The organism is Pseudomonas sp. OV546 (assembly GCF_900116845.1).
GTDB classification, from domain to species: domain Bacteria; phylum Pseudomonadota; class Gammaproteobacteria; order Pseudomonadales; family Pseudomonadaceae; genus Aquipseudomonas; species Aquipseudomonas petroselini.
The window spans coordinates 1-111,673 of the sequence record NZ_FPCE01000008.1 but is presented as its reverse complement, the minus strand read 5'-3'; the positions used below and the strand labels follow the sequence as shown (position 1 = coordinate 111,673).

General features: G+C 59.5%; 118 protein-coding genes, 4 tRNA genes, 1 rRNA gene and 4 pseudogenes (1 of these 127 cut by a window edge). 39 read left to right on the top strand and 88 right to left on the bottom strand.

From position 1 onward, the window contains the following. From rodA to BM403_RS19205, 6 genes are all read right to left on the bottom strand, one after another. A protein-coding gene (rodA, locus tag BM403_RS19230) for a rod shape-determining protein RodA (RefSeq protein ID WP_015886065.1) crosses the window boundary here: on the bottom strand, positions 1-225 show its start. Its footprint begins 879 nt before the window's first position; 225 of the gene's 1,104 nt are visible here — the first part of the coding sequence; the start codon lies at positions 223-225; the stop codon falls past the left edge of the window. Positions 226-256: 31 nt separating this feature from the next. Next, a complete protein-coding gene (gene mrdA / locus BM403_RS19225) occupies positions 257-2,155 on the bottom strand; it encodes a penicillin-binding protein 2 (RefSeq protein ID WP_093544218.1) in 1,899 nt (632 codons plus the stop codon). 15 nt (positions 2,156-2,170) lie between these two features. Next, a complete protein-coding gene (rlmH, locus tag BM403_RS19220) occupies positions 2,171-2,638 on the bottom strand; it encodes a 23S rRNA (pseudouridine(1915)-N(3))-methyltransferase RlmH (protein ID WP_003176297.1) in 468 nt (155 codons plus the stop codon). Positions 2,639-2,647: 9 nt separating this feature from the next. Then, positions 2,648-3,142 (bottom strand): ribosome silencing factor, encoded by a 495-nt coding sequence (gene rsfS / locus BM403_RS19215; RefSeq protein WP_003237041.1) that lies wholly within the window; start codon positions 3,140-3,142, stop codon positions 2,648-2,650. Between the two features lie 69 nt (positions 3,143-3,211). After that, entirely contained in the window at positions 3,212-3,856 is a 645-nt protein-coding gene (nadD, locus tag BM403_RS19210) for a nicotinate-nucleotide adenylyltransferase (RefSeq protein WP_043205958.1), read from the bottom strand. After that, on the bottom strand, positions 3,856-5,121 hold the full coding sequence (locus tag BM403_RS19205) for a glutamate-5-semialdehyde dehydrogenase (protein WP_015886068.1): 1,266 nt from the start codon (positions 5,119-5,121) through the stop codon (positions 3,856-3,858). The genes nadD and BM403_RS19205 overlap by 1 nt, the downstream gene beginning before the upstream one ends. Positions 5,122-5,296: 175 nt before the next feature. Between BM403_RS19205 and BM403_RS19200 the strand changes: the two genes are divergently transcribed. Together BM403_RS19200 and BM403_RS19195 are read left to right on the top strand one after the other, a co-directional pair. Beyond that, positions 5,297-5,980 (top strand): DNA-3-methyladenine glycosylase, encoded by a 684-nt coding sequence (locus tag BM403_RS19200; RefSeq protein WP_093544216.1) that lies wholly within the window; start codon positions 5,297-5,299, stop codon positions 5,978-5,980. Between the two features lie 57 nt (positions 5,981-6,037). After that, positions 6,038-7,354, top strand: a complete 1,317-nt coding sequence (locus BM403_RS19195; RefSeq protein WP_015886070.1) for a bifunctional DedA family/phosphatase PAP2 family protein — start codon at positions 6,038-6,040, stop codon at positions 7,352-7,354. Here the strand turns inward: BM403_RS19195 and BM403_RS19190 are convergent. From BM403_RS19190 to BM403_RS19175, 4 genes are all read right to left on the bottom strand, one after another. Continuing rightward, complete coding sequence (locus BM403_RS19190; protein WP_093544366.1) at positions 7,348-7,563, bottom strand: hypothetical protein; 216 nt, start codon at positions 7,561-7,563, stop codon at positions 7,348-7,350. The two genes, BM403_RS19195 and BM403_RS19190, sit on opposite strands and share 7 nt — an antisense overlap. A gap of 100 nt (positions 7,564-7,663) precedes the next feature. After that, positions 7,664-8,254: an LON peptidase substrate-binding domain-containing protein gene (locus BM403_RS19185; RefSeq protein WP_015886072.1), complete on the bottom strand. Its 591-nt coding sequence runs from the start codon at positions 8,252-8,254 to the stop codon at positions 7,664-7,666. Positions 8,255-8,275: 21 nt separating this feature from the next. Continuing rightward, positions 8,276-8,992, bottom strand: coding sequence for an LrgB family protein (locus tag BM403_RS19180; RefSeq protein WP_046035712.1), 717 nt, complete (start codon positions 8,990-8,992; stop codon positions 8,276-8,278). Then, positions 8,989-9,342: a CidA/LrgA family protein gene (locus BM403_RS19175; RefSeq protein ID WP_015886074.1), complete on the bottom strand. Its 354-nt coding sequence runs from the start codon at positions 9,340-9,342 to the stop codon at positions 8,989-8,991. The genes BM403_RS19180 and BM403_RS19175 overlap by 4 nt, the downstream gene beginning before the upstream one ends. A 176-nt stretch (positions 9,343-9,518) precedes the next feature. Between BM403_RS19175 and BM403_RS19170 the strand changes: the two genes are divergently transcribed. From BM403_RS19170 to BM403_RS19160, 3 genes are all read left to right on the top strand, one after another. Then, the gene (locus tag BM403_RS19170) at positions 9,519-9,974 is read left to right on the top strand and encodes a MaoC family dehydratase (RefSeq protein ID WP_003194496.1); all 456 of its coding nucleotides are present in this window, start codon (positions 9,519-9,521) and stop codon (positions 9,972-9,974) included. A 104-nt stretch (positions 9,975-10,078) separates the two neighbouring features. After that, positions 10,079-11,797, top strand: a complete 1,719-nt coding sequence (locus BM403_RS19165) for a C13 family peptidase (RefSeq protein ID WP_046035711.1) — start codon at positions 10,079-10,081, stop codon at positions 11,795-11,797. A gap of 29 nt (positions 11,798-11,826) precedes the next feature. After that, positions 11,827-12,468, top strand: a complete 642-nt coding sequence (locus BM403_RS19160) for an oxidoreductase (RefSeq protein WP_046035710.1) — start codon at positions 11,827-11,829, stop codon at positions 12,466-12,468. Positions 12,469-12,657: 189 nt separating this feature from the next. Here BM403_RS19160 and BM403_RS19155 read toward each other — a convergent pair whose 3' ends face one another. The 4 genes from BM403_RS19155 to BM403_RS19140 are packed head-to-tail and all read right to left on the bottom strand — an operon-like array spanning position 12,658 to position 16,875. After that, a complete protein-coding gene (locus tag BM403_RS19155) occupies positions 12,658-12,942 on the bottom strand; it encodes a YceK/YidQ family lipoprotein (RefSeq protein ID WP_015886077.1) in 285 nt (94 codons plus the stop codon). Beyond that, positions 12,935-13,564 (bottom strand): flavin prenyltransferase UbiX, encoded by a 630-nt coding sequence (gene ubiX, locus BM403_RS19150; protein ID WP_010206807.1) that lies wholly within the window; start codon positions 13,562-13,564, stop codon positions 12,935-12,937. The genes BM403_RS19155 and ubiX overlap by 8 nt, the downstream gene beginning before the upstream one ends. Next, positions 13,561-14,910 carry a UDP-N-acetylmuramate:L-alanyl-gamma-D-glutamyl-meso-diaminopimelate ligase gene (gene mpl / locus BM403_RS19145; protein ID WP_015886079.1) on the bottom strand — a complete coding sequence of 450 codons (1,350 nt, stop codon included), beginning with the start codon at positions 14,908-14,910 and terminating at the stop codon, positions 13,561-13,563. The genes ubiX and mpl overlap by 4 nt, the downstream gene beginning before the upstream one ends. 57 nt (positions 14,911-14,967) lie before the next feature. Continuing rightward, entirely contained in the window at positions 14,968-16,875 is a 1,908-nt protein-coding gene (locus tag BM403_RS19140) for a sigma-54-dependent Fis family transcriptional regulator (protein WP_046035709.1), read from the bottom strand. 273 nt (positions 16,876-17,148) lie between these two features. Here BM403_RS19140 and BM403_RS19135 point away from each other — a divergent pair, with 273 nt between their 5' ends. From BM403_RS19135 to BM403_RS32570, 11 genes and pseudogenes are all read left to right on the top strand, one after another. After that, on the top strand, positions 17,149-18,669 hold the full coding sequence (locus BM403_RS19135; protein ID WP_015886081.1) for an acetaldehyde dehydrogenase ExaC: 1,521 nt from the start codon (positions 17,149-17,151) through the stop codon (positions 18,667-18,669). 207 nt (positions 18,670-18,876) lie between these two features. Beyond that, positions 18,877-20,310 (top strand): ethanolamine permease, encoded by a 1,434-nt coding sequence (gene eat / locus BM403_RS19130; RefSeq protein ID WP_093544214.1) that lies wholly within the window; start codon positions 18,877-18,879, stop codon positions 20,308-20,310. Between the two features lie 64 nt (positions 20,311-20,374). Further along, positions 20,375-21,769 carry an ethanolamine ammonia-lyase subunit EutB gene (locus BM403_RS19125; RefSeq protein ID WP_015886083.1) on the top strand — a complete coding sequence of 465 codons (1,395 nt, stop codon included), beginning with the start codon at positions 20,375-20,377 and terminating at the stop codon, positions 21,767-21,769. Further along, positions 21,766-22,599: an ethanolamine ammonia-lyase subunit EutC gene (gene eutC, locus BM403_RS19120; RefSeq protein ID WP_064052202.1), complete on the top strand. Its 834-nt coding sequence runs from the start codon at positions 21,766-21,768 to the stop codon at positions 22,597-22,599. The genes BM403_RS19125 and eutC overlap by 4 nt, the downstream gene beginning before the upstream one ends. A 92-nt stretch (positions 22,600-22,691) precedes the next feature. Then, complete coding sequence (locus BM403_RS19115) at positions 22,692-23,150, top strand: GNAT family N-acetyltransferase (RefSeq protein ID WP_015886085.1); 459 nt, start codon at positions 22,692-22,694, stop codon at positions 23,148-23,150. Between the two features lie 309 nt (positions 23,151-23,459). Then, positions 23,460-24,116 carry a DedA family protein gene (locus BM403_RS19110; protein WP_043205963.1) on the top strand — a complete coding sequence of 219 codons (657 nt, stop codon included), beginning with the start codon at positions 23,460-23,462 and terminating at the stop codon, positions 24,114-24,116. A gap of 6 nt (positions 24,117-24,122) precedes the next feature. Further along, on the top strand, positions 24,123-24,938 hold the full coding sequence (locus BM403_RS19105; protein WP_093544212.1) for a M90 family metallopeptidase: 816 nt from the start codon (positions 24,123-24,125) through the stop codon (positions 24,936-24,938). Between the two features lie 109 nt (positions 24,939-25,047). Beyond that, positions 25,048-25,575, top strand: a complete 528-nt coding sequence (gene ppa, locus BM403_RS19100; protein WP_003219382.1) for an inorganic diphosphatase — start codon at positions 25,048-25,050, stop codon at positions 25,573-25,575. 213 nt (positions 25,576-25,788) lie between these two features. Beyond that, positions 25,789-26,565: a LexA family transcriptional regulator gene (locus BM403_RS19095; RefSeq protein ID WP_015886088.1), complete on the top strand. Its 777-nt coding sequence runs from the start codon at positions 25,789-25,791 to the stop codon at positions 26,563-26,565. 236 nt (positions 26,566-26,801) lie between these two features. Continuing rightward, positions 26,802-27,161, top strand: a complete 360-nt coding sequence (locus tag BM403_RS32575; RefSeq protein ID WP_371914028.1) for a DUF4145 domain-containing protein — start codon at positions 26,802-26,804, stop codon at positions 27,159-27,161. A 164-nt stretch (positions 27,162-27,325) separates the two neighbouring features. Continuing rightward, positions 27,326-27,927, top strand: a pseudogene (locus tag BM403_RS32570) (Fic family protein); the annotation flags it as partial. Positions 27,928-27,983: 56 nt separating this feature from the next. On the opposite strand, the gene BM403_RS19075 reads toward BM403_RS32570, so the two are convergent. Continuing rightward, on the bottom strand, positions 27,984-28,220 hold the full coding sequence (locus tag BM403_RS19075) for a DUF6124 family protein (protein ID WP_043205969.1): 237 nt from the start codon (positions 28,218-28,220) through the stop codon (positions 27,984-27,986). 451 nt (positions 28,221-28,671) lie between these two features. Between BM403_RS19075 and ycaC the strand changes: the two genes are divergently transcribed. After that, a complete protein-coding gene (gene ycaC / locus BM403_RS19070; protein ID WP_093544210.1) occupies positions 28,672-29,313 on the top strand; it encodes an isochorismate family cysteine hydrolase YcaC in 642 nt (213 codons plus the stop codon). A 50-nt stretch (positions 29,314-29,363) separates the two neighbouring features. On the opposite strand, the gene BM403_RS19065 is transcribed toward ycaC, so the two are convergent. Together BM403_RS19065 and BM403_RS19060 are read right to left on the bottom strand one after the other, a co-directional pair. After that, positions 29,364-30,683: a sensor histidine kinase gene (locus BM403_RS19065; RefSeq protein WP_093544208.1), complete on the bottom strand. Its 1,320-nt coding sequence runs from the start codon at positions 30,681-30,683 to the stop codon at positions 29,364-29,366. A 179-nt stretch (positions 30,684-30,862) separates the two neighbouring features. After that, positions 30,863-31,651 (bottom strand): annotated as a pseudogene (locus BM403_RS19060) (PDDEXK nuclease domain-containing protein). 211 nt (positions 31,652-31,862) lie between these two features. On the opposite strand from BM403_RS19060, the gene BM403_RS19055 reads away from it, so the two are divergent. The 7 genes and pseudogenes from BM403_RS19055 (at position 31,863) to BM403_RS19025 (ending at position 39,239) form a co-directional block, all read left to right on the top strand. Beyond that, positions 31,863-32,507 (top strand): NAD(P)H-dependent oxidoreductase, encoded by a 645-nt coding sequence (locus BM403_RS19055; protein ID WP_093544206.1) that lies wholly within the window; start codon positions 31,863-31,865, stop codon positions 32,505-32,507. Further along, on the top strand, positions 32,446-32,826 hold the full coding sequence (locus BM403_RS19050; protein ID WP_015886094.1) for a MerR family transcriptional regulator: 381 nt from the start codon (positions 32,446-32,448) through the stop codon (positions 32,824-32,826). The genes BM403_RS19055 and BM403_RS19050 overlap by 62 nt, the downstream gene beginning before the upstream one ends. 89 nt (positions 32,827-32,915) lie before the next feature. Next, positions 32,916-34,055, top strand: a pseudogene (locus BM403_RS19045) (Fic family protein). A 75-nt stretch (positions 34,056-34,130) separates the two neighbouring features. Beyond that, a complete protein-coding gene (locus BM403_RS19040; protein WP_003176346.1) occupies positions 34,131-34,373 on the top strand; it encodes an exodeoxyribonuclease VII small subunit in 243 nt (80 codons plus the stop codon). Continuing rightward, positions 34,370-35,257 (top strand): (2E,6E)-farnesyl diphosphate synthase, encoded by an 888-nt coding sequence (ispA, locus tag BM403_RS19035; RefSeq protein WP_046035700.1) that lies wholly within the window; start codon positions 34,370-34,372, stop codon positions 35,255-35,257. Before BM403_RS19040 ends, ispA begins: the two co-directional genes overlap by 4 nt. Positions 35,258-35,367: 110 nt before the next feature. Then, a complete protein-coding gene (gene dxs / locus BM403_RS19030) occupies positions 35,368-37,266 on the top strand; it encodes a 1-deoxy-D-xylulose-5-phosphate synthase (protein ID WP_093544204.1) in 1,899 nt (632 codons plus the stop codon). 77 nt (positions 37,267-37,343) lie between these two features. Then, complete coding sequence (locus BM403_RS19025; RefSeq protein ID WP_064052215.1) at positions 37,344-39,239, top strand: TonB-dependent receptor domain-containing protein; 1,896 nt, start codon at positions 37,344-37,346, stop codon at positions 39,237-39,239. A 19-nt stretch (positions 39,240-39,258) separates the two neighbouring features. Here BM403_RS19025 and BM403_RS19020 read toward each other — a convergent pair whose 3' ends face one another. The 11 genes from BM403_RS19020 to nrdR form a co-directional block, all read right to left on the bottom strand. Next, positions 39,259-40,047, bottom strand: coding sequence for a cobalamin-binding protein (locus tag BM403_RS19020; RefSeq protein WP_093544203.1), 789 nt, complete (start codon positions 40,045-40,047; stop codon positions 39,259-39,261). Further along, entirely contained in the window at positions 40,044-40,463 is a 420-nt protein-coding gene (locus BM403_RS19015; RefSeq protein ID WP_015886100.1) for a nuclear FMR1 interacting 1 family protein, read from the bottom strand. Before BM403_RS19015 ends, BM403_RS19020 begins: the two co-directional genes overlap by 4 nt. Then, positions 40,460-41,077 (bottom strand): GTP cyclohydrolase II, encoded by a 618-nt coding sequence (gene ribA, locus BM403_RS19010; protein WP_046035696.1) that lies wholly within the window; start codon positions 41,075-41,077, stop codon positions 40,460-40,462. The genes BM403_RS19015 and ribA overlap by 4 nt, the downstream gene beginning before the upstream one ends. Before the next feature lie 129 nt (positions 41,078-41,206). Then, on the bottom strand, positions 41,207-41,935 hold the full coding sequence (locus BM403_RS19005) for a type 2 periplasmic-binding domain-containing protein (protein ID WP_093544201.1): 729 nt from the start codon (positions 41,933-41,935) through the stop codon (positions 41,207-41,209). A 62-nt stretch (positions 41,936-41,997) separates the two neighbouring features. Beyond that, positions 41,998-42,963 carry a thiamine-phosphate kinase gene (gene thiL / locus BM403_RS19000; protein ID WP_093544199.1) on the bottom strand — a complete coding sequence of 322 codons (966 nt, stop codon included), beginning with the start codon at positions 42,961-42,963 and terminating at the stop codon, positions 41,998-42,000. 18 nt (positions 42,964-42,981) lie between these two features. Continuing rightward, positions 42,982-43,482 (bottom strand): transcription antitermination factor NusB, encoded by a 501-nt coding sequence (nusB, locus tag BM403_RS18995; RefSeq protein WP_093544197.1) that lies wholly within the window; start codon positions 43,480-43,482, stop codon positions 42,982-42,984. Further along, positions 43,479-43,955: a 6,7-dimethyl-8-ribityllumazine synthase gene (gene ribE, locus BM403_RS18990; RefSeq protein ID WP_003176356.1), complete on the bottom strand. Its 477-nt coding sequence runs from the start codon at positions 43,953-43,955 to the stop codon at positions 43,479-43,481. Before ribE ends, nusB begins: the two co-directional genes overlap by 4 nt. 90 nt (positions 43,956-44,045) lie before the next feature. Next, complete coding sequence (gene ribBA, locus BM403_RS18985; RefSeq protein ID WP_015886105.1) at positions 44,046-45,137, bottom strand: bifunctional 3,4-dihydroxy-2-butanone-4-phosphate synthase/GTP cyclohydrolase II; 1,092 nt, start codon at positions 45,135-45,137, stop codon at positions 44,046-44,048. A gap of 15 nt (positions 45,138-45,152) precedes the next feature. After that, a complete protein-coding gene (locus BM403_RS18980; protein ID WP_015886106.1) occupies positions 45,153-45,815 on the bottom strand; it encodes a riboflavin synthase in 663 nt (220 codons plus the stop codon). 48 nt (positions 45,816-45,863) lie between these two features. After that, positions 45,864-47,000 (bottom strand): bifunctional diaminohydroxyphosphoribosylaminopyrimidine deaminase/5-amino-6-(5-phosphoribosylamino)uracil reductase RibD, encoded by a 1,137-nt coding sequence (ribD, locus tag BM403_RS18975; protein WP_043205972.1) that lies wholly within the window; start codon positions 46,998-47,000, stop codon positions 45,864-45,866. Beyond that, positions 46,997-47,467: a transcriptional regulator NrdR gene (gene nrdR, locus BM403_RS18970; protein ID WP_015886108.1), complete on the bottom strand. Its 471-nt coding sequence runs from the start codon at positions 47,465-47,467 to the stop codon at positions 46,997-46,999. The genes ribD and nrdR overlap by 4 nt, the downstream gene beginning before the upstream one ends. Before the next feature lie 140 nt (positions 47,468-47,607). On the opposite strand from nrdR, the gene BM403_RS18965 reads away from it, so the two are divergent. The 3 genes from BM403_RS18965 to trxA all read left to right on the top strand — a co-directional run bounded on the left by BM403_RS18965 (position 47,608) and on the right by trxA (position 49,829). Beyond that, complete coding sequence (locus BM403_RS18965; RefSeq protein ID WP_015886109.1) at positions 47,608-48,063, top strand: YbaY family lipoprotein; 456 nt, start codon at positions 47,608-47,610, stop codon at positions 48,061-48,063. Further along, the gene (locus BM403_RS18960; protein WP_093544195.1) at positions 48,060-48,716 is read left to right on the top strand and encodes a class I SAM-dependent methyltransferase; all 657 of its coding nucleotides are present in this window, start codon (positions 48,060-48,062) and stop codon (positions 48,714-48,716) included. The genes BM403_RS18965 and BM403_RS18960 overlap by 4 nt, the downstream gene beginning before the upstream one ends. Positions 48,717-48,956: 240 nt before the next feature. Beyond that, on the top strand, positions 48,957-49,829 hold the full coding sequence (gene trxA / locus BM403_RS18955; protein WP_015886111.1) for a thioredoxin: 873 nt from the start codon (positions 48,957-48,959) through the stop codon (positions 49,827-49,829). On the opposite strand, the gene BM403_RS18950 is transcribed toward trxA, so the two are convergent. Next, positions 49,826-50,173 carry a hypothetical protein gene (locus BM403_RS18950; protein WP_015886112.1) on the bottom strand — a complete coding sequence of 116 codons (348 nt, stop codon included), beginning with the start codon at positions 50,171-50,173 and terminating at the stop codon, positions 49,826-49,828. The two genes, trxA and BM403_RS18950, sit on opposite strands and share 4 nt — an antisense overlap. 130 nt (positions 50,174-50,303) lie before the next feature. On the opposite strand from BM403_RS18950, the gene BM403_RS18945 reads away from it, so the two are divergent. The 5 genes from BM403_RS18945 to BM403_RS18925 all read left to right on the top strand — a co-directional run bounded on the left by BM403_RS18945 (position 50,304) and on the right by BM403_RS18925 (position 54,204). Continuing rightward, complete coding sequence (locus BM403_RS18945) at positions 50,304-50,894, top strand: DUF2796 domain-containing protein (protein WP_046035691.1); 591 nt, start codon at positions 50,304-50,306, stop codon at positions 50,892-50,894. A gap of 6 nt (positions 50,895-50,900) precedes the next feature. Beyond that, complete coding sequence (locus BM403_RS18940) at positions 50,901-51,611, top strand: ABC transporter ATP-binding protein (RefSeq protein WP_015886114.1); 711 nt, start codon at positions 50,901-50,903, stop codon at positions 51,609-51,611. A gap of 1 nt (position 51,612) precedes the next feature. Further along, entirely contained in the window at positions 51,613-52,878 is a 1,266-nt protein-coding gene (locus tag BM403_RS18935; RefSeq protein WP_046035690.1) for an ABC transporter permease, read from the top strand. An 11-nt stretch (positions 52,879-52,889) separates the two neighbouring features. Beyond that, entirely contained in the window at positions 52,890-53,411 is a 522-nt protein-coding gene (locus tag BM403_RS18930) for a DUF3299 domain-containing protein (protein ID WP_015886116.1), read from the top strand. A 94-nt stretch (positions 53,412-53,505) separates the two neighbouring features. Next, on the top strand, positions 53,506-54,204 hold the full coding sequence (locus tag BM403_RS18925; protein ID WP_093544193.1) for an OmpW/AlkL family protein: 699 nt from the start codon (positions 53,506-53,508) through the stop codon (positions 54,202-54,204). A gap of 154 nt (positions 54,205-54,358) precedes the next feature. On the opposite strand, the gene BM403_RS18920 is transcribed toward BM403_RS18925, so the two are convergent. Further along, entirely contained in the window at positions 54,359-55,243 is an 885-nt protein-coding gene (locus BM403_RS18920) for a sugar nucleotide-binding protein (RefSeq protein WP_015886118.1), read from the bottom strand. Between the two features lie 141 nt (positions 55,244-55,384). Between BM403_RS18920 and BM403_RS18915 the strand changes: the two genes are divergently transcribed. Further along, positions 55,385-59,644, top strand: coding sequence for a DEAD/DEAH box helicase (locus BM403_RS18915; RefSeq protein ID WP_093544191.1), 4,260 nt, complete (start codon positions 55,385-55,387; stop codon positions 59,642-59,644). A 133-nt stretch (positions 59,645-59,777) separates the two neighbouring features. Here the strand turns inward: BM403_RS18915 and BM403_RS18910 are convergent, their stop codons facing one another. Continuing rightward, positions 59,778-61,883 (bottom strand): mechanosensitive ion channel family protein, encoded by a 2,106-nt coding sequence (locus tag BM403_RS18910; protein ID WP_093544189.1) that lies wholly within the window; start codon positions 61,881-61,883, stop codon positions 59,778-59,780. Between the two features lie 185 nt (positions 61,884-62,068). Between BM403_RS18910 and BM403_RS32230 the strand changes: the two are divergent. The 4 genes and pseudogenes from BM403_RS32230 to BM403_RS18895 all read left to right on the top strand — a co-directional run. Continuing rightward, positions 62,069-62,283 (top strand): annotated as a pseudogene (locus tag BM403_RS32230) (hypothetical protein); the annotation flags it as partial. 132 nt (positions 62,284-62,415) lie between these two features. Then, positions 62,416-63,195, top strand: coding sequence for an endonuclease/exonuclease/phosphatase family protein (locus BM403_RS18905; protein WP_015886121.1), 780 nt, complete (start codon positions 62,416-62,418; stop codon positions 63,193-63,195). Continuing rightward, positions 63,192-64,454, top strand: a complete 1,263-nt coding sequence (gene clsB, locus BM403_RS18900; protein ID WP_093544187.1) for a cardiolipin synthase ClsB — start codon at positions 63,192-63,194, stop codon at positions 64,452-64,454. The genes BM403_RS18905 and clsB overlap by 4 nt, the downstream gene beginning before the upstream one ends. Next, positions 64,444-65,400 carry a lysylphosphatidylglycerol synthase domain-containing protein gene (locus BM403_RS18895; RefSeq protein ID WP_015886123.1) on the top strand — a complete coding sequence of 319 codons (957 nt, stop codon included), beginning with the start codon at positions 64,444-64,446 and terminating at the stop codon, positions 65,398-65,400. The genes clsB and BM403_RS18895 overlap by 11 nt, the downstream gene beginning before the upstream one ends. 65 nt (positions 65,401-65,465) lie before the next feature. On the opposite strand, the gene BM403_RS18890 is transcribed toward BM403_RS18895, so the two are convergent. The 3 genes from BM403_RS18890 to BM403_RS18880 all read right to left on the bottom strand — a co-directional run bounded on the left by BM403_RS18890 (position 65,466) and on the right by BM403_RS18880 (position 68,451). After that, positions 65,466-66,221: an alpha/beta hydrolase family protein gene (locus BM403_RS18890; protein WP_015886124.1), complete on the bottom strand. Its 756-nt coding sequence runs from the start codon at positions 66,219-66,221 to the stop codon at positions 65,466-65,468. Then, the gene (locus BM403_RS18885) at positions 66,211-67,320 is read right to left on the bottom strand and encodes a DUF3182 family protein (RefSeq protein WP_015886125.1); all 1,110 of its coding nucleotides are present in this window, start codon (positions 67,318-67,320) and stop codon (positions 66,211-66,213) included. Before BM403_RS18885 ends, BM403_RS18890 begins: the two co-directional genes overlap by 11 nt. A 171-nt stretch (positions 67,321-67,491) precedes the next feature. Continuing rightward, on the bottom strand, positions 67,492-68,451 hold the full coding sequence (locus tag BM403_RS18880; RefSeq protein WP_043205977.1) for a GlxA family transcriptional regulator: 960 nt from the start codon (positions 68,449-68,451) through the stop codon (positions 67,492-67,494). Between the two features lie 96 nt (positions 68,452-68,547). Here BM403_RS18880 and BM403_RS18875 point away from each other — a divergent pair, with 96 nt between their 5' ends. Further along, complete coding sequence (locus tag BM403_RS18875; RefSeq protein WP_015886127.1) at positions 68,548-69,108, top strand: cysteine hydrolase family protein; 561 nt, start codon at positions 68,548-68,550, stop codon at positions 69,106-69,108. A 21-nt stretch (positions 69,109-69,129) separates the two neighbouring features. On the opposite strand, the gene tam is transcribed toward BM403_RS18875, so the two are convergent. The 4 genes from tam to BM403_RS18855 all read right to left on the bottom strand — a co-directional run bounded on the left by tam (position 69,130) and on the right by BM403_RS18855 (position 72,845). Next, positions 69,130-69,891 carry a trans-aconitate 2-methyltransferase gene (gene tam, locus BM403_RS18870; protein WP_093544185.1) on the bottom strand — a complete coding sequence of 254 codons (762 nt, stop codon included), beginning with the start codon at positions 69,889-69,891 and terminating at the stop codon, positions 69,130-69,132. Positions 69,892-69,997: 106 nt separating this feature from the next. Then, on the bottom strand, positions 69,998-70,756 hold the full coding sequence (locus BM403_RS18865) for a DUF4365 domain-containing protein (protein ID WP_093544183.1): 759 nt from the start codon (positions 70,754-70,756) through the stop codon (positions 69,998-70,000). Between the two features lie 169 nt (positions 70,757-70,925). Beyond that, positions 70,926-71,441: a single-stranded DNA-binding protein gene (locus tag BM403_RS18860; protein ID WP_015886130.1), complete on the bottom strand. Its 516-nt coding sequence runs from the start codon at positions 71,439-71,441 to the stop codon at positions 70,926-70,928. 9 nt (positions 71,442-71,450) lie between these two features. Next, a complete protein-coding gene (locus tag BM403_RS18855) occupies positions 71,451-72,845 on the bottom strand; it encodes an MFS transporter (protein WP_064052234.1) in 1,395 nt (464 codons plus the stop codon). A gap of 178 nt (positions 72,846-73,023) precedes the next feature. On the opposite strand from BM403_RS18855, the gene uvrA reads away from it, so the two are divergent. After that, a complete protein-coding gene (gene uvrA / locus BM403_RS18850; RefSeq protein ID WP_015886132.1) occupies positions 73,024-75,858 on the top strand; it encodes an excinuclease ABC subunit UvrA in 2,835 nt (944 codons plus the stop codon). Between the two features lie 65 nt (positions 75,859-75,923). Here the strand turns inward: uvrA and bfr are convergent, their stop codons facing one another. The 50 genes from bfr to rrf form a co-directional block, all read right to left on the bottom strand. Then, entirely contained in the window at positions 75,924-76,388 is a 465-nt protein-coding gene (bfr, locus tag BM403_RS18845) for a bacterioferritin (protein WP_015886133.1), read from the bottom strand. Positions 76,389-76,543: 155 nt separating this feature from the next. Continuing rightward, on the bottom strand, positions 76,544-77,992 hold the full coding sequence (locus BM403_RS18840; protein ID WP_015886134.1) for a catalase: 1,449 nt from the start codon (positions 77,990-77,992) through the stop codon (positions 76,544-76,546). Positions 77,993-78,230: 238 nt separating this feature from the next. After that, a complete protein-coding gene (gene rplQ / locus BM403_RS18835) occupies positions 78,231-78,617 on the bottom strand; it encodes a 50S ribosomal protein L17 (RefSeq protein ID WP_003176402.1) in 387 nt (128 codons plus the stop codon). A gap of 41 nt (positions 78,618-78,658) precedes the next feature. Next, positions 78,659-79,660 (bottom strand): DNA-directed RNA polymerase subunit alpha, encoded by a 1,002-nt coding sequence (gene rpoA, locus BM403_RS18830; protein ID WP_003176403.1) that lies wholly within the window; start codon positions 79,658-79,660, stop codon positions 78,659-78,661. A gap of 22 nt (positions 79,661-79,682) precedes the next feature. Further along, positions 79,683-80,303, bottom strand: a complete 621-nt coding sequence (rpsD, locus tag BM403_RS18825) for a 30S ribosomal protein S4 (RefSeq protein WP_003176404.1) — start codon at positions 80,301-80,303, stop codon at positions 79,683-79,685. 18 nt (positions 80,304-80,321) lie between these two features. Continuing rightward, a complete protein-coding gene (gene rpsK, locus BM403_RS18820; protein ID WP_002555466.1) occupies positions 80,322-80,711 on the bottom strand; it encodes a 30S ribosomal protein S11 in 390 nt (129 codons plus the stop codon). 30 nt (positions 80,712-80,741) lie between these two features. Further along, on the bottom strand, positions 80,742-81,098 hold the full coding sequence (gene rpsM, locus BM403_RS18815) for a 30S ribosomal protein S13 (protein WP_003210063.1): 357 nt from the start codon (positions 81,096-81,098) through the stop codon (positions 80,742-80,744). A 129-nt stretch (positions 81,099-81,227) separates the two neighbouring features. Further along, complete coding sequence (rpmJ, locus tag BM403_RS18810) at positions 81,228-81,344, bottom strand: 50S ribosomal protein L36 (RefSeq protein ID WP_002555468.1); 117 nt, start codon at positions 81,342-81,344, stop codon at positions 81,228-81,230. A gap of 28 nt (positions 81,345-81,372) precedes the next feature. Next, positions 81,373-82,701 carry a preprotein translocase subunit SecY gene (gene secY, locus BM403_RS18805; RefSeq protein WP_003176406.1) on the bottom strand — a complete coding sequence of 443 codons (1,329 nt, stop codon included), beginning with the start codon at positions 82,699-82,701 and terminating at the stop codon, positions 81,373-81,375. Beyond that, positions 82,702-83,139 carry a 50S ribosomal protein L15 gene (rplO, locus tag BM403_RS18800; protein WP_003176407.1) on the bottom strand — a complete coding sequence of 146 codons (438 nt, stop codon included), beginning with the start codon at positions 83,137-83,139 and terminating at the stop codon, positions 82,702-82,704. A gap of 3 nt (positions 83,140-83,142) precedes the next feature. Continuing rightward, complete coding sequence (rpmD, locus tag BM403_RS18795) at positions 83,143-83,319, bottom strand: 50S ribosomal protein L30 (protein WP_003176408.1); 177 nt, start codon at positions 83,317-83,319, stop codon at positions 83,143-83,145. A gap of 2 nt (positions 83,320-83,321) precedes the next feature. Continuing rightward, complete coding sequence (gene rpsE / locus BM403_RS18790) at positions 83,322-83,822, bottom strand: 30S ribosomal protein S5 (RefSeq protein ID WP_003176409.1); 501 nt, start codon at positions 83,820-83,822, stop codon at positions 83,322-83,324. A 3-nt stretch (positions 83,823-83,825) separates the two neighbouring features. After that, the gene (rplR, locus tag BM403_RS18785) at positions 83,826-84,176 is read right to left on the bottom strand and encodes a 50S ribosomal protein L18 (protein ID WP_015886135.1); all 351 of its coding nucleotides are present in this window, start codon (positions 84,174-84,176) and stop codon (positions 83,826-83,828) included. Between the two features lie 10 nt (positions 84,177-84,186). Next, the gene (gene rplF, locus BM403_RS18780) at positions 84,187-84,720 is read right to left on the bottom strand and encodes a 50S ribosomal protein L6 (protein ID WP_003176412.1); all 534 of its coding nucleotides are present in this window, start codon (positions 84,718-84,720) and stop codon (positions 84,187-84,189) included. Positions 84,721-84,732: 12 nt separating this feature from the next. Further along, a complete protein-coding gene (gene rpsH, locus BM403_RS18775; protein ID WP_010566853.1) occupies positions 84,733-85,125 on the bottom strand; it encodes a 30S ribosomal protein S8 in 393 nt (130 codons plus the stop codon). Between the two features lie 208 nt (positions 85,126-85,333). Then, entirely contained in the window at positions 85,334-85,639 is a 306-nt protein-coding gene (rpsN, locus tag BM403_RS18770; protein WP_003176414.1) for a 30S ribosomal protein S14, read from the bottom strand. Positions 85,640-85,652: 13 nt separating this feature from the next. Further along, positions 85,653-86,192 (bottom strand): 50S ribosomal protein L5, encoded by a 540-nt coding sequence (gene rplE, locus BM403_RS18765; RefSeq protein WP_003176415.1) that lies wholly within the window; start codon positions 86,190-86,192, stop codon positions 85,653-85,655. Positions 86,193-86,212: 20 nt separating this feature from the next. Beyond that, a complete protein-coding gene (gene rplX, locus BM403_RS18760) occupies positions 86,213-86,527 on the bottom strand; it encodes a 50S ribosomal protein L24 (protein ID WP_003176416.1) in 315 nt (104 codons plus the stop codon). 11 nt (positions 86,528-86,538) lie between these two features. Further along, positions 86,539-86,907 carry a 50S ribosomal protein L14 gene (rplN, locus tag BM403_RS18755; RefSeq protein ID WP_002555479.1) on the bottom strand — a complete coding sequence of 123 codons (369 nt, stop codon included), beginning with the start codon at positions 86,905-86,907 and terminating at the stop codon, positions 86,539-86,541. 23 nt (positions 86,908-86,930) lie between these two features. Then, on the bottom strand, positions 86,931-87,197 hold the full coding sequence (rpsQ, locus tag BM403_RS18750) for a 30S ribosomal protein S17 (RefSeq protein ID WP_003176419.1): 267 nt from the start codon (positions 87,195-87,197) through the stop codon (positions 86,931-86,933). A gap of 2 nt (positions 87,198-87,199) precedes the next feature. After that, a complete protein-coding gene (gene rpmC / locus BM403_RS18745; protein WP_002555481.1) occupies positions 87,200-87,391 on the bottom strand; it encodes a 50S ribosomal protein L29 in 192 nt (63 codons plus the stop codon). Continuing rightward, positions 87,391-87,804, bottom strand: a complete 414-nt coding sequence (rplP, locus tag BM403_RS18740) for a 50S ribosomal protein L16 (protein WP_003176421.1) — start codon at positions 87,802-87,804, stop codon at positions 87,391-87,393. Before rplP ends, rpmC begins: the two co-directional genes overlap by 1 nt. A gap of 12 nt (positions 87,805-87,816) precedes the next feature. Further along, on the bottom strand, positions 87,817-88,503 hold the full coding sequence (rpsC, locus tag BM403_RS18735; RefSeq protein ID WP_003176422.1) for a 30S ribosomal protein S3: 687 nt from the start codon (positions 88,501-88,503) through the stop codon (positions 87,817-87,819). A 13-nt stretch (positions 88,504-88,516) separates the two neighbouring features. Then, on the bottom strand, positions 88,517-88,849 hold the full coding sequence (gene rplV / locus BM403_RS18730) for a 50S ribosomal protein L22 (RefSeq protein WP_003103908.1): 333 nt from the start codon (positions 88,847-88,849) through the stop codon (positions 88,517-88,519). A gap of 11 nt (positions 88,850-88,860) precedes the next feature. After that, positions 88,861-89,136 (bottom strand): 30S ribosomal protein S19, encoded by a 276-nt coding sequence (rpsS, locus tag BM403_RS18725; protein WP_003232420.1) that lies wholly within the window; start codon positions 89,134-89,136, stop codon positions 88,861-88,863. 16 nt (positions 89,137-89,152) lie between these two features. Continuing rightward, a complete protein-coding gene (gene rplB, locus BM403_RS18720; protein WP_003176423.1) occupies positions 89,153-89,977 on the bottom strand; it encodes a 50S ribosomal protein L2 in 825 nt (274 codons plus the stop codon). Between the two features lie 14 nt (positions 89,978-89,991). After that, positions 89,992-90,291, bottom strand: a complete 300-nt coding sequence (gene rplW / locus BM403_RS18715; protein ID WP_002555488.1) for a 50S ribosomal protein L23 — start codon at positions 90,289-90,291, stop codon at positions 89,992-89,994. Further along, the gene (gene rplD / locus BM403_RS18710) at positions 90,288-90,890 is read right to left on the bottom strand and encodes a 50S ribosomal protein L4 (RefSeq protein WP_003176424.1); all 603 of its coding nucleotides are present in this window, start codon (positions 90,888-90,890) and stop codon (positions 90,288-90,290) included. The genes rplW and rplD overlap by 4 nt, the downstream gene beginning before the upstream one ends. Positions 90,891-90,902: 12 nt before the next feature. After that, complete coding sequence (rplC, locus tag BM403_RS18705; RefSeq protein WP_003194649.1) at positions 90,903-91,538, bottom strand: 50S ribosomal protein L3; 636 nt, start codon at positions 91,536-91,538, stop codon at positions 90,903-90,905. Positions 91,539-91,619: 81 nt separating this feature from the next. Beyond that, positions 91,620-91,931 (bottom strand): 30S ribosomal protein S10, encoded by a 312-nt coding sequence (gene rpsJ / locus BM403_RS18700; RefSeq protein WP_003186070.1) that lies wholly within the window; start codon positions 91,929-91,931, stop codon positions 91,620-91,622. Between the two features lie 159 nt (positions 91,932-92,090). After that, positions 92,091-93,284: an elongation factor Tu gene (tuf, locus tag BM403_RS18695; protein WP_003176426.1), complete on the bottom strand. Its 1,194-nt coding sequence runs from the start codon at positions 93,282-93,284 to the stop codon at positions 92,091-92,093. A 30-nt stretch (positions 93,285-93,314) separates the two neighbouring features. Further along, positions 93,315-95,420, bottom strand: a complete 2,106-nt coding sequence (fusA, locus tag BM403_RS18690) for an elongation factor G (protein WP_015886136.1) — start codon at positions 95,418-95,420, stop codon at positions 93,315-93,317. Between the two features lie 30 nt (positions 95,421-95,450). Then, positions 95,451-95,921: a 30S ribosomal protein S7 gene (gene rpsG, locus BM403_RS18685; RefSeq protein ID WP_002555493.1), complete on the bottom strand. Its 471-nt coding sequence runs from the start codon at positions 95,919-95,921 to the stop codon at positions 95,451-95,453. Positions 95,922-96,039: 118 nt separating this feature from the next. Next, positions 96,040-96,411, bottom strand: a complete 372-nt coding sequence (gene rpsL / locus BM403_RS18680; RefSeq protein ID WP_002555494.1) for a 30S ribosomal protein S12 — start codon at positions 96,409-96,411, stop codon at positions 96,040-96,042. A 216-nt stretch (positions 96,412-96,627) separates the two neighbouring features. Continuing rightward, entirely contained in the window at positions 96,628-100,827 is a 4,200-nt protein-coding gene (gene rpoC / locus BM403_RS18675; protein ID WP_015886137.1) for a DNA-directed RNA polymerase subunit beta', read from the bottom strand. A 64-nt stretch (positions 100,828-100,891) separates the two neighbouring features. Further along, complete coding sequence (gene rpoB / locus BM403_RS18670) at positions 100,892-104,965, bottom strand: DNA-directed RNA polymerase subunit beta (protein ID WP_015886138.1); 4,074 nt, start codon at positions 104,963-104,965, stop codon at positions 100,892-100,894. 219 nt (positions 104,966-105,184) lie between these two features. After that, the gene (rplL, locus tag BM403_RS18665) at positions 105,185-105,550 is read right to left on the bottom strand and encodes a 50S ribosomal protein L7/L12 (RefSeq protein ID WP_003210093.1); all 366 of its coding nucleotides are present in this window, start codon (positions 105,548-105,550) and stop codon (positions 105,185-105,187) included. A gap of 78 nt (positions 105,551-105,628) precedes the next feature. Next, entirely contained in the window at positions 105,629-106,129 is a 501-nt protein-coding gene (gene rplJ, locus BM403_RS18660) for a 50S ribosomal protein L10 (protein WP_015886139.1), read from the bottom strand. A 199-nt stretch (positions 106,130-106,328) separates the two neighbouring features. Then, a complete protein-coding gene (rplA, locus tag BM403_RS18655; RefSeq protein ID WP_003232403.1) occupies positions 106,329-107,024 on the bottom strand; it encodes a 50S ribosomal protein L1 in 696 nt (231 codons plus the stop codon). Beyond that, on the bottom strand, positions 107,024-107,455 hold the full coding sequence (gene rplK / locus BM403_RS18650; RefSeq protein ID WP_003176435.1) for a 50S ribosomal protein L11: 432 nt from the start codon (positions 107,453-107,455) through the stop codon (positions 107,024-107,026). Before rplK ends, rplA begins: the two co-directional genes overlap by 1 nt. 117 nt (positions 107,456-107,572) lie before the next feature. Next, positions 107,573-108,106: a transcription termination/antitermination protein NusG gene (gene nusG / locus BM403_RS18645; RefSeq protein WP_003176436.1), complete on the bottom strand. Its 534-nt coding sequence runs from the start codon at positions 108,104-108,106 to the stop codon at positions 107,573-107,575. 9 nt (positions 108,107-108,115) lie between these two features. After that, positions 108,116-108,484 carry a preprotein translocase subunit SecE gene (secE, locus tag BM403_RS18640; protein WP_003194658.1) on the bottom strand — a complete coding sequence of 123 codons (369 nt, stop codon included), beginning with the start codon at positions 108,482-108,484 and terminating at the stop codon, positions 108,116-108,118. 45 nt (positions 108,485-108,529) lie between these two features. Then, a tRNA-Trp gene (locus tag BM403_RS18635) sits at positions 108,530-108,605 on the bottom strand. Positions 108,606-108,766: 161 nt separating this feature from the next. After that, positions 108,767-108,842: transfer RNA gene (locus BM403_RS18630), tRNA-Thr, on the bottom strand. A 26-nt stretch (positions 108,843-108,868) separates the two neighbouring features. Continuing rightward, a tRNA-Gly gene (locus BM403_RS18625) sits at positions 108,869-108,942 on the bottom strand. A gap of 23 nt (positions 108,943-108,965) precedes the next feature. Next, a tRNA-Tyr gene (locus BM403_RS18620) sits at positions 108,966-109,050 on the bottom strand. A gap of 143 nt (positions 109,051-109,193) precedes the next feature. Beyond that, complete coding sequence (locus BM403_RS18615) at positions 109,194-109,640, bottom strand: hypothetical protein (RefSeq protein ID WP_015886140.1); 447 nt, start codon at positions 109,638-109,640, stop codon at positions 109,194-109,196. A gap of 7 nt (positions 109,641-109,647) precedes the next feature. Continuing rightward, on the bottom strand, positions 109,648-110,397 hold the full coding sequence (locus BM403_RS18610) for a pantothenate kinase (RefSeq protein ID WP_064052235.1): 750 nt from the start codon (positions 110,395-110,397) through the stop codon (positions 109,648-109,650). Next, complete coding sequence (gene birA / locus BM403_RS18605) at positions 110,387-111,346, bottom strand: bifunctional biotin--[acetyl-CoA-carboxylase] ligase/biotin operon repressor BirA (protein WP_093544181.1); 960 nt, start codon at positions 111,344-111,346, stop codon at positions 110,387-110,389. The genes BM403_RS18610 and birA overlap by 11 nt, the downstream gene beginning before the upstream one ends. Positions 111,347-111,511: 165 nt before the next feature. Next, positions 111,512-111,627, bottom strand: a 5S ribosomal RNA gene (gene rrf, locus BM403_RS18600). Between the last annotated feature and the right edge of the window lie 46 nt (positions 111,628-111,673).

The window sequence follows — 111,673 nt, the reverse complement described above, 5'->3', positions numbered from 1 at the left end:
ACCGAGCGGCACCCAGCGCGCCATGAAGCGCGGCTCCAGCTGGGCGATCACCACCATCGACAGCAGCCCCAGGCCGAACGACGACGCTTGCTTGATCAGCAGGTCCCAGTTCTTGCCACTGGCCGAATACAACACGAACAGGCTGCCGGCCGCCAGGGTCAGCAGCAGGATCAGCAACGGGCCGTCAATGTGCATGCGCTGCAGCAACGTCGCGCGGCGACGCATCACGTCCTCACTGGAGAGGATGCGGTCAAAATTACTCTTCACTGGCCGTAACCTCGGTGCTTGAAGGGGGGCCGCCATATTCGGGCTTGAGCCTGCCGTCGTCGGCCAACAGCCAGGCGTCCATCACTTGGCGCACCACGGGCGCGGCGACGCCGGAACCGGACTCGCCGTTCTCGACCATCACCGCCACCACGATTTTCGGGTCGTCCGCCGGCGCAAAACCGACGAACAGGGCATGGTCGCGGTGACGCTCCTGGACCTTGGAGCGGTCGTATTTTTCGCCCTGCTTGATTGCCACCACCTGGGCGGTACCGCTCTTGCCGGCGATACGGTATTGCGCGCCGATCGCCGCCTTGCGCGCGGTACCACGGGCGCCGTGCATGACTTGCTGCATGCCGTGGTTGACCTTGGTCCAGTCGGACGGGTCGCGCAGCACGATGTCCGGGATCGGGTTTTCATCCAAAGGCTTTTCGCCTTCGATGGTCCTGGCCAGGTGCGGGCGGTTCCAGATGCCTTTGTTGGCCACCAGCGCGGTGGCCTGGGCCAGCTGCAACGGTGTTGCCTGCATATAGCCCTGGCCGATGCCGAGGATCAGCGTTTCGCCTGGGAACCAGGCCTGGCGACGGGTCGCGCGCTTCCACTCCCGCGACGGCATCAGGCCTGGGGATTCTTCGAACATGTCCAGGGAGACTTTCTGGCCGAGGCCGAACTTACCCATGTAGGCGGACAAACGGTCGATACCCAGCTTATGGGCCAGGTCGTAAAAATAGGTGTCGTTGGAGCGCATGATCGCGGTGTCCAAATCGACATAGCCGTCACCGGTGCGGTTCCAGTTACGGTATTTGTGATCGTAGTTGGGCAGCATGTAGTAGCCCGGGTCGAACACGCGGCTGGAGGCCGTGACCACCCCTGCGTCCAACCCCGCAATTGCCACGGCCGGTTTGATCGTCGACCCCGGCGGATACAGGCCGCGCAGCACGCGGTTGAACAACGGGCGGTCGATGGAATCGCGCAACTCGGCGTAAGCCTTGAAGCTGATACCCGTGACAAACAGGTTGGGGTCAAAGCTTGGCTGGCTGACCATCGCCAGTACTTCGCCGGTCTTCGGGTCCAGCGCGACCACCGCACCCCGTCGCCCGCCCAACGCCATCTCGGCCGCTTCCTGCAGCTTGATGTCCAGGCTCAACACGATGTCCTTGCCCGGTACCGGGTCGGTACGCTTGAGCACCCGCAGCACGCGGCCGCGGGCGTTGGTCTCGACTTCCTCGTAACCCACCTGGCCGTGCAGCTCGGGCTCGTAGAAACGCTCGATGCCGGTTTTGCCGATGTGGTGGGTGCCGCTGTAATTGACCGGGTCGAGGGTCTTCAGCTCTTTCTCGTTGATCCGCCCCATGTAGCCGACGGAGTGGGCAAAGTGCGGCCCTTGCGGGTAATGCCGCACCAACTGCGCCACCACTTCCACGCCCGGCAGACGGAACTGGTTTACCGCGATCCGCGCGATCTGCTCTTCGGTCAGCTCAAACAGGATGGGCACCGGCTCGAAAGGTCGGCGCCCCTGTTTCATGCGTTTCTCGAAGATCAACCGGTCTTCCGGCGTCAGTTGCAGCACCTCGACGATCACGTCGAGGACCTGCGCCCAGTCGCCGGAGCGCTCGCGGGTCATGCTCAGGCTGAAGCTGGGCCGGTTATCCGCGACCACCACGCCATTACGGTCGAAAATCAGCCCACGGGTGGGCGGAATCGGCTGCACATGCACCCGGTTGTTTTCGGACAGCGTGGAGTGATAGTCGTACTGGATCACCTGCAGGAAATACAGGCGCGCAATCAACACCCCGATCAACCCCACCACCAAAAAAGCACCGAACACGACCCGAGCGCGTACCAGACGTGCGTCTTTCTCGTGGTCCTTGATGCGGATCGGTTGGGTCATCGGGAGGGGCGCAGATTATTTGTGGTAAGGGTGCCCGGACAGAACTGTCCAGGCGCGATACAGCTGTTCACCGATCAGGATCCTTACCAACGGGTGCGGCAGCGTCAGCGCCGACAGCGACCAACGCTGGTCCGCCCGCGCACAGACTTCCGGCGCCAGCCCTTCGGGGCCGCCGACCATGAAGTTGACCGTACGCGAATCCAGGCGCCAGCGATCCAGCTCCACCGCCAGTTGCTCGGTGCTCCAGGGCTTGCCGTGCACTTCAAGGGTGACGATGCGCTCGTTAGGGCCGACCTTGGCCAGCATGGCTTCGCCTTCCTGACGGATAAAGCGCGCCACGTCGGCATTCTTGCCCCGGGTATTGAGCGGTATTTCCACCAGTTCAAGCGAAAGCTCAGCGGGCAGACGCTTGGCATACTCGTGCCAGCCTTCTTCCACCCACTTGGGCATGCGTGAACCGACAGCGATCAGACGCAGGCGCACAGCCGTTCCTTATTCCTGGTCTTTGTTGAGCTTGTCGAAGTGCGCGTGGCCCACTTCCGGGCTGTGGTGCTTGCCATCGGCGGCACGGCTCTGCTCGGCGCCTTTCCATAGACGCTCCAGGTCATAGAACTGGCGAGCGTTGGAAGTCATCATGTGAACGATCACGTCGTCCATGTCCAGCAGCACCCAGTCGCTGTCGCCCTTGCCTTCTTCACCCAGCGGCTTCACGCCTTGGGCTTTGACGGCTTCGCGGACCTTGTCGAGCATCGCGCCGATCTGGCGGTTCGAGGTACCGGTGGCGATGATCATGTAGTCGGTGATGCTCTGCTTGTCGCGCACGTCCAGCACCTGGATGTCCTGGGCTTTCACGTCTTCCAGGGCCGCCACGGCGACTTTTACCAGCTCTTCGCCAGCCAGCTCAGGGCCAACATGGGCTTCAACCGGCAGCGGGGCGCTTTTGAAGGTGCCTTTGCGCTTAACTTTGCTTACGTCTTTGTTCGTCATATAAAACTCGTTTTGCTCGTATGTTCGGGCGCTCGCTGTACGACTGTACGTACGTTCAAGCGCGCCTTTTCAGTTCGACGCACGGTAAAGCCCGTGCGCATCGATGTAGGCCAGGACCGCGTCAGGCACCAGGAAACGTACCGACTTCCCGCTGGCCAGCAGTTGACGGATCTGGGTGGCGGACACCGCAAGCGGGGTCTGCCAGACGAATGCAATATTCCCGTTCGGCCCGGTCAGGGCCAAGGGGTCACTTACCGACCGCGCGGCCAGCAGGTTGCGCAAGGCATCCGGCGGTTCGCTGTCGGCATCCGGGCGTTGCAAAACCAGGATGTGGCAATGCTGGAGGAGTTCCTCCCAGCGATGCCAAGAGGGCAGGCCGCAAAATGCGTCCCAGCCCAAAAGCAGAAACAACTGGTCATCCGCGGCCAACTCGGCCCGCATCAGCTCCAGGGTGTCAACAGTGTAGGACGGTTTATCGCGCTTGAGCTCGCGGTCGTCCACCACCAGCGGCGCGATGCCCTGCACCGCCAACCGCACCATTTCCAGGCGCTGCTGCGGCGACACCTGCGGTGTATCGCGATGGGGCGGCCGGGCGTTGGGCATCACGCGCAACTCATCCAGCGCGAGGGCATCCGCGACTTCCAGGGCACTGCGCAAATGGCCGATGTGCACGGGGTCGAAGGTACCGCCGAGCAGCCCGATGCGTTTAGCCATCAAGTGCGCACATGACCGTCGCCGAACACCACGTACTTCTCGCTGGTCAGGCCTTCCAGGCCAACCGGGCCGCGTGCGTGGAGCTTGTCGGTGGAAATACCGATCTCCGCGCCCAGGCCATACTCGAAGCCGTCGGCAAAACGCGTGGAGGCGTTGATCATCACCGAAGCGGAGTCCACTTCGTTGAGGAAGCGCCGCGCATCGCTGAAATGCTCGGAAACGATGGCGTCAGTGTGCTTGGAGCCATAGGTGTTGATGTGTTCGATGGCCTCGTCCAGGTCGTCGACAATCTTGATCGACAGGATCGGTGCCGTGTATTCGGTGTACCAGTCCAGCTCGGTCGCCTCGATCACGTCCGCCCCCAGCAGCGCACGGGTGCGCTCGCACCCCCGCAGTTCCACGCCCTTGTCGCGGTAGATGGCAGCCAGCGGCGGCAGCACGCGATCGGCAATGCCGACGTGCACCAGCAGGGTTTCCATGGTGTTGCACGGGGCGTAGCGGTGGGTCTTGGCGTTGTCGGCGATGCGGATCGCCTTGTCGATATCGGCGGCGATGTCGATGAACACGTGGCATACACCGTCCAGGTGCTTGATGACCGGCACCTTGGCATCACGGCTGACGCGTTCGATCAGGCTCTTGCCACCGCGCGGCACAATCACGTCGACGAATTCCGGCATGGTGATCAGCGCACCCACGGCGGCGCGGTCGGTGGTCTCAACCACTTGCACCACTTCGGCGGGCAACTCGGCCACGGCCAGGCCCTGTTGAATGCAGGCAGCGATGGCACGGTTGGAATTGATCGCCTCGGAACCGCCACGCAGGATGGTGGCGTTACCGGACTTGAGGCACAGGCTCGCGGCATCGATGGTCACGTTCGGACGCGACTCGTAAATGATGCCGATCACGCCCAGGGGCACGCGCATCTTGCCGACCTGGATGCCGGACGGCAGGTAACGCATGTCGCGGATTTCACCGATGGGGTCAGGCAGCTTGGCCACCTGACGCAGGCCTTCGATCATGTCGTCGATGCGTGCCGGGGTCAGCGCCAGGCGGTCCAGCAAGGCCGGCTCCAGGCCATTGGCGCGGCCGTTGGCCAGGTCCTGTTCATTGGCGGCGGTGAGCTCGGAGCGCGAAGCATCCAGAGCGTCGGCGGCGGCCAGCAAGGCACGGTTCTTCTGCGCGGTGCTCGCACGGGCGATCAACCGCGAGGCCTGACGGGCAGCGCGACCCAGGCGGGTCATGTAGTCAAGAACGGACTCAGTCATGGTCAGGGAGTCTTGGCAAAGAGGAAAGCGGCAGATTATAGCTGTGACGCCGCCCGACTGACAGCGGTGAGGGGCGGATGGTCGAAATGAACTGTAAAAACCTGGGGTTCAGCGGTAATTAAGGTGGGAGTTGTTATGATTCGGTCACATTTAGCCGTATTTACCCCTGACCGCCATGCCCAGCTCATCGCCCCAACGCCCCGCCAGCGCCCTGCCCGACCGCTTCTTCGACCGGGACGCGCAAATCCTCGCGCAAGCATTGCTCGGAAAAGTCATACGCCACCGTGTCGGCGAAATCTGGCTTTCGGCGCGAATTATTGAAACCGAAGCGTATTACGTGGCCGAAAAAGGCAGTCACGCTTCATTGGGCTACACAGAAAAACGTAAGGCTTTGTTTCTGGATGGTGGCCATATCTACATGTACTACGCCCGTGGCGGCGACTCCCTGAACTTCAGCGCCCATGGGCCGGGTAATGCCGTGCTGATCAAATCAGCGTATCCATGGGTCGACGACGTGTCCGGCCCGGCCAGCCTGGCGCAGATGCAGCTGAACAACCCGAACGCCGATGGCAGCCCGCGCGCCGCGCAAAAGCTGTGCGCCGGCCAGACACTGCTGTGCAAAGCCCTGGGGTTGAAGGTACCGATGTGGGACGCCAAGCGCTTCGATCAGGCGTTGCTCTGCGTTGAAGACGTGGGCCAGAACCCGACGCAGATCATACAAACCACCCGCCTGGGCATCCCCAGCGGCCGCGATGAACACCTGATGTACCGCTTCGTCGATGCAGGCTATGCGCCATATTGCACACGGAACCCGCTGCGCCGTGGCCAGGTCGAAGGCCGCGACTACGTTTTGATTTGAATGGATCCAGACGGCTGCAACACAGCAGATCAAGTTATGTAGAGGGAGTGACGTTGTATGGGCCAATGGCTCGATAGCATTACCGGCTGGCTGACCCTGAACCCCGAATGGCTGGCGGTCGCGGTGTTTATCGTCGCCTGTGTGGAGTGCCTGGCCATTGCCGGGCTGATCGTGCCGGGCACGGTTTTATTGTTTGCGATTGCGGCGCTGGCCGGCAGCGGCGCGCTGTCATTGAGCGAAACCCTGCTGGTGGGCTTCCTGGGGGGGCTACTCGGGGACGGGGTTTCCTATTACCTGGGTCGACATTTCCATCAGAACATCCGGCGCCTGCCCGGCCTTCGCCATCACCCCGAATGGATGAACGGCGCTGAAACCTACTTCCACAAATACGGCATCGCCAGCCTGCTGGTCGGACGCTTCATCGGTCCGCTGCGCCCCATGCTGCCGATGGTGGCCGGGATGTGCGACATGCCGTTTCCGCGCTTCGCGGTGGTGAGCATTGTGGCCGCCGCGGGCTGGTCGGTGGCCTATCTGCTGCCGGGCTGGGCGACTGGTGCCGCCTTCCGCCTGCCGTTGCCCGAAGGTTTCTGGCCCGAGGCGGCGGTGGTGGCTGCGTGCCTTGCTGTGTTGATTGGGCTCAGCCTGAACAGCAGCTTGCGCGGCCATCGTCGCGCCACCTTGTGGGTCGGCTGCGCCAGCCTGACGTTGTTGATCGCCGTGTTTATCGGCTATCACTCGCTGGACAATTTTGACCAGGGCCTGAGCGCCCTCGTTCAGGAGCATCGTAGCCCGTGGCTCGACGAAGTCATGGTGCGGATCACCCAACTGGGTGAGTTCAAGAAAATGTTTTTCGCCAGCGCCGTGTTCACCGGCCTGCTGTTACTGGCGCGGCAATGGCGTCATGCTGTGTTCGTCGGCGCCACGTTGGCCGGGTCTGCTGTCATCAATACGGGAACCAAGCTGTTTTTCGCCCGTGGCCGCCCGGAAATCCTTACAGACCCACTGACCAGTTTCAGCATGCCCAGCGGCCATGCGTCCGGCGCGTTCGCGTTTTTCCTGGCGTTGGCGGTATTGGCCGGTCGTGGACAACCCATCCGGCTGCGCCTGACCTGGATGCTGCTGGGCTGCATTCCCGCGGCGTTCATTGCGCTGTCGCGGGTCTACCTCGGCGCCCATTGGCCCACCGACATCCTGGCCGGCACGCTGCTGGCGATGACGGTGTGTGCATTCAGCCTGGGCGCCAGCGAGTATCGAAGCCCGCTGCCGGCCATGTCGCAAAAGACCTGGTGGCTGCTGTTACCGGCGCTGATCGCGGTGCTGAGCTTCATCGCGCTCACCGGCACCCCTCACGCCCTGCTCCGGTATGCCTACTGACCCTTGGCCGGGCCGATCCAATCGACGGAGGCGGCTCGGCGCTCAACGCAGCGTTCACGCCGCTCCAGCAACATCTCATCGGCGATTTCCGCCGCGCGCTCGGCGATGTACTCCGGGCCGCGGTTTGCCTCTTGCTGGATCAGTTGCGCGGTCACGCTGATGAGAAACCCGTCCCAGACCGCCTGCTCCGAGTGCGCTAGCCGAATCATGTTCATCCCCTGACCCTGAGTGTGTGATCGGAGACTATTTCAGGCCCCGCGCACGGGACAACGAAGGAACGTCTGATAACAACGCCGGATATTTCCGAAGTCAGTTGAACAGCTCACCCTGCAACTCATCCAGTAACATCTGGATCGCGTCCAGCCGCTGCTGCGGGTCGTCGAGTTGCAGCAGGTCGATCTTGTCGGCCTCGGTGAAGGGCAGCAGATACGCCAGCTGGTTGCCCAAGGCTTGCTGCCCTTCGGCGCGGGCGTCCATGTCCAGCGAGGCCACCATCGGGTGCTCGGCCAATGCCTGCAGCAGCGCCAGCAGGTCGGCATCCTCTTCTTCCAGCGGCTGGTCCGGCAGGTCTTCGAGCCATTGCACGTCGGCCACCAGCAATTGGTCCTTCTGCACGCCGGCGTCACGTACCCGGAACCGGCGACCGCCTTCCACGCGAATGCCCAGCAGGCCGTTGTCCTGCTGCTTGAAGTCGCGAATCAGCGCTTCACAGCCGATCAGCGCGTAGCCGTCCGGGGCCATGCCTACCTCCTTGCCGTCGAGGATGCACACCACGCCGAAGCTTTCGCCTTTTTTCATGCAGCGGCTGATCATGTCCAGGTAACGCGCCTCGAACAATTGCAGGTCGAGGGTGCAGCCAGGGAACAGCACGGTATTGAGCGGGAACAGCGCCAGACTCATAAAGGTTTCCTTAAACCCGGTTTAAACGATCACCGACACGGCCAGCGGCAGGAACACTGCCGTGGCCACGCCCATCAGACTCATGGCCAGCGCTGCAAAGGCGCCGCACTCTTCGCTTTCCTGCAAGGCCACCGAGGTGCCGACAGCGTGGGCGGTCATGCCCAGCGCCATGCCGCGCGCTTCCGGGCTGTGCACGCCCAACCGTGACAAATACGCCGGGCCGATCATCGCACCCACCACCCCGGTGATCAGCACAAACACCGCCGCCAGCGCCGCCACGCCCCCGATCTGCTCGGCCACCAGCATGGCAATCGGCGAGGTCACCGACTTGGGCGCCATGGTCATCAACATCATGTGTTCGGCGCCAAACCACCTACCCAGCACGACACAGAGCCCGGTAGCCAGCACCCCGCCTACCACCAGCGTAGTAAAAATCGGCCAGAACAATTGGCGGATGCGCCGCAGGTTCAAATAAAGCGGTACGGCCAGGGCCACCGTCGCCGGGCCCAGCAGGATGCTCATGATTTCGGTGCTCTTGCGGTACTCGGCGTAGCTCAGGCCACAGGTCAGCAACACCCCGATCACCAGCAGCATGGACACCAGCACCGGCTGCAGGAAGATCCAGCGGGTTTTCTCGAAACCTGCGAGTACCACTTGATAAGCGCCGAGGGTGATGCCGATGCCAAACAACGGATGGTGGATCACCGCCGTCCACGCGCCCTGCCAGTCGAAGGTCATTGATCCTTCTCCTTGCGCTTGACCATCTGTTGCATCAGCACGCCGACAAAGCCCATGGCGATCACCAGCGACAGCACCAGCGCGCCGACGATGGCCCAGAAATCAGCGGCGATGTCCTTGGCATACACCATGACCCCCACCGCCGGCGGCACCAGCAGTAACGGCAGGTACCGCAACAGGCTGCTGGCCGCCAGGCTCAATGGCTCGCCGACTTCACCTCGCCAGACCAGAAAGCCCAACATCAGCAGCAACCCGATGATCGGCCCCGGCAGCACCGGCAACAGCAAATGGTTGATTGCGGTGCCGATCAGTTGAAACAGCACCAGCCAGGTCAGGCCACGTAACAGCATCCGTTCTTCCCCCTCAAGACTCGCCCGCATTATAAGCACGCCCGCCCTATGCACCGGCATTCGCCAAAAGCATGGTGGGTTGACCGGGCTGATTGGCCATGATGATCTACATTGGTTCTCTGTAACCCATAAAAACCCGACGTTGTGCACCGCATGATGAACCAAGGAGAGACGCAATGCCCTATGTACCCGTAGCGCAGCTCAAAGACTATGTCGGCAAGGAACTGGGACGTTCCGAGTGGCTCACCATCGACCAGGCGCGTATCAACTTGTTCGCCGAGGCCACGGGCGACCACCAGTTCATCCACGTCGACCCGGTCAAGGCCGCGCAGACTCCGTTTGGCAGCACCATCGCCCACGGTTTCCTGTCGCTGTCGCTGATGCCCAAGTTGATGGAAGACATCCTGATCATGCCTGAAGGCCTGAAGATGGCGGTCAACTACGGTCTGGACAGCGTGCGCTTTATCCAGCCGGTGAAGGTCAACTCCAAGGTGCGCCTGAACGTGACCCTCACCGACGTCACCGAGAAAAAGCCTGGCCAATGGCTGTTCAAGGCCACCGCCACCCTGGAAATCGAAGGGCAGGAAAAACCGGCTTACATTGCTGAGTCGTTGTCGCTCTGCTTCGTGTAAGCCTTCCCTGTGGTGAGGGATAAAACCTCACCACAGTGTATGTAAATTTATGTATGTAACTCGCAGCTGCGGCATACTCGGCGCTCAATTATCCGGATCCCGCTATGCGCCCACTCGCTCCCCTCGCCCTTGCCCTGTTGCTCACCGCTTGCGGAGATGGCGAATCGCTGTTGCCGCCCGATGCGCGCCTGCCCGACGGCGGACGCTACCGGGGCGATGTGGTCAATGGCTTGCTGCAAGGCCAGGGGCGCGTGGACTACCCCAATGGCAGTTGGTACGCCGGCCAGTTCGACAAAGGCCAATGGCACGGCCAGGGCGAGTGGCATGGCAGCAATGGCGAAGTCTATAAAGGCCAGTTCCAGCAGGGTTTGTTCGATGGCCAGGGCAGCCTGACCACCGCGGGCAGCCACTATGTGGGCGGCTTCAAGAATGGCCGGCGCAACGGCGAAGGCACCCTCAAAGAGGGGCAAATGACCTATCGTGGCGAATTCAAGGACGACCTGTATTCGGGCCTCGGTCGCCTGGAACTGGCTGACGGCAGTCAGTATCAAGGCCAGTTCGCCCACGGCAAACCGAATGGCGAAGGCCAGCGCAACGACGACAGCGGCAACCAATTCAGCGGCCATTTCGTCGATGGCCAGCTGGAAGGCAACGGTACGTTCAACAGTGCCGACGGCGATATCTATGTCGGTCAGTTCAAACAGAACCAGCTCAACGGCAAGGGCCGCTATGAGAACGCCGACGGCGACGTGTGGATCGGCCAGTTCAAGGAGGGCGCGCTCAGCGGCAAAGGCGAATTGATCGGCGTCGACGGCAGCCACTATGTCGGCCAGTTCAGCGATTGGCGCTTTACCGGTGAGGGCCGCCTGAACCTGTCCGACGGCAGTTTCTATATCGGTGGTTTCGACAGCGACAGCTATCAAGGCAAAGGCACCCTTGTCCTTACTGACGGCACCGTACACGCTGGCACCTGGGTCAATGGCATGCGCGTGCGCGATGCCGACGGAAAACTGTTGCCCGACCCTCTGGAAATCGGCGTACTAGCCCAGGGCCACCTGCTGGATGCGGCGCTTGCCGCCGTGCCCGCCTCCACCCCCGCCGTAGAGCTCTATACCCTGGCCGTGGCCGGCGACGGTAAACAAAGCGTGTTCCTGCGCGAGGCCGACTACGTCAGTAACCTGCTCGCCACCCGGTTCGGCGCGCGTGGGCAGATTCGCCTGGTCAATCACCGCGACCACATCGCCGACCGCCCCCTGGCCACGCGCGAAAGCCTGCGTCGCGCCGTGCAAACCCTGGCCGAGCGCACCGGCCCGGAAGACCTGGTATTTATCTACATGACCAGCCACGGCACCCACGAACACGAACTGGTGCTGGACCAACCGCGCATGGAGCTGGCCGATTTGCCTGCCGATGAGTTGGCCGCCGTACTGGCACCGCTGAAGAACCGCGACAAAATCGTGGTGATTTCGGCCTGCTACTCCGGCGGGTTCATCCCGGCGCTGAAAGATGAACGCACCCTGATCATGACCGCCTCGCGGGCCGACCGGGTGTCCTTCGGGTGTTCCGAGGAAGCCGACTTCACCTACTTTGGCGATGCCCTCTTCGCCCAAGCCTTCAACCAGACCGACGACTTGCAGCAAGCCTTCAAGCTGGCACAACTGCAGGTGGCCGAACGCGAACAGGCGGACAACTTCGAAGCCTCCGAACCGCAGATATGGGCCCCCAAGGGCGTCATCGCCCACTGGCAATTATTACGCAAACAGCAGGCACGAAAGGCGCTCGAAAGCGTCTCAATGAATAGCAAGGAAGCCAAAGGCAACTAAGCTGAACTGTGTAACAAGGGGGAAACACCATGTACCTGACGCCTCAGCATATCTTGCTCGCCGGAGCTTCCGGCCTTACCGGCGAACACCTGCTTGACCGCCTGCTCAACGAACCCACCGTCACCCGCGTGCTCGCACCCAGCCGCAAACCATTGGCCGAACACCCGCGCCTGGAAAACCCGGTGGGCGACCCGGCCGTGTTTCTGCCGCAACTGAGTGGCCGGGTGGACATCGCCTTCTGCTGCCTCGGCACCACGATCAAACAGGCAGGCTCCGAAGCCGCCTTCCGCGCCGTCGACCTGGACATGGTCGTGGCGTTCGCCAAGCGTGCGCGGGAAATGGGCGCGCGGCACCTGATCGTGATCAGCGCGATCGGCGCCGACCCGAAATCTTCGGTGTTCTATAACCGGGTCAAAGGGGAAATGGAACAGGCGCTGAAGGCCCAGGACTGGCCACAACTGACTATCGTACGGCCGTCGTTGCTGCTGGGGGAGCGGTTGGAGCCGCGCTTGGCCGAACAATTGGCCGGGCCGTTGTCGCGGTTGATTCCGGGCAAGTACCACGGCATCGAAGTGTGCGAACTGGCGCGAGCCATGTGGCGCCTGGCGCTGGAAGAGCAGGATGGGGTGCGGGTGGTGGAATCGGATGAGTTGCGCAAGCTAGGTAAGTAATGTTGCGATGACCGGTCAAGCCTGTTCAAAGGCTGAAAATCTCCCTGTAGTGAGCGGGCTTGCCCCGCGCTGGGCTGCGAAGCGGCCCCAAACCAGGCGAATGGTGTTTACCTGAAGTTCGGCGGTGTATTTATTGGGGCCGCTTCGCAGCCCAGCGCGGGGCAAGCCCGCTCACTACAAAGATGTGCCCTATAGGCCGCCTGTGGCGTTGAATCCAACGCCCAGCACCGTCAATACCGACAGCGGCAACAACAAGGTATCGAGCAACGCACTCGCCGGCAGGTCCACACCCGGATAAGTCGGCGCCTCAGCACCAAACCGGTCCTTGGCGCAGCAACCACCGTTCATTGCATACAAATCCAACCGCGTGCCGGCATACACCACTGGGGCGTTTGGCTGCGCGGCATCCAAGGTGCGCGCAGTGGCGCAGCCCGTGAGTTGCAACGCCAGCAAGATCAGCAGGGCCTTATTCATCGCTGCTCAAATGGTGTTCACCCCAACGCGGCAGCATGTCCTGGGGGATGTTCAGCAGGTTGAGAATACGCGCCACTACAAAGTCCACCAGGTCATCGATGGTCTGCGGCTGGTGATAGAAACCGGGCGAGGCCGGCAGAATCGTCACGCCCATGTTCGACAATTTGAGCATGTGCTCCAGGTGAATACTCGAATACGGCGCTTCACGCGGCACCAGGATCAACTGGCGGCGCTCCTTCAAGGTCACGTCGGCCGCGCGCTCGATCAGGTTGTTGCAGGCACCGGTGGCAATCGCCGACAAGGTGCCCGTGGAACATGGCACCACCACCATCGCCGCCGGGGCACCCGAGCCGGAGGCCACGGGCGACATCCAGTCCTCTTTGCCGTAGACCTTGATCTGCCCCGCCGCCGCACCGGTGTACTCAGTGAGGAAGGCCTGCATCATCTGCACTTTGGGCGGCAACGCCACGTCGGTCTCAGTGGCCATGACCAATTGCGCGGCCTTGGAGATGAGGAAATGCACTTCGCGCTCTTCACGCACCAGGCAATCCAACAGCCGCAGGCCATAGGGTGCGCCCGATGCACCGGTCATTGCCAGGGTGACACGTTCCGGCCCGCTCATTTCAGCGCCTCGGCCAATTTGCCGTGCAGGCCGCCGAAGCCGCCGTTGCTCATGACCACCACGTGGGTACCGGGTTTGGCCTGCTGCCGAACGTGCTCAATGATGCCCTCGATGCTATCGCAGACGGTGGAGGGCACGGTGCACAGGGCAGCGATGCCCGGCAGGTCCCAGCCGAGGTTCGCGGGGGCATACCACACCGCCTCGTCGGCATCGTTGACGCTTTCGGGCAAACCATCGCGGTGCGCGCCAAGTTTCATGGAGTTGGAACGCGGTTCGATGATCGCAATGATCGGCGCATCACCGACACGCTTGCGCAGGCCATCCAATGTGGTAGCAATGGCCGTCGGGTGGTGGGCAAAGTCGTCGTAGATGGTAATCCCATTCACGTCGGCGACTTTTTCCATACGCCGCTTTACGCTCTTGAATGCGCTCAAGGCGGCAATGCCCATGGACGGCACCACGCCCACATGCCGCGCAGCCGCCAGGGTCACCAAGGCATTGGCGACGTTGTGCTGGCCGGTCATGTCCCAATCGACAATGCCCTGGGCTTCGCCGTCGAACAGCACTTCAAACTTGGAACCGTCTTCGCTGAGCAGCTTGACCTGCCACTGCCCGCCCGCCCCGGTGGTCTGCACCGGGGTCCAGCAGCCCATCTCGATCACACGCTGCAAGGCGGGCTCGGTGGTCGGGTGGATCACCAGGCCTTCGCTTGGAATAGTGCGCACCAAATGGTGGAACTGCCGCTCGATGGCCGGCAGATCGGGGAAGATATCAGCGTGATCGAACTCCAGGTTGTTCAGGATCGCCGTGCGCGGGCGGTAGTGAACGAACTTGGAGCGCTTGTCGAAGAAGGCGCTGTCGTATTCGTCTGCCTCGATCACGAAGAACGGCGTATCGCCCAAGCGCGCGGATACCGAAAAGTTCTGCGGCACACCGCCGATCAGGAAACCCGGGCTCATACCCGCGTGTTCCAGCACCCAGGCCAGCATGCTGCTGGTGGTGGTCTTGCCGTGTGTGCCGGCAACCGCCAGCACCCACCGGCCTTGCAACACATGGTCGGCCAGCCATTGCGGGCCAGACACATAAGGCAAACCTTTATTGAGTACGTACTCGACCGCCGGGTTGCCACGCGACATGGCGTTGCCGATCACCACCAGGTCCGGCACCGGGTTGAATTGCGCGGGGTCGTAGCCTTGGGTCAACGCAATGCCCTGAGCCTCGAGTTGCGTGCTCATGGGCGGGTAAACGTTGGCGTCGGAGCCGGTGACGTGATGGCCCAGCTCTTTGGCCAGTACCGCCATCGAGCCCATGAACGTGCCGCAAATACCGAGAATATGAATGTGCATAGTCGACCTCGTAAAACATCGAGGCAGGTTAGCGCAGGGGGGCGAAAATCGCACCCTTTAGCTGAGGGCGTGGCGTGCGATACCGTGCCTGCGCAGCTTTCTATACAGCGTGTTGCGGCTGACGCCCAACTGCTCCGCCGTGTGCGTCATGTGCCAGCGCTGTTGCTGCAAAGCGGTGAGCAATGCCAGGCGCTCCGCGTCTTCCAGCGGCGACTCTGCGGGCCTGGCCTGCGCGGCGGCCACCGGGCGGGCCTGGCGAATCTGCGCGGGCAAGTCCTCAAGCGCTACGCGCCCTTCATCACACAGCGCCACCAGCGTACGCAGCACCGTGCGCAACTGGCGCACGTTACCCGGCCAGGCAAATGCCAACAGCGCCATACGCGCCGCCGGGTCGAGCGCCACCGCTTCGCCATTGGCCTCCTGCGCCAGCAGGAAGTCCAGCAACTGGGATTTATCACTGCGCTCGCGCAAAGCGGGCAACCCGACTTCCAGGCCATTGAGCCGGTAATACAAGTCCTCGCGGAAGCTGCCGTCCTGCACACGCTCCAGCAAATTCCGGTGGGTTGCGCTGATAATTCGCACGTTCACAGCCTGGGGCTCACCGCCGAGCGGGACCACCAGCCGATCCTCCAGCACCCTTAATAAACGGGTTTGCAGCGCCAGGGGCATATCGCCGATTTCATCGAGGAACAGGGTGCCGCCATCGGCCTGCTGCAACTTGCCTTGCATGCCCTCTTTGCGCGCGCCGGTAAAGCTGCCGCCGCGATAGCCGAACAGTTCGCTTTCGATCAGGCTTTCCGGGATGGCGGCGCAGTTGAGCGCCACGAATGCCTTGTCGGCACGCTGGCTGGCCTGGTGCACCGCCTTGGCGAAGGCCTCTTTACCGGAGCCGGTTTCGCCATTGATCATCAACGGCACATCGCGCTCGAATACCCGCAGCGCCTTGCTGAAGTCCCGTTGCAGCGCCGGATCGCCCAGGCAGATGCCGGGCAGGCGCGGCCGCTCCACCACGGCAGGCCTGGCGACCGGTGCGGGAACGCTGCGCGCCTGGCCCCGCAGCGCCGCGAACAGCGGCCGGCCATCACGGGTACGCAGCGGCCAACTGGCCGTGGCATTGGCACTGGCGCGTCCGAGCAACTGGTCCAGGGAGCATTCGAAAAACGCCTCCACCGGCTGCCCCAACAAGCCGCCACGCAACTGCCCCAGCAGGTTCAGCGCGCTCTGGTTGACGGCACAAATGCGCCCGTTGCCATCAAACGCCAGCAGCCCTTCGCTGAACAGGCCCACCGACTCCGCCTGCAGATGAAAACGCAGCAACCAGTGGTGTTCAAAGTGACGCAGGAAGTAACAACTCTCGATCATCTTCGCCGACAGGTTCACCAACGCCATGGTGTGAAACTGGCTCTGGCGCGACACGGCTTCGCGCGCCGAAGACACATCCAGCACGGCCAGCAGGTCACCGTGGGGATCGAACACCGGGCTCGCCGAACACGTCAGCCCGGTATGCCGGCCACGAAAGTGCTCATCGCGATGGATGGTCAGGGATTGGCGCTCCACCAGGCAGGTGCCGATGCCATTGGTGCCTTCGCAGGCTTCGCTCCAATCCGCCCCCAGCCACAGCCCGGCGCGCTCGAAAATCTTACGCTCGGACGGCGCAGTGACACAGTTGAGGATCACACCCCGCGCATCCGTGAGCAGCACGGCGTGCCCCGCGCCCGAGAGCTGCTGATGCAGGCTGTTCATCTCGCTGCCGGCGATGTGCAGCACCTGTTGCAGACGCTCGCGGCTTTCCAGCAGGCGGCCGTGTTCAAGCACGGTAGGGGCAATGGTTTGCGCAGGGTCGAGGTGATAGTCCTCCAGGCAACGCAGCCAGGAGCGGGCGATGGAGGGGTCGCTGGACGGGTCGCGGCCATGCGCCACAGTGAGCACCTGCTGGGCATGGCGACTGAAATGATCGTTGTGCATTTCTTATTATTCTCCCTGCGTGAGAGCGCCCAGCATCCCCCAGCCATCCGACCAATGCAATCCCGGGCCGACCCACTGGTCACGGGCTGTACCGTATATGGCACAAACTGTCACATGATCTGTATCAGCCCTGCCACAGCAACGCCTTGCAACAATGCCCAAGCCCTTGATTTCCCTGGCCCACGAAGCGGTGGCCCAACCTTTGCTCTACGCTTTATCAAGCGCTTGCTGCGCTGCGCTCCCAATAAACATAAAAGCCAGGAGATACCCACCATGCGTTACGCACACCCCGGTACTGAAGGCGCCATCGTTTCGTTCAAGGCCAAGTACGGCAACTACATCGGTGGCGAGTTCGTTGCGCCGGTCGATGGCAACTACTTCACCAACACCTCGCCGGTCAACGGCAAGCCCATCGCCGAATTCCCGCGCTCCACGGCCAAAGACATAGACAAAGCCCTGGACGCCGCCCATGCCGCCGCCGACGCCTGGGGCAAGACCTCGGCCCAGGACCGCTCGCTGGTCCTGCTGAAAATCGCCGACCGCATCGAACAGAACCTCGAACTGCTGGCCATTACCGAAACCTGGGACAACGGCAAGGCCGTGCGTGAAACCCTCAACGCCGACATTCCGCTGGCGGCCGACCACTTCCGCTATTTCGCCGGTTGCATCCGTGCCCAGGAAGGCACCAGCGCCGAAATCAATGAACACACCGCGTCCTATCACTTCCATGAGCCACTGGGCGTGGTTGGCCAGATCATCCCGTGGAACTTCCCGCTGCTGATGGCGGCATGGAAGCTTGCCCCGGCCCTGGCCGCCGGTAACTGCGTGGTGCTCAAGCCTGCCGAGCAGACCCCGCTGGGCATCAACGTGCTGATGGAATTAATCGGCGACCTGCTGCCGCCGGGCGTACTGAACGTGGTGCACGGTTTCGGCAGAGAAGCCGGCGAAGCCCTGGCCACCAGCAAACGCATCGCCAAGATTGCCTTCACCGGCTCCACGCCAGTGGGCTCGCACATCATGCATGCGGCGGCCGAGAATATTATTCCGTCGACGGTGGAGCTGGGCGGCAAGTCGCCGAACATCTTCTTTGCCGACATCATGAAGGCCGAACCGTCGTTCATCGAAAAGGCTGCCGAAGGCCTGGTGCTGGCGTTCTTCAACCAAGGTGAAGTGTGCACCTGCCCGTCCCGCGCACTGGTGGAAGAGTCGATCTACGACGACTTCATGAAAGTGGTGATGAAGAAGATCGAGTCGATCAAACGTGGCGACCCACTCGACACCGACACCATGGTCGGCGCCCAGGCGTCCGAGCAGCAGTTCGACAAGATCCTGTCCTACCTGGAAATCGCCAAGGGCGAAGGCGCGCAACTGCTGACCGGCGGCAAGGTCGAGAAGCTCACCGGCGATATGGCCGGCGGCTATTACATCCAGCCGACTCTGCTCAAGGGCACCAATGAAATGCGCGTGTTCCAGGAAGAAATCTTCGGCCCGGTGGTGAGCATCACCACCTTCAAGGACGAAGCCGAAGCCCTGGCCATTGCCAACGACACCGAGTTCGGCCTGGGCGCCGGGGTGTGGACCCGCGACATCAACCGCGCCTACCGCATGGGCCGGGCGATCAAGGCGGGCCGCGTGTGGACCAACTGCTACCACCTGTACCCGGCGCATGCCGCATTCGGTGGCTACAAGAAGTCCGGCGTGGGGCGTGAAACCCACAAGATGATGTTGGATCACTACCAGCAGACCAAGAACTTGCTGGTGAGTTACGACATTAATCCACTGGGTTTCTTTTAACTAACCCGCCTCCCACATTTGAAATGCAATCAAATGTGGGAGGCGGCTTGACCCCGATTGCAGTGTGTCAGCCCCTAACTTTTTAACTGATCCACCGTCATCGGGGGCAAGCCCCCTCCCACCGTTTTAGATCTTCATAAGTACTTGCGAAGTGCATCCGGCACAAAGATGCCGAACTAAAAAAATAACAACGAAAGGTACTTTCCCATGCCTAGCGAACCTACAAGTTCATCCGTCGACTTTGAAAAAGTCGACTCCCAATACTTCCAACAACGCGAATTGAAAAAAGGCGCCGCCGGCTGGGTGCTGTTAGTCGGCCTTGGCGTTGCCTACGTGATCTCCGGTGACTACGCCGGTTGGAACTTCGGCCTGGCCCAAGGTGGCTGGGGCGGCATGTTCCTGGCCACCTTGCTGATGGCCACCATGTACCTGTGCATGTGTTTTTCCCTCGCCGAACTGTCGTCCATGATCCCCACCGCCGGCGGTGGCTACGGCTTTGCCCGCAGCGCCTTCGGCCCCTGGGGCGGGTTCCTCACCGGCACGGCCATCCTGATCGAATACGCCATCGCCCCCGCCGCCATCGCGGTGTTTATCGGCGCCTATTGCGAATCGCTGTTCGGCATCGGCGGCTGGATGATTTACCTGGCGTTCTACATCATTTTTATCGGCATCCACATCTTCGGTGTCGGCGAAGCCTTGAAGCTGATGTTTGTGATTACGGCCGTTGCTGCGATTGCGCTGGGGGTATTTCTGGTCGCCATGGTGCCGCACTTCAACGTCGCCAACCTGCTGGATATCCCGGTGAGCGAGGCCAAGGGCGCCAGCACTTTCCTGCCCTTCGGCTACGTGGGTGTGTGGGCGGCGATTCCGTATGCCATCTGGTTTTTCCTGGCGGTAGAGGGTGTGCCCCTGGCCGCTGAAGAGACCAAGAACCCGAAGCGCGACCTGCCGCGCGGCTTGATCGGCGCCATTGTGGTGCTGACCAGTTTTGCCCTGCTGATCCTGGTGATTGCTCCAGGGGGCGCCGGCACTTATGCGCTGGTCAAGTCCGGCAACCCACTGGTAGAAGCGCTGGCCTTGGCCTACGGCGGCTCGACCTGGATGGGCAGCTTCGTCAACCTGGTCGGCCTGGCAGGGCTGATCGCGAGCTTTTTCTCGATCATCTACGCCTATTCGCGGCAGATCTTCGCCCTGTCCCGCGCCGGCTACCTGCCGCGCAAACTGTCCCAGACCAATAAAAGCAAGGCACCCGTGCTGGCCCTGGTGATCCCCGGCATCATCGGCTTTGGCCTGTCGCTGACCGGCCAGGGTGATCTGCTGATTCTGGTAGCGGTGTTCGGCGCGACCATTTCCTATGTGCTGATGATGGCCGCGCACATCACCTTGCGCATCCGTCGCCCCAAAATGGATCGCCCGTACCGCACGCCGGGCGGTATTTTCACCTCAGGCGTTGCGCTGGTGCTGGCCTGTGTGGCCGTAGTGGCGGGCTTTCTGGTGGATCCGCGCGTGGTGATTGGCGCCGCGATCATCTATGGAGTATTAATTGCTTACTTTGCTTTCTACAGCCGGCATCACTTGGTAGCGGGTACGCCCGAAGAGGAATTCGCGGCGATCCAGGCCGCAGAGGCCGCCCTGCACTAGATGCCGTAAACCTCGACGCGGGTGCCATTCTCACAGTGGGCCCGCGCCATCAAGGAGACACTGTATGGCAAGCTTTTCCCACGCGGTGGGTGCTCAAACCTACCGCTTCGACAGCCTCAAGGACGTGATGGCCAAGGCCAGCCCCGCGCGTTCCGGAGACTTTCTCGCCGGCGTGGCCGCACAGAACGACGGTGAGCGGGTGGCAGCGCAGATGGCGTTGGCGAATATCCCGCTGAAACACTTTCTGCAAGAAGTGCTGATCCCCTATGAAAGCGATGAAGTCACCCGCCTGATCATCGACACCCACGATAAACAGGCATTTGCCGCCGTCAGCCACCTGACCGTCGGCGGCCTGCGCGACTGGCTGCTCAGCGACGCGGCCGATGAACACGCCCTACGCGCCTTGGCGCCAGGGCTGACACCGGAAATGGCCGCCGCCGTGTCGAAGATCATGCGCGTCCAGGACCTGGTGTTGGTGGCGCAGAAGATCCGCGTGGTCACGCAATTTCGCGGCACCCTGGGCCTACGCGGACGTTTATCCACACGCCTGCAGCCCAACCACCCGACGGACGAACCGGCAGGCATCGCGGCGAGCATTCTCGACGGCCTGCTGTATGGCAACGGCGACGCCATGATCGGTATCAACCCGGCCACCGACAGCATCGCCTCGATCTGCGCCATGCTGGAAATGCTCGACGCGATCATCCAGCGCTACGAAATCCCGACCCAGGCCTGTGTACTCACCCACGTCACCACGTCCATCGAAGCGATCAACCGTGGCGTGCCGCTGGACCTGGTGTTCCAGTCGATTGCCGGCACGGAGGCGGCCAACGCCAGTTTCGGCATCAGCCTGAGCGTGCTGCAAGAGGGTTACGAAGCGGGTCTGAGCCTCAATCGTGGCACGTTGGGCCAGAACCTGATGTATTTCGAGACCGGCCAGGGCAGCGCCTTGTCGGCCAATGCGCACTTTGGTGTCGACCAGCAAACCTGCGAAACCCGCGCCTATGCGGTGGCCCGGCACTTCAAGCCGTTCCTGGTGAACACCGTGGTGGGCTTTATCGGGCCGGAGTACCTGTACAACGGCAAGCAAATCATCCGCGCCGGCCTTGAAGACCACTTCTGCGGCAAGCTGCTCGGCGTGCCGATGGGCTGCGACATCTGTTACACCAACCACGCCGAAGCCGACCAGGATGACATGGACACCCTGCTGACCTTGCTGGGCGTGGCCGGGATCAACTTCATCATGGGCATTCCCGGCTCCGACGACATCATGCTCAACTACCAGACCACCTCGTTCCACGACGCCTTGTACGCCCGCCAGACCTTGGGGTTGAAGCCGGCGCCGGAGTTTGAGCAGTGGTTGGCGAAAATGGGCATCTTCACGCAAGCCGACGGCAAGGTGCACTTCGGCAACAGCCTGCCACCGGCGTTTCGCCAAGCCTTGGCGCAATTGGGATGAAGGAGCCGCCTGTGCAACTCGACCTGCCTGATAACCCCTGGCTGGAACTGCGCCGCCTGACGCCAGCCCGTATCGCCCTGGGCCGCACCGGCACCAGTATCCCCACCAACGCGCAGCTGGATTTTCAGTTCGCCCACGCTCAGGCGCGGGACGCGGTGCATTTACCTTTCGACCATGCAGGCCTCAGCAGCCAATTGGCCGAACGCGGCCGCGACAGCCTGCTGCTGCACAGCGCTGCTGCCGACCGGCACAGCTACCTGCAACGCCCGGACCTGGGGCGGCGCCTCAGCGATGAATCGGCCCAGGCCTTGCGTGACCACGCCTCAGCCAATCCCGGCGGCGTGGACTTGGCAGTGGTCGTGGCCGATGGTTTATCGGCACTGGCCGTGCATAAACATACCTTGCCGTTTCTGACGCGCATGGAGGAACAAACCCACGCTGAAGGGTGGTCCTTGTCACCGGTGATCCTGGTGGAACAAGGCCGCGTGGCAGTGGCGGATGAAATCGGGCAATTGCTCGGTGCCAAGATGGTGGTGATCCTGATCGGCGAGCGGCCTGGGCTCAGTTCGCCGGACAGCCTGGGCCTGTATTTCACCTACAACCCCAAGGTCGGCCTTACTGATGCCTATCGCAATTGCATCTCCAACGTACGCCTGGAAGGCTTGAGCTACGGCATGGCGGCCCACCGCCTGCTTTACTTGATGCGAGAGGCGTGTCGACGGCAACTGTCGGGGGTCAATCTCAAGGACGAGGCGCAGGTCCAGACCCTCGAATCCGATGATCCTGACCTGATGAAAGGCAATTTCCTGCTCAGTTCACCGGATGACTGATTGCGGCACGATTGCGCTTTTTCGTGCCTTTAGGCAGCATCGAGTCACGGCCGCTCGTGTGGTCATACCCCATTTGGAAGTTGAGGCCTGGCATGCGGATTACTCAAGCGACCCTGGAACACCTGGACCTGTTGACCCCGCTGTTCGTCAAATACCGTGAGTTCTACGGCGCCTTGCCCTTCCCGGACTCATCGCGGGGCTTTCTGGAAAAACGCCTGCGCCGCAAGGAGTCGGTGATTTACCTGGCCCTGGCCGATGATGACGACAAGAAGTTGCTGGGCTTTTGCCAGCTGTACCCAAGCTTTTCGTCGTTGTCGCTCAAGCGGGTGTGGATCCTCAATGACATCTATGTGGCGGAGGATGCTCGCCGGCAACTGGTGGCGGATAACCTGATGCGCACGGCGAAGAAGATGGCCAAGGAAACCCACGCGGTACGGCTGCGGGTGTCGACCAGCAGTGACAACGAAGTGGCGCAGAAGACCTATGAGTCGATCGGGTTTCGCGAAGACACTGAATTCAAGAACTACACGCTGCCGATCAGTGAGGATTGATCGCGGCAGCCCAAACACCTCAAACCTCATGTGGGAGGGGGCTTGCCCCCGATAGCAGTGTGTCAGTCAGCCAATTTGTAACTGGCACTGCCTCATCGGGGGACAGCCCCCTCCCACATTTAGCCCTGCAGCGCTTGCAAGCCCGAGTACCACGACATCCCCCGCTACAAAACCAACACGCTTTTCACGACTCAATCCGTATAATGCGGACCTTTCAGGGTTGTAAGAAATGCGGCATACACTTGTAGCCTTATTACCCGAGCTTCCGCACAGGCCTGCTGAGCCGGGCCATTCACACAGGTGCCATCCATGGATTTCAACCCGCTCGACCTTATCCTGCATCTCGATGTGTACCTCGACCTGCTGGTAACCAATTACGGTCCGTGGATCTACGCCATTCTGTTTCTGGTCATTTTTTGCGAAACCGGCCTGGTGGTCATGCCGTTCCTGCCGGGTGATTCGTTGCTGTTCATCGCCGGCGCCGTGGCGGCAGGTGGCGGCATGGACCCGGTCCTGCTCGGCGGCTTGTTGATGCTGGCGGCGATCCTGGGCGACAGTACCAACTACGTGATCGGGCGAACGCTGGGCGAACGCTTGTTCAACAACCCGAACTCGAAAATCTTCCGTCGCGACTACCTGCAAAAAACCCACGATTTCTACGACAAGCACGGCGGCAAAACCGTGACGTTGGCGCGCTTCCTGCCGATCCTGCGCACCTTTGCACCGTTCGTTGCCGGTATCGCGAAAATGCCCTACGCGCGGTTCTTCGGGTTCAGCGTGCTCGGCACCATTCTGTGGGTCGGCGGCCTGGTGACCCTGGGCTACTTCTTCGGCAACGTACCGTTTATCAAGAAAAACCTGTCGTTGCTGGTGGTGTTCATCATCCTGCTGTCGCTGGTGCCGATGATTATTGGCGTGTTCCGCAGCCGTTTTGGCCGCGCGTCCTCCGAAGCCAAGCCGCAGTAACCTGCGATGTGGTCCCTCAGCGCCTGGCGTCGCCGGCGCTTGCTGGCCAAGCACCCGATTGCCGAGGACACCTGGCAACGGGTGCGCCACCACCTGACCTTCCTTGACGGCATCAGCCCCGAGCAGGACCAGTGGCTGCGCGAAGCCTGCGTGGTGTTCCTCGCCGAAAAGCACCTGACCGCCCTGCCCGGCGTTGAGCTGCACCAGGAACAACGCCTGCTGCTCGCCGCCCAGGCGCAACTGCCGCTGATGAACCTCGGCGACCTTGACTGGTACCAGGGCTTTCACGAAATCGTGCTGTACCCCGACGACTTCGTCAGCCCCCAGCGCCATCGCGACAGCAGCGGCATCGAGCACGAATGGGACGGCGAACACAGCGGCGAAGCCTGGCAACAAGGCCCGGTGATCCTCGCCTGGCCTGGCGTGCTCGCCAGCGGCAACTGGGAAGGCTACAACCTGGTCATCCACGAACTGGCGCACAAGCTCGACATGCTCAACGGCGACGCCAACGGCCTGCCGCCGCTGCACAACGACATGCGCGTGCAGGAATGGGCCAGCGTGATGCAAAGCGCCTACGACGACCTCAATCGCCAGTTGGACGACAACCCGGACGCTGAAACTGAGATCGACCCCTACGCCGCTGAAAACCCGGCGGAATTCTTTGCCGTCACCAGCGAGTATTTTTTCAGCGCCCCGGATTTACTGGTCAGTTGTTATCCACAGGTGTACGCCCAACTGAGCCGCTTTTATCGCCAGGATCCCCTGGCCCGCCTTACTCGACTGCAAGCCGACGACCCGCGTTATCAGTCGCAGGGCGAATGACCGTACGACGTCTGGCGCATGGCATCGGCGGCGGAATGTGCCTATAATCGCCGCCACTTTTAGGCCAATCCGGCCAAGTTTCTTGGCCAACTAACGGGGGCAACGCCCAATGAGCTACAGCAAGATTCCGGCTGGCAAAGACCTGCCGAACGACATCTACGTCGCCATCGAGATTCCGGCCAACCACGCGCCGATCAAATACGAAATCGACAAAGACAGCGACTGCCTGTTCGTTGACCGTTTCATGGCCACCCCGATGTTCTACCCGGCCAACTACGGTTTTATCCCTAACACCCTGGCTGACGACGGTGACCCCCTCGACGTGCTGGTCGTAACCCCTTATCCGGTTACTCCAGGCTCGGTTATCCGCGCACGCCCAGTGGGCATCCTGAACATGACCGACGACGGCGGCGGCGATGCCAAAGTGATCGCGGTTCCTCACGACAAGCTGTCCCAGCTGTACGTCGACGTGAAGGAATACACCGACCTGCCGCCACTGCTGCTGGAACAGATCAAGCACTTCTTCGAGAACTACAAAGACCTCGAAAAAGGCAAATGGGTGAAGATCGACGGTTGGGGCAACGCAGACGCCGCCCGCGCCGAGATCCTGAAGTCGGTTGCTGCCTACAAAGGCTGATACCGGTTCCTCATTGCTTCGGCAATTGAAAAAGCCCCGATCATTCGGGGCTTTTTTGTGGGAAACGCTAAACGACAAGTTCAATGTTTTATAAACACTGTTTAACTTCATTCAAAATCCGAAGTATCAAGCTAGAACTAAGCAAAGACCTACAACCGCAACTCAACGCATGGTTTATTTGATCTGTATTCCCGGCCAGTAAACTCTGCGTTTATGAATACATCAGGTGATCGTTTAAAAGCGCTACTGCGGGAAGTTCATCTTTCCGCCTCCGACTTCGCCAAAAACCGTGGTGTCACGCCTCAACACGTGAACAACTGGTTCAAGCGCGGTGTACCCATGGGTCGACTCAACGAGATCGCAGAACTGCTGTGCATCTCCAGCCGTTGGCTGCGCACCGGCGAAGGCCCCAAACACCCACCGGCCAACTTCCTGCTGGAAGGCCCGGACACCCGAAAAGGACTGCCCACCACCCGCGAAGGAAGCGGCAAATACCTCACAGGCCCCGCCTGTCTCCCGGAAAAAATCGACGTGGAGATCGACCTCCACCCTTCATTCACCTCAACTGAGCGCATCCGCGTCTCCCTGCACACCCTCCAGACCCTCACCGTAAACCCCGACCGCGCCCTGGGCGCCTACATGGTCGACAACAGCATGATCGACATCATCCAACAAGGCGCCACCCTCGCCATCGACCGAGGCCGCACCCAAATCATCGACGGCGAGATTTACGCCGTAGAACACGACGGCATGCTGCGCATCAAATACCTCTACAACCGACCCGGTGGCGGCTTGCGCATGCGCAGCCACAATGCTGGCGAGCATCCCGACGAGTACCTGACTCATGAGCAACGTTTTGAGCAGAACGTCGAGATCCTGGGCTGGGTATTCTGGTGGTCCACACTGAACAACCGTCGCCCGCCCGTGCCGCTGGATGAGCATTTAATCGGCTGGGAAGGCTCTAAATCGGATCCGGAGGTGGGCATTTGAAATGAATGTGGGTATTATGCGCCGCACATTTGGCAGGGGGTGGATTGACGCTATCCACCCTGCTCGGCGAAGCGGAGGAGTTCCCGCGGATGCCCCTACTATTCAGCCAGACGCGATGTGGGCTGAGCGATTTGAAGGCTGGTGAGGCTTGTCAAAAACAAGCTGAAGCAGTCCCCGAGAAGCCGGCCACAAGCCGGCTTTTTAATGCCTGAAGAATTTCGTATCTCGGCGAAACCTTGGTCCAAGACCTGGCTAGCCACGCCGGTATCGAATTTGACGCCCACACTACTCAGACTGATCTACTGCGCAAGCTCAGTCGCGAGATCCAACTGGATCAGAGTATTCACAGTTTGCTCCATACCCTGCGCGTCGAGGGAAACAGAGCAACGCACGGCTTCCGCCCCCAACATCGTGAAGCAATGGATGGGCTAAAGATCGGTCGCGCATTGGCTATCGGGTATCACCAGTCGTTCGGTAGGAGGGTTAATCTTTCAAATCCAAGCGCTGGGCCAACACCGTACACCCGCCCGATAATCAACAGCAAAAGCCGACTCATCCCAAAAGTAGTCACCCATCGCGTTGTAGATTTCTGGTGATAGGCCCTGATAACCATGCCACGTCAGATCCCAGCCCTCATCATCCAGTTGGTCAGCAGCATCGATTAAAAGGCGCTTACTTTTCCGACACCTATGAGAGCGCTGCAAGCTGGTAGATCCTCAACATGTCGTTGACAGCGACACAAGCACGAAACATGTCGCAAAAATCCAAAAAAAACGACACGTTCCACACGAGTGCTTACACTGACGACTTGCTCTTCCAGCACGCTCAGGATGGCGCCAACCACGCAGACCCGGCGACCAAAGAGGCGTTGCGTTACCGCAAAACTCTGCATAACGGTTACCAATCGTTGGCTGAGCGACCACTATCCACCTGAGTCATTTCATCATTGCGCATAGAGCCGATTACTACCGACTACTACTTGATGTCACTCGCGAACAAGCCTGGGAGCCCTGGCTGCTGTACATGCTCACCGCCGTGGAAGAAACCGCTCGATGGACCACCGCCAAAATTGCGGCCATTCGCAGCCTATCCGAGCACACCGGCCAGTTTGTGCGTGAGCGCCTGCCAAAAACCTATTCCCGCGAATTAGTGGATGTGATTTTTGAACAGCCCTACTGCCGCATCAGCAACGTCGTCGACAAGCAGATCGCTCAACGCCAGGCCGCCTCTCGCTACCTCAAAGAATTGGTCTTTATTGGCGTTTTAGAAGAGGTTCAGATCGGCAAGGAAAAGCTCTTCATTCATCCCAAGCTGATGCAGCTACTGATTCGCGACAGCAACGACTTCAGGCTATACGCCTGAGCTGCACTTAAAGATCGAATCGCCTGAACGTTGAAGGCTGAACAGGCGAAGTTGTCTTACTTAGGCTGCATACACTCCACAGCCCGATCCGCCACCATCTTCGCCATCTCCACCAAATGCATCACAGCCCTCTGCGGCGCAGCCAGCGGTTGCCCAAGCACCTGCGACGTAGCCACCGCACACTGCAGCAACTCCGCTACACGCACCCAGGCATCCTCGAAGCTCAGCTCTTCATTGACGGTAAATGGGTTGGTCGCTGCCGATGACGGCGAATCTGAAAAAAACTTATCCATAACAAAACCTCTAGCGGTAGGTGATTACCACCGTCCTTTCGCGACTAAACGAGCAGAGGTGGCGGCTGTACGCAGGTTAGTCGACCGGCCGCTAGGCACCGGCGCACCCGAAGGTGCCCTGCGCACAGCCACCATAAAGTGCAGGTAAGAAAACACCTGTCTTTTAGATGGCGCGTGCGCCTAGCGAAGTCCGGGCGACTAAACCCGATCACTGAATAGGCAGTGACAAACCGCAGCCTAGTCGCGGGATTTTGCTGGCGCAAGCGGCTGGGATTCTCTAGGAAACGTCCTGCAAATGAAAGGGATCGGTACTGCTGGCCATGCAAGCATTGTCTCCTATGAGTTGACTGTATTACCTATTTCACCCGATTTATCCCTCGCCACCCACCCATTAATCTATGCCCATGTTGAACGCAACGCCCTTCCCTACTTAAACAAAAAGGATTCAACCATGAGCACTGCAACCTACAACCGCTTGAACAAAGACGACGCCATCGTTCTGCTGGTCGACCACCAAACCGGCCTGATCTCCCTGGTCCAGGACTTCTCGCCCAACGAGTTCAAGAACAACGTGCTCGCCCTGGCCGACCTGGCCAAGTTCTTCAACCTGCCGACGATCCTCACTACCAGCTTCGAGCAAGGCCCCAACGGCCCGCTGGTACCGGAGCTGAAAGAGATGTTCCCGGATGCGCCGTACATCGCGCGCCCTGGTCAGATCAATGCGTGGGACAACGAAGACTTCGTCAAGGCGATCAAGGCCACCGGCCGCAAGCAGATCATCATTGCCGGTGTGGTCACGGATGTGTGCGTAGCGTTCCCGACATTGTCGGCGCTGGCGGAGGGGTTTGAGGGGTTTGAGGTGTTTGTGGTGACCGACGCGTCGGGCACCTTCAACACCACGGTGCAGCAGGCGGCGTGGAGCCGGATGACGCAAGCCGGTGCGCAGTTGATGAACTGGTTTTCGGTAGCGTGTGAGTTGCAGGGCGACTGGCGCAACGATATCGAAGGCCTGGGGAATCTGTTGTCGCAACGTATTCCCAACTATCGCAACTTGATGAATGGCTATTCGGCGTTGACGGCTCGCAAGGGCTAAGCAAACCGCTGCGTACCAAAGCCTGCCCTTAAAAGCAGGCTTTCGGCGTTTCAGCCGACGGGCAGGTTGGCGTCGATACGGCCAAGGGCCCGCAGATAGAGGTTCATCGTGGTGCCGGCGCCTGGGGCGGTTTGCACTTTGACCGTGCCTCCCGCGCGTTGGGCGAACTCCAATACCTGGGACAACCCAAGGCCGGTGCCTTTGCCCGCGCATTTGGTGGTGAAGAACGGCTCGAAGACCTGGGCAGCCAGTTCCTCGTGCATACCGGGGCCGTTGTCGGTGATGCTGAGCAGCAGGTAATTACCCGCAGCCAGCGCTTCGTCCTGCTCGACGCTGACCAGCCGTGAGCGGATGTGCACGCGGCCATTGCCGCCCAGGGCATCGCGCGCGTTGGCCAGCAGGTTGATCACCGCAGCGCTCAACTGTGCCTCTTCGCACAACACACCGGTGCCGGCAGCCGCCAGGTCGAGGGAGAGTTCGACCCCGTCCGAGACCGTCCGCAGCAACACATCACGCATGCTTTCAAGGCGCTCATTGACGTCGATGCACATCAAGTTGGGGCTGTCGTGACGCACGCTGGTCAGCAGGTGATTGACCAGCAAACGGCCTTGATCCACCGCTTGCAGGCCGGCATCGCTGAAGCGCTCGACGTCGTCCGGGCGGCGCGCGCGCAATCGCACCATCTGCAAGCTGGCACTCAACGCTTGCAGGAGGTTGTTGAAGTCGTGGGCGATGCTGGCCGCCACCATGCCAAGCGACGAAACCCGCTTGGCATGGTGCATGAACTGTTCGGCCTGGCGCCCCAGCGCCTGCGCTTGAGCAAGTTCGTGTTCGAGGTGCCGGGCACGCAATTCCCGCTGTTCACTGAGCAGACGCAGTTGCAGCAACGAGGCGGTTTGCCGGGCCAGCGCCAACAAGGCATTGTGTTGCGCGACCGTCAGCGTGCGGGCCCGGGTATCGATGACACAGACCGTGCCCAGTGCAAAACCACGATCATCGCGAATCGGTGCGCCCGCGTAAAAGCGGATATACGGCGGCCCCAACACCAGCGCGCTGTGTTCGAAACGCGCGTCCAGGGCGGCGTCCTCGACCACCAGCACCTCATCGGGAGACAGGATGGCGTGCGCGCAAAACGCCAGGTCGCGGTGCGTCTCACGAACGTCGAGGCCGATACAAGCCTTGAACCACTGGCGCTCCTTGTCCACCAGCGATACCAACGCAATCGGTACGTCGCACAGGTTGGTTGCCAGCAACACAATGTCATCAAAACCAGGTTCAGGCGCGCTGTCTAGGATGCCCAGAGATTCCAGGGACCAGAGGCGCTCCTGCTCGTTGGCGGGGAGCGGGGCAGGAAGATGAGGCATCTGCATACGTCGCGGTCGGGTCCAGGGAAAAGAATGATGCTCGGCGAAGCACGGCGCAGCAAGGTAAATGAAGAGAACCTTATTTCCGTGCCTCAGTCAGGCAGCCTTCGAGGGTTGGTTGTGTTTTTTGGGCGCTCCGGCGGTAAACGGTGTGAATGAAGCCGTTGCTTAGAAGCACTGAGCGATTATTCGTTCCCAGCCTGGGTGGGTGACTCTTTCTCTTGGACGGGAGCACCGTCACCGGCCAACTCACGCTCGATCTGTTCAATAGTAGGCAGGCTGGTTTGCAGTTCTGCCGGCAACGACACAAAGGCAAAGCCCGCACCCAGCTCCAACAGAAAATCGGTGACGTGCTTGATCAAGGCGCTCTCGATATCACGCTCATGCGCATCCGCAGTCAGGCTGAGAAAATCAAAGCGATAAGGATCTTTGAGGGACTCGCGCGCCAGATCGGATTGAGGCTTGGGCAGATGGCTCTAAAAATTGCTCACGCCATTGCCGCTGCGCTCCAGCAGGCGGGCCTCAATCTGGATGACCAGCACATTGCGCGACCAGTTGTGCTTGATTGCCTGGGAGGTATACCAGCGGCGGGTTTCGGGACCGGGGAGTTTGTCCAGCAGGACTAAATTATGCCCCCAGGGCAATTGTGCAGCAGCTTGTTGCACAAACTCCACATCTGGCCAAGCCTCCGCAAAAGCGCGCATGTACTTGAGATTACGCGGTGAAAACCCCCTCATCTCCGGGAAGTCGGCCCGCAGATCCTGCGCAAGGCGCTCAATGACCTTGGCGCCCCAGCCCTGCTTCGCCTGGCGGGTCAGGATATCGTTGCCGATCTGCCAGTAAAGCAGCACCAACTCGCGGTTTACCGCCAGCGTAGCGCGCTGCTGAGCGGTATGAATGCGACTTTTGAGATCGACCAGCCAATCGTGGTAACCCTCGGGGGCCGTGGTCACGCCAATCGATCGCTCTTTCATGCCTGGCTCACTCTCGTATTAGCAACGGGAGGAAGCCTAGCCAGGGGATTTTGCTCTCACAAGCGCTGGAGCCCGCATCAGGAAGGCGCTTGCGAAGGACTCGGAATCGTCCTACTGGCGATTAAAAATCGTCCCCTCTCGGCGTCAAATCTTGACTCTCCCCTATACGGCAGCCCCTACCCTGAGCCTCTTTTTTTCCAGGACACTCTCCGTGGCTCATCGCACCCTGCTCATCCTCGGCCACCCCTCTAGCACCAGTTTCTGTTCGGCCCTCGCAGACACCTACACCCAATCGGCGAAAAACGCCGGCCATGAGGTACGTGTGCTACGCCTGGGTGAACTCGTTTTCGACCCGGTGCTTCAAAACGGCTACAGCGACATTCAAGCCTTGGAGCCCGATTTGCTCAGCGCCCAGTCCGACATCCTCTGGGCGACTCATCTGGTATTTGTTTTTCCGATCTGGTGGGGCGGTATCCCGGCGTTGATGAAGGGTTTCCTCGACCGCATCTTCCTGCCCGGTTTTGCCTTCAAATACCGAGCGGGCAAGGCATTCCCTGACAAACTGCTGCAAGGACGCACCGCGCACTTGTTAGTGACCCTGGACACGCCCCCGTGGTATTACCGCTGGGTCTATCGCATGCCGGGCATTCACCAGATGCGTGCGACTACGCTGGCGTTTTGCGGCATCAAGCCAATCAAGACCTTGATGTTCGGGCCGATACTGGGGTCTACACCGGCGCATCGGGCGAAGTGGCTGAAGCAGGCCGGCGGACTATTTGAAAAAGGGAGTTTTCATGTACATCGGCAAAGCCGCGCAGTTGGCGGGCACCACCATCAAGGCGATTCGTCACTATGAGGCGATCGGCCTGTTGCCGCCGCCGCAGCGCCAGGGTCAATACCGGGTGTATTCGGAGCAAAGCGTTGAGCTGCTGATGTTTATCAAGTGCGCGCAGCAATTGGGGTTCAAGCTCAAGGAGTTGCAGGAGATTCTTGCAGGCCACGTAGGCGATGTATTGCCCTGGGAGCGGGCGGATCAGGCAATCGCCGAGAAGAAACACGAATTGGCCACTCAGATTGCAGCACTGCAAAAGACGCAGGCAGGATTGCTTGCGTTCGAAGCCCAGCTAAAGGATGCAGAAGGCCGCTGCGCTCAACCGGCCACAACATCTGCCTGAGTGGAAGATGAGCCGAATAGGAGGCACAATCGGCTCATTACATGAGCCGAATAACGTTTTTATTCGGCTCACGCAACCAGGTACCTCCCATGGACCACCCGTTCTGGATCTGGCAACACCCCGACTGGCCGCACTTCCATTGACAACCAGGACGCTTGGCGGCCTTGCTACGTGAGTGCGGGCAAGCGCAAGGCAAGCTGCTGGGCATGCTCGGCACCGTCAGCCAGGCGGTTAACGCGCACAACAAGCTGGATGCGTTGCTGCAAAACATCCTGACCTCTTCGGCCATCGAGGGGGAACAGTTGAATGTGGGCTCGGTGCGCTCATCACTGGCACGGCGCCTGGGCCTGGAGCCGTTGAAGGACGCCAGCGTCAGCCGTCGCAGTGAAGGCTTGGCCGATCTTATGATGGACGCCACCGAGCAATACGCCCAGCCCTTTACCCTCGCCCGTCTTTTGAATTGGCATCATTGGCTGTTTCCAGCACCGGAAGCGGGTTATGCCGCACGTGCACTGAATGTTGGAGCATTGCGTGGCGATGAGCCGATGCAGGTGGTGTCGGGGCGGCTTGATCGGCCCATGGTGCAGTTCGAGGCACCGCCGCGCAAAGGCCTGGAGCAAGCGCTGGAAGACTTCCTCGAGTGGTTCGAAACCAGCCGGAATCAACCGGAACTGGACCCGCTGGTCCGCGCCGGCGTGGCGCATTTCTGGTTTGTCACGCTACACCCTTTCGATGACGGTAATGGTCGACTGACACGCACCATCACCGACTTGGCGTTGGCCCAGGGCGAACACCAGGCCATCCGCTTTTACGCCATGTCGGCCCGCATTCTTGAGGACCGCGCAGGCTATTACAAAGCGTTGGAGTCCAGCCAAAAAGCCACGCTGGATATTACCGACTGGCTGGAATGGTTCCTCAAGACCCTGCTGCGCAGCCTGCAGCAAGCCATGGTGCGGATTGACCGGGTATTGGACAAAAGCCGGTTCTGGCAGCAGCACCGCGACCTCGCGTTGTCTGCCGAACAGATCAAGGTGCTCAACCGCCTGCTCGATGGCGGTGAAAAGGGTTTTGAGCACGGTGTCAGCGCGGCGCAGTACCAAGCAGTGGCAAAGGTGTCCAAGGCCACGGCGACGCGGCATCTGGCTGATTTGCTGGAAAAGAACTGCCTGGTCCGACTCCCCGGAGGCGGCCGCAGCACGCGGTATCAAGTCAATACAGCGAACAGGTGACACCCCCACTCATTTGCCCAGAATCCCCATGTCTGCTAGTGTCGCGCCGGTTTACCGTCTACCGGAATAGCCGCCATGGCCCGCAAAAAAGTTGCACTCGATTTCGAACAATCCCTCGCCGACCTGCAAACCCTGGTCGAGCGTCTGGAGAACGGTGAGTTGTCGCTGGAAGACTCGTTGACCGCGTTTGAGCAAGGCATCGGCCTGACCCGTGACTGCCAGAGCGCGCTCGCGCAGGCGGAGCAGAAGGTGCAAGTACTGCTGGAACGTGACGGGGAGTTGGCCGAAGAACCTTTCGATGCGGAACAGCCCGAATGATCGACGCGTATCAGGCCAGTAGCCAAGCCCGGGTCAATGCGGCATTGGAACCCTTGTTTGTTGCGCCAAGCCCGGAAATGAAGCGCCTCTATGAGGCCATGCGCTACAGCGTGATGAATGGCGGCAAGCGTGTGCGCCCGTTGCTGGCGTATGCGGCCTGTGAAGCACTCGGTGCGCCGGCCGAACAGGCGAACGGCGCGGCCTGCGCGGTCGAGCTGATTCACGCCTACTCCCTGGTGCATGACGATTTGCCGGCGATGGACGACGACGATTTGCGGCGCGGCCAGCCCACCACCCACAAAGCCTTCGATGAAGCGTATGCGATCCTGGCCGGTGACGGTTTGCAGAGCCTGGCGTTCAGCGCGTTGCTGGACCCGGCGCTGAGCAGCGTCAATGCCGAGCTCCGCCTGCGCATGGTGACCGCACTCGCACACGCTGCGGGCCCGGCAGGCATGGTGGGCGGGCAGGCGATCGACATGGGTTCGGTCAGCCTCAAGCTGGACCAGCAAGCCCTCGAACACATGCACCGCCACAAGACCGGCGCCTTGATCGAAGCCGCCGTGCACTTGGGCGCGCTGGCCAGCGGGCGTGCTGAAGCGCCTCAATTGGCGGCGCTGAAGACCTACGCGCTGGCCATCGGCCTGGCGTTCCAGGTGCAGGACGACATTCTTGACGTAGAAAGTGACACCGCAACCCTGGGCAAACGCCAGGGCGCCGATATCGCACGGGACAAACCGACTTACCCTGCGCTGCTCGGGCTTGCTGCGGCCAAAGCCTATGCCTTGGAGCTGCGTGACCAGGCCCTGGACGCCCTGCGACCATTCGACGCGGCGGCCGAGCCACTGCGTGACCTGGCGCGGTATATCGTCGAACGCCGCCACTGACACGCGCGGCCTTTACGGCCGCATATCGGCCAAGTTCGGCGCTCTGCGTGGGCAGTTTGCGATGCTTGAGGTAAACTGCCGCCTCTTCTATACCTATAACGATTCGCCTGATGCCCACGACGTTTCAAGAGATTCCCCGCAAGCGCCCGTCCACGCCCCTGCTTGACCGTGCTGTCACGCCGGTCGGCCTGCGTCGACTGGGTGAAGCCGAGCTGGAAACCCTGGCCGATGAGTTGCGCCTGGAATTGCTCTACACGGTCGGCCAGACCGGTGGGCATTTTGGTGCCGGCCTGGGCGTCATCGAGCTGACCATCGCCCTGCATTACGTGTTCGACACCCCGGATGACCGGCTGGTGTGGGACGTGGGCCATCAGGCGTATCCGCACAAAATCCTCACGGGCCGCCGCGAGCAAATGGGCACCCTGCGCCAGAAGGACGGCATTGCCGCCTTCCCGCGCCGCGCCGAGAGCGAATACGACACCTTTGGCGTCGGCCACTCCAGCACCTCCATCAGTGCAGCGCTGGGCATGGCGATTGCCGCCCGCCTGCAGGGCAGCGATCGCAAGGCGATTGCCGTGATTGGTGACGGCGCGCTGACCGCCGGCATGGCCTTCGAAGCGCTGAACCATGCGCCGGAAGTGGACGCCAACATGCTGGTGATCCTCAACGACAACGACATGTCGATCTCGCGCAATGTCGGCGGCCTGTCCAATTACCTGGCAAAAATCCTCTCCAGCCGCACGTATGCAAGCATGCGTGAAGGCAGTAAGAAGGTGCTCTCGCGTCTGCCAGGCGCATGGGAAATTGCCCGGCGCACCGAAGAATATGCCAAGGGCATGCTGGTCCCGGGCACCCTGTTCGAAGAGTTGGGTTGGAACTACATCGGCCCGATCGACGGCCATGACTTGCCCACCCTGATCGCCACGCTGCGCAACATGCGTGACCTCAAGGGCCCGCAATTCCTGCATATCGTCACCAAAAAAGGCAAAGGCTTCGCCCCGGCGGAGGTCGATCCGATTGGTTACCACGCAATCACCAAGCTCGACCCACTGAACGCTCCCGCCGCTGCGCCGAAAAAGGCCAGCGGGCCGAAGTATTCCGGTGTGTTCGGCGAATGGCTGTGTGACATGGCCGCTGCCGACCCACGCCTGGTAGGCATTACCCCGGCGATGAAGGAAGGCTCCGACCTGGTGGCGTTCAGCGAGCGTTTCCCGCTGCGCTACTTCGACGTCGCGATTGCCGAGCAGCACGCGGTGACCTTTGCCGCCGGCATGGCCTGTGAAGGCGCCAAGCCGGTGGTGGCGATCTACTCGACGTTCCTGCAACGCGGTTACGACCAGTTGGTGCATGACGTCGCGGTGCAGAACCTCGACGTACTGTTCGCCATCGACCGCGCCGGCCTGGTGGGCGAAGACGGCCCGACTCACGCTGGCAGCTTCGACCTGTCCTACCTGCGCTGCATCCCCGGCATGCTGGTGATGACGCCGAGCGACGAGAACGAACTGCGCAAGATGCTCAGCACCGGCCACTTGTACAACGGCCCCGCCGCCGTGCGCTACCCGCGTGGCAATGGCCCGAATGCCGTGATCGAGAAGGACCTGGAGCCTATCGAGATCGGCAAGGGCATCGTGCGTCGCCAAGGCAGCAAGACCGCGTTCCTGGTGTTCGGCGTGCAATTGGCCGAAGCACTGAAGGTGGCCGAGAAGATCGACGCCACCGTGGTCGACATGCGCTTCGTCAAACCCCTGGATGAGGCCTTGGTGCGCGAGATCGCCGGCAGCCATGAACTGCTGGTGACCGTCGAAGAAAACGCAATCATGGCCGGCGCGGGTGCGGCGGTCAGCGAGTTCCTGGCGCGGGAGAACATCCTCAAGTCCGTGCTGCACCTGGGCTTGCCGGATGTGTATGTCGAACACGCCAAGCCGGCGCAGATGCTGGCGGAGTGTGGCTTGGATGAAGCGGGCATTGAAGCCTCAGTACGCGAACGCATGACACTGCTGGCGCTGTAGAAACCGGCTCAACAGGTGGGAGGGGCTTGCCCTCTCCCACATGGGTTATGTATCACGTTTGAAGCTACGGACAGCCGATGAATCGCCTTCGCCTTGCCCTGCCCTTGCTGCTTCTCTGCGCCCCGGACCTGCTGGCCGACACCCGCGACGACGCGCTGAAACTCCCCAACGTCGTCATCAGCGCCAACCGCCAGGTGCAGGCCCGCAACGACAGCAGCGCCGCCAACACGGTGTTCACCCGCGACGACATCGACCGCTTGCAGCCTACCCGCCTCACCGACCTCCTCAGCCGCGTGCCCGGTGTACAAGTCGCGCCCAGCGGTGGCCGTGGCAGCCTGCCGGGGATTTATATGCGTGGCACCAAATCCGCTCAAAGCCTGGTGCTGGTGGACGGTCAGCGCATCGCCAATACCACCTCCGGCGACAGCGGCCTGCAATACCTCAATGTCGACCAGATCGAACGGGTGGAAGTGCTGCGCGGCTCACGCTCGGTGATCTATGGCAGCGATGCGATTGGCGGGGTGATCCAGGTGTTTACCCGGCGCAACGCCGAGCCAGGCGTGCAGCCGCGCTTGAAACTCGGGTTTGGCAGCCATCAGACCTGGGAGCGCAGCCTCGGCCTCTCCGGCGGCGACGAACAAACGCGTTTCAACCTGGGGGCGAGCCTGGATGACACCGCCGGGATCAACTCGACGCACACCTCATTCCCCAGCGATGGCGACCATGATGCCTACCGCAACCAGTCCCTCAGCCTGAACCTCAGCCATTCCTTCAGCGATGCGCTGGAGGCGGGTTTCAACCTGTTGGATAACCGTGGCAAATCGGAATACGACAACAGCTTCGGCCGCTACGACCTCGCCACCGGGCAAACAGTTGGGCAAAAGCCCTACACCGACTACGCCGTGAGCAGTGCCAGCGGCTATGTCGATGCCACGCTCAACGAGCACTGGCAATCGCGCCTGGAGCTGGGCCATAGCGAGAACCGCGATACCAAGCGCGACACCCTCAGCGATGACTTCAGCGTGTTCAACACCTACCGCGATTCGGTCAACTGGCAGAACGACCTGACGCTGAATGACCAGAACAGCCTGATACTTGGCGGCGACTGGTACGAAGATCGCTTCCACGGCTCCACCACCTTCACCGAAAACAGCCGCTGGAACCGCGCCGCCTTCGTACAGCATCGCTTCCATGGCGAGTGGTTTTCCACCGAGCTGGGGCTACGGCGCGACCAAAACCAGCAGTTCGGCGGGCAGAACAGCTGGAGCGGCACCGTGACAGTGCCGGTCAACCCGGACAACGACCTGCTGCTGACCTACAGCGAAGGCTTCCGCGCGCCCACCTTCAACGACCTGTACTACCCCGACACGCAGTACAGCAACCCCGACCTGCAGCCCGAAACCTCCAAGAGCTACGAGTTGCAATGGCGCAGTCAACTGAGCGACAGCACGCGCCTTGAAGCCTCGCTGTACCGCACCGACTTGAGCGATGCGATCATCCTCGACCGCTCCGGCAAGCCGCAGAACGTGGCGTCGGCGCGTATCAACGGCTTTGAGGCCGCACTCAAGCAGGAGCTGTTTGGCTGGCAAGGCAACCTTGGGTTGTCGCTCATCGACCCACGCGACCGCGACAGCGGCCACACGTTGGCCCGCCGGGCGCGGCGGACGTTGAACCTGGATCTGGATCGGCAATTCGACACGCTGGGGCTGGGCGCCAGCTGGCAGGCCATCAGCAGCAGCTATGACGATGAAGACAACACCCACCGCCTGGGCGGCTATGCCTTGCTTGGGTTGCGCAGCAGTTGGGCGTTGAATCGGCAAGTGGCGCTGTCGTTGAAGGTCGATAACCTGCTGGACAGGTCCTATGCGCGGGCGCGTTACAGCTATAACGACCCGGGCTTTTTAAACAATCAGGATTATCGCGAAGAGGGTCGGGTGTGGATGTTTGGGGTGACGTGGACGCCTGAGATCTGAGGTGCCTGCGGTGGCGGTATCACAGGTTCGGCGCAATCACATGACACAACCGCCCCACCGCCTCCAACATCTGCCCACTGGGCCTCTCCAGGCCTTTGTCCGGCACTAACCGCACCCGCGCCGCCATCGTCGGCCAAACCTTCCAGGCCTCCTGCTGAGCCTGATCACCCACCAGGATCATCTCGGGATTACGCTGCAGCACCGACTCGATATTGACCTGCGGCGCGGGCAGCTTGAGGTCATCGAACACATTGCGCGCACCGCACACCGTCAGCGCATCGCTGATGATCTGCCCACCGCCCACGGTGTACAGCGGCTGATTCCAGACTTGGTAAAACACCCGCAGCGGCTCGGCACGCTGATAGCGCTGGCGCAGTTCGGCCAGGCGTTGGCGCAATTGCGCGGCCAGTTGCCGTCCGGCCTCAGGGCGATCCAATTGCTCGGCGATGGCCTGGACCTGAGTGGTGAGTTGTTCAAGGCTATGGGGTTCGGCGACGTACACCGGGATATTCAGGCGCTGCAACTGCTCACGCTGGGCGGGGCCGACACTGCCGGGCCAGAGCAGGATCAGGTCGGGCTTGAGGCTGAGCAGGCGCTCCATGTCCAACTGGCCGTAATGCCCCACCGACGGCACTTGCGCCAACGCCGCCGGGCGCTCGCCGCCGTCCAGCACGCCCACCAACAGATCGGCGGCGCCCAGTTCGACCACGATTTCAGAAAGCGACGGCGCCAGGCTCACGACCCGTTCGATCGCCAGCGCCTGGGCACTGAATGCCAGCAGCACCACCGCCAGCCAGTGACACCTCATCCCAGTTGACGGGGAATGCGATAGAGGTAGAACAGCACCACGGTCGACAGCGCCAGCAGGAACAGCGGCACCGCTTCCAGGCCGACGAACACCGATAACGCACCGATCCAGGCCGGCACAGCAGCGATCAGCAACGCCGTGCGCCGACGGGCCGCCAGGGTGATCCAGGCAGCGGGTTCTTCGGGAGTATCGAGGGCTTTGGAGGTGGCGATCAACGCATGTTTATAGCCGTTGAAATAACGCAGGCTGAGGAACATCGAGGCCACGCCGGCGATAAAGAAGGGCATGGCCAGCACGGGTAGCAGGGACTCGGCTTGGCCAAACACCAGGTTGATCACAAACAATGGGAGCAACGCCAGGGCCAGGTACTGCCACCAATTGAAGGATAGCCGCCGTTTCACCTGGCCACGGGTCACGCGCGGTCGACCTCGCCCTGGTGCTCGTTACCCATCATGTGGTCGAGCTTGCTGGCCTTGGTGGCCAGGTAGAGTTTGTTGTGCGGATTGTGTCCGGTGTGCAGCGGCACGCGCTCGGCAACCGTGATGCCCATCTCGGTCAAGGCTTTGACCTTGCGCGGGTTGTTGGTCATCAGGCGCAGGGAGTTGACGCCCAGGTGCTCCAGCATCGGCAGGCAGATCGCGTAGTCACGCTGGTCGGCGGCAAAGCCCAGGCGCTCGTTGGCCTCGACGGTATCGGCACCGCCATCTTGCAGCTCATAGGCGCGGATCTTGTTCATCAGGCCAATGCCACGGCCTTCCTGGCGCAAGTACAACAGCACGCCCCGGCCTTCACGGGCGATGGCCCGCATGGCTGCTTCCAGTTGCGAACCGCAGTCGCAACGCTGGCTGAACAGCGCATCGCCGGTCAGGCATTCGGAGTGCACCCGGCCCAGCACCGGCGCGCCATCAGCGATATCGCCCAGGCTAAGCACAACGTGCTCGCGCCCGGTGGCTTCTTCGAGAAAGCCGTTCATGGTGAACGTGGCAAAAGGGGTAGGCAGCTTGGAAGCAGCGACGAAAACGACGGGCACCGTGTGCTCCTGATTTCAGTTTTTACAAAGGCGGCCATTGTAACAGCAGGTTCCTACAGACGCTTAAGCTGAATTATCGCTGATAAAGATCAATCGGTTCGATTGGCCTTCGTCCTGGTTCTATGCAGGTTAGAAGGGATAGGCCTGGTGCCAGCGCTCGAAAATCGGTCTCAGCTCGCCGCTTTTTACTAACGCGTCCATACGCTGGTCGAACACGCCCGCCAACACCCGCCCTCGCTCGCTGTCGGTAAACCCGACGTAGAGCGGCAACTCAACGACAGGGGTGAGCTTAAACTGTGTGGGGTCTTTCGCCTGGCTGAGTACGAATTTGGACTCGGTGAGGGAGTCGATATAAAAGTCCGCTCTGCCGTGCTGGAGCATCGGCAGGATGCCATCGCGGCGTTCGATCTGGTTGAAGCGCTGTACATTCGGCAAGTACGCCTCGAACTTGTAACCGCGCACCCACGCCAGGCGGTAGTTGGCCAGCGTGGTCAGGGTCGGCGTGGGCGTGGTCGCCAGCCCCAGCGCATAAATGTGGTCGGAATCGTAGCGCCAATGCGGGTACACCACGCCTTTGACTTCGCCCGGATAGGAACCGACCCAGCCATCCACCTCGCCGCGCTGGGCCAGGCCAACCGAGCGGGTGTAGGGCACAGAGCGGGTTTGCAGCTTGAACCCGGCGGGCTCAAATACCTGTCGCAATAAGTCCCAGGCCAGGCCGCTGCCATCGGCATTGGTGTAGTCATCCCAGGCCTCACTGGCCAGCGACACTTTACCGGGAGCCACCGCGGCCTCCTGTGCCTGCGCCAAGGGGGCGACGCAGCACAGCAGAATCCTCAGCCAGCGGCGCACATCCATAATGATGACCTCCTACAGGTATTGCATCCGTATGAGGCTATAGGGTAGCGCAGGTCGCCCGGTTACGGCGCCTCGCGAAAGTGTTGATAGCCACGAATGGCTGGGGTGATGTCCTGCCCGTGTGCGTCGAGCAACGTTACGCCCTGCCCCGGCTCGACCCGGCCGATCACATGGATCGGCAACCCATCGGCCAGCAGTGGTGCCAGCTCGGCGGGCGGCAGGGTGAACGCCAGCACGTAGTCGTCCCCCCCGCTCAGGGCCGCTACTCGCGCTTCGTCATCACCGACGAACGCCAGCAGCGCCGTGGACAACGGCAAACGCTGGCGCTCAATCAACAGGCTGACCTGTGATGCCGTGGCGATATGCCCGCAATCGGCCAGGAGCCCATCGGAAATATCCATCGCCGACGTGGCCTTGCCGCGCAGCGCCAGCCCCAGGGCCAACTGCGGTTGCGGCGACCAGTAATGAGCCAGTAACGGATCGGCGATCGCCGCATCGGCGCTGCGCTGGCCCAATACCAGCGGCAAGGCGCCGGCGGCGTTGCCCAGTTCGCCGCCGACACACAGCAGGTCGCCCGGTCGCGCGCCGCTGCGGGTCAAGGCTTGCCCGGCCGGCACACGACCCAACACGGTCAAGGTCAGGCTCAGGGGGCCACGCGTGGTATCGCCGCCCACTAACCCCACGCCGCAACGTTGCGCCATGGCATTCAACCCTTGGGCATAGCGTTGCAGCCAATCGGCATCGACCGTCGGTGTGGTAAGGGCAAGGGTAAACGCGAGGGGATGGGCGCCCATGGCGGCCAGGTCACTCACCGCCACGGCCAACGAGCGCTGGCCGAGCAGGAAGGGGTCGCAGGGGTCGGCAAAATGCACCCCGGCCACCAGTGTATCGGTGGAGATTGCCAACTGCTCCCCAGTGGGGAGCGCCAGCAAGGCGCAGTCATCGCCGATCCCCAGGGCAATCCCCTCGCCGCCTTGCGCACAAGGCGCGGCGGCGAAGTAGTTGCGGATCAGCTCAAACTCGCCCATTCAGGTTTCAAGCGCGATTCAGCGCTTGTACGCCTTCACTTCGGCTTCACGCAGGCGTGGTGCCAGCTTGTCGAGCACGCCGTTGACGAACTTGTGGCCGTCGGTCGAACCGTAGACTTTCGCCAGTTCGATACCTTCGTTGATCACCACGCGGTACGGCACGTCAACGCGATAAAGCAGCTCCCAGGCGGACAGGCGCATCACGCACAGCTCAACCGGGTCCAGCTCGTCGATGGTCAGGTCCAGGCATGGCGCCAGGGCTGCATCGATCTCGGTCAGGTGGGCATGCACACCGTGCAGGATGTCGTGGAAGTACGGCAGGTCGGCGAAGGTGAAATCGTTGTCGACGCGAAACTGTGCCTCGATTTCGTTCAACGAAGCGCCCGCCATCTGACGCTGATACAGCGCCTGGGTCGCCAACTGCCGAGCAGCGCGACGCTTCTCGTTCTTGGATGGCTTGCCGGCATCGGCTGGGCGTGGGTCACGTGGGTTGAAGTTGTCGCTCTCGTCGGAAATCACTTGGCCTCCAACTGCGACAGCAGGCTGACCATTTCCAGCGCGGACAGGGCAGCTTCAGCGCCTTTGTTACCGGCCTTGGTGCCGGAGCGCTCGATGGCTTGCTCGATGGAATCAACGGTCAGTACGCCGAAAGCGACCGGTACGCCGAACTCCATGGACACCTGGGCCAGGCCCTTGGTGCATTCGCCGGCCACGTATTCGAAGTGCGGGGTACCGCCACGAATGACCGCGCCCAGGGCGATGATCGCCGCGTATTCACCCTGCTGGGCAACTTTTTGCGCAACCAGTGGAATTTCGAAGGCGCCAGGGGCACGGATGATCGTGATGTCGCTCTCGCTCACACCGTGGCGAACCAGGGCGTCCACGGCACCGCTTACCAGGCTTTCAACCACGAAGCTGTTGAAGCGGCCAACCACCAGGGCGTAGCGGCCTTTGGGGGCGATGAAGGTACCTTCGATGGTCTTCAGGGTCATTCGACAAATCTCTTAAAGAGCCGGGACGCGTGTATGACGCGTCCCTTAGTGATATTTGAACCGCGAACAAAGGGCGAAAACCGCCAGCCTTTATTCGGAGGGCACGTATTCTACTACTTCCAAGTCGAAACCGGATATCGCATTAAATTTCATCGGTGCGCTCATCAGGCGCATTTTGCGCACGCCCAGGTCCCGCAGGATCTGCGAACCGGCACCGACGATGCTGTAGGTGGTCGGCTTTTTCACCGGCGCGTGGTCAGCCGTTTCGCGGATATGCGCCAGCAAGACGTCGCCATCCACCGGGTTGCCGAGCAGCAGCACCACACCGCTGCCTGCCTCGGACACCGCGGACATCGCGGCGCGCAGGCTCCAGCGACCCGGTTGCTTGACCATCAGCAGGTCACGCAGCGGGTCCATGTTGTGCACGCGCACCAGGGTCGGCTCTTCGGCGCAAATGGTGCCCAGGGTGAGGGCCATGTGCACGTCGCCTTCCACTGAATCACGGTAGGTAACCAAATTGAATTGGCCCAGTTCGCTGTCGAGTGGCTGCTCGGCAATCCGCTGAACGGTACGTTCGTGGATCATCCGGTAGTGAATCAGGTCGGCAATGGTGCCCACCTTGATGTTGTGTTCGGCGGCAAAGGCTTCAAGTTCGGCACGGCGAGCCATGGTGCCGTCGTCGTTCATCACTTCGCAGATCACGCCGCTTGGCTCGAAACCGGCCATGCGTGCCAGGTCGCAGGCGGCTTCGGTGTGGCCGGCGCGGGCCAGGGTGCCGCCCGGTTGGGCCATCAGCGGGAAAATGTGGCCTGGGCTGACGATGTCTTCGGCCTTGGCGTCTTTGGCGGCGGCGGCTTGCACCGTGCGCGCGCGGTCAGCGGCAGAAATACCGGTGGTCACGCCGGTAGTCGCTTCAATCGACACGGTGAACTTGGTACCAAAACCCGACCCATTGCGCGGCGCCATCAATGGCAGCTTGAGCAACTCGCAACGCTCGCGGCTCATGGGCATGCAGATCAGCCCACGGGCATGCTTGGCCATGAAGTTGATGTGCTCAGCCTGGCAGGCCTCGGCGGCCATGATGATGTCGCCTTCGTTCTCGCGGTCTTCGTCATCCATCAGGATGACCATCTTGCCTTGGCGGATGTCTTCAACCAGTTCTTCGATACTATTGAGCGCCACAGGGCACCCCCTTGGTCAGGATTTCAGGTAGCCATTAGCGGCCAGAAAACTTTCGGTGATGTTCCCGGATGTTGGCTCTGCGGCCTTATCGCCCATCAACAGGCGCTCCAGGTAACGGGCAAGCAAGTCGACTTCCAGGTTCACCCGGCGACCCGGCTGGTACGAGGCCATGATCGTTTCGCTGAGGGTGTGGGGAATGATGGTCAGTTCGAATTCGGCGCCGTTCACGGCGTTCACGGTCAGGCTGGTGCCATCGACAGTGATCGAGCCTTTATGGGCGATGTATTTGGCCAGCTCTTTGGGCGCGCGGATGCGAAATTCCACGGCCCGCGCATTTTCGCTGCGGGCGACCACTTCGCCGACGCCGTCGACGTGGCCGCTGACCAGGTGACCGCCCAGGCGGGTGGTCGGGGTCAGGGCTTTTTCCAGGTTGACCGGGCTGCCGGCCTTGAGATCGTTCATCGCGGTGCAGTCCAGGGTTTCCCGGCTGACGTCGGCGGCAAAACCGTTGCCCGGCAGTTCGATGACGGTCAGGCACACGCCGCTGACCGCAATGCTGTCGCCCAGTTTGACGTCGCCGAGGTCGAGCTTGCCGGTTTCAACCAGCAGGCGCACGTCGCCGCCTTTGGGGGTCATTGCACGGATGCTGCCGATGGATTCGATAATGCCGGTGAACATTTCGTTCTCCTGAAAACGAGGGGCTGACGCTCAAGCGCAGGCCGGGAATTATACGCTCGCTGCTGGCACAGGGATGGCAGTGACCCGCCAGTCGTCGCCTACAGCGCGCATTTCAGTGATCTTGAGTTGGGGGGCGTCGGCCAGTTTATCAAGCGGCCAATCCAGCAAAGGCCGGGCGGCGGAGCCGAGGAACTTGCCTGCGACGAATATCACGTATTCGTCTACCAGGCCTTGTTGGGCAAACGCACCCGCCAGGCTTGGGCCGGCTTCCACCAGCACGTCGTTGACGCCACGCGCAGCCAGCGCGACCAGTGCCGAGCGCAAGTCGACCTGGCCTTCGACACCTGGCACCACCAGGCACTCAGGGCCACGGGGGAACTGATTTTCGGCAGTCACGCAGGTGATGACCAACGCCGGGCCGGCCTTGAAGAACGGCGCGTTGAGCGGCACTCGCAGGCGGCCGTCGATCAGCACGCGCAATGGCGGGCGCGACATGGCCAGGGCGGTGGTGGCGTCATCCAGGCCGAGTTCGGCGGCGCGCACGGTCAGGCGCGCACCGTCGGCCAGCACCGTATCGGCGCCGGTCAGCACCACGCTGGCCTCGGCGCGCAGGCGTTGGACGGCAGCGCGGGCGGCGGGGCCGGTGATCCATTGGCTTTCGCCGCTGGCCATCGCGGTGCGGCCGTCCAGGCTCATCGCCAGCTTGACCCGCACAAACGGCAGGCCCTGCTCCATGCGTTTGAGGAACCCTCTGTTGAGGGCCCGCGCTTCACTTTCCAACACACCGCTGCGCACGTCGATCCCGGCCTGGGCCAGGCGCTGCATGCCGCGCCCGGCGACTTCCGGGTTAGGGTCCTGCATCGCCGCGACCACACGCGCCAACCCGGCACTCACCAGCGCATCGGCGCACGGCGGGGTGTGCCCATAGTGACTGCAAGGTTCGAGGGTCACATAGGCGGTGGCGCCGCGCGCCTTGTCACCGGCAGCGCGCAGGGCATGAACTTCGGCATGGGGCTCGCCGGTGCGCACGTGCCAGCCTTCGCCGACGACCTGCCCATCGCGCACAATCACACAGCCCACCCGAGGGTTGGGGTGGGTGGTGTACAGACCCTTGCGCGCCAGTTCGAGGGCGCGGGCCATGTAATGGGCGTCGAGCACAGCTTGTTCGGCAGAGGGTGAATTCATTCTTTGGCAGGCTCACGGGCCAGGCGGTCGATCTCTTCGCGGAACTCATTGAGGTCCTGGAAGCGTCGATACACCGAGGCGAAACGGATATAGGCAACTTCGTCGAGCTTTTGCAGCTCGCCCATTACCAGTTCTCCAACCACCAGGCTCTTGACCTCGCGCTCGCCGGTCGCACGCAGCTTGTGCTTGATATGCACCAGCGCCGCCTCCAGCCGCTCGACACTCACCGGGCGTTTTTCCAGGGCGCGCTGCATACCGGCGCGCAGTTTTTCTTCGTCGAAGGGTTGGCGGCTGCCGTCGGACTTGATCAGCCGGGGCAACACCAGTTCGGCGGTTTCGAAGGTGGTGAAACGTTCACCGCAGCCAGAAGCCAGGCATTCGCGCCGGCGACGCACTTGATCGCCCTCGGCGACCAGACGCGAGTCAATGACCTTGGTGTCGTTGGCACCGCAGAAGGGACAGTGCATGGTGGGCAGGCAACAAATAAAGGGAGGGCCATGGTAGCGCATCCCCGTGGCAAGACAAGCCATAGCCTTTACGGTATATAGGCTGGCTATTATGTTTCATATTTTTCAAGCCACGGATTTTGTCCTTTCTGGAGCCGTACATGCAGTTACGACCACTTGTTTTGCTCACCCTGTTCAGTGTCCTGGTCGCCTGCAGCAGCGAAGCCCCCAAGCCTGCCGCCCCTCAACCGGCACCGGCGCAAGAGAAAAAAGTCCCCGGCATTGAAGACACCGGCCCCCTGCCCGCCTACCAGCGTGAAATCAGCGGCAGCCTGACCAACGTGCCGGCCGGCGCTGAAGTCGAGATGGCGTTGCTGGTGATCGACGACCGTTCGCGTCCGCAACAACTGCTGGCCAGCAGTGTGCTGACCGGCAATGGCCAGCCCCTGGCCTTCCGCCTGCGCTACAACCCCGAAGCCTTCCCCGCCGGTGCGCGGGTTGAACTGCGCGGCCGCGCCAGCCAGTCCGGCCAGCTGATCCTGCACCTGCCCGCCGTGCGCATCACCCAGGCCATCACCCAGAGCACCGGCCCCCTGCAACTCGTCAAGGCACCATGACGCCACCGTTGGACCTGCAAGCGGCGCTGAGCGAACTGATCGGCGACGCACAGCTGGTGCCCTGCCCGTTGCCGGGCACCGAGCTGTCGTTGTGGCTGCTGGATGCCGACAACATGGACCGCGCCTTCAGCCCCGAAGAAACCCGCCGCATCCTGCATGAACCGCCCTACTGGAGTTTTTGCTGGGCCAGCGGCCTGGCGCTGGCGCGCTACCTGGCGGCGAACCCTGAGTGGGTCGCGGGCAAGCGCGTGCTGGACTTTGGCGCGGGTTCCGGCGTGGCCGCGATTGCAGCGGTCAAGGCTGGCGCACGGGAAGTGGTGGCCTGCGACCTGGACCCACTGGCCTTGGCGTCATGCCGGGCGAATGCCGAGCTTAACGGTGTAGAACTGGGCTACTCCGCCGATTTTTTCGCCGAAGCCGACCGCTTCGACCTGATCCTGGTCGCCGATGTGCTCTACGACCGGGCGAACCTGCCGCTGCTGGATCAGTTCCTGACCCGAGGCCGCGAAGCGCTGGTGGCGGATTCGCGCGTGAGGGACTTTCAGCACCCGGATTATCGGAGGCTGGAAATTCTTGATGCACTGACATTGCCGGACCTGGCGGAGCCTTGGGAGTTTCGCAAGGTGAGTCTTTACCACTCGCAGCGCTCTTGAAAGCCCCCCTCCTGTAGTGAGCGGGCTTGCCCCGCGCCGGGTGGCGGAGCCGCCCCAAAACAGGCGGCTAAATTCTGTCTGGAAGGTTGCGGTGACCGGATTGGGGCGGCTTCGCCACCCAGCGCGGGGCAAGCCCGCTCACTACCGTGGCAGGCATCACGCGTTTGAACTCCAAGCCGCTTCCGGTAGCCAGCGCCAGCCCTTATAGTTGCCCCATTCCCGCTTTATTCGAGACGCCCCATGAGTGAACCCACGCCGTATATCTTCGACGTCACCACCGCCAATTTCGACCAGGCCGTGATCCAGAACTCCTTCGAAAAACCCGTGCTGGTGGATTTCTGGGCCGAGTGGTGCGCGCCATGCAAGGCGTTGATGCCGATGCTGGCGAAGGTTGCCGAGAGTTATCAGGGCGAGTTGCTGCTGGCCAAGGTCGATTGCGAGGCCGAGCAGGACATCGTTGCGCGGTTTGGCATTCAGAGCCTGCCGACGGTGGTGCTGTTCAAGGATGGCCAGCCGGTGGATGGGTTCGCCGGAGCGCAGCCGGAGTCGGCGGTGCGGGCGATGCTCGAGCCGCATGTGCAGATGCCGCCACCGGCGGCGGCGGATCCGTTGGAGCAGGCCCAGGCACTGTTTGCCGAAGGTCGCATCAGCGATGCTGAAGCCGTGCTGGTGACGCTGCTGGGCGAAGACAACACTAACGCCGCGGCGTTGATCCTGTACGCCCGCTGCCTGGCCGAACGCGGTGAATTGGGTGAAGCCCAGACCGTGCTGGACGCGGTGAAGAGCGACGATCACAAAGCCGCCCTCGCCGGGGCCAAGGCGCAGATCACCTTCCTGCGCCAGGCTGCCGACCTGCCGGACGCCGCCGACTTGAAAAGCCGCCTGGCGCAAAACCCGCAGGACGACGAAGCGGCCTATCAGTTGGCGATCCAGCAACTGGCGCGCCAACAGTACGACGCGGCGCTGGAAGGTTTGCTCAAGCTGTTTATCCGCAACCGCAGCTACAGCGAAGGCCTGCCGCACAAGACCTTGCTGCAGGTGTTCGAACTGCTGGGCAACGACCACCCGCTGGTGACCGTGTACCGCCGCAAGTTGTTCGCCGCGCTGTACTAATCGCCGACCCAGCTGTACAGCGGCGTATCCCCGCCGCTGGCAACCTTCACCTGGGCGCTGTGGCGCAGGCGTACCAACAGGCGCTTGCCCGCCGAGGCGTCGCCGGCCAGGCCTTCCAACTGGTCAAGCAACTCCAGGCCACTGAGCTGTCCGGCCTTGCGCAACAGCGCCTGGGCGCCCTGCCACAGCTCATCATTGTGTTTGACCGGAGCCACGGGCGCGGCGGCCGGGCTGGCGACGGGCGTAGCCTGCAAGTGCGCGCCCAGCCGTGCCCAATCGCCGTCATCCAGTTCCAGGGTCAAGTCCACCGGCAGGTCGCCGACCGTTCCACGAATTCGCAACATCGTCCTTACTCCTGCATTTTTCCGACAAGCATGCTCCCATGCGGCTTGCGCAACGCCAAGCGGGCGGTCAAACTCTCAGCCAATTGTTATAAGATCACATAACAAAACTTTCATGTTCTGGAGTCTTCTCATGCGCCGTTTGTTGCTTGCTTTGCCGTTTGCCCTGCTGCCATTGGCGGTTGCCCATGCTCATGACGACCACGACCATGAACACGGCAGCCTCGGCGCCCACGAGCATGGCGTCGGCCGCCTCAACGCAGTGCTCGACGGCCAGGCCCTGGAGCTTGAGTTGGACAGCCCGGCAATGAACCTGGTGGGTTTCGAACACCTGGCCACCACCCCGGCGGACAAAGCCAAGGTCGCCGCCGCGCGCAAGCAACTGGAGAACCCCGTCGCCCTGTTCAACCTGCCTAAGGCTGCCGGTTGCGTGGTCAGCACCCAGGAGCTCAACAGCCCGCTGTTCGGCGATAAACCCGAAGCCGACCATGACGACGATGATGACGACGCCAAAGACGGCGCCCACGAACACCCTCACGACCACAGCGAAATCCACGCCCACTACCAGTTCACCTGTGCCACACCGACGGCCCTGAGCACTCTTGACCTGACCCAGGTGTTCAAGACCTTCCCCGCCACCCAGAAAATTCAGGTACAACTGATCGGCCCGAGCGGCCAGCAAGGTGTTGAAGCGACGGCCACCGCAGCCACCCTGAAGTTCTGAGTCCCCATGACCCACGCATTGATCGAACTGTCTGACCTGGGCTTCAACTGGCCCGGGCACCCACAGTTGCTGGACATCCCCGCGTTCCGCCTGGAAGCGGGGGAAACCCTGTTTCTCAAAGGCCCGAGCGGCAGTGGCAAAACCACACTGCTGGGCCTGCTCGGCGGCGTGCAGAAACCCAGCCGAGGCAGCATCCGCCTGCTCGGCCAGGAGCTGACTGAGCTCTCGGCCGGTGCCCGCGACCGTTTCCGCGTCGACCACACCGGCTACATCTTCCAGCAGTTCAACCTGCTGCCGTTCCTGTCGGTGCGCGAGAACGTCGAATTGCCGTGCCACTTTTCCACGCTGCGCGCGCAACGAGCAAAACAGCGCCACGGCAGTGTCGACCAGGCCGCCGCTGCGTTGCTCGCGCACCTGGGTTTGAAAGACAAAGACCTGCTCGAAAGACGTGCCGACTCGCTGTCCATCGGCCAGCAACAACGGGTGGCCGCCGCCCGGGCGTTGATCGGCCAGCCGGAACTGGTGATCGCCGACGAGCCTACCTCGGCCCTGGACTACGACGCCCGCGAAGCCTTCCTGCAACTGCTGTTCGCCGAATGCCGCGAAGCGGGCGCCAGCCTGTTGTTTGTCAGCCATGACCAGAGCCTGGCTTCGCTGTTCGACCGCAACCTGTCGCTGGCCGAACTCAATCGCGCCGCCACGCCCGCAGAGGTTTGAGATGTATCTGTTCCGTCTAGCCATGGCCAGCCTGGCTAATCGCCGCTTTACCGCGATCCTCACTGCTTTCGCCATCGCGCTTTCAGTCTGCTTGTTGCTCGCGGTGGAGCGCGTGCGCGTTGAGGCGCGCAACAGTTTCGCCAGCACCATCAGCGGCACCGACCTGATCGTCGGCGCCCGCTCGGGCTCGGTCAACCTGCTGCTGTACTCGGTGTTCCGCATCGGCAACGCCACCAACAACATCCGTTGGGACAGTTTCGAACACTTTGCCGCCAGCCCCCAGGTGAAGTGGGCGATCCCGATGTCCCTCGGCGACTCCCATCGCGGCTACCGCGTGATGGGCACCAACGCGTCCTACTTCGAACACTACCAATACGGCCGCAAGCAAAACCTCGAACTGGCCAGCGGCCGCGCCTTCGCGACCGACCCGTTCGAAGTGGTGCTCGGTGCCGAAGTCGCCGACGCGTTGCATTACAAACTCGGCGACAAACTGGTGCTCGCCCACGGCGTGGCGGTGGTCAGCCTGGTCAAGCACGACGACAAACCGTTCACCGTGGTCGGCATTCTCAAGCGCACCGGCACGCCGGTGGACCGCACGTTGCACATCAGCCTCGGCGGCATGGAAGCGATCCATATCGACTGGCACAACGGCGTGCCCGCGCAGGGCAAAGGCCGTATCAGCGCCGACCAGGCACGTAACATGGACCTTACACCGCAGGCCATCACCGCGTTCATGCTCGGCCTGAACAACAAGATTTCCACCTTCGCCCTGCAACGGGAAATCAACGAATTCCGCGGCGAACCGATGCTGGCGATCCTGCCCGGCGTGGCACTGCAAGAGCTGTGGAGCATGATGGGCACCGCCGAAAAAGCCCTGTTCGTGATCTCGCTGTTCGTGGTGCTCACCGGCCTGATCGGCATGCTCACGGCGATCCTCACCAGCCTCAACGAACGCCGCCGCGAGATGGCGATCCTGCGTTCGGTGGGCGCACGCCCGTGGCATATCGCGACGCTGCTGATCTTCGAAGCCTTCGCCCTGGCGCTGTCTGGCGTGATCGCGGGCGTGGGTTTGCTGTACGTGTGCATGGCCGCGTCGCGCGGGTACCTGCAGGCCAACTACGGCCTGGACTTGCCGATGTCGTGGCCCAGCGAATATGAATGGACGTTGCTCGCCGGTATCCTGGCGGCAGCGCTGTTGATGGGCAGCGTGCCCGCCTGGCGCGCCTATCGACAATCCCTGGCCGATGGCCTGTCCATACGTTTATGAGGAAGGCTTTGATGCGTCGCGCCCTGCTTGCCCTGTTTCTGCTGATTGCCCTGCCCGCCTGGGCGGAAGATCAGCCCAAGGACTTGTCCTGGCAGGAAATGATCCCGCCGGACGCGCCGCCAGAAATTCCCAATATGAAACCGCTGCACGACCTGTCGAACATGGCCGATGCGTTGTCCGTCGAGGCGGCGCCGGCCGCCAAACAGGATTTGCCCAATGCGCCGGTGGTGCAGAGCCTCGACGGTCAGCACATCCGTTTACCGGGTTATATCGTGCCGCTGGAAGTCAGCGAAGAAGGCCGTACCACCGAGTTTCTGCTGGTGCCGTATTTCGGCGCGTGCATCCATGTGCCGCCGCCACCGTCGAACCAGATCGTGCATGTCAAAAGCGAAATCGGCGTGAAGCTCGATGAGCTCTACCAGCCGTACTGGATCGAAGGCGCGATGCAAGTCAAACCGTCCACCAGCGAACTCGCCGATGCCGGTTACCAGATGGATGCCGAGAAAATTTACATGTACGAGCTGCCGGAATAGCGCTGATCGCCCTTTCATTGAGCTGAGTCAAAAGACCGAACGGAACGATCTTTACCATTGGACGTACAACTTTTAAACGTCCTTTGGAGCTCCCATGAACAAGTCTCTGCTCGGCGCGTCCCTCTTCGCGCTCGCCCTCGCTGCCCCTGTTGCACACGCTCACGAAGCGGGCGACATTCTGATTCGCGCCGGTGCAATCACCGTGAACCCGAAGGCAGACAGCAGCAGCGTCAAGGTTGACCAGGGCCCATTGGCCGGCGCCAATCTGGGCGGCAAGGCGACCATGAGCAGCGACACTCAGTTGGGCTTGAACTTCGCCTACATGCTGACCAACCACGTCGGTATCGAACTGCTGGCGGCCACACCGTTCGAGCATGACGTGAAGATCAAGAACACCGCCCTTGGCGCCGCGAACGGCAAACTCGGCACCCTGAAACACCTGCCGCCGACCCTGAGCGTCGTGTACTACCCACTGGACAACAAGTCGGCTTTCCAGCCGTACGTGGGCGCGGGTATCAACTACACCTGGATCTATGACGAACACGTCGGCAGCCGCGCATCGGACGCAGGCTTCAGCAACTTCAAGGCCGAAAACTCCTGGGGCTGGGCGGCGCAGATCGGTGCCGACTACATGATCAACGACAAGTGGATGATCAACGCCCAGGCGCGCTACATCGACATCAGCACCAAAGCGACGGTGGACAACAATGCCCTGGGCCAGGGCACGCGCGCCAAGGTCGATGTGGACGTCGACCCGATGGTCTACATGGTGGGTATCGGCTACAAGTTCTGACACCAACCTGACCAGTAACACAAAACTCAATGTGGGAGGGGGCTTGCCCCCGATTGCAGTGTGTCAGCCAACACATATTTGACTGAACCACCGCTATCGGGGACAAGCCCCCTCCCACATTTGGCTCGTGCCCACATTAGGTTTGTGTGCGGGATCAGCTGTGACGGTAGAACCGGTCCAGCAGCGCCGGCAGCCCCGCCCGCCACGCCCGTGGCTTGATGCCGAAGGTGTGAAGGATTTTCTTGCAAGCCAGCACCGCGTGTTGCGGCTCATCCGCCGCATCCGGCCGGGCCGCATGGGCCTGGGCGGTGGGGGATTCGATCGCCAGCGGGTGGAAGGTACGTGCTTCAGTCAAAATCGCCTGGCCCAGCGCCAACGGTGTGGTCGCCTCATGCCCGGCGTAGTGGTACGTGCCCCACAACGGCGCCGCGCAATCGAGTTGCTTGAGCACCGAGATGATCACCCGCGCCGCGTCATCCACCGGCGTCGGGTTGCCGCGACGGTCGTCCGCCATCAGCAATTCATCCGGCTTCTCGGCCCGCGCCAGGAAGCGCCCGAGGGTGCCGTCGACGCTGTCATCCAGCAGCCAGCCGAACCGCAACAGCACATGTTGTGGGCAGGTGGCGCGCACACTCTGTTCGATTCGCCACAACGCCTGGCCGCGCAGGCCCAGGGGCACCGGCTCGTCTTTTTCGCTGTAGGCGGTGGCGCGGGAGCCATCGAACACGCGGTAGCTGGACGGTTGCAGCAAGGTGATGTTGTGGTGCTGGCACAGTTCGGCCAGGCGCTCGATGGCGAATTCCTGGGCGGCCAAACGGGTTTCGCTGACCACCTCGGCCTGGAACCAGTCGAAATAGTAGGCGAGGTTGATCAACGCATCGGGACGGGTGTCGTCGAGCAGTTGGGTAAGGCTCGCGGCATCCCAGCCGTCTTTGGGCGGTTTGGGGGCGAGGAAACCGATGTCTTCCTCTGCACCGAGGCGAATCAGCGCCTGCCCGAGGGCATTCCCGCCGCCCAGTAACATAAGGCGCATTCGCATAGATTGAGCAGGCCCGGTCTGTGTGGAACGAAGGTTTTCAGGTATTTGTCAGAATCGTTGCATTTTGCGGGTTTGTAGCGCAACCGTCACGGACAAAGTGCGCGATTGCAACTTGTTGGAACAGGGGCTATCAATCACTCCATGAACCTTCCTGAATCCACCGACACCGCATTGACCGGCTTCCACCCCGCCGTCAGCACCTGGTTCCGCAGCACCTTCCCCTCGGTGACAGGCGCCCAGGCCCAGGCATGGCCGCTGATCCGCCAGCGCCAATCAACACTGATCGCCGCGCCCACCGGCTCCGGCAAGACGCTCACAGCGTTCCTGGCGGTGCTGGATGACTTGGTCCACCAAGGCCTGGCCAACGGCGGTGAACTGCCGGATGAAACCCTGGTGGTCTATGTGTCGCCACTCAAGGCGCTGTCCAACGACATCCAGATCAACCTGCAAAACCCGCTGGCCGGGATCACTGAGCATCTGCGGAACCTGGGCCTGCCGCCGCTGGCCATCCGCACCGCCGTGCGCACCGGTGACACCCCGCAAAAAGACCGCGCACTGATGCGCAAGCGCCCGCCGCATATCCTGGTGACCACCCCGGAATCGCTCTACGTGCTGCTGGGCTCGGACTCCGGCCGACAGATGCTCGCCAGCACGCGCACGGTGATCATCGATGAAATCCACGCCATCGCCGCCGGCAAACGTGGCAGCCACCTGGCCTTGAGCCTGGAACGCCTGCAAGGCTTGTGCGCCGAGCCACTGATGCGCATCGGCTTGTCGGCCACGCAAAAGCCCATCGACGCGGTGTCGCGGTTCCTCGTCGGCAGCGGCCGGGCGTGCGCGATTGTGGATATCGGCCACGCCCGCCCGCGCGACCTGGATATCGAGGTGCCGCCCGTGCCGCTCTCTGCGGTGATGGCCAACGATGTGTGGGAGCGGGTCTACGACCGCCTCGCCGAGTTGGCCCGCGAACACCGTACCACGCTGATTTTCGTCAACACCCGGCGCCTGGCCGAGCGCCTGGCCCGGCATTTGAGCGAGCGCCTGGGCAAAACCGCCGTGGCCGCCCACCACGGCAGCCTGGCCAAGGAAATGCGCCTGGACGCCGAACAGCGCCTCAAGGGCGGCGAGCTGCAGGTGCTGATCGCCACCGCGTCCCTGGAGTTGGGGATTGATATCGGCGATGTCGATCTGGTTTGCCAGATTGGCTCGCCCGGCTCCATCAACGGCTTTCTGCAAAGAGTCGGTCGCTCCGGCCACCAGGTGGGTGGCACGCCCAAGGGACGACTGTTCGCCACCACCCGCGACGACCTGATTGAATGCGCCGCCCTGCTCGACTGCGTGCGCCGGGGCGAACTCGACACGCTGCAGATTCCCGTGGCGCCTCTGGATGTACTGGCCCAGCAGATCATCGCCGAGGTCAGCGCCCAGGAATGGTCCGAGCAGGCCTTGCTGGCGCTCATCCACCGCGCCGCGCCCTACGCCACGCTGGATGAGCGCCACTACCAGGCACTGCTGCAAATGCTCTCCGACGGTTACAACGGTCGCCAGGGCATCCGCAGCGCCTACCTGCACCGCGACGCCCTGACTCGCACCCTGCGCGGTCGACGGGGCGCCAAGCTGACCGCCGTCACCAGTGGCGGCACCATCCCCGACAACGCCGACTACAGCGTGTTGCTCGAACCCCAGAGCCTGAACATCGGCAGCGTCAACGAAGACTTCGCGGTGGAAAGCATCGCCGGGGATATCTTCCAGCTGGGCAACACCTCGTATCGCATCTTGCGGGTCGAAGCCGGCAAAGTGCGCGTCGAGGACGCCCATGGCCAACCGCCGACCATCCCCTTCTGGCTCGGTGAGGCGCCGGGGCGCAGCCACGAATTGTCAGCGGCGGTGGCGCGCCTCCAAGGTCAGATGGACGCACTGCTCAGCGCCACGCCGGGTGACCTGCACGCCGCACAGGATTGGCTTACCGCCACCCTCGGCCTGAACCGCGCCAGCGCCGAGCAGATCCTCGATTACCTGGCCCGCGCTCGCTTGGCCCTGAGTGCGTTGCCGTCCCAGGACACGTTGATCATGGAGCGTTTTTTCGACGCGTCCGGCGGCACCCAACTGATCATCCACACGCCGTTCGGCAGCCGCGTCAACCGCGCCTGGGGCCTGGCCCTGCGCAAGCGTTTTTGCCGCACGTTCAATGTCGAATTGCAGGCGGCGGCCAGTGAAAATGCAATCGTGCTGTCGCTGTCAACCAGCCACAGTTTCGAGCTGGACGAAGTGTGGCGTTACCTCAATAGCCAGAGCGCCGAGCATATCCTGATACAAGCGGTGCTGGATGCGCCGCTGTTTGGCGTGCGCTGGCGCTGGAATGCCGGGGTGGCGCTGGCGTTGCCGCGCTATACCGGGGGGCGCAAAGTGGCGCCGCAGATTCAGCGCATGAAAAGCGAAGACCTGATCGCCAGCGTCTTCCCCGACCAGATCGCTTGCCTGGAAAACCTCGCCGGCGAGCGCGAGGTGCCTGAACACCCGCTGGTCGAGCAAACGCTCGACGACTGCCTGCACGAAGCCATGGACAGCGAGGGTTGGCTGGCGCTGTTGCGGCGCATGGAACGCGGCGAGGTGCGCCTGATCAGCCGCGACCTGCCCGCGCCCTCGCCCATGGCCGCAGAAATCCTCAGCGCCCGCCCCTACACCTTTCTCGACGATGCCCCCCTGGAAGAGCGCCGCACCCAGGCCGTGCTCAACCGGCGCTGGAGCGACCCGCAGAGCACCGACGACCTCGGCGCACTGGATGCGGATGCCATCGCCGGCGTGCGCGAAGAAGCCTGGCCGGCGCCCAACGGGCCGGACGAAATGCATGAGGCGTTGATGAGCCTGGCGTGCATCGCCGGTAACGAAGTCACGCCGCAATGGGCGACTTGGCTGCACGCATTGGCCCAGAGTGGCCGCGCCTATCAACTGCACACTCACTTACACACCCGCCTGTGGGTCGCCGTCGAACGCCTGAGTTGTGTGCAGACGATCTACCCCGGCAACGTGCCGTTGCTGCCCGGCTTCGATGAGCCCTGGACCGTTGAGGAGGCCGTCACGGAAGTGCTGCGCGCGCGCCTCGGTGGGTTTGGCCCGCTGAGCCTGATCGAGATCGCCGCGCCCCTGGCCTTGCCGGTGGCGGATGTCACCCAGGCACTGGCCCGCCTGGAGCAGGAAGGCTACGTGCTGCGCGGGCATTTCAGCCCCGGTGCCACCCAGGAGCAATGGTGCGAACGCCATTTGCTGGCGCGCATTCATCGTTACACGGTTAAGCGCCTACGCCGGGAAATCGAGCCGGTGGCGCTGCAGGACTTCATGCGTTTTCTGTTCGATTGGCAGCATTTGTCCGACGGCACCCGTGGCCAGGGCAGCGCGATGTTGCCGCAGATCGTCGGGCAGTTCGAAGGGTACGCCGCCGCCACTTCCGCCTGGGACAGCGATTTGCTCAGTGCGCGGCTCAAGGATTACTCCTCGACCTGGCTCGATGAGTTATGCCGCAGCGGCAAACTGGTATGGACGCGCTTGAGCAACAAGACCAGCGCCATGGCATTGCGCAGCACTCCGGTGGTGTTGCTGCCACGCAACCAAGTGGGACTGTGGAGCGGACTGACCGAACCCGCCGACGCCACCACGCTGTCGCCCAAGGCGCAGAAGGTGCATCAAGCCCTGCGCGACCACGGCGCGCTGTTTTTTGATGAACTGGTGCATGAAGCCCACTTACTGCGCAGCGAACTGGAAACCGCTTTGCAGGAACTGGTCGGTGCCGGTTTGGTGAACGCCGACAGCTTTGCCGGGTTGCGTGCGTTGACCACCCCCGCGAGCAAACGCCAGGCGCGCAGCAGTCGGCGCGGGCGCGGCGCGTTTATCGGCGGCATGGACGATGCAGGGCGTTGGGCACTGATCCGACGCCCGTCGACTGCCGCAGGTCCGCCTTCCGCCGAGACCCTGGAGCATGTGGCGATGACCTTGCTGCGCCGCTATGGCGTGGTGTTCTGGCGCTTGCTGGAGCGCGAGGCGGAGTGGCTGCCGAGCTGGCGCGAGTTGCTGCGCACTTTCCATCGGCTGGAGGCGCGCGGGGAGATTCGGGGTGGGCGGTTTGTCAGTGGTTTGGCGGGGGAACAGTTTGCGTTGCCGGAGGCGATTCCGTTGCTGCGTGAAGTGCGGCGTCGACCCCATGATGGGAGTTTGATTGCGGTGTGTGGCGCGGACCCGTTGAACCTGGTGGGCACGCTGTTACCGGGCACCAAGGTGCCGGCGGTGAGTGGCAATCGGATTGTGTACCGGGATGGGTTGCCCGCGGCGGTCATGGTGGCGGGCAAGCAGCAGGTGTTAGTAGAGGTGGATCGGCAGGCGGTGCAGGAGAGGCTGATCAGGCATTGAGTGTTGGGGTGACTTTCAAGGACCTCATCGGGGGCAAGCCCCCTCCCACAGGTGGGCCGAGTCCAACCTTGGAATAGGGCCCACCTGTGGGAGTGGGCTTGCTCGTGAAGGCGTCGGCCCAGTCACCGCAGAATTACTGAGGCCTGGGCTGCTCGGTAAGCACCACCGATGCGGGCACCTCCTCATCCGGCTCATCCACCTGCGCCGCACGTTTAGGCAACAGCACCTGCTGTGGATAAGTCTGCGCGAAGTGCACCTCATCACAGTTATCCACAAGCTTTTTGAGGCGCTGATTGAACGCGCGACTCACTGCATACTGCCCGCCCGACACGGTGCGGAACTGCGCGGTAAGCACCACGCCATTGAGGTCCATCTTGTCGACACCGAACACCTCCAGCGGCCCTTGCAGGTTGTACTTGAGAAACACGTCATCACGGATCGACTGCCCCGCTTCGCGAATCAGCTCCACTGCCTTGTCCACGTCGGTGTCGTAGGTGAACTGCACTGAGAAGAACGCATAGGCAAATTGCCGCGATTGGTTGGTGACCGCCTTGATCTGCCCGAACGGCACCGAGTGCACAAAGCCCTTGCCGTCGCGCAGGCGCAGGGTGCGGATGGTCAGGCCTTCGACGGTGCCGGCGTGGCCGGAGTCAAGCACCACCCAGTCGCCGATGGACAGGGTGTCTTCGATGATGATGAACAGGCCGGTGATCACATCCTGCACCAGTTGCTGCGACCCGAAGCCGATGGCCAGGCCGACCACCCCGGCCCCCGCCAGCAGCGGCGCGACGTTGATCCCGAGGTTGGCCATGGTGGTGATCGCGCAGATCACCACCAGGATGATTTTCACCGCGTTGCGCAGCAGCGGCAGGATGGTTTTGACCCGCGTGCTGGGCTGGCGGCTGGAGCGTTTATTGACCGGTGGCTTGAGCGCTTCCTGGATCGCCGTGTCGAGCACCACCCAGAACAGCCAGGTCATCAGCAGGATCAGGCCGATGCTGCTGAGGGAGTCGCTGATCGCCCGGCCCACCGAGTTACGCTGGGCAAATTCGAACAGCGACACGCCCCAGATTCGTCCAAGAATCTCGATAAAGGCGATGGCCATGACGATACGCAGGATCGCGTGCAACAAGCTGAGGAAGCGTTCCTTGTAGGCGCTGCTGCGCTGGATCGCGACCTGGCTGCGGGATTTAAACAGGTGTTGCAGCACGGTGCTCAGGAACACCGTACCAATCAGCAAAATGGTGGTGAACAACGCACAACGCAGGGCCTTCTGGTTATCGTCGCCGGCCCCGATCAAGTTGATCGCCGAGACCAGCACCATCAACAGGATCGGCCAGTACCACAACCCGGAAAACACCCGCAGTGATTGCTGCAACGCCGGGTGTTTAAGGCGTTGAGTCAACGGTCGATTGCGGATCAGGTGGGCCACCGGTCGACGCAGGCGCACCACCAGCACGCCGAAGATCACGGCGGCGAACAGGCCGGTAAACACCGCGATGCTGCTGGTGATATTGCCGCCGAACTGACGGGCGATTTGCGGGCTGGTCAGCGCGTCGCTGAGGGCAGCGAGAAAGCCGATCAGGAACAACGGCGTGGGGCAGTAGCTGCGGATAATCTGCACCGCCGGGCGCTTGTGGCCGACATTGAACATCACAATCACGCACAACAGCATCGACGTGGAAAAAATACCGCTGCTGGTGGCGTAGGCAAAACACAACGCCAGCGCACGCCCTATCGATGTGGGTAAAAAGTGGCTGACGTACAGCGTCAGCGGCAGGCAGATCAGCGCGGGAATCGTGTAGGGCAGCACATACCCAAGCACCGCTTGCAGGCGCCCGCGCCGGGCGACAAATGGGCGCCGGCTCACGCGTTGGACGATAAAACGCCCCAGCAGCGTCAGCAGGGTAAAGGCGCCGATCCACACCCCTGACAACAGCAGGAAGTTCCCTGCGATGCTCCATGGCGAACGCTCGGACGTCTGGTCGACCAGCCGCCCGACTTCATCCGCCGCACGGTCGGCCCGCAGGCGCCAGGCGTCGATCAGGTTCTGGTTGAGGTCGAGCTTCTCTTGCACATCATCGATGCTGGAGCTGATCGCGCCGAGCAGGCCGCCCTCGACCAGCAATTCCGGCTTGGCCGGCGCTTCAGGTTCCGGAGCGGTGGCCGCGGCTTGCAGTGCGGCACTGGGACAAAACAGCAGCGCGCCGAGCAGTAATGCAGTCTTTAGATTCAGCAAAACACCGGGCTCCTTCAGAAGGGTCTGTAAGGAACTGACGGGTTTGAGCCTTGATCGTTCCCCGTTTGCGGCATCTTTGACTTGCAGGCAACTATCAAATGCCAATCCCTGGCTTTTTCCGCAACAGCCAACACTCGTCACTGCGCTCCTGATTGAAACCCACCGGAGTTGCAGCCATGCCCATTGCCTTTAACCTGGGGATCGCCGGTGGCGCCTGGGGCGGCGGGTTGATCGTGACGCATATGGGGCTCATCCACACGGCCTGGATCGGTTGGGGCCGGTGTACGCAGAGCGTTCGACGCGGATAGTCGCCGGCACTGAATCAGCAGCCATACACATCCAATGTGGGAGGGGGCTTGCTCCCGATAGCGGTGGGGCAGTTGATGCAGGTGTCGACTGATCGACTGCTATCGGGAGCAAGCCCCCTCCCACATGGGTTCTATGCCGTCTGTAGGAAGGTGGAAACTTTCAGCCAAAAATCATAGTCAGCCATAAACGGGGGCCAGGCCCCCACTTTTTCACAGGAGCAATTATGGCTGCGATCCCTGACTGGGTGCCCGTAACCCCCAGCGTCGCCATCAGTCGCTTCACGGTGCTGACGGTCAATATCCACAAGGGTTTCACCGCCCTCAATCGACGCTTCATCCTGCCCGAGCTGCGTGAGGCGGTGCGCAGTGTGGGCGCCGACATGGTGTTCCTGCAGGAAATTCACGGCACTCATGAGCGTCACCCCCAGCGCTTCAGCGACTGGCCGAACATGCCTCAGTATGAGTTCCTTGCCGACAGCATCTGGCCGCAGTTCGCCTACGGGCGCAATGCGGTCTACCCCCACGGCGACCACGGCAATGCCCTGCTGTCGAAATTCCAGATCGTGCACTACGACAACCTCGATATCTCCCAAAGCGGGCATGAAAACCGTGGGCTGCTGCATTGCGTGCTGCGCTTGCCGGGCACCGGGCAGGAAGTGCACGCGATCTGCATCCACCTGGGCCTGCGTGAGGTGCATCGCCAGCAACAGTTGCGCTTGCTGGAGCAGCGCATCAGCGAGATCCCGGCCGGTGCACCGCTGGTGGTCGCGGGCGACTTCAACGATTGGCGCCAGAAGGCCGACCTCAGTCAAAGCGGACTGCGGGAAGTCTTCATCGAAACCCACGGCAAACTCCCGCGCACCTTCCCGGCGCGCCTGCCCTTGCTGCCACTGGACCGCATCTATGTGCGCAATGTGAAAGTGCATAACCCTCGGGTGCTGACCTCACGGCCTTGGTCGCATTTGTCCGACCACGTGCCGCTGTCGGTGGAGATCGAACTATGAACGTTGCCGTAGAACATATTTCCACTGACCAGCCGCCGGATGAAGCCAAGGCCCGTGACCTGGATTACGGCTGGCAGAGCGGCAACCAGGTTGAGTTGCTCGAGAATGGCGAGGCGTACTTTCCCAAGGTGTTCGAGGCACTGCGCGCGGCGCGGCGGGAGATCCTGCTGGAGACCTTCATTCTCTTCGAAGACAAGGTCGGCCATGAGCTGCAGGGCATTCTCATCGAGGCCGCGCAGCGCGGCGTGAACGTGGTGGTCAGCCTCGACGGTTTTGGCTGCGGCGAGTTGAGCCCGGTGTTTCTCAGTGAGCTGGCCGAGGCGGGCGTGGCGGTGCAGATGTTCGACCCTGCGCCGAAAACCCTCGGCATTCGTACCAATTGGTTCCGCCGCCTGCACCGCAAGATTGTGGTGGTGGACGCCGAGGTGGCGTTCATCGGCGGGATCAATTTTTCCGCCGATCACTTGGGTGACTATGGGCCTGAGGCCAAGCAGGACTATGCGGTTCGGGTGACCGGCCCGGCGGTGGCGGACGTGCATCATTTCGCCCTTGCCCAAAGCGGTCGCCAGGTACGTAAGCGGCGCGGTTGGCGGCGGCGCCAGCAGCGACCGGCGTTGTGGTCCACCGACAAGAGCGACGGCCAGGTGCGCTTGATCTACCGCGACAACCTGCAGCACCGCGACGACATCGAAGAAGCGTATGTGTACGCATTGAGCAAGGCACAACATCGCGTGGTGATCGCCAACGCTTACTTCTTCCCCGGCTACCGCTTGCTGCGCGAGATCCGCAATGCAGCGCGCCGTGGCGTGCAGGTGCAAATGATCATGCAGGGCCAGCCCGATGTGCTGCTGGCCAAGCTGGCGGCGCGCATGCTCTACGACTATCTGCTCAAGGATGGCGTGGTGATTCACGAATACTGCCAGCGCCCGCTGCATGGCAAAGTCGCCTTGGTGGATGACGAATGGAGCACCGTTGGTTCGAGCAACCTGGACCCGTTGAGCCTGTCGCTGAACCTGGAAGCCAACGTGCTGATCCGCGACCGTGCGTTCAATCAGCAGCTGTATGAACGCCTGGAAACCCTGGCAAAAAATCATTGCCAGACGATGCCGGAAAACCGTAAGCCGCGCCTGTGGCTCTGGCGATTGACCGTGGGGTTCCTGGTGTTCCATGTGATGCGCCACTTTCCCGCGCTGACGGGTTGGTTACCGGCGCACAAGCCCCGTTTGAAACCTTTCGAGAGCCCGTCCCATGACGTCTGAAACCAAAGGCTCGCGGTTCAAGCGCTGGAAGAAACCGCTGACCATCGCCTTCTTCCTGCTGCTGATCGTACTGTTCACCATGCTCGCCCGGCGTATCGACTGGAGCGAAGTAGTGCAGACCTTGGGCGATTTCAAACTGCGCACGCTGGTGATCGCAGGCACGCTGACGTTATGCAGTTTTCTGGTATACGCCAGTTTCGACCTGATCGGCCGCACCTATATTCGCCAGCCCCTGGTGTGGAAGCAGATCCTGCCGGTGGGCATCATCAGCTATGCGTTCAACCTCAACCTGAGTGCGTGGGTCGGGGGCATCGCGATGCGCTATCGGCTGTATTCACGACTGGGCGTGAGCAACAGCAATATCGCCAAGATCCTGGGCCTGAGCCTGGCCACCAACTGGTTTGGCTACATGGCGATAGCCGGAGTGATTTTCAGCAGCGGCCTGGTCACGATGCCGCCGGGGTGGAAGGTCAGTACCCTTGCATTGCAAGGCATTGGTGCGGTGTTAGTGCTGGTCAGCCTCGGGTATCTGGCGGCCTGCCAGTATTCGAAAAAGCGTGCGTGGACGATTCGCGGCATGGAAATCAACCTGCCGTCGCTGCGCATGGCGTGTTTGCAATTGATGTTGGGCGCGCTGAACTGGTCGCTGATGGCTGCGGTGATTTTCACCCTGCTGCCGGCCAAGCTGGACTATCCACTGGTGCTGGGCGTGTTGCTGATCAGCGCGATTGCCGGGGTGCTCACCCACATACCGGCCGGGCTTGGGGTGCTGGAGGCAGTGTTTATTGCGCTGTTGCAGCACGAGGCGTCGCGGGGCAGTTTGCTGGCGGGGTTGATCGCTTATCGGGCGATCTACTTTATTGTGCCGCTGCTGATTGCGCTGGTGATGTACCTCGGCGTGGAAGCCAAGGCCAAGGCATTGCGGGTGAAGAAAACACCGGCTTGAAAGAATGTGGGGTGATCAAGCGCTATCGCAGGCCAGCCGGCGATAGCGATCTAAAGCGCAACAAACTATTGAGCCTGGATGATGCTCAACCGCTCACCCACCACCATCTCCGTGATCCAGTCCACCAGGATGGAGGTGTAGGCCTGCTGGGACACCGGATCGCTGAGGGAATGATCGGCCCCGTCGATGATGCGGTGAGTCAGTGAATGCGTCTGCTGGCACGCCGCGCGGTAACTCATGATGGTGGCGTGGGGCACATGGTCGTCGGTTTCCGACTCGACGATCAGCACGTCGCCGGTAAACGCCGAACACGCGTGCAAGGCGCGATTGGTCTCGGCGTGGACCAGGGTGCTGCGGTAATCCATCAAATCCATCTTGTCCAGATCGCGCTTGGGCTTAAGCCATTCGTCGTCGCGGTACAACGCAGGCACGCGCAACGCCAGCCAGCGCACCGGACGCAAGGAGGTGAGAATCGCCGCCAGGTATCCACCGTAACTGGTGCCGACGACGGCCACCGCCGAGGTGTCGATGGCCGGGTGTGACAACAGCCGGTCGTACGCCGCCAGCAAGTCGCGCAGGTTGTCGTCGCGGGTCACACGGGCTAACGGAATGCCGGAGCCGGCGTGGCCTCGCAGGTCGAAGGTCAGGCACACGCACCCGAGGCCGGCGATGCCCTTGGCACGTTCAAGGTCGCGCTCCTGGCTCCCGCCCCAGCCGTGCACGAACAACACCCCCGGCACTTTGGATTTGGGGCTGAGGAAGGTGCCGCTCATCTGTTCGTCGTCGATATCGATCGCAATGCTTTCGCTTCTAGCCGTCATAAGATTTAACCGTCACGTACTTGAGAAGAAACTCGCTGTTTTCCGCCGGGCCGCGATACACCTCGATGGCATCAGCCGGCAACGGTTCGTCCACGTAGGTTTCCACCGAGGACACATGGATCGCGCGCAGGCCAGGGTTGTTGATAAAACTCTGCAACGCCGCGACTTCCGCACTGCTCGCCCCGCCCATGCGCCAGGACTGCTCGAGCACGCCGCTGCGACGCTGGCCGTCACTGTCCAGGCCTTGGGCGATGTCGTAGTTGCGCCGTGAGGCATAAAAGCCAGGGTAGGCCTCATCGGCGGCATTGTCGAAAACCTGGGCTTGCTCAATGGCTTCACGCACGTCGTCGGGCAAGTCGAGCAGCAACAGGTCGGCGTAGCCTCCCGGCACCACCAGCAGGTCGGAGCCGCCGTAGACGTCTTCGCCCTGCCCGTCTTCCGTCAGGTATTGCTCGCCGCAGTAACTGAACACGTGCCCGCCGATAAAACTTTGGCCGACGCTGTGGGTGACCACATCGTGCAGGTCCTGCTCCAGCACCACGCCTTCGCTGAACAGCTTCGCAGCGTCAGGTCGCGCCAGCACAGCGTCGAATTCGTCGAGGCTGTGGATAACTTCCTGCCCGCGCCCCGCACAGGCGTGCACAGGTTTTATGCGGATTGGCCCGCTGTAGAGCAAGCGTGTGGCGGCAGGCCGTGCGTCCTCAAAGGCGAAAACGCTCAAGCCATCCAGCACGACGTTTCGCACACGCTCGCAGAACAGCGCAGACCAACCTTCCGGCGCTTTGGCCTCGGGGCCGAGCAGGCCATGACTGATGGCCTTGGTGCAGATGAAGTCGTGGTCGACGTAGCCGCCCCACAAATCCTCAGGCCCTTTGATATTGAGCGTTCGAGCCTGCGCCGGGCCGACCAGGGTTTGCGTGGGCAGCAGGTAAAGCGCTCGCCCCGCATGCCGGTCGGGGTCATAGCTGCCGCCGAATTTGAGCCCCAGGATCTGCGCCAGCCAGCGCGCCAGGGCGCGGTTGGTCTCGACCTCATGCAGCGGCGCGCCCTCGCGTATGGAATGCGCGACTACCAGCTTCTTGCGTTGAATCGGGGTCATGCGTCCCCCTTGGCCATCCAGCCATGTGTGTGCAGAGAAGGCTGCAGGGATCAGGCCAAGGCTGTTTCAGGGGAGAAGGTTCTCAAATCAAGCAGTTGCCGGAAAACCGATGGCAGTTGGCCTGCCTCATTCTGCACGACAGTGCTTCAGCGCCGCGGCGTTCTGCACGATTCAGACGCCAAAGCGGCTGCGGTAATCGCTGGGCGCCATGCCGGTGATCTTCTTGAAGATAGCGCGAAAGGCACTGGGGTCCTGGTAACCCACGGTCCAGGCAATATGGTCGATAGTGCCGTTGGTGAACTCAAGCATCTGCCGTGCCTTGCCCACGCGCAGGTGCTGGCAGTATTCGGTGGGTTTCAAGCCGGTGGCGTTGCGAAAACGCCGCAGGAACGTACGCTCTTCCAGGCCCGCCTCCTGAGCCATCGCCGCCACGCACACATCCACCGCACCGCTGGCCTGCAGCCAATGCTGAACCTTGAGGATGGCTGCGTCACCGTGGCCGAGAATGGGCGCGAAGTTACTGCCGCACTGGCTGGCGCTGTCACTGTGCTCGATCACCAGAAAACGCGCTGTGTCGGCCGCGACGCTTGGGCCCATCAGGCGATCGACCAGGCGCAGGCCGAGTTCGGACCAGGCCATCAAACCGGCGGTGGTGATCAGGTCGCCGTCATCGACAATGGGTTTGTTCGCTTCCAGGCGTACGGCCGGGTAGCGGGCCGCGAAGGATTCGGCGGAAGACCAATGGGTGGTGGCGCTGCGCCCGTCGAGCAGTCCACTGCGCGCCAGCATGATCGAGCCCACACACACGCCGCCCAACACCGTGCCGGCCGTGTGTTGCCGGCGAAGCCATTCCAGTAGCGCAGGGGGCGCCTGGTCTTCGGTGAACTCACCCATCGACGGCGGCACCAGTACGGCCATCAACGGTTGATCGGGGCCGGGGGCACTGCTGAATACGCGCACGGGTGTGCCGCTCGCCTCCACCTGCCAATGGCTGACCCGCAGCAACGGCAATTGCGCGGACTGGTGCTCGGCGGCGATGCGATTGGCCACGCCGAACAGGTCGGTCAGGCCATGCACGGCCGCCCATTGCGCGCCTTGGTAGATCAACACGCCCAGCTCAACAACGACCATTGTCAGTTTTCCCCCTGTTATTGTCGGTGCAGCCAATCCTAAGTGCAGGCGCCAGCTAACATACTGGGCCCATCAACCCATCACGAGGCAACACACATGGCCAAGCAAGCGCTCATCCTAATCGATATCCAGAACGACTACTTCCCCCAGGGCAAGTGGCCACTCGACGGCGTGGAGGCCGCGGCAGACAAAGCCGCGCAGGTGCTGCATGCTTTTCGCCAGGCCGGCGATGCAGTGATTCATGTGCGTCATGAGTTCACGTCCGATGAAGCGCCGTTCTTCACGCCAGGCTCCGAGGGCGCGCACCTGCATAGCAAAGTGCTGAACGAGGGCAATGAGCCGGTGGTGCTCAAGCATTTCGTGAATGCGTTTCGCGAGACCAACCTGCGTGCCTTACTGGAGCAACGCAGCATCACCGAAGTGGTGGTAGTCGGCAGCATGAGCCACATGTGTATTGACGGCGTGGTACGGGCGGCGGCGGACCTGGGTTACAAGGTCACGGTGATTCATGATGCGTGTGCGACGCGGGATCTGGAATTTAATGGCACGGTGATTCCAGCGGCGCAGGTGCATGGGGCTTATATGGCGTCGCTGGCGTTTGGTTATGCGGGCGTGGTGTCGGCGGATGAATACTTGAAGGCGCAAGCGGCGTCTTGACCACCGCTTGCTCAGGGCATATCAGCGAGTCGCGATGATGAACAAGCGCGGGAATGGCAACAGTACGGTGCCATCGGCCAGCGCTGGGTAAGCCTGGGTGATCCGCGCTTTGTATGCCTGAAGAAAAGCGGCTTTTTCGTCGTCGCTCAACGGCGCCAGGAATGGACGTAGGGCTGAGGCCTTGAACCATTCCACCACGGCGCCGTGGTCCGCCAGCGGGTGCTGGTAGGTGGTGCGCCACACATCGACGGTGCTGCAATGTGTGCTCAGCAGCTCGTAGTAGTAACTCGCGGTGTGGCGCTCATTGTGTTTGACCGCGCCGATTTTGGCAGACCATGGGCCATCGGCCGCGACTTCGCGGGCGAGACGGTGGGCGGGTTCATCAAGGTTGTCCGGGGTTTGCACCGCCAGCGTGCCGCCTTGCGTCAGGTGCTTGACCAGGTGCGGATACAGCGTGGCGTGGTCCGGCAGCCATTGCAGGGACGCGTTGGCCAGGATCACATCGAAGGCTTGCGCGGGGTTCCAGGCACCGATATCCGCCAGCTCGAAGTTCAGCGCGGGCAGGCGTTTACGGGCGTCGGCCAGCATGTCGTCGGAGCTGTCCATGCCGGTGACGTGCGCGTGCGGGAAGCGCGCAGCCAGCACCTCCGTGGAGTTGCCGGGACCGCAGCCCAAGTCCACGGCATGGCGCACTTCAGCATTCGGAATGGCCGCGACCAAGTCACGGACAGGACGGGTGCGCTGCTGTTCGAACATCGTGTACTGCTGGGCTGACCAGGTCATCACGGCTTTCCTTGTTTTTGAGGGTGGGCGACAGCCTAATTCTTGCGACCTGCAATGCACAAACACCAGTGCCTGTTCATGCCGGCGGAAAGAGCATCGTCGCCAATCAAAGGTGAGCAACCTCCAGACGCCGCCCCATCACCTCTCCACGATCAAAGGCCGCTATGGCCTGATCGATTTCCTCCTGACACTCAGGGAAAAATTCAATCACCCACTCACGAATTCTCTCGAGTAAACCTTCGTCTCGCTTTATTTCATTCCTCAAAAACACCGCGTACCCATAGGAAAGGGTTAACACTTCATCTGACGCAAAAAAACGTAACCACTTAACCATCGCCTCCACATCACCACCAAAATTCAACATCAGATCAAGGCACCTGATGAGCTGCGCCGACGCGTTGTGCAACGTGTAATCACCCATCGTTAAGCACGCCTGACAGTGTTCGCCGGCAATCTCCTCAAGCAATGCGAAGCCACTCTCATTCAATTCCTCGGACTCATCCAGACTAATCGCGCCATGGTTTGCCCGATTGCGCTCGGCCAGCAAAAACCTGATCGTGCCGCTCTCCACTTCAACCACGAAAAGGAAGACAGGCAGTGGCGAAATAGAAAGGTAGTTTTCAGTACTTTGCTTGAGTTTCAGGGCTCGAACCTTCTTCCTGGAGCCTTTGACTTGAACCTTGAAGAGGATCCCAGTCGCATGACCACGCTCGCTGAATACTTCAACCTCGCCGTCGATGCCATAGTCTTTATCTTTTTCCAGACGGCGATAAATCCAGCCCCTCGCCGTGATAGCCCGTTCTACCAGAGACTCAGCCAGAGTCCCTATGACGTGAGAAGCTGGACGTTTAGGTAATGCCCTCATTGCTAACTATCCCCCTCCAAAAGTGGCTTACATCATGCGGCCCCTGCTGAGGTCTACAGCGTGGCCAGCCATGTGATCTTTACTTTCTCGCAGGCAAAGAAAAAGCCCCGGATGCTTATGCACCGGGGCTTTCAGGGTAAAACTCTACATCAAGTCTCTGAGCCGTATCCTAGAACGGGATATCGTCATCAAAGCTGTCGAAATCCGGAGCCGGTTGCGGAGCGGCCTGTTGTGGCGCTGGACGCGACTCACGCTGTGGCTGCTGGCTTGGCTGTGGACGCGACTGCTGTGGACGCGGTGCCGAGTTGGACATGCCACCCTGGCCCTGTTGGTCGCCCTGTGGACGGCCGCCCAGCAGTTGCATGGTGCCTTGCATGTCGACCACGATTTCGGTGGTGTAACGCTTGATGCCGTCTTTTTCCCACTCGCGGGTTTGCAGTTTGCCTTCGATGTAGACCTGCGAACCTTTACGCAGGTATTCACCGGCGATCTCTGCAACCTTGCCGAACATCGACACACGGTGCCATTCGGTTTTCTCGACCTTCTGGCCGCTCTGCTTGTCGGTCCACTGCTCGCTGGTCGCCAGACTCAGGTTGGTCACGGCGTTACCGTTAGGCAAGTAGCGAACTTCGGGATCCTGGCCGCACGTACCGACCAATATGACTTTGTTAACCCCACGGGCCATAACGTTCTCCTAGGCTGGGCGCGCTGTCGGCACTGGGTTGACCAGTTGCTCGAGCGTCGCGCGATCCAATAATTCGGTGTCCAATTTGATGTAAATGGCCGCCTCTTCTGCGACCACAACTGCATCTGTTACCCCTACGACGGCCTTCAGGCGCTCTACCAGGCCGCTTTCACGGATCGCCTCAGGTGATAGCGGCAGACGCAGACTTGTGACGTAGGGAGGTTCGCGCATGGTAACAGCAAAGGCGAGCCAAAGTGCAGCCAGCCCGGCGCATCCGAGGAAGACAACCGACAAACCGCCATGCTGGAACATCCAGCCACCCATGATGCCGCCCAGTGCCGAACCCAGGAACTGGCTGGTGGAGTACACCCCCATGGCCGTGCCTTTGCCGCCCGCCGGTGAAACCTTACTGATCAGCGAAGGCAATGACGCCTCCAGCAGGTTGAACGCGGTGAAGAACACCACCGTGCCGATGACCAGCGCCCGCAGGCTGTCGCCGAACTGCCAGAAGAATAGCTCAGTGAGCATCAGCGTCGCGACGGCGCCGAGCAGAACTCGTTTCATTTTGCGTTTTTTCTCGCCATAGATGATGAACGGGATCATGGCGAAGAACGAAATCAGCAGCGCTGTGAGGTAGACCCACCAGTGCTGTTCCTTGGGCAGGCCGGCTTTTTCCACCAGTGCCAGGGGCAGCGCGACAAAGCTGCACATCAGCATCGCGTGCAACACGAAGATACCTAAATCCAGGCGCAACAGGTCGGGATGCTTGAGCGTCGGCAACAGTACCTTGCGGGCCACACCCGACTCACGGTGCTGCAACGTCCCGGTGGAACGCGGCACCATAAAGGCCACGATCACAATACCGAACAGCGCCATGCCGCCGGTGGCCAGGAACAGCCCGTGCAGGCCGAACGCGCGGGTCAGCAAGGGGCCGACCACCATGGCTACGGCAAATGACAGGCCGATGGTCATGCCGATCATGGCCATGGCTTTGGTGCGATGTTGTTCGCGAGTCAGGTCCGACAACAGCGCCATGACCGCCGCGGAGATCGCGCCGGCGCCTTGCAGGATACGACCGGCGATCACGCCCCAGATCGAATCTGATTGGGCTGCGAGCACACTGCCGAGGGCAAACACGATCAGCCCCAGGTAGATCACTGGGCGACGGCCAATGCGGTCGGAAATGATCCCGAACGGAATCTGAAAAATCGCCTGGGTCAGGCCATAGGCGCCAATCGCCAGGCCGATCAATGCGGGGGTCGCGCCTGCGAGATCCATTCCATAGGTCGCCAGCACCGGCAACACCATAAACATGCCCAGCATACGGAAGGCGAACACCAGGGCCAGACCGCTTGCCGCTCGGGTCTCGCCGCTACTCATGCGTTCGCTGTGGGGATCGTGCATGGAAAAACCTCGTGTGAACCGGCGGCGATTCTACCAGTCCCATCGATTGAGAGGGTATATGCGGCGCTTTGCCGCGCAGCTTTCATCTAAGGCTGCAAGCGGCCTTTTGACAGTGTATATTCATCCAGTCTTTAGCCGTATACTCCGGCATTATTTACGCCCGCCGTGCGAGGCCATCTTGGACAAGATCCTGATTCGTGGGGCTAGAACCCACAACCTGAAGAATATCGACCTGACCCTACCCCGGGACAAACTGATCGTCATCACCGGCTTGTCCGGCTCCGGCAAATCGTCCCTGGCGTTCGACACGCTGTATGCCGAAGGCCAACGTCGCTATGTGGAATCGCTGTCGGCCTACGCCCGCCAGTTCCTGTCGATGATGGAAAAACCCGACGTCGACACCATTGAAGGCCTGTCGCCGGCGATCTCCATCGAGCAGAAGTCGACTTCCCATAACCCGCGCTCCACCGTGGGCACCATTACCGAGATCTATGACTACCTGCGCCTGCTGTATGCGCGCGTAGGTATCCCGCGTTGCCCCGACCATGACATTCCCCTGGAAGCCCAGACCGTCAGCCAGATGGTGGACCTGGTGCTGGCCCAGCCGGAAGGCGCCAAGCTGATGCTGCTGGCACCGGTGATCCGTGAGCGCAAGGGCGAACACCTTTCCGTCTTCGAAGAGCTGCGTGCGCAAGGTTTTGTGCGCGCGCGGATCAACGGCAAGCTGTATGAGCTGGACGAAGCGCCGAAACTCGACAAACAGAAGAAACACTCGATTGATGTGGTCGTCGACCGCTTCAAAGTGCGCGCCGACCTGCAGCAGCGCCTGGCGGAATCTTTCGAAACCGCGTTGAAGCTGGCCGACGGCATTGCCCTGGTGGCGCCGATGGATGACGAGCCGGGCGAAGAGATCATCTTCTCCGCGCGCTTTGCCTGCCCTATCTGCGGCCACGCCATCAGCGAGCTGGAACCCAAGCTGTTTTCCTTCAACAACCCGGCTGGCGCCTGCCCGACCTGTGATGGCCTGGGGGTGAAGCAATTCTTTGACATCAAGCGCCTGGTCAACGGTGACCTGACGCTGGCGGAGGGGGCGATTCGCGGCTGGGACAGGCGCAACGTCTATTACTTCCAGATGCTCGGGTCGTTGGCGTCGCACTATAAATTCAGCCTGGAAGTGCCCTTCAATCAACTGCCGGCGGACCAGCAGAAGGTCATTCTCCACGGCAGCGGTTCACAGAATGTCGACTTCAAGTACCTGAACGACCGTGGCGATATCGTCAAGCGCTCACACCCGTTCGAAGGTATCGTGCCGAACCTCGAGCGTCGCTACCGTGAGACCGAGTCGGCGAGCGTACGCGAAGAGTTGGCGAAATTCCTCAGCACCCAGCCTTGCCCGGATTGCCGCGGTACTCGCCTGCGCCGTGAAGCCCGGCATGTGTGGGTGGGCGAGAAAACCTTGCCTGCGGTGACCAACCTGCCGATTGGTGATGCCTGCGAGTACTTTGGTGTGCTCAAGCTGACCGGTCGCCGTGGGGAAATCGCCGATAAGATTCTCAAGGAAATCCGTGAGCGGCTACAGTTCCTGGTCAACGTTGGCCTGGATTACCTGTCGCTGGATCGCAGTGCCGATACCTTGTCCGGCGGTGAAGCCCAGCGGATTCGCCTGGCCAGCCAGATTGGTGCCGGCCTTGTGGGCGTCTTGTACATCCTTGATGAACCGTCGATCGGCCTGCACCAGCGTGACAATGATCGCCTGCTGGGCACGCTGAAACACCTGCGGGATATCGGCAACACGGTAATTGTGGTCGAGCACGATGAAGACGCGATCCGCCTGGCGGATTACGTCGTCGACATTGGCCCGGGCGCTGGCGTGCATGGCGGGCATATTGTCGCCGAGGGCACGCCCGCCGAAGTCATGGCTCATCCGGATTCACTGACCGGCAAATACCTTTCCGGCCGTGTGAAGATCGCAGTGCCTGCAAAACGTACACCGCGCAACAAGAAGCTGGCGCTGCACCTCAAGGGCGCGCGTGGCAACAACTTGCGCAATGTCGACCTGGAGATTCCACTGGGTCTGCTGACCTGCGTGACCGGTGTTTCCGGCTCGGGCAAATCGACGCTGATCAACAACACGCTGTTCCCCTTGAGTGCCACCGCCCTGAATGGCGCAACTACCTTGGAAGCGGCTGCCCACGACAGCATCAAAGGCCTGGAACACCTGGATAAGGTGGTCGATATCGATCAGAGCCCGATTGGCCGCACGCCGCGCTCCAACCCGGCGACCTACACCGGGTTGTTCACGCCTATTCGTGAGCTGTTTGCTGGCGTTCCGGAATCCCGTTCAAGGGGTTACGGGCCTGGCAGGTTCTCGTTCAACGTCAAAGGCGGTCGCTGTGAAGCCTGCCAGGGCGATGGCTTGATCAAGGTGGAGATGCACTTCCTGCCGGACATCTACGTGCCGTGCGATGTATGCAAGAGCAAGCGCTACAACCGCGAAACCCTGGAGATCAAGTACAAGGGCAAGAGCATCCACGAAACCTTGGAAATGACCATCGAGGAAGCACGGGTGTTCTTTGATGCGGTCCCGGCGTTGGCGCGCAAGCTGCAGACACTGATGGACGTGGGTTTGTCGTATATCAAGCTGGGCCAATCGGCGACTACGCTATCGGGTGGTGAGGCGCAGCGGGTGAAGCTGTCTCGCGAGCTGTCCAAGCGCGATACCGGTAAGACCCTGTATATCCTCGATGAGCCGACCACCGGCCTGCACTTCGCGGATATCCAGCAACTGCTGGACGTGTTGCACCGCCTGCGCGACCACGGCAATACCGTGGTGGTGATCGAGCACAACCTTGATGTGATCAAGACCGCGGATTGGCTGGTCGACCTGGGGCCGGAAGGCGGTTCCAAGGGTGGCCAGATCATCGCCGTTGGCACACCGGAGCAGGTCTCCGAAATGCCGCAGTCGCACACCGGTTACTACTTGAAACCGTTGTTGGCACGCGACCGGGCCTGAGTTATTCAGGCCCAATAAAAAGCCCCTGTCACTTTGCAGTGACAGGGGCTTTTTTATAGCCGGAATCAGAACTGCGATTGCAGATAATTCTCCAGGCCCACCAGCTTGATCAGGCCCAGCTGCTTTTCAAGCCAGTAAGTATGATCTTCTTCGGTGTCATTCAACTGCACCCGCAGAATTTCCCGAGTGACATAGTCGTTGTGCTGCTCGCAGAGCTCGATGCCCTTGCAGAGCGCGGCACGGACCTTGTACTCGAGGCGCAGGTCGGCAGCGAGCATGTCAGGTACCGTGGTGCCCACATCCAGATCATCGGGACGCATACGCGGCGTGCCTTCGAGCATGAGGATACGGCGCATCAGTGCGTCGGCGTGCTGTGCCTCTTCTTCCATCTCGTGGTTGATACGCTCGTAGAGCTCGGTAAAGCCCCAGTCTTCGTACATGCGCGAGTGGATGAAATATTGGTCACGAGCAGCCAGTTCGCCCGTCAGCAACGTGTTGAGGTAATCGATTACGTCGGGGTGACCTTGCATCGCCCTACATCTCCCTGCTTGAAAGTCTGTAGTTTGAACCATGATGACTTGAAGGTCACGGGACCAACGGCAGAAAAGTGAACATTTCCGGAGAAAAGTAGCTGAAATAACGCAAAAACCGCCCAAATGAGGGCGGTTCTGCTTATCGTTTAGAGTTAGTTAAGCGATACACCCAGTGCAGATGCGACCCCTTCTCCATAAGCAGGATCTGCCTTGAAGAAGTACTGCAACTGACGCTGAACAACGTCGCTGGAAACGCCCGCCATGGCGCCGGCAATGTTGTTGATCAGCAGGGCTTTCTGCTCATCATTCATCAGGCGGAACAACGCACCCGCGTGGCTGTAGTAATCGCTGTCTTCGCGATGATCATAACGATCCGCCGCGCCACTCAGTGCCAATGCCGGCTCGGCATACTGCGGAGCCTGCTTCGGTGCATCGGCGTAGCTATTTGGCTCGTAGTTTGGAGCCGCACCGCCATTGCTGCCGAATGCCATCGAACCATCACGCTGGTAGCTGTTAACAGGGCTGCGTGGCGCGTTCACCGGCAGGTGCTGGTGGTTGGTGCCGACACGGTAGCGGTGGGCATCAGCGTAAGCGAACACACGACCTTGCAGCATGCGGTCCGGCGACAAACCAACACCCGGAACCATGTTGCTTGGACCGAAAGCAGCCTGCTCAACCTCAGCAAAGTAGTTAAGCGGGTTACGGTTCAGCTCTAGCTCACCGACTTCGATCAATGGGAACTCTTTCTGCGACCAGGTCTTGGTCACGTCGAAGGGGTTCTCGTAGTGAGCGCTGGCCTGGGCTTCAGTCATGATCTGGATGCACACACGCCATTTCGGGAAATCACCGCGCTCGATAGCGCCAAACAGATCGCGTTGGGCGTAATCAGGGTCGGTACCGGCCAAGCGTGCAGCGTCAGCAGGCGACAGGTTCTTGATGCCTTGCTTGGTCTTGTAGTGCCATTTGACCCAATGACGCTCGCCCTTGGCGTTGATCAGGCTGTAGGTGTGGCTACCGAAGCCGTGCATGTGACGGTAGCCGTCCGGAATACCACGGTCCGAAAACAGGATGGTGACCTGGTGCAACGCCTCAGGGGAGTGCGACCAGAAGTCCCACATCATCTGCGCACTTTTCAGGTTGCTTTGCGGCAGGCGCTTTTGGGTGTGGATGAAGTCAGGAAACTTCAATGGGTCACGAATGAAGAACACAGGGGTGTTGTTACCCACGATATCCCAGTTGCCCTCTTCGGTATAGAACTTCAGGGCGAAACCACGAGGGTCACGCTCGGTGTCAGCCGAACCGCGCTCACCGCCCACAGTGGAAAACCGCAGGAACGTCGGCGTTTGTTTGCCGATGGACTCAAACAGCTTGGCGCTGGTGTATTGCGTGATGTCTTGTGTGACCGTGAAGGTGCCATAGGCGCCCGAACCCTTGGCATGTACACGACGCTCAGGAATGTTTTCACGGTTGAAGTGGGCAAGCTTCTCGATCAGGTGAAAATCGTCGAGCAGCAACGGGCCACGCGGGCCGGCGGAACGGGAATTCTGATTGTCCGCAACGGGAGCTCCGCTGGCGGTAGTAAGGATTTTATTCTGGCTCATGCTCAATTTCCCTCAGGTCGGACTTGGAACTGCCGGCTAATCGGCTTGGAGGGAGTATTGATCATCAATATGACGCCTACAAATTCATTAAATTGTAGTCACCGATAGAAAATAACTACCAATATCCCCAGGCCTCATAGTGCCGAGCACAGCGCGAGTAAGCTTGTACAAACCGCGCTTTTATTACGCGCACAAAAAACCGGGCACTAGGCCCGGTTCTTCGTTACAGCTTGTCGTCTTACTCGGCGCTTACAGCTTCGCCGGCAGTAGCACGATCAACCAACTCGACGTACGCCATAGGCGCGTTGTCGCCAGCGCGGAAACCGCACTTGAGGATGCGCAGGTAGCCACCCTCACGGGTAGCGTAACGCTTGCCCAGGTCGTTGAAGAGCTTACCAACGATAGCTTTCGAACGAGTACGGTCGAAAGCCAGACGGCGGTTAGCCAGGCTGTCTGTCTTGGCCAAAGTGATCAGCGGCTCAGCAACGCGACGCAGTTCTTTAGCTTTCGGCAGTGTAGTTTTGATCAGCTCGTGCTCGAACAGCGACACCGCCATGTTTTGGAACATGGCCTTGCGGTGCGAGCTGGTACGGCTCAGGTGACGACCACTTTTACGATGACGCATGGTTCATTCCTTACCAAACTCACGTTCGGTGATTACGACGATCAGGCAGTCGCCTTGTCGTCCTTCTTAAGACTTGCAGGCGGCCAGTTGTCGAGGCGCATGCCGAGGGACAGACCGCGGGAGGCCAGAACGTCCTTGATTTCAGTCAAGGATTTCTTGCCCAGGTTCGGAGTCTTCAACAGTTCTACTTCGGTACGCTGAATCAGGTCACCGATGTAGTAAATGTTTTCCGCCTTAAGGCAGTTAGCCGAACGTACAGTCAGTTCCAGATCGTCAACCGGGCGAAGCAGGATCGGATCGATCTCGTCTTCCTGCTCGATTACCACTGGTTCGCTGTCACCTTTGAGGTCGACGAACGCAGCCAACTGCTGTTGCAGGATGGTTGCAGCGCGACGGATAGCCTCTTCAGGGTCCAGAGTACCGTTGGTTTCCAGATCAATAACCAGCTTGTCCAGGTTAGTACGCTGCTCGACACGGGCGTTTTCCACCACGTATGCGATACGGCGAACCGGGCTGAACGAAGAGTCAAGCTGCAAGCGACCAATGCTGCGGCTTTCGTCTTCATCGCTCTGACGCGAGTCGGCCGGTTCATAACCACGACCACGAGCTACAGTGAGCTTCATGTTCAGGGCGCCGTTAGACGCCAGGTTAGCGATTACGTGATCGGGGTTAACGATCTCGACATCATGATCCAGCTGAATATCGGCAGCGGTAACCACCCCCGAACCCTTCTTCGACAAGGTCAGCGTAACTTCGTCACGGCCGTGCAGCTTGATAGCCAGACCTTTAAGGTTCAACAGGATTTCAATTACGTCTTCCTGTACACCTTCGATGGCGCTGTACTCGTGGAGCACACCGTCAATCTCGGCCTCGACTACTGCACAGCCGGGCATTGAGGACAACAGGATGCGGCGCAGCGCGTTGCCCAGGGTGTGGCCAAAACCACGCTCGAGAGGCTCGAGAGTAATTTTGGCGCGGGTTGGACTGACAACCTGCACATCAATGTGGCGGGGTGTCAGGAACTCATTTACCGAAATCTGCATGGATGCACCTATTTTCTAGCCCTTACTTGGAGTAGAGCTCGACAATCAGGCTTTCGTTGATGTCGGCGGACAGATCACTGCGAGCAGGAACGTTCTTGAAAACGCCCGACTTCTTCTCAGTGTCTACTTCTACCCATTCTACGCGGCCACGTTGGGCACACAGATCGAGAGCTTGGACAATGCGAAGTTGGTTTTTTGCTTTCTCGCGGACTGCGACCACGTCACCAGCACGAACCTGGTAGGACGGAACGTTTACGGTCTGACCGTTAACGCTGATCGATTTGTGCGATACCAGCTGACGGGATTCGGCACGAGTCGAACCAAAGCCCATACGGTATACAACGTTGTCCAGACGGCATTCGAGCAGTTGCAGCAGGTTTTCACCGGTTGCACCTTTCTTGCCAGCAGCTTCTTTGTAGTAGCCGCTGAACTGACGCTCGAGAACGCCGTAGATACGACGGACCTTCTGCTTTTCACGCAGTTGGGTGCCGTAATCGGACTGGCGACCGCGGCGTTGGCCGTGGATACCAGGTGCTGCTTCAATGTTGCACTTCGATTCGATCGCGCGCACGCCGCTCTTCAAGAAGAGATCGGTGCCTTCACGACGAGCGAGTTTGCATTTTGGACCAATGTAACGAGCCATTCTTTACAATCTCCTGGATTACACGCGGCGCTTCTTCGGCGGACGGCACCCGTTGTGCGGGATTGGCGTCACGTCGGTGATGCTGGCGATCTTATAGCCACAGCCGTTCAAAGCACGGACAGCAGACTCACGACCTGGACCTGGACCTTTGACGTTAACGTCGAGGTTTTTCAGGCCGTATTCCAGCGCAGCTTGACCAGCACGTTCAGCAGCTACTTGAGCAGCAAACGGGGTGGACTTGCGGGAACCGCGGAAACCCGAACCACCGGAGGTAGCCCAAGAAAGCGCGTTACCTTGACGGTCGGTGATGGTCACGATGGTGTTGTTAAAAGATGCATGGATGTGGGCGATGCCATCAACCACTGTCTTTTTAACTTTTTTACGAGGACGAGCAGCAGGTTTTGCCATGATAATTTTCCTGTCGATTCGCGTGGGCGATTACTTGCGGATCGGCTTACGCGGACCTTTACGGGTACGCGCGTTAGTCTTGGTACGCTGACCGCGCACTGGAAGACCACGACGATGACGCAGACCACGGTAGCAACCGAGGTCCATCAAACGCTTGATTTTCATGTTGATTTCGCGACGCAGGTCACCTTCAGTGGTGAACTTCGCCACTTCGCCACGCAACAGCTCAATCTGCTCGTCGCTCAGATCTTTGATCTTTGCGGCTGGGTTTACCCCAGTATCTGCGCAAATTTTCTGCGCAGTAGTGCGACCAACACCATAGATGTAGGTCAGCGAGATAACAGTGTGCTTGTTATCTGGAATGTTAACGCCTGCAATACGGGCCATTCAGTGGGACTCCAATTGACAGCTACCTACGCCCCGGAAGCCAAGAAATAGGGCGCGAGATAATATCGCTGTAATAACAAATAATCAACCCGGCAGCGCACTAGCTGCCGGGCTTCAAGCGGATCACACTCAGCCTTGGCGCTGTTTGTGACGCGGTTCCGCGCTGCAAATTACTCGAACAACACCTTCGCGGCGAATAATCTTGCAGTTACGGCACAGCTTTTTCACCGATGCACGAACTTTCATCACCAACTCCTCGAACCTTATGGGGTACTCAGCGCAACATGCCGCTGCCGTAGCCCTTCAGGTTGGCTTTCTTCATCAGGGATTCGTACTGGTGCGAAACGAGGTGCGATTGTACTTGGGACATGAAGTCCATCACAACCACGACCACGATCAGCAACGAGGTCCCGCCAAGGTAGAACGGAACGTTTGCTGCAACCACCAGGAACTGGGGAAGCAAGCACACGGCCGTCATATATAGAGCACCGAACAGGGTCAAACGAGTCAGAACGCCATCAATGTAGCGCGCAGACTGCTCACCTGGACGGATGCCCGGAATAAAGGCACCGGACTTCTTCAGGTTTTCCGCTACGTCTTTCGGATTGAACATCAACGCCGTATAGAAGAAGCAGAAGAAAATAATCCCTGCACTAAACAGCAGAATATTCAACGGCTGACCAGGAGCGATCGACTGAGAGAGGTCCTGCAGCCAGCCCATATTTTCAGACTGACCAAACCAGGTACCCAACGAAGCCGGAAACAGCAAAATGCTGCTCGCGAAAATTGCCGGAATAACACCGGCCATATTCACTTTCAGCGGCAAGTGGCTGGTCTGCGCAGCAAAGACCTTACGGCCCTGCTGACGCTTGGCGTAGTGAACAGCAATACGACGCTGGCCACGCTCAATGAACACCACAAAACCGATAATCGCTACTGCCAGCAAACCGATGGCAACCAGGGCGAAAATATTGATATCACCCTGACGCGCAGACTCGAAAGACTGCCCGATTGCTCTCGGAAGACCGGCGACGATACCTGCGAAAATCAACATCGAGATACCGTTACCAACACCACGCTCAGTAATCTGCTCACCCAGCCACATCATGAACATCGCACCAGCCACAAACGTGGATACCGCGACGAAATGGAAGCCAAAGTCACCAGTGAACGCAACACCCTGCCCCGCCAAGCCAACGGACATGCCGATAGCTTGAACCAGGGCGAGGATGACAGTGCCGTAGCGGGTGTACTGGCTAATCTTGCGACGGCCAGCTTCACCTTCCTTCTTCAACTGCTCCAGCTGCGGGCTGACGGCGGTCATCAGTTGCATGATGATCGATGCCGAGATGTACGGCATGATCCCCAGTGCAAAGATGCTCATCCGTTCCAGCGCGCCGCCGGAAAACATGTTGAACAAGCTAAGAATGGTCCCCTCATTCTGTCGAAACAGGTCTGCGAGTCGGTCCGGGTTGATACCTGGAACCGGGATGTGTGCGCCTATTCGGTAGACGATAATCGCCAGGAACAGAAAACGCAGACGAGCCCAAAGTTCAGACATACCGCCTTTGCCGAGCGCTGAGAGAGCACCTTGCTTAGCCATTTATTCCTCGAACTTGCCGCCAGCTGCTTCGATAGCCGAACGCGCACCTTTGGTGGCGCCGATTCCCTTGCCGATAGTGACAGCGCGAGTCACTTCACCGGACAGCATGATTTTCACACGCTGTACGTTGACGTTGATCACGTTGGCATCTTTCAGGGTCTGCACAGTAACGATGTCGCCTTCCACTTTAGCCAGCTCGGACAGACGCACTTCTGCGCGATCCATAGCTTTCAGGGATACGAAACCGAACTTAGGCAGGCGACGATGCAGCGGCTGTTGACCGCCTTCAAAGCCTGGAGCGATGGTGCCACCGGAGCGGGAGGTTTGACCTTTGTGGCCACGGCCACCAGTCTTACCCAAACCGCTACCGATACCACGGCCCGGACGATGCTTTTCGCGACGGGAACCCGGCGCCGGACTCAGATCATTGAGTTTCATCGATTAACCCTCTACACGCAGCATGTAGTAAGCCTTGTTGATCATCCCGCGATTCTCGGGAGTATCTTGGACTTCTACAGTGTGACCGATGCGACGCAGACCCAAACCTTTAACGCACAGTTTGTGGTTAGGGATGCGGCCGGTCATGCTTTTGATCAGCGTTACTTTAACGGTAGCCATGATCAGAAGATCTCCTTGACAGTCAGACCACGCTTGGCAGCGATGGACTCAGGAGATTGCATAGCTTTCAAACCTTTGAAAGTGGCGTGAACCACGTTTACCGGGTTAGTCGAGCCGTAGCACTTGGCCAGAACGTTCTGAACACCAGCCACTTCGAGGACAGCACGCATAGCGCCGCCAGCGATGATACCGGTACCTTCAGAAGCAGGCTGCATGTACACCTTGGAAGCGCCATGGGCGGACTTCATTGCGTACTGCAGAGTGGTGCCGTTCAGATCAACTTGGATCATGTTGCGACGAGCAGCTTCCATTGCCTTCTGGATCGCAGCAGGCACTTCACGTGACTTGCCACGGCCGAAGCCAACACGCCCTTTACCATCACCTACCACGGTCAACGCGGTGAAAGTGAAGATACGGCCGCCTTTAACGGTTTTGGCTACGCGGTTAACTTGAACCAGCTTCTCAATGTAGCCTTCGTCGCGCTTTTGGTCGTTATTTGACATAACTTAGAACTCCAGCCCAGCTTCACGAGCAGCATCAGCCAGCGCTTTCACGCGACCGTGGTACTTGAAGCCAGAGCGGTCGAAAGCCACTTGCGAGACGCCGGCGGCCTTAGCACGCGTAGCGACCAGCTGGCCAACCTTTGTGGCCGCGTCGATGTTGCCAGTGGCACCATCACGCAGTTCTTTATCCAAAGTCGAGGCGCTTGCCAGGACTTTGTTGCCGTCGGCCGAGATGACCTGGGCGTAGATGTGCTGCGACGAGCGATACACGCAGAGACGCACGACTTCGAGTTCGTGCATTTTCAGGCGTGCTTTGCGAGCGCGACGCAGTCGAGTAACTTTTTTGTCGGTCATTTGCTATGCCCTACTTCTTCTTGGCTTCTTTACGACGGACGACTTCGTCCGCGTAGCGCACACCTTTGCCTTTGTACGGCTCTGGTGGACGGAAGTCGCGGATCTCAGCGGCCACCTGACCTACCAGCTGCTTATCGATGCCCTTGATCAGGATATCGGTTTGGCTAGGGGTCTCAGCGGTGATGCCTTCCGGCAGTTCGTAATCCACTGGGTGCGAGAAGCCAAGGGCCAGGTTCAAAACCGTGCCTTTTGCTTGCGCTTTGTAACCAACACCGACCAGCTGGAGCTTACGCTCGAAGCCTTGGCTTACGCCTTGGACCATGTTGTTTACCAACGCACGCGTGGTACCGGCCATTGCGCGAGTTTGTTGATCGCCATTGCGAGCAGCGAAACGCAGCTCACCAGCTTCTTCAACGATCTCAACGGACGAATGGATGTTCAGTTCAAGAGTACCCTTGGCACCCTTCACCGAAAGCTGTTGGCCTGCGAATTTGACTTCGACACCGGCTGGCAGCTTAACGGGGTTCTTAGCGACGCGTGACATGCTTATCCCCCCTTAGAACACAGTGCAAAGAACTTCGCCGCCGACACCGGCAGCGCGCGCAGCACGATCCGTCATCACACCTTTGTTGGTGGAGACGATAGACACACCCAGACCGCCACGAACTTTCGGCAGATCTTCGGCGGACTTGTACTGACGCAGGCCTGGACGGCTAACGCGCTTCACTTCCTCGATGACCGAACGGCCTTCGAAGTACTTCAGCTCGATGGACAGCAGTGGCTTGGTTTCGCTGCTGATCTGATAACCCGCAATGTAGCCTTCGTCTTTCAGGACTTTGGCAACAGCTACCTTCAACTTGGAAGATGGCATGCTTACGACGGACTTTTCAGCCATCTGGGCATTACGGATACGAGTTAGCATGTCCGCTAACGGGTCCTGCATACTCATGGGCTAGACGCTCCTAATACAAAAAAATTAGCCTTGCGGCTACATATGTCGCCGAGAATCTCCGAGCGTAAAAAACACGGGCTCAGGCGAGCCGCGTATTTTAGACACACTACGGAAATGAAACAAGCCCCAAAAGGGGCTTGTTCCAGATTCAAGGTCACCGGCGGTCAGTATCTTGCGACTCAGACCACCCGGACGTTGAAAGTACTTACCAGCTGGCTTTAACCAGACCTGGTACGTCACCACGCATTGCCGCTTCACGCAGTTTGTTACGGCCGAGGCCGAACTTGCGGTAAACGCCGTGTGGACGACCGGTCAGGCGGCAGCGGTTACGCATGCGCGAAGCGCTTGCGTCACGTGGCTGCTTCTGCAGGGCAACTGTAGCTTCCCAACGCGCTTCTGGACTTGCGTTCAGATCAACGATGATTGCTTTCAGTGCTGCACGCTTCTTGGCGTACTTGGCAACCGTGAGCTGACGCTTCAGCTCGCGGTTTTTCATGCTCATCTTGGCCATGGTCCTACTCCAATCAGTTGCGGAACGGGAATTTGAAAGCACGCAGCAGGGCGCGACCTTCATCATCGTTCTTGGCAGTGGTGGTCAGGGTGATGTCCAGACCGCGGAGAGCATCGATCTTGTCGTAGTCGATTTCCGGGAAGATGATCTGCTCTTTCACGCCCATGCTGTAGTTACCACGACCATCGAAGGACTTGGCATTCAGGCCGCGGAAGTCGCGAACCCGAGGCAGGGAGATCGACAGCAGACGATCCAGGAATTCGTACATACGCTCACGGCGCAGAGTCACTTTGACGCCGATCGGCCAACCTTCACGGACTTTAAAGCCAGCGATGGATTTCCGAGCGTAAGTCACAACGACTTTTTGACCGGTGATCTTTTCCAGGTCAGCTACAGCGTGTTCGATGACTTTTTTGTCGCCGACCGCTTCGCCAAGACCCATGTTCAGGGTGATTTTGGTAACGCGTGGAACTTCCATCACGTTCGAAAGCTTAAGTTCTTCCTTAAGTTTCGGTGCGATTTCTTTCCAGTAAATCTCTTTTAGTCGTGCCATGGTCTTCTACCTAGCAGTGTTCAAGCATCAACCGCTTTTTGGGTCGACTTGAAGACACGAATTTTCTTGCCATCTTCTACTTTGAAACCAACGCGGTCAGCCTTGTTGGTTTCGCCGTTGAAAATGGCGACGTTAGAAGCGTCCAGTGGAGCTTCTTTTTCGACGATACCGCCTTGTACGCCCGACATCGGGTTAGGCTTGGTATGACGCTTAACCAGGTTCAGACCACCGATAACCAGACGGTTATTAGCGAGAACCTTAAGCACCTTACCGCGCTTACCTTTGTCTTTGCCGGCGATCACGATGATCTCGTCGTCACGACGAATCTTTTGCATGTCGGATCTCCTTACAGCACTTCTGGGGCGAGCGAGACGATCTTCATGAACTTCTCAGTACGAAGTTCACGGGTCACTGGCCCAAAGATACGGGTGCCGATCGGCTCTTGCTTGTTGTTCAGAAGAACAGCAGCGTTGCCATCAAAGCGGATAATGGAGCCATCAGCACGGCGTACGCCGTGACGAGTGCGGACTACAACAGCAGTCATCACTTGGCCTTTTTTCACTTTACCGCGAGGAATTGCTTCCTTCACGGTAACTTTGATGATGTCACCGATACCAGCGTAACGACGATGGGAGCCACCCAGCACCTTGATGCACATAACGCGGCGAGCGCCGCTGTTATCGGCCACATCGAGCATGGATTGAGTCTGAATCATATAATTTCTCCGACCCCTAGTCCTTAGACTTCCACAGCGCGTTCGAGAACATCAACCAGCGCCCAAGACTTGGTCTTGGCCAGCGGACGAGTTTCACGAATAGTGACTTTGTCGCCGATGTGGCACTGGTTGGTTTCGTCGTGCGCGTGCAGCTTAGTCGAACGCTTAACATATTTACCGTAGATCGGGTGCTTAACGCGACGCTCGATCAAAACGGTGATGGTTTTGTCCATCTTGTCGCTGACAACACGGCCAGTCAGCGTACGGACAGTCTTTTCGGCTTCAGCCATGATCACTTACCTGCCTGCTGGTTGAGCACAGTCTTCACGCGAGCAATGTCACGCTTAACTTGCGAGAGCAGATGAGACTGCCCCAACTGGCCAGTTGCTTTCTGCATACGCAGATTGAACTGGTCGCGCAGCAGGCCGAGCAGTTGCTCGTTCAGCTGCTGTGCGGATTTTTCACGAAGTTCATTCGCTTTCATCACATCACCGTCCGTTTAACAAAGGAGGTGGCGAGCGGCAGCTTTGCAGCAGCCAGGGCGAAAGCCTCACGCGCCAGCTCTTCAGAAACACCCTCGATTTCATACAGGACTTTACCTGGCTGAATCTGGGCTACCCAGTATTCCACGTTACCCTTACCTTTACCCATCCGAACCTCGAGAGGTTTTTTGGAGATCGGCTTGTCCGGGAATACACGGATCCAGATCTTGCCGCCACGTTTTACGTGACGGGTCAGAGCACGACGCGCTGACTCGATCTGACGAGCGGTGAGACGACCACGAGCTACAGACTTCAGCGCGAACTCGCCGAAGCTGACTTTGCTACCGCGCTGAGCCAGACCACGGTTGTGGCCTGTCATCTGCTTGCGGAACTTCGTACGCTTAGGTTGCAACATTTGGCGTACCCCTTACTTAGCAGCTTTTTTACGAGGCGCTGGTGCTTGTGGTTTCAGCTCTTCTTGGCGACCACCAATTACTTCGCCTTTGAAGATCCAAACCTTTACACCGATCACACCGTAAGTGGTGTGAGCTTCGTAGTTGGCATAGTCGATGTCGGCACGCAGGGTGTGCAGTGGCACACGACCTTCGCGATACCATTCAGTACGTGCGATTTCAGCACCGCCGAGACGACCGCTCACTTGGATTTTGATGCCTTTGGCACCAATGCGCATGGCGTTCTGTACAGCGCGCTTCATAGCGCGACGGAACATTACGCGACGCTCCAGCTGCTGAGCTACGCTCTGCGCAACCAGCATACCGTCGAGCTCCGGCTTACGGATCTCTTCGATATTGATGTGCACAGGCACACCCATTTGCTTGGTCAGGTCCTGACGCAGTTTCTCAACATCTTCACCTTTCTTCCCGATAACGATACCTGGACGAGCGGTGTGGATGGTGATACGTGCAGTTTGCGCCGGACGATGGATATCGATACGGCTTACGGACGCGCTTTTTAGTTTGTCTTGGAGATACTCACGCACCTTCAGATCAGCGAACAAATAGTCCGCATAAGTCCGACCGTCTGCGTACCAGACGGAGGTGTGCTCCTTGACGATTCCCAGGCGAATGCCAATGGGATGTACTTTCTGACCCATCTCTTCGACTCCGTTACTTGTCAGCAACCTTGACAGTGATATGGCAAGACCGCTTGACGATGCGATCAGCACGGCCTTTGGCACGTGGCATGATGCGCTTCAGCGAACGCCCTTCGTTGACGAAAACGGTGCTGACCTTCAGGTCATCAACGTCTGCGCCTTCGTTATGCTCGGCGTTGGCTACGGCCGACTCCAGCACTTTCTTCATGATCTCGGCGGCTTTCTTACTGCTGAAAGCCAACAGGTTGAGCGCTTCGCCCACCTTCTTCCCGCGGATCTGGTCGGCGACCAAGCGGGCTTTCTGGGCGGAGATTCGAGCGCCCGACAACTTAGCGGCTACTTCCATTTCCTAACCCCTTAACGCTTGGCTTTCTTGTCTGCCACGTGCCCACGATAAGTGCGGGTACCGGCAAACTCGCCTAGTTTGTGGCCGACCATGTCTTCGTTCACGAGAACTGGGACGTGCAAGCGACCGTTGTGTACAGCGATGGTCAAACCGACCATTTGTGGCAGGATCATCGAACGACGCGACCAGGTCTTAACTGGTTTGCGATCGTTCTTTTCCGCCGCCACTTCGATCTTCTTCAGTAGGTGAAGATCAATAAAAGGACCTTTTTTCAGAGAACGTGGCACTGTCGTATCCCTCTATTTACTTGCGACGACGGACGATCATTTTGTCGGTACGCTTATTACCACGAGTCTTCGCGCCCTTAGTCGGGAAGCCCCATGGCGATACCGGATGACGACCACCAGAGGTACGACCTTCACCACCACCGTGTGGGTGGTCAACCGGGTTCATGGCAACACCACGAACGGTTGGGCGAACGCCACGCCAGCGTTTGGCACCAGCTTTACCCAGCGAACGCAGGCTGTGCTCGGAGTTCGAGACTTCGCCCAGGGTCGCGCGGCATTCAGCCAGCACTTTACGCATCTCACCAGAACGCAGACGCAGGGTCACGTAGACACCTTCACGAGCGATCAGCTGAGCCGAAGCACCAGCGGAACGAGCGATTTGCGCGCCTTTACCTGGCTTCAATTCGATGCCGTGTACGGTGCTACCAACTGGAATGTTGCGCAGTTGCAGAGCGTTGCCCGGCTTGATCGGCGCCAAGGCACCTGCGATCAGCTGGTCACCAGCACTCACGCCTTTAGGGGCGATGATGTAGCGACGCTCGCCATCTGCGTACAGCAGCAGTGCGATGTGAGCAGTACGGTTTGGATCGTATTCAATACGCTCGACAGTGGCGGAGATGCCATCTTTGTCGTTGCGACGGAAATCGACCAGACGATAATGCTGCTTATGGCCTCCACCGATGTGACGAGTGGTAATACGACCATTGTTGTTACGACCACCAGTCTTCGATTTTTTCTCGAGCAGCGGTGCGTGAGGAGCGCCTTTATGCAGCTCCTGGTTGACCACCTTGACCACAAAACGGCGGCCAGGGGAAGTCGGTTTGCATTTAACGATTGCCATGATGCACCCCTTCCTTACTCAGCACTGCTGCTGAAATCGAGATCTTGGCCTGGCTGAAGGGAGATAACTGCCTTCTTCCAGTCATTACGCTTGCCCAGACCGCGAGCAGTGCGCTTGCTCTTACCCAGAACATTCAGGGTAGTAACACGCTCTACTTTCACGCTGAACAGGCTTTCGACGGCCTTCTTGATTTCCAGCTTGGTTGCGTCAGTTGCAACCTTGAAAACGAACTGGCCTTTCTTGTCAGCCAGAACCGTAGCCTTTTCGGAAACGTGCGGGCCAAGCAGAACTTTAAATACGCGTTCCTGGTTCATCCCAGCAGCTCCTCGAATTTCTTCACGGCCGACACGGTGATCAACACCTTGTCGTATGCGATCAGACTAACTGGATCGGAACCTTGCACGTCACGTACATCAACGTGTGGCAGGTTGCGAGCAGCCAGGTACAGGTTCTGATCAACAGCTTCCGACACGATCAAAACGTCGGTCAGGCTCATGTTGTTCAGTTTGCCCAGCAGATCTTTGGTTTTTGGACTCTCAACAGCGAAATCCTGAACCACGACCAGACGGTCAGTACGCACGAGTTCAGCAAGGATGGAGCGCAGAGCTGCGCGGTACATCTTCTTGTTGAGCTTCTGCGAGTGATCCTGTGGACGAGCTGCGAAAGTGGTACCGCCGCCACGCCAGATTGGGCTACGGATAGTACCGGCACGAGCACGGCCAGTACCTTTCTGACGCCAAGGGCGCTTACCGCCACCACGAACGTCGGAACGGGTCTTTTGCTGCTTGCTACCTTGACGGCCGCCGGCCATGTAGGCCACGACTGCTTGGTGAACCAGCGTCTCGTTGAACTCGCCGCCAAACGTCAGTTCGGAAACTTCGATCGCTTGAGCGTCATTTACATTTAATTGCATGTCAGCTTCCCCTTAACCGCGAGCCTTGGCCGCTGGACGTACAACCAGGTTGCCGCCAGTAGCGCCAGGAACAGCACCCTTGACCAACAACAGATTGCGTTCAGCGTCGACGCGCACTACTTCGAGGGACTGCACGGTCACGCGCTCAGCGCCCATATGACCGGACATTTTTTTGCCCTTGAATACACGACCAGGAGTCTGGCACTGGCCAATAGAGCCCGGGACGCGGTGGGAAACGGAGTTACCGTGAGTGTTGTCTTGGCCACGGAAATTCCAACGCTTGATCGTACCCTGGAAGCCTTTACCTTTGGACTGACCGGTTACATCAACCAGTTGACCAGCGGCGAAGATTTCAGCGTTGATCAGATCGCCAGCCTGGTAGTCGCCGTCTTCGAGACGGAACTCCATAACAGTGCGACCAGCTGCAACGTTTGCTTTAGCGAAGTGACCTGCTTGAGCAGCAGTCACGCGCGAAGCACGACGCTCGCCGACAGTGACTTGCACTGCACGATAGCCATCGGTCTCTTCAGTTTTGAACTGGGTGACGCGATTCGGTTCGATCTCAATGACCGTAACCGGAATGGAGACACCTTCTTCGGTGAAAATACGGGTCATACCGCATTTACGACCGACTACACCAATAGTCATGTTGTAAACCTCATGAGTGTACGGGGCTTTCACCCGCTATGGCCGCCCATTTCAGAGCGTTACACGACTAAGACCCAAGTCTTAGCCGAGGCTGATCTGTACTTCCACACCGGCCGCCAGATCGAGCTTCATAAGTGCATCAACGGTTTTATCCGTTGGCTGGACGATGTCCAGTACGCGCTTATGAGTACGGATCTCGTACTGGTCACGCGCGTCTTTGTTGACGTGCGGGGAGACCAGAACGGTGAACCGCTCTTTACGGGTAGGCAGTGGAATTGGACCACGCACTTGAGCACCAGTACGTTTCGCGGTTTCCACGATTTCCTGGGTGGATTGGTCGATCAGGCGATGGTCAAAAGCCTTCAACCTGATACGGATTTGCTGATTTTGCATTGGATTTCAGACTCCGGCTGCTATTCCCAGCGAGCGCAATACGCCCGTTAAAAGGAGGCGCAATTCTATAGACGCCCCAGATAGGTGTCAACCCAATAAAAAAGGCCCCCGCTAAGCGGGGGCCTTCTCAAAAAAACCGAGCTATCTCAGAAGAGATAATTACTCGATGATTTTAGCTACAACACCAGCACCAACGGTACGGCCGCCTTCGCGGATAGCGAAACGCAGACCGTCTTCCATTGCGATGGTTTTGATCAGGGTGACAACCATTTTGATGTTGTCGCCTGGCATTACCATCTCAACGCCTTCCGGCAGCTCGCAGTTACCAGTCACGTCAGTAGTACGGAAGTAGAACTGTGGACGGTAGCCTTTGAAGAACGGAGTGTGGCGACCGCCTTCTTCTTTGCTCAGCACATACACTTCAGCTTCGAACTTGGTGTGCGGCTTAACCGAACCTGGCTTGACCAGAACCTGGCCACGCTCAACGTCGTCACGCTTGGTACCACGCAGCAGAACGCCGCAGTTCTCGCCAGCACGACCTTCGTCGAGCAGCTTACGGAACATTTCAACACCGGTGCAGGTGGTGACGGTAGTGTCACGCAGACCAACGATTTCCAGTGGATCTTGAACCTTAACGATACCGCGCTCGATACGACCAGTCACAACAGTACCACGACCGGAGATCGAGAATACGTCTTCGATTGGCATCAGGAACGGCTTGTCGATAACACGGACTGGATCTGGGATGTAGCTGTCCAGAGTCTCAACCAGTTTACGAACGGACGTGGTGCCCATTTCGTTGTCGTCTTTGCCTTCCAGAGCCATACGAGCAGAACCGATGATGATCGGAGTGTCGTCGCCTGGGAAGTCGTAAGTGCTCAGCAGATCGCGCACTTCCATCTCAACCAGTTCCAGCAGCTCAGCGTCGTCTACCAGGTCAGCCTTGTTCAGGTAAACCACGATGTACGGAACGCCTACCTGACGGGACAGCAGGATGTGCTCACGGGTTTGTGGCATCGGACCATCAGCGGCCGAGCAAACCAGGATCGCGCCGTCCATCTGGGCAGCACCGGTGATCATGTTCTTCACATAGTCAGCGTGACCTGGGCAGTCAACGTGAGCGTAGTGACGGATCAGCGAGTTGTATTCAACGTGCGCGGTGTTGATGGTGATACCACGAGCTTTCTCTTCTGGTGCGCTGTCGATTTTATCGAAATCAACGATTGCAGAACCGAATACTTCGGAGCAAACGCGAGTCAGAGCAGCAGTCAGAGTGGTTTTACCGTGGTCAACGTGACCGATAGTGCCAACGTTGACGTGCGGTAGGGAACGATCAAATTTTTCTTTAGCCACGACAATTAACTCCTTGCCTAAAGGACTGAATCAGCCTTGTTTTTTGGATACAGTTTCAGCGATGTGCGCCGGAGCTGTGTTGTATTTTTTGAATTCCATAGAGTAGCTTGCGCGACCCTGGGACATGGAGCGAACGTCGGTCGCATAACCGAACATCTCACCCAACGGAACCTCGGCGCGAATCACTTTGCCGGAAACCGTGTCTTCCATACCCAAGATCATGCCGCGACGACGGTTAAGGTCGCCCATGACATCACCCATATAGTCTTCAGGTGTAACAACTTCTACCGCCATGATTGGCTCAAGCAACTCACCACCGCCCTTCTGGGCCAGTTGCTTGGTTGCCATGGAAGCAGCCACCTTAAACGCCATCTCGTTGGAGTCGACGTCGTGGTAAGAACCGTCAAAAACGGTTGCTTTCAGGCCGATCAGCGGATAGCCGGCAACAACACCGTTCTTCATCTGCTCTTCGATACCCTTCTGGATAGCAGGGATGTATTCCTTAGGAACAACACCACCTACTACTTCGTTCACGAATTGCAGACCTTCCTGACCTTCGTCAGCAGGAGCAAAACGGATCCAGCAGTGACCGAACTGACCACGACCGCCGGACTGACGAACGAACTTGCCTTCGATTTCACAGTTCTTCGTGATGCGCTCACGATAGGAAACCTGAGGCTTACCGATGTTGGCTTCGACGTTGAACTCACGGCGCATCCGGTCAACCAGGATGTCCAGGTGCAACTCGCCCATGCCGGAGATGATCGTTTGACCAGTCTCTTCATCAGTTTTGACGCGGAAAGATGGATCTTCCTGAGCAAGCTTGCCCAGAGCGATACCCATTTTTTCCTGGTCATCCTTGGTCTTAGGCTCTACGGCAACCGAAATAACCGGCTCCGGGAAGTCCATGCGAACCAGGATGATTGGCTTGTCAGCGTTGCACAAAGTTTCACCAGTGGTGACGTCCTTCATGCCGATCAAGGCCGCGATGTCACCAGCGCGTACTTCCTTGATTTCTTCACGGGCGTTTGCGTGCATTTGCACCATACGACCCACGCGCTCTTTCTTGCCTTTAACCGAGTTGATCACGCCGTCGCCGGAGTTCAACACGCCCGAGTAAACACGGACGAAGGTCAAGGTACCCACGAATGGGTCAGTGGCAATTTTAAATGCCAGAGCGGAGAACGGTTCTGCGTCGTCTGCATGACGCTCCAGTTCGATAGTCTCGTCATCCGGGTCAGTACCCTTGATGGCAGGAATATCAACAGGTGCTGGCAGATAGTCGATCACAGCATCGAGAACCAGGGGAACACCCTTGTTCTTGAACGAGGAACCGCAAACAGCCAAGACGATCTCACCAGCAATAGTACGCTGACGCAGAGCAGCCTTGATTTCCACGTTGGTGAGTTCTTCACCTTCGAGGTACTTGTTCATCAGCTCTTCGTTGGCTTCAGCCGCAGCTTCAACCATGTTGTTGCGCCACTCGTCAGCCAGTTCCTGCAACTCTGCAGGGATAGGCTTGCGAACAGGAACCATACCTTTGTCAGCGTCGTTCCAGTAAACCGCTTCCATGGTCAGCAGATCGATCTGGCCTTGGAAGTTGTCTTCGGAACCGATAGCCAACTGGATAGGCACCGGGGTGTGACCCAGACGCTGCTTGATCTGACCGATCACGCGCAGGAAGTTGGCACCAGCACGGTCCATCTTGTTTACGTAAACAAGACGTGGAACGCCGTATTTGTTGGCTTGACGCCATACGGTTTCCGACTGAGGCTCAACACCCGAGGTGCCGCAGAACACAACGACAGCGCCGTCGAGTACACGCAGGGAACGTTCAACTTCAATGGTGAAGTCTACGTGGCCCGGGGTATCGATTACGTTGAAACGGTGCTCGTCTTTGTACTGCTTCTCGGAACCCTTCCAGAAGGCGGTAATAGCAGCAGAAGTAATGGTAATACCACGCTCCTGCTCCTGAACCATCCAGTCTGTGGTCGCGGCGCCGTCATGCACCTCGCCCATTTTGTGACTTTTGCCGGTGTAAAACAGTACGCGCTCAGTGGTGGTGGTTTTACCAGCATCCACGTGAGCAACGATACCGATGTTACGGTAGCGGCTAATCGGAGTAGTACGAGCCATAAAGCCCTCGCAAAATTAGTGAAGCTAAGATTAGAAGCGGTAGTGCGAGAAAGCTTTGTTAGCTTCAGCCATACGGTGCACGTCTTCACGCTTCTTAACAGCAGCACCTTTACCTTCAGCAGCGTCCAACAACTCGCCGGCCAAACGCAGAGCCATAGACTTCTCGCCACGCTTACGGGCGAAGTCTACCAACCAGCGCATTGCCAGGGCGTTACGACGGGACGGACGAACTTCAACCGGAACCTGGTAAGTAGCACCGCCTACACGGCGCGACTTCACTTCGACCAGCGGAGCGATGGCGTCGAGAGCTTTCTCGAAGATTTCCAGGGGGTCGCTGTTCTTGCGTTCTTTAACCTTTTCCAGCGCGCCATAAACGATACGCTCGGCAACGGCTTTCTTGCCGCTTTCCATCACGTGGTTCATGAACTTGGCCAGAATTTGGCTTCCGTATTTTGGATCGTCAAGCACTTCGCGCTTGGCTGCTACGCGTCTTCTTGGCATGGATAAGCCCTCAAACGGTCTTCAGGTTCGCTCGGAATCGGTGCCCTTTCGGGACGCCTCCGACCTTACTCTTATCGACTCAGAAAATAAGATGATTCAGTTTTGCAAAAAGCCGCTACTACTTAGGCTTCTTGGTACCGTACTTCGAACGACCCTGGTTACGACCTTTAACGCCGGAAGTATCCAAGGAGCCGCGTACGGTGTGGTAACGAACACCTGGCAAGTCTTTTACACGACCGCCGCGGATCAGTACCACGCTGTGCTCTTGCAGGTTGTGACCTTCACCACCGATGTACGAGGAAACCTCGAAACCGTTGGTCAGGCGCACACGGCATACTTTACGCAGTGCCGAGTTAGGTTTTTTCGGCGTAGTGGTATACACGCGAGTGCATACGCCACGACGTTGCGGGCAGTTCTGCAGCGCAGGCACGTCGGATTTCTCGACGATACGCTTACGCGGCTGACGTACCAGCTGGTTGATAGTTGCCATCTACTAGCTCCACTGTTGTCTTGCGACGCTATTGTCTTGCAAGAAAAGCAAAATGGCAGGAACGAATTCCCGCCAAATTTAGGGGTACAAGAGTCTAAAGAGGATCTTGCCCCCAGTCAAGGCAAGGCCCCGACCTCCCCTCTCGTCGAACCGGGGCAAATTTGCCTCGTTCCGACGAATGGGGCTGCCAGGGCCCGGACTTATCTAGTGCAGAACTCAGTTACCGCTTGAGTTCAGTGCTTCGGTCAGTGCAGCTTCCACTTCACTGGCGCTTACGCGCAACGGCTTGTCAGCATCACGGCGGCGCTTGCGCTCGCTGTGGTAAGCCAAACCGGTACCTGCCGGGATCAGACGACCCACGACCACGTTTTCTTTCAGGCCGCGCAGGTAATCGCGCTTGCCGGTTACCGCTGCTTCGGTCAGTACGCGAGTGGTCTCCTGGAAGGAGGCCGCCGAGATGAACGACTCAGTGGACAACGACGCCTTGGTGATACCCAGCAACACACGAGTGAACTTGGAGACAAACTTGTCTTCCGCGCCCAGACGTTCGTTCTCTACCAGTACGTGAGTCAGTTCCATCTGGTCGCCCTTGATGAAACTGGAATCGCCGGATTCAGCGATTTCAACTTTACGCAGCATCTGACGCAGGATGGTCTCGATGTGCTTATCGTTGATCTTCACGCCTTGCAGGCGGTAAACGTCCTGGATCTCGTTAACGATGTACTTGGCCAGCGCACTCACACCCAGCAGACGCAGGATGTCGTGTGGATCGCTTGGGCCGTCGGAGATAACTTCGCCGCGGTTTACCTGTTCGCCTTCGAACACGTTCAGGTGACGCCACTTCGGAATCAGCTCTTCGTACGGATCGCTACCGTCGTTCGGGGTAATAACCAGACGGCGCTTGCCTTTGGTCTCTTTACCGAACGCGATGGTGCCGCTGACTTCAGCCAGAATCGACGCTTCTTTCGGACGACGAGCTTCGAACAAGTCGGCAACACGCGGCAGACCACCGGTGATGTCGCGGGTTTTCGAAGTTTCTTGCGGGATACGCGCGATAACATCACCGATCGCGATCTTCGCACCATCCGCCACACCGACCAAGGCGTTGGCTGGCAGGAAGTACTGAGCGATTACGTCAGTGCCTGGCAGCAACAGATCCTTGCCGTTGTCATCGACCATCTTCACGGCAGGACGGATGTCTTTACCGGCAGCTGGACGATCTTTGGCGTCGAGCACTTCAATGTTGGTCATACCGGTCAATTCGTCAGTCTGACGCTTGATCGTGATGCCTTCTTCCATGCCCACGTAGGTCACGGTACCTTTCATTTCGGTAACGATTGGGTGAGTGTGCGGGTCCCACTTAGCCACGATTGCGCCAGCGTCGACCTTGTCACCTTCTTTAACCGAAATCACAGCACCGTACGGCAGCTTGTAGCGCTCACGCTCACGACCGTAGTCATCAGCGATCGCCAGCTCACCGGAACGGGACACAGCAACCAGGTGGCCATCCACTCGCTCAACGTGTTTCAGGTTGTGCAGACGGACGGTACCGCCATTCTTCACCTGAACGCTGTCGGCTGCAGAGGTCCGGCTTGCCGCACCACCGATGTGGAACGTACGCATGGTCAGCTGGGTACCCGGCTCACCGATGGACTGGGCAGCGATAACGCCGACCGCTTCACCGATGTTCACTTGGTGACCACGAGCCAAGTCACGACCGTAGCACTTGGCGCAGATGCCGTAGCGGGTTTCGCAGCTGATCGGCGAGCGAACGATCACTTCGTCGATGCTGTTGAGTTCGATGAACTCGACCCACTTCTCGTCTACCAGGGTGCCGGCAGGAACAATAATTTCCTCGGTACCTGGCTTGAATACGTCACGGGCGATTACTCGACCCAGTACGCGCTCACCCAACGGCTCTACAACGTCGCCGCCTTCGATGTGCGGAGTCATCAGCAGACCGTGCTCGGTACCGCAGTCGACTTCAGTCACAACCAAGTCTTGTGCAACGTCTACCAGACGGCGAGTCAGGTAACCGGAGTTAGCGGTTTTCAACGCGGTATCCGCCAGACCTTTACGAGCACCGTGAGTCGAGATGAAGTACTGAAGTACGCTCAAACCTTCACGGAAGTTCGCAGTGATCGGCGTTTCGATGATAGAACCGTCCGGCTTGGCCATCAGGCCACGCATACCGGCGAGCTGACGGATCTGCGCAGCAGAACCCCGTGCGCCCGAGTCGGCCATCATGTACATCGAGTTGAACGACTCTTGATCGACTTCTACACCATGACGGTCGATAACCTTTTCTTTCGAAAGGTTAGCCATCATCGCCTTCGACACTTCGTCGTTGGCCTTGGACCAAAGGTCGATCACTTTGTTGTACTTCTCGCCCTGGGTTACCAGGCCGGATGCGTACTGGCTTTCGATCTCTTTCACTTCATCGGTAGCAGCACCGATGATCTGGGCTTTTTCATCCGGGATAACGAAGTCGTTAACACCGATCGAAACGCCGGAAATGGTCGAATAAGCAAAACCTGTGTACATCAACTGGTCAGCGAAGATCACGGTCTCTTTCAAACCAACCACGCGGTAGCACTGGTTGATCAGCTTGGAGATCGCCTTTTTCTTCATCGGCAAGTTAACAACGTCGTACGACAGACCTTTTGGCACAACTTGATACAACAGCGCACGGCCGACAGTGGTGTCGACGATACGGGTGTTGGTCACGCTGCCGCCATCACGGTCATTGACGGTTTCGTTGATCCGCACTTTGACCTTGGCGTGCAGTGCGGCTTCGCCAGCACGGAACACACGGTCAACTTCCTGCAGATCAGCGAATACACGACCTTCGCCCTTGGCGTTGATCGCTTCACGCGTCATGTAGTACAGACCCAATACAACGTCCTGCGACGGAACGATGATTGGCTCACCGTTGGCTGGCGACAGAATGTTGTTGGTCGACATCATCAACGCACGCGCTTCCAACTGGGCTTCCAGTGTCAGCGGTACGTGCACGGCCATTTGGTCGCCGTCGAAGTCGGCGTTGTACGCAGCACAGACCAGAGGGTGCAGCTGGATAGCCTTACCTTCGATCAGTACCGGTTCAAACGCCTGGATACCCAGACGGTGAAGGGTCGGTGCACGGTTGAGGAGAACCGGGTGTTCGCGAATCACTTCAGCGAGAACGTCCCAAACCTCTGGCAGTTCGCGCTCGACCATTTTCTTGGCCGCTTTGATGGTGGTCGCGAGACCGCGCATTTCCAGCTTGCCGAAGATGAATGGCTTGAACAGCTCAAGTGCCATCTTCTTAGGCAGACCGCACTGGTGCAGACGCAGGGTCGGGCCTACGGTAATTACCGAACGACCGGAGTAGTCAACACGCTTACCGAGCAAGTTCTGACGGAAACGACCTTGCTTACCCTTGATCATGTCAGCCAGGGATTTCAGAGGACGCTTGTTGGAACCGGTGATAGCGCGGCCACGACGACCGTTGTCGAGCAAGGCATCGACAGCTTCCTGCAACATACGCTTTTCGTTGCGCACGATGATGTCCGGAGCGGACAGATCAAGCAGGCGCTTCAAGCGGTTGTTACGGTTGATCACGCGGCGGTACAAGTCGTTAAGGTCGGACGTCGCAAAACGACCACCGTCCAACGGTACCAGCGGACGCAGGTCTGGCGGCAGAACCGGCAGAACGGTCAGCACCATCCACTCTGGCAAGTTGCCGGAACCCTGGAAGGCTTCCATCAACTTCAGACGCTTGGACAGCTTCTTGATCTTGGTTTCCGAGTTGGTTTGCGGAATTTCTTCGCGCAGGCGGCCAATCTCGTGCTCCAGGTCGATAGCGTGCAGCAGTTCGCGGACAGCTTCGGCACCCATGCGGGCATCGAAATCGTCGCCAAATTCTTCCAGCGCTTCGAAGTACTGCTCGTCGTTCAGCAGCTGACCTTTTTCAAGGGTGGTCATGCCTGGATCGATAACGACATAGCTCTCAAAATAGAGAACGCGCTCGATATCACGCAGGGTCATGTCCATCAGCAAGCCGATACGGGACGGCAGCGATTTCAGGAACCAGATGTGGGCAACCGGCGAAGCCAGTTCGATGTGCGCCATGCGCTCACGACGAACCTTGGCCAGTGCAACTTCAACGCCGCACTTCTCGCAGATAACGCCACGGTGCTTCAAGCGCTTGTACTTACCGCACAGGCACTCGTAATCCTTTACCGGGCCAAAGATCTTGGCGCAGAACAGGCCGTCACGCTCAGGTTTGAACGTACGGTAGTTGATGGTTTCCGGCTTTTTAACTTCACCGAACGACCACGAACGGATCATCTCAGGCGATGCCAATCCAATACGGATGGCGTCGAACTCTTCGACTTGACCCTGGTTTTTCAGCAAATTCAGTAGGTCTTTCAAGGCCTTTCCTCCTGGCGGAGCAGAGAGCGGGCTAAACAGCCCCGCTCTCGATTCGCGTCACGTGTTATTCGGTTTCCAGATCGATATCGATGCCGAGGGAACGAATTTCTTTGATCAACACGTTGAAAGACTCGGGCATGCCCGGCTCCATACGGTGATCGCCGTCCACGATGTTTTTGTACATCTTGGTCCGACCGTTCACATCGTCCGACTTCACTGTGAGCATTTCTTGCAGAGTGTAAGCAGCACCGTATGCTTCCAGTGCCCAGACCTCCATCTCCCCGAAACGCTGACCACCGAACTGAGCCTTACCACCCAGCGGCTGCTGGGTAACCAGGCTGTACGAACCGGTAGAACGAGCGTGCATCTTGTCGTCTACCAAGTGGTTCAGCTTCAGCATGTACATGTAGCCAACAGTAACCGGGCGCTCAAACTTGTTGCCGGTACGGCCGTCGAACAGCTGCATCTGGCCGCTTTCTGGCAGATCTGCCAGTTTCAGCATGGCCTTGATTTCGCTTTCCTTGGCACCGTCGAACACCGGGGTAGCCATTGGAACGCCGCCGCGCAGGTTCTTCGCCAGATCCAGGATTTCCTGGTCGGAGAAGGTATCCAGCTCTTCTTTGCGGCCGCCGATCTCGTTGTAGATCTCGTGCAGGAACTTGCGCAGGTCAGCAACCTTGCGCTGCTCTTCGATCATACGGTTGATCTTCTCGCCCAAACCTTTAGCCGCGAGGCCCAGGTGGGTTTCAAGGATCTGACCAACGTTCATACGCGAAGGTACGCCCAATGGGTTGAGGACGACGTCGACCGGGGTGCCATTGGCATCGTGCGGCATGTCTTCAACCGGCATGATCACGGAGACCACACCCTTGTTACCGTGACGACCGGCCATCTTGTCGCCCGGCTGGATGCGGCGACGGATTGCCAGGTAAACCTTGACGATTTTCAGCACGCCTGGAGCCAGGTCATCGCCCTGCTGCAGTTTGCGCTTCTTGTCTTCGAACTTGTCGTCCAGCAGACGGCGGCGATCAACGATGTAGGCCTGGGCCTTCTCGAGCTGCTCGTTCAGAGCATCTTCAGCCATGCGCAGTTTGAACCACTGGCCGTGCTCAAGACCGTCGAGGATTTCGTCGGTGATGTCCTGACCTTTTTTCAGGCCTGCGCCGCCTTCGGCCTTGTGGCCTACCAGCGCGGAACGCAGACGTTCGAAGGTCGCGCCTTCAACGATACGGAACTCTTCGTTCAGGTCCTTGCGGATCTCGTCGAGTTGAGTCTTCTCGATGGACAGCGCACGAGCATCACGCTCAACACCATCACGAGTGAAGACCTGTACGTCGATGACAGTGCCCTTGGTACCGGTAGGTACGCGCAGGGAGGTGTCTTTAACGTCGCTGGCTTTTTCACCGAAGATGGCACGCAGCAGTTTTTCTTCCGGCGTCAGTTGGGTCTCGCCTTTCGGAGTGACCTTACCAACCAGGATGTCGCCTGCGCCTACTTCAGCACCTACGTAAACGATACCGGCTTCGTCCAGCTTGTTCAGTGCAGCTTCACCCACGTTCGGGATGTCTGCAGTGATTTCTTCTGGCCCAAGCTTGGTGTCACGTGCCACACAGGTCAGTTCCTGAATGTGGATCGTGGTGAAACGGTCTTCTTGAACAACACGCTCGGACAGGCAGATGGAGTCTTCGAAGTTGAAGCCGTTCCATGCCATGAACGCGATGCGCATGTTCTGACCCAGTGCCAATTCACCCATGTCGGTGGACGGGCCGTCAGCCATGATGTCGCTGCGCTGAACGCGATCACCCTTACGTACCAGCGGACGCTGGTTGATGCAGGTGTTCTGGTTCGAGCGGGTGTATTTGGTCAGGTTGTAGATGTCGACACCGGCTTCGCCAGTTTCAACTTCGTCATCGGCAACACGAACCACGATACGGCTGGCATCAACGGAGTCGATCACGCCGCCACGACGAGCCACGACGCAAACGCCGGAGTCACGGGCTACGTTACGCTCCATGCCGGTACCTACCAGCGGCTTGTCAGCACGCAGGGTGGGTACAGCTTGACGCTGCATGTTGGAACCCATCAACGCACGGTTGGCGTCATCGTGCTCCAGGAACGGGATCAGCGACGCAGCAACCGAAACTACCTGCTTCGGCGATACGTCCATCAAGGTGACGTCTTCCGGCGCCTTGACGGTGAACTCGTTCAAGTGACGAACAGCTACCAGCTCGTCGATCAGGACTTTCTTGTCGTTCATCGTGGCCGAAGCCTGAGCGATCACGTGATCAGCTTCTTCGATGGCGGACAGGAATACGATCTCGTCGGTGACCAGAGCGTCTTTCACCACACGGTACGGGCTCTCAAGGAAGCCATACTGGTTGGTGCGCGCATAAGCGGCCAGGGAGTTGATCAGACCGATGTTCGGACCTTCCGGCGTTTCGATCGGGCATACACGACCATAGTGCGTCGGGTGTACGTCACGAACTTCAAAGCCTGCACGTTCACGCGTCAGACCGCCCGGGCCCAGTGCGGAAACACGGCGCTTGTGGGTGATCTCGGAGAGCGGGTTGTTCTGGTCCATGAACTGCGAGAGCTGGCTGGAACCGAAGAACTCTTTCACCGCCGCAGCCACTGGCTTGGCGTTGATCAGGTCTTGCGGCATCAGGCCTTCGCTTTCAGCCATCGACAGACGCTCTTTGACCGCACGCTCAACACGTACCAGGCCAACGCGGAACTGGTTCTCGGCCATTTCGCCTACGCAGCGAACACGACGGTTACCCAGGTGGTCGATGTCATCGACAATGCCTTTGCCGTTACGGATGTCGACCAGAGTCTTCAGGACCGCAACGATGTCTTCCTTGCACAGCACGCCTGAACCTTCGATCTCGGTACGACCGATACGACGGTTGAACTTCATCCGGCCGACCGCAGACAGGTCATAACGCTCAGGGCTGAAGAACAGGTTGTTGAACAGGGTTTCGGCAGCGTCTTTGGTTGGTGGCTCGCCAGGACGCATCATGCGATAGATCTCGACCAGCGCTTCCAATTGGTTGCTGGTGGAGTCGATCTTCAATGTGTCGGAGATGAACGGACCGCAGTCGATATCGTTTGTATACAGGGTTTCGATGCGAACGACCTGAGCCTTGGCGATTTTTGCCAGGATCTCGGTGTTCAGCTCGGTGTTGCACTCAGCCAGGATTTCGCCTGTGGCCGGGTGAACAATAACCTTAGCGGTGGTGCGACCCAGGACGTAGTCCAGAGGCACATCCAGCGACTTGATACCGGCTTTTTCGATCTGGTTGATGTGGCGCGCAGTAATACGACGGCCAGCCTCAACAATGACCTTGCCCTTTTCATCCTGGATGTCCAGTACGGCAATTTCACCACGCAGACGCGAAGCAATCAGCTCCAGGCTGAGGGTTTCATCCTTCAGGCTGAATACGTTGGTGGTGTAGAAAGCGTCCAGCACTTGCTCAGTGGTATAGCCGAGCGCACGCAGCAGTACCGAGGCCGGCAGCTTGCGACGACGGTCAATACGCACGAACACGCAGTCTTTCGGGTCGAACTCGAAGTCCAACCACGAACCGCGGTACGGAATGATCCGCGCGGAGTACAGGAGTTTGCCGGAGCTGTGCGTCTTGCCGCGGTCGTGGTCGAAGAACACGCCCGGGGAACGGTGCAGCTGGGAAACGATAACACGCTCGGTACCGTTGATAACGAAGGTACCGTTCTCAGTCATCAATGGGATTTCGCCCATGTAGACTTCTTGCTCTTTGATGTCCTTGATCGCTTTGTTCGACGATTCTTTGTCGAAAATGATCAGGCGGACTTTTACCCGCAAAGGTACGGCGTACGTGACACCGCGCAACACGCATTCTTTGACATCAAATGCCGGTTCGCCCAGGCGATAACCGACGTACTCCAGCGCAGCATTGCCGGAGTAGCTGATGATCGGGAAAACGGATTTGAAGGCCGCATGCAGGCCCACGTCGCGGAACTGATCTTTGGTCGCTCCCGCCTGCAAGAATTCACGATACGAATCCAGCTGGATAGCCAGAAGGTACGGGACATCCATGACGTCCGGCAACTTGCTAAAGTCCTTGCGGATACGTTTTTTCTCAGTATATGAGTAAGCCATCAGCGTTCCCCAGCTTGGTCACCTGCTTGTTTGGCCCTCCCGACGGGAGCAGCCAGAAAATCTCGCAAACCCCATGGTTTGCACCACCGCATCGGGTGGCTACAGCACGTTAATGGCGGCGACCGAGTCGACAGCCAAGAACGGAAAAAGGCCGGTGGCAAGAGCCACCAGCCATCAGCCTTCAGCTTAACGCTTGGGCTGGAGACGCAAGGTCGATGCTTACTTCAGCTCGACTTTAGCGCCTGCTTCTTCCAGAACAGCTTTGGCTTTGTCAGCGGCGTCTTTCGACACTGCTTCCAGAACCTGGGCTGGAGCGCCGTCAACTACAGCCTTGGCTTCTTTCAGGCCCAGACCGGTCAGTTCACGTACTGCCTTGATCACGTTTACTTTCTTCTCGCCAGCTTCCAGCAGCATGACGTTGAATTCGGTTTGCTCTTCAGCAGCGACAGCAGCAACAGCTGGGCCAGCGGAAGCAGCGGCAGCGGAAACGCCGAATTTTTCTTCGAAAGCTTTGATCAGCTCAACAACCTGCAGAACCGACATTTCAGCTACGGCGTTGAGGATATCGTCTTGGGAGATAGACATTGCTGTATTTCCTGAATTGGGGGACGGCCTACGCGGCCATCGAAATAAACAAAAATACGCGAGAGAAGTTGTTCAGCCTTAGGCTGCGGCAGCTTCTTTTTGCTCGCGAACTGCGGCCAGAGTACGAGCCAACTTGCTGGTAGCGCCTTGAATCACGCTCATCAGCTGAGAAATAGCTTCGTTACGGGTCGGCAGTGTTGCCAGTACGTCGATTTGGTTAGCTGCGAGGAACTTGCCCTCGAACGCAGCTGCCTTGATCTCGAACTTATCCTGACCCTTGGCGAATTCCTTGAACAAACGGGCAGCAGCGCCAGGATGGTCGGTGGAGAACGCAATCAGGGTCGGGCCGGTGAACACGTCGTTGAGGACACTGTATTCAGTGTCAGCAACAGCGCGCTTGAGCAGGGTGTTACGTACAACACGTACGTATACGCCAGCTTCACGAGCCTCTTTACGGAGTCCGGTCATAGCGCTTACTGTCACACCACGGGCATCAGCCACGACAGCGGACAGAGCAGCTTTGGCAGCCTCGTTGACTTCAGCGACGATGGCCTTCTTGTCTTCGAGATTAATTGCCACGGGTTTAACTCCTGCTTGTTACCGTTTCATCTGGCCGGAGCCGGATGTCGTTTTGGTGTCTGATTCGGTAAGGAACCGGGAGCACCATCTGCGTAGGCTTGTGGTTTAAGACTTACGTCGCCTACGGTCTTGGATAGCCCCCGCCAGGCAGGGACCCCAATTTTTTCAATTGACGCGATTTCTCGCGTCAACCTGTGTCTTATACGTCCAGCGAGCCTTGGTCGATGACCAGACCTGGGCCCATAGTGGTGCTCAGGGTAACGCGCTTGACGTAGATACCTTTCGAGGAAGCTGGCTTGATACGCTTCAGATCAGCGATCAGGGCTTCAACGTTTTCCTTCAGCTTGACGGCGTCGAAGCCGACTTTGCCAACGGAGGTGTGGATGATGCCGTTTTTGTCGGTGCGATAACGAACCTGACCAGCCTTGGCGTTTTTAACCGCGGTGGCTACGTCTGGGGTTACAGTGCCGACTTTAGGGTTAGGCATCAGACCACGTGGACCGAGGATCTGACCCAACTGACCTACAACGCGCATTGCATCCGGGGAAGCAATAACTACGTCATAGTTCAGGTCGCCGCCTTTCATTTCGGCAGCCAGGTCGTCCATGCCAACGCGGTCAGCGCCAGCGGCCAGAGCAGCTTCAGCTGCCGGGCCTTGGGTGAAGACAGCTACACGTACAGTCTTGCCAGTACCGTGTGGCAGCACAGTTGCGCTACGAACGACCTGGTCGGATTTACGTGGGTCAACACCCAGGTTTACAGCAACGTCAACGGACTCGCTGAACTTGACAGTCGACAGCTCGGTCAGCAGGGCAGCAGCGTCTACAAAGTTGTAGGCCTTGCCTGCTTCGATTTTGCCGGCGATAGCCTTTTGGCGCTTGGTCAGCTTAGCCATTACACACCCTCCACGTTAAGGCCCATGCTACGAGCAGAACCGGCGATGGTACGCACGGCTGCATCCATATCAGCTGCAGTCAGATCCGCGTTTTTGGTTTTCGCGATTTCTTCCAGCTGAGCACGAGTCACGGTGCCAACCTTAACGGTGTTCGGACGAGCGGAACCGCTAGTCAGACCAGCAGCTTTCTTCAGCAGAACCGAAGCCGGGGTCGACTTGGTTTCGAAAGTGAAGCTACGGTCGCTGTATACAGTGATGATCACTGGAGTTGGCAGACCTGGCTCAAGACCCTGAGTACGGGCGTTGAAGGCTTTGCAGAACTCCATGATGTTCACGCCGTGCTGACCCAGAGCTGGACCGACGGGTGGGCTAGGGTTGGCCTGAGCGGCCTTCACTTGCAGCTTGATGTAAGCGGTAATCTTCTTGGCCATGAGGCACTCCAATTACGGGTTCGAACGCCTCGAAAGGCTCCCCGGTTACTTGCGCGTTTATCCCAGTGACGACAAAACCCCACAGCCTAGGGCTGCGGGGTTGGGATGCTTGCTCAGCTAGACCTTCTCGACCTGGCTGAACTCCAACTCTACCGGGGTAGAGCGACCGAAAATGAGCACTGCCACTTGGATCCGGCTCTTTTCGTAGTTAACTTCTTCGACAGTACCGTTGAAATCAGCAAACGGACCATCTGTGACACGAACAACCTCACCCGGCTCGAAGAGCGTCTTCGGCTTAGGCTTGTCGCTACCATCAGCAACACGACGCAGAATTGCTTCTGCCTCTTTGTCGGTGATCGGAGCAGGCTTATCAGCGGTACCGCCAATGAAACCCATAACACGAGGAGTGTCCTTGACCAAGTGCCAAGTACCTTCGTTCATGTCCATCTGTACTAGCACGTAGCCAGGGAAGAACTTACGTTCACTCTTACGCTTCTGGCCATTCCGCATTTCAACCACTTCTTCAGTGGGAACCAGAATTTCGCCGAAGCCATCTTCCATGCCTGCCAGCTTTACGCGCTCCAGCAAAGAGCGCATAACATGCTTCTCGTAACCCGAGTAAGCATGCACAACGTACCAACGCTTAGCCACGGGACACCCTTAGCCAACAATCAAGGAAACAAGCCAGCCGAGCAGGGAATCAAGCCCCCACAACAGCAACGCCATAACCAGAACAACAGCCACAACAATCAACGTGGTCTGCGTGGTTTCTTGGCGAGTCGGCCAAACGACTTTACGGATTTCGGTGCGAGCTTCCTTTACCAGGACCGCGAAAGACTTGCCTTTGGCAGTCTGCAGGCCCACAAAGGCAGCTACAGCAGCAAGAGCAAGCAAAGCGAGCACACGGTACAGGATCGGCGAAGCAGAATAGTACTGATTGCCAACAACGCCTACGACCACCAAGGCGACTACAGCGAGCCACTTGACCAGATCGAAACGAGAGCTTTGAGCTTCAGCCTTAGGAGTCATCTATGAAGATCCTGTGAAAAGAAAGCCAGATACACCACGTGAATCTGGCAGGTCAGGAGGGAATCGAACCCCCAACCTACGGTTTTGGAGACCGTCGCTCTGCCAATTGAGCTACTGACCTAAAACAAAATCAGGCCGACCATTATGCAGGCCTGAAAAAGACTTTACAACAACCAACCCCTATAGACTTGAAATCACCCAGCAACAAAGCCAAGCACAACACCATCAAGCCGAGGCAGCTGTTAAAACAAAGGCAGATATTTTCATATCTGCCTTGTTATATGGAGCTCTTGAGCGGATTTGAACCGCTGACCTCACCCTTACCAAGGGTGTGCTCTACCAACTGAGCTACAAGAGCAAAACACCGTGCACAACCTGCAAACTTGGAGCGGGTAGCGGGAATCGAACCCGCATCATCAGCTTGGAAGGCTGAGGTTCTACCACTAAACTATACCCGCGGAGCTTGCAGCTCACGCTAAAATGGTGGAGGGGGAAGGATTCGAACCTTCGAAGTCGTAGACGTCAGATTTACAGTCTGATCCCTTTGGCCGCTCGGGAACCCCTCCTAAGCGAGCCGGCATTTTACATTACGCCGACCTTCTGTCAAGCATTTTCTCATTTAAAAATATGAGGTTAGCTGCATTGACCTTCGCTTCACGCTGTCGACCTTAAAGGTCTTCACTGCGAAGCGGGCGCCATTCTATGCAAACTATTCGAGAGTTGCAACGCCTTCGCACAACATTATTTTATGTTTTAACTCATTGAATTCCTTAGCAAGGTTTTCAAAGGGCAGATCGTCAGCCAGGCGTCGACTTTCAGGGGCCACACGCAGCCAGTAGCCAGATGCATCCGCAGTATTCAGCAGCTGAACCTTGACCTTTATATCCAAGCTTAGGAGCCGCTGCTCAACAGACTGCGCTTGACGCTGGTCCGCAAACCCACCGATATACAGGCAAGTATTTTGCGCTTCAGATGCTTTTGCGCGCTCTCTACGCACCACAGCATCGGAGGACTCACTGAGCAGTCGAATATCCTGCTGCGAGCCCTTGTAAAGGCTCAGAGGCGTGACATCTTTAGCGCGCAAAGGGGCTTCTTGCTGATGCCAAATGTAATAGAAGGCATTGAGAACAAGTAAAAGCAAAAATAGCCAACGCATAATCACCTCAGGACAAAGGACAAGCCATCGCCAAACCGACAAAGACCAGATCGGGCACGAGCTCCGCCTGCGGCACTGCATCCACCACCAAATCAGCATCCCCCCCGGTCAGAAACACGGTGAAGTCATCGCCCCAGTAGCTTCGCGCCAACTCTAACTGAGTCAGTACAAACCCTCTCAGCATCAGCGTACAACCGCGCTCCACGGCCTCCACAGTCGTACGACCGGGAGAAAGACGCTCCAGCGCCCTTTCCGCGGCGTCGTCGTCATACCGAATCTTGCGCGTATGCGTTCGCAGTTGGTTGCGCATGAGGGGCATACCTGGGCAAATGAAGCCACCCAAGTGCTCACCATCCGCCGCAATAAAATCTGCTGTGGCAGCCGTACCAAAATCAAGTACCAGGCAAGCGCCGCGCGCCAGCTTGAATCCACCCAGCATCGCCAGCCAACGATCGAGCCCCAGACGCTCGAAATCTTCGTAGCCGTTACGTACTCCGGCCATTTCTCGTGCCGGGGCAGCGCAGGAAACGGTAACGCCAAAAGCCTCGTGCAAGGCCTCGACCAGCTTACTTGTTTCTTCCAGGGCTCGAACGCTGACCAATCGGCAGCGCGTCAGCAGCAATCGAGGCAGCGCTGACAGATTTTCAATCAATGCCAGATCAGAACGAACAACCCCCTCCGCAGAGGCACTTGCGGAACCCGAATCAAGCACACGCCACTTGATAAAGCTATTCCCACAGTCGAGCTCAAGAATCATCACGCAACCTCAGGCTTAACTCACCACCACTGTATATTTTCTCAACACCCTCAACACTCAAACGCAACGCCCCCTGACGGTCTACACCCAGTACAACCCCATCGACCTGGTTGACACCCGCAATGAGAGACACCGGCCGCCCCTGCCAAGCGTGACTCTGCTCCCACTCCTCTTGAAGCGCGACAAAACCACCCTCCCGATGTCGTTCAAGGTAGCGCTGCAGCTGCACACCCAATTGCGCCACCAGAGCATTGCGATCAACAGAAGAGCCTGTCTCAAGCAGCACCGAAGTCCATTGCTGATCCACCTCGTCAGCCCTCTGCATGTTCACATTTATGCCTATTCCGAGGACAACGTGACAGATATCAGCCGGGTCTCCTACCAACTCCAGCAAAATCCCGGCGATCTTCTTCTGCCCTACCAGCACATCGTTTGGCCATTTCAGTGCCGCCCCACGTACGCCTGACTCGCGTAAAGCCTGCATCACCGCCAAGCCCACAACGAGACTTAGGCCCTCCAATTGCCGAAGGCCAGACTCAATGCGCAATACAAGGCTGTAATAAACATTTTGTGCGAACGGACTGACCCACTTTCGTCCTCTTCTGCCCCTTCCCGCGGTTTGTTGCTCGGCAAGCACCAGGAACGGCGCAGCGCATCCAGCATCGACAAGGCGCAAAGCTTCGGCATTCGTGGAGTCAATGGAATCAGAGATATGAACGGGCCATGCCAAGACGGGCGCATTCATCGCGATACCTTCAGCACTCAAGAACACCAGCGGTGACGCCAACTGATATCCCTTGCCACGAACCTTATGAATGGACAGGTTCAATTCAGCCTCAAGGTGCTGGAGCTGCTTCCAGACAGCACTACGGCTGACGCCCAGGGCAGCACCAAGTGCTTCTCCGGAGTGGAATCGTCCATCTTTCAGAAGTGTTAACAACGTCAGCATGCAAGTATCGCCTCACAAAGAGGCACGCATGATAGCCATGCGCAGGGTCATTGCATAGAAACGCCGGACTTTAGGACTGAAAGCAACCGTAGCGCACCTCTATGCATTTTCGACCGCCCAAAACAAAACCCCATCTGCTTTCGCAGATGGGGTTTCGGAATTTAATCTTGACGATGACCTACTCTCACATGGGGAAACCCCACACTACCATCGGCGATGCATCGTTTCACTACTGAGTTCGGGATGGGATCAGGTGGTTCCAATGCTCTATGGTCGTCAAGAAATTCGGGTACTGAGTCGTGGCCAGCTGGCCTCGCTTCAGCAAAT

Excerpts from the sequence above, each read along its gene's own strand:
- mrdA (WP_093544218.1), bottom strand. The coding sequence starts at position 2,155 with ATGACCCAACCGATCCGCATCAAGGACCACGAGAAAGACGCACGTCTG.
- rsfS (WP_003237041.1), bottom strand. The coding sequence starts at position 3,142 with ATGACGAACAAAGACGTAAGCAAAGTTAAGCGCAAAGGCACCTTCAAA.
- nadD (WP_043205958.1), bottom strand. The coding sequence starts at position 3,856 with ATGGCTAAACGCATCGGGCTGCTCGGCGGTACCTTCGACCCCGTGCAC.
- BM403_RS19205 (WP_015886068.1), bottom strand. The coding sequence starts at position 5,121 with ATGACTGAGTCCGTTCTTGACTACATGACCCGCCTGGGTCGCGCTGCC.
- BM403_RS19200 (WP_093544216.1), top strand. The coding sequence starts at position 5,297 with ATGCCCAGCTCATCGCCCCAACGCCCCGCCAGCGCCCTGCCCGACCGC.
- BM403_RS19195 (WP_015886070.1), top strand. The coding sequence starts at position 6,038 with ATGGGCCAATGGCTCGATAGCATTACCGGCTGGCTGACCCTGAACCCC.
- BM403_RS19190 (WP_093544366.1), bottom strand. The coding sequence starts at position 7,563 with ATGATTCGGCTAGCGCACTCGGAGCAGGCGGTCTGGGACGGGTTTCTC.
- BM403_RS19185 (WP_015886072.1), bottom strand. The coding sequence starts at position 8,254 with ATGAGTCTGGCGCTGTTCCCGCTCAATACCGTGCTGTTCCCTGGCTGC.
- BM403_RS19180 (WP_046035712.1), bottom strand. The coding sequence starts at position 8,992 with ATGACCTTCGACTGGCAGGGCGCGTGGACGGCGGTGATCCACCATCCG.
- BM403_RS19175 (WP_015886074.1), bottom strand. The coding sequence starts at position 9,342 with ATGCTGTTACGTGGCCTGACCTGGCTGGTGCTGTTTCAACTGATCGGC.
- BM403_RS19170 (WP_003194496.1), top strand. The coding sequence starts at position 9,519 with ATGCCCTATGTACCCGTAGCGCAGCTCAAAGACTATGTCGGCAAGGAA.
- BM403_RS19165 (WP_046035711.1), top strand. The coding sequence starts at position 10,079 with ATGCGCCCACTCGCTCCCCTCGCCCTTGCCCTGTTGCTCACCGCTTGC.
- BM403_RS19160 (WP_046035710.1), top strand. The coding sequence starts at position 11,827 with ATGTACCTGACGCCTCAGCATATCTTGCTCGCCGGAGCTTCCGGCCTT.
- BM403_RS19155 (WP_015886077.1), bottom strand. The coding sequence starts at position 12,942 with ATGAATAAGGCCCTGCTGATCTTGCTGGCGTTGCAACTCACGGGCTGC.
- ubiX (WP_010206807.1), bottom strand. The coding sequence starts at position 13,564 with ATGAGCGGGCCGGAACGTGTCACCCTGGCAATGACCGGTGCATCGGGC.
- mpl (WP_015886079.1), bottom strand. The coding sequence starts at position 14,910 with ATGCACATTCATATTCTCGGTATTTGCGGCACGTTCATGGGCTCGATG.
- BM403_RS19140 (WP_046035709.1), bottom strand. The coding sequence starts at position 16,875 with ATGCACAACGATCATTTCAGTCGCCATGCCCAGCAGGTGCTCACTGTG.
- BM403_RS19135 (WP_015886081.1), top strand. The coding sequence starts at position 17,149 with ATGCGTTACGCACACCCCGGTACTGAAGGCGCCATCGTTTCGTTCAAG.
- eat (WP_093544214.1), top strand. The coding sequence starts at position 18,877 with ATGCCTAGCGAACCTACAAGTTCATCCGTCGACTTTGAAAAAGTCGAC.
- BM403_RS19125 (WP_015886083.1), top strand. The coding sequence starts at position 20,375 with ATGGCAAGCTTTTCCCACGCGGTGGGTGCTCAAACCTACCGCTTCGAC.
- eutC (WP_064052202.1), top strand. The coding sequence starts at position 21,766 with ATGAAGGAGCCGCCTGTGCAACTCGACCTGCCTGATAACCCCTGGCTG.
- BM403_RS19115 (WP_015886085.1), top strand. The coding sequence starts at position 22,692 with ATGCGGATTACTCAAGCGACCCTGGAACACCTGGACCTGTTGACCCCG.
- BM403_RS19110 (WP_043205963.1), top strand. The coding sequence starts at position 23,460 with ATGGATTTCAACCCGCTCGACCTTATCCTGCATCTCGATGTGTACCTC.
- BM403_RS19105 (WP_093544212.1), top strand. The coding sequence starts at position 24,123 with ATGTGGTCCCTCAGCGCCTGGCGTCGCCGGCGCTTGCTGGCCAAGCAC.
- ppa (WP_003219382.1), top strand. The coding sequence starts at position 25,048 with ATGAGCTACAGCAAGATTCCGGCTGGCAAAGACCTGCCGAACGACATC.
- BM403_RS19095 (WP_015886088.1), top strand. The coding sequence starts at position 25,789 with ATGAATACATCAGGTGATCGTTTAAAAGCGCTACTGCGGGAAGTTCAT.
- BM403_RS19075 (WP_043205969.1), bottom strand. The coding sequence starts at position 28,220 with ATGGATAAGTTTTTTTCAGATTCGCCGTCATCGGCAGCGACCAACCCA.
- ycaC (WP_093544210.1), top strand. The coding sequence starts at position 28,672 with ATGAGCACTGCAACCTACAACCGCTTGAACAAAGACGACGCCATCGTT.
- BM403_RS19065 (WP_093544208.1), bottom strand. The coding sequence starts at position 30,683 with ATGCAGATGCCTCATCTTCCTGCCCCGCTCCCCGCCAACGAGCAGGAG.
- BM403_RS19050 (WP_015886094.1), top strand. The coding sequence starts at position 32,446 with ATGTACATCGGCAAAGCCGCGCAGTTGGCGGGCACCACCATCAAGGCG.
- BM403_RS19040 (WP_003176346.1), top strand. The coding sequence starts at position 34,131 with ATGGCCCGCAAAAAAGTTGCACTCGATTTCGAACAATCCCTCGCCGAC.
- ispA (WP_046035700.1), top strand. The coding sequence starts at position 34,370 with ATGATCGACGCGTATCAGGCCAGTAGCCAAGCCCGGGTCAATGCGGCA.
- dxs (WP_093544204.1), top strand. The coding sequence starts at position 35,368 with ATGCCCACGACGTTTCAAGAGATTCCCCGCAAGCGCCCGTCCACGCCC.
- BM403_RS19025 (WP_064052215.1), top strand. The coding sequence starts at position 37,344 with ATGAATCGCCTTCGCCTTGCCCTGCCCTTGCTGCTTCTCTGCGCCCCG.
- BM403_RS19020 (WP_093544203.1), bottom strand. The coding sequence starts at position 40,047 with ATGAGGTGTCACTGGCTGGCGGTGGTGCTGCTGGCATTCAGTGCCCAG.
- BM403_RS19005 (WP_093544201.1), bottom strand. The coding sequence starts at position 41,935 with ATGGATGTGCGCCGCTGGCTGAGGATTCTGCTGTGCTGCGTCGCCCCC.
- thiL (WP_093544199.1), bottom strand. The coding sequence starts at position 42,963 with ATGGGCGAGTTTGAGCTGATCCGCAACTACTTCGCCGCCGCGCCTTGT.
- ribE (WP_003176356.1), bottom strand. The coding sequence starts at position 43,955 with ATGACCCTGAAGACCATCGAAGGTACCTTCATCGCCCCCAAAGGCCGC.
- BM403_RS18980 (WP_015886106.1), bottom strand. The coding sequence starts at position 45,815 with ATGTTCACCGGCATTATCGAATCCATCGGCAGCATCCGTGCAATGACC.
- ribD (WP_043205972.1), bottom strand. The coding sequence starts at position 47,000 with ATGAATTCACCCTCTGCCGAACAAGCTGTGCTCGACGCCCATTACATG.
- nrdR (WP_015886108.1), bottom strand. The coding sequence starts at position 47,467 with ATGCACTGTCCCTTCTGCGGTGCCAACGACACCAAGGTCATTGACTCG.
- BM403_RS18965 (WP_015886109.1), top strand. The coding sequence starts at position 47,608 with ATGCAGTTACGACCACTTGTTTTGCTCACCCTGTTCAGTGTCCTGGTC.
- BM403_RS18960 (WP_093544195.1), top strand. The coding sequence starts at position 48,060 with ATGACGCCACCGTTGGACCTGCAAGCGGCGCTGAGCGAACTGATCGGC.
- trxA (WP_015886111.1), top strand. The coding sequence starts at position 48,957 with ATGAGTGAACCCACGCCGTATATCTTCGACGTCACCACCGCCAATTTC.
- BM403_RS18950 (WP_015886112.1), bottom strand. The coding sequence starts at position 50,173 with ATGTTGCGAATTCGTGGAACGGTCGGCGACCTGCCGGTGGACTTGACC.
- BM403_RS18945 (WP_046035691.1), top strand. The coding sequence starts at position 50,304 with ATGCGCCGTTTGTTGCTTGCTTTGCCGTTTGCCCTGCTGCCATTGGCG.
- BM403_RS18940 (WP_015886114.1), top strand. The coding sequence starts at position 50,901 with ATGACCCACGCATTGATCGAACTGTCTGACCTGGGCTTCAACTGGCCC.
- BM403_RS18935 (WP_046035690.1), top strand. The coding sequence starts at position 51,613 with ATGTATCTGTTCCGTCTAGCCATGGCCAGCCTGGCTAATCGCCGCTTT.
- BM403_RS18930 (WP_015886116.1), top strand. The coding sequence starts at position 52,890 with ATGCGTCGCGCCCTGCTTGCCCTGTTTCTGCTGATTGCCCTGCCCGCC.
- BM403_RS18925 (WP_093544193.1), top strand. The coding sequence starts at position 53,506 with ATGAACAAGTCTCTGCTCGGCGCGTCCCTCTTCGCGCTCGCCCTCGCT.
- BM403_RS18920 (WP_015886118.1), bottom strand. The coding sequence starts at position 55,243 with ATGCGAATGCGCCTTATGTTACTGGGCGGCGGGAATGCCCTCGGGCAG.
- BM403_RS18915 (WP_093544191.1), top strand. The coding sequence starts at position 55,385 with ATGAACCTTCCTGAATCCACCGACACCGCATTGACCGGCTTCCACCCC.
- BM403_RS18905 (WP_015886121.1), top strand. The coding sequence starts at position 62,416 with ATGGCTGCGATCCCTGACTGGGTGCCCGTAACCCCCAGCGTCGCCATC.
- clsB (WP_093544187.1), top strand. The coding sequence starts at position 63,192 with ATGAACGTTGCCGTAGAACATATTTCCACTGACCAGCCGCCGGATGAA.
- BM403_RS18895 (WP_015886123.1), top strand. The coding sequence starts at position 64,444 with ATGACGTCTGAAACCAAAGGCTCGCGGTTCAAGCGCTGGAAGAAACCG.
- BM403_RS18890 (WP_015886124.1), bottom strand. The coding sequence starts at position 66,221 with ATGACGGCTAGAAGCGAAAGCATTGCGATCGATATCGACGACGAACAG.
- BM403_RS18885 (WP_015886125.1), bottom strand. The coding sequence starts at position 67,320 with ATGACCCCGATTCAACGCAAGAAGCTGGTAGTCGCGCATTCCATACGC.
- BM403_RS18880 (WP_043205977.1), bottom strand. The coding sequence starts at position 68,451 with ATGGTCGTTGTTGAGCTGGGCGTGTTGATCTACCAAGGCGCGCAATGG.
- BM403_RS18875 (WP_015886127.1), top strand. The coding sequence starts at position 68,548 with ATGGCCAAGCAAGCGCTCATCCTAATCGATATCCAGAACGACTACTTC.
- tam (WP_093544185.1), bottom strand. The coding sequence starts at position 69,891 with ATGACCTGGTCAGCCCAGCAGTACACGATGTTCGAACAGCAGCGCACC.
- BM403_RS18865 (WP_093544183.1), bottom strand. The coding sequence starts at position 70,756 with ATGAGGGCATTACCTAAACGTCCAGCTTCTCACGTCATAGGGACTCTG.
- BM403_RS18860 (WP_015886130.1), bottom strand. The coding sequence starts at position 71,441 with ATGGCCCGTGGGGTTAACAAAGTCATATTGGTCGGTACGTGCGGCCAG.
- BM403_RS18855 (WP_064052234.1), bottom strand. The coding sequence starts at position 72,845 with ATGCACGATCCCCACAGCGAACGCATGAGTAGCGGCGAGACCCGAGCG.
- bfr (WP_015886133.1), bottom strand. The coding sequence starts at position 76,388 with ATGCAAGGTCACCCCGACGTAATCGATTACCTCAACACGTTGCTGACG.
- BM403_RS18840 (WP_015886134.1), bottom strand. The coding sequence starts at position 77,992 with ATGAGCCAGAATAAAATCCTTACTACCGCCAGCGGAGCTCCCGTTGCG.
- rplQ (WP_003176402.1), bottom strand. The coding sequence starts at position 78,617 with ATGCGTCATCGTAAAAGTGGTCGTCACCTGAGCCGTACCAGCTCGCAC.
- rpoA (WP_003176403.1), bottom strand. The coding sequence starts at position 79,660 with ATGCAGATTTCGGTAAATGAGTTCCTGACACCCCGCCACATTGATGTG.
- rpsD (WP_003176404.1), bottom strand. The coding sequence starts at position 80,303 with ATGGCTCGTTACATTGGTCCAAAATGCAAACTCGCTCGTCGTGAAGGC.
- rpsK (WP_002555466.1), bottom strand. The coding sequence starts at position 80,711 with ATGGCAAAACCTGCTGCTCGTCCTCGTAAAAAAGTTAAAAAGACAGTG.
- rpsM (WP_003210063.1), bottom strand. The coding sequence starts at position 81,098 with ATGGCCCGTATTGCAGGCGTTAACATTCCAGATAACAAGCACACTGTT.
- rpmJ (WP_002555468.1), bottom strand. The coding sequence starts at position 81,344 with ATGAAAGTTCGTGCATCGGTGAAAAAGCTGTGCCGTAACTGCAAGATT.
- secY (WP_003176406.1), bottom strand. The coding sequence starts at position 82,701 with ATGGCTAAGCAAGGTGCTCTCTCAGCGCTCGGCAAAGGCGGTATGTCT.
- rplO (WP_003176407.1), bottom strand. The coding sequence starts at position 83,139 with ATGAAACTCAATGATCTGAGTCCGGCGCCGGGTTCCCGTCGCGAAAAG.
- rpmD (WP_003176408.1), bottom strand. The coding sequence starts at position 83,319 with ATGGCTACCGTTAAAGTAACGCTGATCAAAAGCATGACCGGCCGCATC.
- rpsE (WP_003176409.1), bottom strand. The coding sequence starts at position 83,822 with ATGTCAAATAACGACCAAAAGCGCGACGAAGGCTACATTGAGAAGCTG.
- rplR (WP_015886135.1), bottom strand. The coding sequence starts at position 84,176 with ATGACCGACAAAAAAGTTACTCGACTGCGTCGCGCTCGCAAAGCACGC.
- rplF (WP_003176412.1), bottom strand. The coding sequence starts at position 84,720 with ATGTCACGCGTCGCTAAGAACCCCGTTAAGCTGCCAGCCGGTGTCGAA.
- rpsH (WP_010566853.1), bottom strand. The coding sequence starts at position 85,125 with ATGAGTATGCAGGACCCGTTAGCGGACATGCTAACTCGTATCCGTAAT.
- rpsN (WP_003176414.1), bottom strand. The coding sequence starts at position 85,639 with ATGGCCAAGATGAGCATGAAAAACCGCGAGCTGAAGCGTCAGCTCACG.
- rplE (WP_003176415.1), bottom strand. The coding sequence starts at position 86,192 with ATGGCACGACTAAAAGAGATTTACTGGAAAGAAATCGCACCGAAACTT.
- rplX (WP_003176416.1), bottom strand. The coding sequence starts at position 86,527 with ATGCAAAAGATTCGTCGTGACGACGAGATCATCGTGATCGCCGGCAAA.
- rplN (WP_002555479.1), bottom strand. The coding sequence starts at position 86,907 with ATGATTCAGACTCAATCCATGCTCGATGTGGCCGATAACAGCGGCGCT.
- rpsQ (WP_003176419.1), bottom strand. The coding sequence starts at position 87,197 with ATGGCTGAAGCCGAAAAGACTGTCCGTACGCTGACTGGCCGTGTTGTC.
- rpmC (WP_002555481.1), bottom strand. The coding sequence starts at position 87,391 with ATGAAAGCGAATGAACTTCGTGAAAAATCCGCACAGCAGCTGAACGAG.
- rplP (WP_003176421.1), bottom strand. The coding sequence starts at position 87,804 with ATGTTGCAACCTAAGCGTACGAAGTTCCGCAAGCAGATGACAGGCCAC.
- rpsC (WP_003176422.1), bottom strand. The coding sequence starts at position 88,503 with ATGGGTCAGAAAGTACATCCCATTGGCATTCGCCTGGGAATCGTCAAG.
- rplV (WP_003103908.1), bottom strand. The coding sequence starts at position 88,849 with ATGGAAGTAGCCGCTAAGTTGTCGGGCGCTCGAATCTCCGCCCAGAAA.
- rplB (WP_003176423.1), bottom strand. The coding sequence starts at position 89,977 with ATGGCAATCGTTAAATGCAAACCGACTTCCCCTGGCCGCCGTTTTGTG.
- rplW (WP_002555488.1), bottom strand. The coding sequence starts at position 90,291 with ATGAACCAGGAACGCGTATTTAAAGTTCTGCTTGGCCCGCACGTTTCC.
- rplD (WP_003176424.1), bottom strand. The coding sequence starts at position 90,890 with ATGCAATTAAATGTAAATGACGCTCAAGCGATCGAAGTTTCCGAACTG.
- rplC (WP_003194649.1), bottom strand. The coding sequence starts at position 91,538 with ATGACTATTGGTGTAGTCGGTCGTAAATGCGGTATGACCCGTATTTTC.
- rpsJ (WP_003186070.1), bottom strand. The coding sequence starts at position 91,931 with ATGCAAAATCAGCAAATCCGTATCAGGTTGAAGGCTTTTGACCATCGC.
- fusA (WP_015886136.1), bottom strand. The coding sequence starts at position 95,420 with ATGGCTCGTACTACTCCGATTAGCCGCTACCGTAACATCGGTATCGTT.
- rpsG (WP_002555493.1), bottom strand. The coding sequence starts at position 95,921 with ATGCCAAGAAGACGCGTAGCAGCCAAGCGCGAAGTGCTTGACGATCCA.
- rpsL (WP_002555494.1), bottom strand. The coding sequence starts at position 96,411 with ATGGCAACTATCAACCAGCTGGTACGTCAGCCGCGTAAGCGTATCGTC.
- rpoB (WP_015886138.1), bottom strand. The coding sequence starts at position 104,965 with ATGGCTTACTCATATACTGAGAAAAAACGTATCCGCAAGGACTTTAGC.
- rplL (WP_003210093.1), bottom strand. The coding sequence starts at position 105,550 with ATGTCTATCTCCCAAGACGATATCCTCAACGCCGTAGCTGAAATGTCG.
- rplA (WP_003232403.1), bottom strand. The coding sequence starts at position 107,024 with ATGGCTAAGCTGACCAAGCGCCAAAAGGCTATCGCCGGCAAAATCGAA.
- rplK (WP_003176435.1), bottom strand. The coding sequence starts at position 107,455 with ATGGCCAAGAAGATTACCGCTTACATCAAGCTGCAAGTGAAGGCCGCT.
- secE (WP_003194658.1), bottom strand. The coding sequence starts at position 108,484 with ATGACTCCTAAGGCTGAAGCTCAAAGCTCTCGTTTCGATCTGGTCAAG.
- BM403_RS18615 (WP_015886140.1), bottom strand. The coding sequence starts at position 109,640 with ATGCGTTGGCTATTTTTGCTTTTACTTGTTCTCAATGCCTTCTATTAC.
- BM403_RS18610 (WP_064052235.1), bottom strand. The coding sequence starts at position 110,397 with ATGATTCTTGAGCTCGACTGTGGGAATAGCTTTATCAAGTGGCGTGTG.
- birA (WP_093544181.1), bottom strand. The coding sequence starts at position 111,346 with ATGCTGACGTTGTTAACACTTCTGAAAGATGGACGATTCCACTCCGGA.